The 115,343-nt window shown below is 74.0% G+C and carries 90 protein-coding genes and 1 pseudogene; 68 read left to right on the top strand and 23 right to left on the bottom strand.

Translation table 11 applies throughout. The annotated features are described in order from the left end of the window. The first annotated feature begins 344 nt into the window (after positions 1-344). Together AB0442_RS14085 and AB0442_RS14080 are read left to right on the top strand one after the other, a co-directional pair. The gene (locus tag AB0442_RS14085; protein ID WP_363542351.1) at positions 345-1,142 is read left to right on the top strand and encodes a response regulator transcription factor; all 798 of its coding nucleotides are present in this window, start codon (positions 345-347) and stop codon (positions 1,140-1,142) included. A 7-nt stretch (positions 1,143-1,149) separates the two neighbouring features. After that, positions 1,150-2,580 carry a HAMP domain-containing sensor histidine kinase gene (locus tag AB0442_RS14080; protein ID WP_366162864.1) on the top strand — a complete coding sequence of 477 codons (1,431 nt, stop codon included), beginning with the start codon at positions 1,150-1,152 and terminating at the stop codon, positions 2,578-2,580. Between the two features lie 44 nt (positions 2,581-2,624). Here AB0442_RS14080 and AB0442_RS14075 read toward each other — a convergent pair whose 3' ends face one another. Next, complete coding sequence (locus AB0442_RS14075) at positions 2,625-3,653, bottom strand: TAXI family TRAP transporter solute-binding subunit (protein WP_366162862.1); 1,029 nt, start codon at positions 3,651-3,653, stop codon at positions 2,625-2,627. 72 nt (positions 3,654-3,725) lie between these two features. Here AB0442_RS14075 and miaB point away from each other — a divergent pair, with 72 nt between their 5' ends. Both miaB and AB0442_RS14065 read left to right on the top strand, forming a co-directional pair. Further along, on the top strand, positions 3,726-5,216 hold the full coding sequence (miaB, locus tag AB0442_RS14070) for a tRNA (N6-isopentenyl adenosine(37)-C2)-methylthiotransferase MiaB (RefSeq protein WP_366162886.1): 1,491 nt from the start codon (positions 3,726-3,728) through the stop codon (positions 5,214-5,216). Between the two features lie 152 nt (positions 5,217-5,368). Next, entirely contained in the window at positions 5,369-6,067 is a 699-nt protein-coding gene (locus AB0442_RS14065; protein WP_366162861.1) for a hypothetical protein, read from the top strand. A gap of 45 nt (positions 6,068-6,112) precedes the next feature. Here the strand turns inward: AB0442_RS14065 and AB0442_RS14060 are convergent, their stop codons facing one another. Further along, complete coding sequence (locus AB0442_RS14060; RefSeq protein ID WP_366162860.1) at positions 6,113-6,343, bottom strand: antitoxin; 231 nt, start codon at positions 6,341-6,343, stop codon at positions 6,113-6,115. A gap of 165 nt (positions 6,344-6,508) precedes the next feature. Here AB0442_RS14060 and miaA point away from each other — a divergent pair, with 165 nt between their 5' ends. The 5 genes from miaA (at position 6,509) to hflX (ending at position 13,458) form a co-directional block, all read left to right on the top strand. Then, positions 6,509-7,441, top strand: a complete 933-nt coding sequence (gene miaA, locus AB0442_RS14055; protein WP_366162858.1) for a tRNA (adenosine(37)-N6)-dimethylallyltransferase MiaA — start codon at positions 6,509-6,511, stop codon at positions 7,439-7,441. Between the two features lie 319 nt (positions 7,442-7,760). Then, on the top strand, positions 7,761-8,231 hold the full coding sequence (locus AB0442_RS14050) for a hypothetical protein (RefSeq protein ID WP_363542346.1): 471 nt from the start codon (positions 7,761-7,763) through the stop codon (positions 8,229-8,231). Between the two features lie 17 nt (positions 8,232-8,248). After that, positions 8,249-9,151: a diaminopimelate epimerase gene (dapF, locus tag AB0442_RS14045; RefSeq protein WP_366162856.1), complete on the top strand. Its 903-nt coding sequence runs from the start codon at positions 8,249-8,251 to the stop codon at positions 9,149-9,151. A gap of 321 nt (positions 9,152-9,472) precedes the next feature. Next, positions 9,473-11,863 carry an HD domain-containing protein gene (locus tag AB0442_RS14040; RefSeq protein WP_366162855.1) on the top strand — a complete coding sequence of 797 codons (2,391 nt, stop codon included), beginning with the start codon at positions 9,473-9,475 and terminating at the stop codon, positions 11,861-11,863. A 92-nt stretch (positions 11,864-11,955) separates the two neighbouring features. Then, complete coding sequence (gene hflX, locus AB0442_RS14035; protein WP_366162854.1) at positions 11,956-13,458, top strand: GTPase HflX; 1,503 nt, start codon at positions 11,956-11,958, stop codon at positions 13,456-13,458. A 70-nt stretch (positions 13,459-13,528) separates the two neighbouring features. Here the strand turns inward: hflX and AB0442_RS14030 are convergent, their stop codons facing one another. Both AB0442_RS14030 and AB0442_RS14025 read right to left on the bottom strand, forming a co-directional pair. Next, positions 13,529-14,665, bottom strand: a complete 1,137-nt coding sequence (locus AB0442_RS14030; protein WP_366162852.1) for a hypothetical protein — start codon at positions 14,663-14,665, stop codon at positions 13,529-13,531. Between the two features lie 103 nt (positions 14,666-14,768). After that, complete coding sequence (locus AB0442_RS14025; RefSeq protein WP_366162851.1) at positions 14,769-15,923, bottom strand: hypothetical protein; 1,155 nt, start codon at positions 15,921-15,923, stop codon at positions 14,769-14,771. A 397-nt stretch (positions 15,924-16,320) separates the two neighbouring features. On the opposite strand from AB0442_RS14025, the gene AB0442_RS14020 reads away from it, so the two are divergent. From AB0442_RS14020 to AB0442_RS14010, 3 genes are all read left to right on the top strand, one after another. Next, positions 16,321-18,105, top strand: coding sequence for an IucA/IucC family protein (locus AB0442_RS14020; protein ID WP_366162884.1), 1,785 nt, complete (start codon positions 16,321-16,323; stop codon positions 18,103-18,105). Continuing rightward, positions 18,102-20,039: a GNAT family N-acetyltransferase gene (locus tag AB0442_RS14015; RefSeq protein WP_366162850.1), complete on the top strand. Its 1,938-nt coding sequence runs from the start codon at positions 18,102-18,104 to the stop codon at positions 20,037-20,039. The genes AB0442_RS14020 and AB0442_RS14015 overlap by 4 nt, the downstream gene beginning before the upstream one ends. A gap of 132 nt (positions 20,040-20,171) precedes the next feature. Next, the gene (locus AB0442_RS14010; protein WP_366162848.1) at positions 20,172-22,256 is read left to right on the top strand and encodes an ATP-dependent DNA helicase; all 2,085 of its coding nucleotides are present in this window, start codon (positions 20,172-20,174) and stop codon (positions 22,254-22,256) included. A 110-nt stretch (positions 22,257-22,366) separates the two neighbouring features. Here the strand turns inward: AB0442_RS14010 and lexA are convergent, their stop codons facing one another. Continuing rightward, positions 22,367-23,191: a transcriptional repressor LexA gene (gene lexA, locus AB0442_RS14005; protein ID WP_344623225.1), complete on the bottom strand. Its 825-nt coding sequence runs from the start codon at positions 23,189-23,191 to the stop codon at positions 22,367-22,369. Between the two features lie 394 nt (positions 23,192-23,585). Here lexA and nrdR point away from each other — a divergent pair, with 394 nt between their 5' ends. The 4 genes from nrdR (at position 23,586) to AB0442_RS13985 (ending at position 28,878) form a co-directional block, all read left to right on the top strand. Then, positions 23,586-24,086, top strand: a complete 501-nt coding sequence (gene nrdR / locus AB0442_RS14000) for a transcriptional regulator NrdR (protein WP_363542337.1) — start codon at positions 23,586-23,588, stop codon at positions 24,084-24,086. A 194-nt stretch (positions 24,087-24,280) separates the two neighbouring features. Further along, positions 24,281-27,160 (top strand): vitamin B12-dependent ribonucleotide reductase, encoded by a 2,880-nt coding sequence (locus tag AB0442_RS13995; RefSeq protein WP_366162846.1) that lies wholly within the window; start codon positions 24,281-24,283, stop codon positions 27,158-27,160. 168 nt (positions 27,161-27,328) lie between these two features. Beyond that, a complete protein-coding gene (locus AB0442_RS13990) occupies positions 27,329-28,267 on the top strand; it encodes a sigma-70 family RNA polymerase sigma factor (RefSeq protein ID WP_366162844.1) in 939 nt (312 codons plus the stop codon). A gap of 56 nt (positions 28,268-28,323) precedes the next feature. After that, entirely contained in the window at positions 28,324-28,878 is a 555-nt protein-coding gene (locus AB0442_RS13985) for a dihydrofolate reductase family protein (RefSeq protein WP_366162842.1), read from the top strand. Positions 28,879-28,953: 75 nt separating this feature from the next. Here the strand turns inward: AB0442_RS13985 and AB0442_RS13980 are convergent, their stop codons facing one another. Both AB0442_RS13980 and AB0442_RS13975 read right to left on the bottom strand, forming a co-directional pair. Further along, positions 28,954-29,784 (bottom strand): hypothetical protein, encoded by an 831-nt coding sequence (locus tag AB0442_RS13980; protein ID WP_366162840.1) that lies wholly within the window; start codon positions 29,782-29,784, stop codon positions 28,954-28,956. Positions 29,785-29,885: 101 nt separating this feature from the next. Beyond that, entirely contained in the window at positions 29,886-31,364 is a 1,479-nt protein-coding gene (locus AB0442_RS13975) for a hypothetical protein (RefSeq protein ID WP_366162838.1), read from the bottom strand. A 142-nt stretch (positions 31,365-31,506) separates the two neighbouring features. On the opposite strand from AB0442_RS13975, the gene AB0442_RS13970 reads away from it, so the two are divergent. The 14 genes from AB0442_RS13970 (at position 31,507) to AB0442_RS13905 (ending at position 48,015) form a co-directional block, all read left to right on the top strand. After that, complete coding sequence (locus AB0442_RS13970) at positions 31,507-31,833, top strand: hypothetical protein (protein ID WP_366162837.1); 327 nt, start codon at positions 31,507-31,509, stop codon at positions 31,831-31,833. An 80-nt stretch (positions 31,834-31,913) separates the two neighbouring features. Beyond that, positions 31,914-32,147 (top strand): helix-turn-helix transcriptional regulator, encoded by a 234-nt coding sequence (locus AB0442_RS13965; RefSeq protein WP_095872902.1) that lies wholly within the window; start codon positions 31,914-31,916, stop codon positions 32,145-32,147. A gap of 2 nt (positions 32,148-32,149) precedes the next feature. Next, positions 32,150-32,686 carry a Clp protease N-terminal domain-containing protein gene (locus tag AB0442_RS13960; RefSeq protein WP_366162835.1) on the top strand — a complete coding sequence of 179 codons (537 nt, stop codon included), beginning with the start codon at positions 32,150-32,152 and terminating at the stop codon, positions 32,684-32,686. A 321-nt stretch (positions 32,687-33,007) separates the two neighbouring features. Further along, positions 33,008-34,741, top strand: a complete 1,734-nt coding sequence (locus AB0442_RS13955; RefSeq protein WP_366162834.1) for an ATP-binding protein — start codon at positions 33,008-33,010, stop codon at positions 34,739-34,741. Beyond that, complete coding sequence (locus tag AB0442_RS13950; RefSeq protein ID WP_363542328.1) at positions 34,738-35,151, top strand: roadblock/LC7 domain-containing protein; 414 nt, start codon at positions 34,738-34,740, stop codon at positions 35,149-35,151. The genes AB0442_RS13955 and AB0442_RS13950 overlap by 4 nt, the downstream gene beginning before the upstream one ends. Next, positions 35,148-35,510, top strand: a complete 363-nt coding sequence (locus AB0442_RS13945) for a DUF742 domain-containing protein (RefSeq protein ID WP_363542327.1) — start codon at positions 35,148-35,150, stop codon at positions 35,508-35,510. Before AB0442_RS13950 ends, AB0442_RS13945 begins: the two co-directional genes overlap by 4 nt. Continuing rightward, a complete protein-coding gene (locus AB0442_RS13940; RefSeq protein WP_366162831.1) occupies positions 35,491-36,117 on the top strand; it encodes an ATP/GTP-binding protein in 627 nt (208 codons plus the stop codon). The genes AB0442_RS13945 and AB0442_RS13940 overlap by 20 nt, the downstream gene beginning before the upstream one ends. After that, the gene (locus tag AB0442_RS13935) at positions 36,114-37,361 is read left to right on the top strand and encodes a cytochrome P450 (protein WP_344623238.1); all 1,248 of its coding nucleotides are present in this window, start codon (positions 36,114-36,116) and stop codon (positions 37,359-37,361) included. Before AB0442_RS13940 ends, AB0442_RS13935 begins: the two co-directional genes overlap by 4 nt. 127 nt (positions 37,362-37,488) lie before the next feature. After that, entirely contained in the window at positions 37,489-38,670 is a 1,182-nt protein-coding gene (locus AB0442_RS13930) for a cytochrome P450 (RefSeq protein WP_366162882.1), read from the top strand. 268 nt (positions 38,671-38,938) lie between these two features. Then, positions 38,939-40,300, top strand: coding sequence for an ABC transporter substrate-binding protein (locus AB0442_RS13925; RefSeq protein WP_366162829.1), 1,362 nt, complete (start codon positions 38,939-38,941; stop codon positions 40,298-40,300). A gap of 76 nt (positions 40,301-40,376) precedes the next feature. Continuing rightward, positions 40,377-41,387 carry a sugar ABC transporter permease gene (locus tag AB0442_RS13920; protein ID WP_366162827.1) on the top strand — a complete coding sequence of 337 codons (1,011 nt, stop codon included), beginning with the start codon at positions 40,377-40,379 and terminating at the stop codon, positions 41,385-41,387. Further along, positions 41,384-42,340, top strand: coding sequence for a carbohydrate ABC transporter permease (locus tag AB0442_RS13915; protein WP_366162825.1), 957 nt, complete (start codon positions 41,384-41,386; stop codon positions 42,338-42,340). The genes AB0442_RS13920 and AB0442_RS13915 overlap by 4 nt, the downstream gene beginning before the upstream one ends. A 190-nt stretch (positions 42,341-42,530) precedes the next feature. Beyond that, a complete protein-coding gene (locus AB0442_RS13910) occupies positions 42,531-45,641 on the top strand; it encodes an Ig-like domain-containing protein (protein WP_366162823.1) in 3,111 nt (1,036 codons plus the stop codon). Positions 45,642-46,479: 838 nt separating this feature from the next. Next, entirely contained in the window at positions 46,480-48,015 is a 1,536-nt protein-coding gene (locus AB0442_RS13905; RefSeq protein WP_366162822.1) for a DUF4173 domain-containing protein, read from the top strand. A 154-nt stretch (positions 48,016-48,169) separates the two neighbouring features. Here the strand turns inward: AB0442_RS13905 and AB0442_RS13900 are convergent, their stop codons facing one another. Then, the gene (locus tag AB0442_RS13900; protein WP_366162880.1) at positions 48,170-49,618 is read right to left on the bottom strand and encodes an MFS transporter; all 1,449 of its coding nucleotides are present in this window, start codon (positions 49,616-49,618) and stop codon (positions 48,170-48,172) included. Positions 49,619-49,905: 287 nt separating this feature from the next. On the opposite strand from AB0442_RS13900, the gene AB0442_RS13895 reads away from it, so the two are divergent. The 3 genes from AB0442_RS13895 to AB0442_RS13885 all read left to right on the top strand — a co-directional run bounded on the left by AB0442_RS13895 (position 49,906) and on the right by AB0442_RS13885 (position 52,537). Next, positions 49,906-50,697: a TetR/AcrR family transcriptional regulator gene (locus tag AB0442_RS13895; protein ID WP_366162820.1), complete on the top strand. Its 792-nt coding sequence runs from the start codon at positions 49,906-49,908 to the stop codon at positions 50,695-50,697. 404 nt (positions 50,698-51,101) lie between these two features. After that, positions 51,102-51,785 (top strand): ribonuclease HII, encoded by a 684-nt coding sequence (locus AB0442_RS13890; protein ID WP_344623245.1) that lies wholly within the window; start codon positions 51,102-51,104, stop codon positions 51,783-51,785. 413 nt (positions 51,786-52,198) lie between these two features. Beyond that, positions 52,199-52,537, top strand: a complete 339-nt coding sequence (locus AB0442_RS13885) for a hypothetical protein (protein WP_344623246.1) — start codon at positions 52,199-52,201, stop codon at positions 52,535-52,537. 159 nt (positions 52,538-52,696) lie between these two features. On the opposite strand, the gene AB0442_RS13880 is transcribed toward AB0442_RS13885, so the two are convergent. Together AB0442_RS13880 and AB0442_RS13875 are read right to left on the bottom strand one after the other, a co-directional pair. Further along, the gene (locus AB0442_RS13880) at positions 52,697-53,335 is read right to left on the bottom strand and encodes a hypothetical protein (RefSeq protein WP_366162818.1); all 639 of its coding nucleotides are present in this window, start codon (positions 53,333-53,335) and stop codon (positions 52,697-52,699) included. Between the two features lie 301 nt (positions 53,336-53,636). Next, the gene (locus AB0442_RS13875; RefSeq protein WP_366162817.1) at positions 53,637-55,958 is read right to left on the bottom strand and encodes a DEAD/DEAH box helicase; all 2,322 of its coding nucleotides are present in this window, start codon (positions 55,956-55,958) and stop codon (positions 53,637-53,639) included. A gap of 226 nt (positions 55,959-56,184) precedes the next feature. On the opposite strand from AB0442_RS13875, the gene AB0442_RS13870 reads away from it, so the two are divergent. Further along, positions 56,185-57,918, top strand: coding sequence for a DUF4192 family protein (locus AB0442_RS13870; protein ID WP_366162815.1), 1,734 nt, complete (start codon positions 56,185-56,187; stop codon positions 57,916-57,918). A 34-nt stretch (positions 57,919-57,952) separates the two neighbouring features. Here AB0442_RS13870 and AB0442_RS13865 read toward each other — a convergent pair whose 3' ends face one another. After that, positions 57,953-59,266, bottom strand: coding sequence for an alpha/beta fold hydrolase (locus tag AB0442_RS13865; protein WP_366162813.1), 1,314 nt, complete (start codon positions 59,264-59,266; stop codon positions 57,953-57,955). Positions 59,267-60,281: 1,015 nt separating this feature from the next. Between AB0442_RS13865 and AB0442_RS13860 the strand changes: the two genes are divergently transcribed. The 7 genes from AB0442_RS13860 (at position 60,282) to AB0442_RS13830 (ending at position 70,623) form a co-directional block, all read left to right on the top strand. Then, on the top strand, positions 60,282-62,435 hold the full coding sequence (locus AB0442_RS13860) for a glycogen debranching N-terminal domain-containing protein (protein WP_366162811.1): 2,154 nt from the start codon (positions 60,282-60,284) through the stop codon (positions 62,433-62,435). Positions 62,436-62,722: 287 nt separating this feature from the next. Then, complete coding sequence (locus AB0442_RS13855) at positions 62,723-63,463, top strand: NUDIX domain-containing protein (RefSeq protein WP_366162810.1); 741 nt, start codon at positions 62,723-62,725, stop codon at positions 63,461-63,463. Between the two features lie 249 nt (positions 63,464-63,712). Beyond that, positions 63,713-65,245, top strand: coding sequence for an ATP-binding cassette domain-containing protein (locus AB0442_RS13850; RefSeq protein WP_366162809.1), 1,533 nt, complete (start codon positions 63,713-63,715; stop codon positions 65,243-65,245). Continuing rightward, the gene (locus AB0442_RS13845; RefSeq protein WP_366162807.1) at positions 65,242-66,231 is read left to right on the top strand and encodes a hypothetical protein; all 990 of its coding nucleotides are present in this window, start codon (positions 65,242-65,244) and stop codon (positions 66,229-66,231) included. Before AB0442_RS13850 ends, AB0442_RS13845 begins: the two co-directional genes overlap by 4 nt. 204 nt (positions 66,232-66,435) lie before the next feature. Next, the gene (locus tag AB0442_RS13840) at positions 66,436-67,308 is read left to right on the top strand and encodes a FadR/GntR family transcriptional regulator (protein WP_366162805.1); all 873 of its coding nucleotides are present in this window, start codon (positions 66,436-66,438) and stop codon (positions 67,306-67,308) included. Positions 67,309-67,819: 511 nt separating this feature from the next. After that, on the top strand, positions 67,820-69,454 hold the full coding sequence (locus AB0442_RS13835; protein ID WP_366162804.1) for an RNA polymerase sigma factor: 1,635 nt from the start codon (positions 67,820-67,822) through the stop codon (positions 69,452-69,454). Positions 69,455-69,708: 254 nt separating this feature from the next. Further along, positions 69,709-70,623 carry a serine protease gene (locus AB0442_RS13830; RefSeq protein WP_366162802.1) on the top strand — a complete coding sequence of 305 codons (915 nt, stop codon included), beginning with the start codon at positions 69,709-69,711 and terminating at the stop codon, positions 70,621-70,623. 214 nt (positions 70,624-70,837) lie between these two features. Here the strand turns inward: AB0442_RS13830 and AB0442_RS13825 are convergent, their stop codons facing one another. Further along, positions 70,838-71,068 carry a hypothetical protein gene (locus AB0442_RS13825; RefSeq protein WP_363542307.1) on the bottom strand — a complete coding sequence of 77 codons (231 nt, stop codon included), beginning with the start codon at positions 71,066-71,068 and terminating at the stop codon, positions 70,838-70,840. A gap of 494 nt (positions 71,069-71,562) precedes the next feature. On the opposite strand from AB0442_RS13825, the gene AB0442_RS13820 reads away from it, so the two are divergent. The 6 genes from AB0442_RS13820 to AB0442_RS13795 all read left to right on the top strand — a co-directional run bounded on the left by AB0442_RS13820 (position 71,563) and on the right by AB0442_RS13795 (position 78,495). Then, entirely contained in the window at positions 71,563-73,671 is a 2,109-nt protein-coding gene (locus AB0442_RS13820) for a DNA topoisomerase IV subunit B (RefSeq protein ID WP_366162800.1), read from the top strand. A gap of 174 nt (positions 73,672-73,845) precedes the next feature. Then, on the top strand, positions 73,846-74,331 hold the full coding sequence (locus tag AB0442_RS13815) for a DUF1453 domain-containing protein (protein WP_366162799.1): 486 nt from the start codon (positions 73,846-73,848) through the stop codon (positions 74,329-74,331). Positions 74,332-74,351: 20 nt separating this feature from the next. Continuing rightward, positions 74,352-75,512 (top strand): histidine kinase, encoded by a 1,161-nt coding sequence (locus AB0442_RS13810; RefSeq protein WP_366162798.1) that lies wholly within the window; start codon positions 74,352-74,354, stop codon positions 75,510-75,512. Continuing rightward, positions 75,509-76,237: a response regulator transcription factor gene (locus AB0442_RS13805; RefSeq protein ID WP_366162796.1), complete on the top strand. Its 729-nt coding sequence runs from the start codon at positions 75,509-75,511 to the stop codon at positions 76,235-76,237. Before AB0442_RS13810 ends, AB0442_RS13805 begins: the two co-directional genes overlap by 4 nt. Before the next feature lie 156 nt (positions 76,238-76,393). Continuing rightward, positions 76,394-76,864 (top strand): DUF485 domain-containing protein, encoded by a 471-nt coding sequence (locus tag AB0442_RS13800; protein ID WP_366162794.1) that lies wholly within the window; start codon positions 76,394-76,396, stop codon positions 76,862-76,864. After that, the gene (locus AB0442_RS13795) at positions 76,861-78,495 is read left to right on the top strand and encodes a cation acetate symporter (RefSeq protein WP_366162792.1); all 1,635 of its coding nucleotides are present in this window, start codon (positions 76,861-76,863) and stop codon (positions 78,493-78,495) included. The genes AB0442_RS13800 and AB0442_RS13795 overlap by 4 nt, the downstream gene beginning before the upstream one ends. Positions 78,496-78,545: 50 nt before the next feature. Here AB0442_RS13795 and AB0442_RS13790 read toward each other — a convergent pair whose 3' ends face one another. The 3 genes from AB0442_RS13790 to AB0442_RS13780 all read right to left on the bottom strand — a co-directional run bounded on the left by AB0442_RS13790 (position 78,546) and on the right by AB0442_RS13780 (position 81,413). Beyond that, a complete protein-coding gene (locus AB0442_RS13790) occupies positions 78,546-78,935 on the bottom strand; it encodes a hypothetical protein (protein ID WP_366162791.1) in 390 nt (129 codons plus the stop codon). Positions 78,936-79,143: 208 nt separating this feature from the next. After that, complete coding sequence (locus tag AB0442_RS13785) at positions 79,144-79,830, bottom strand: response regulator (protein WP_366162789.1); 687 nt, start codon at positions 79,828-79,830, stop codon at positions 79,144-79,146. After that, positions 79,827-81,413, bottom strand: a complete 1,587-nt coding sequence (locus AB0442_RS13780) for a sensor histidine kinase (protein WP_366162788.1) — start codon at positions 81,411-81,413, stop codon at positions 79,827-79,829. Before AB0442_RS13780 ends, AB0442_RS13785 begins: the two co-directional genes overlap by 4 nt. A gap of 236 nt (positions 81,414-81,649) precedes the next feature. Here AB0442_RS13780 and AB0442_RS13775 point away from each other — a divergent pair, with 236 nt between their 5' ends. From AB0442_RS13775 to AB0442_RS13765, 3 genes are all read left to right on the top strand, one after another. After that, positions 81,650-82,474, top strand: a complete 825-nt coding sequence (locus AB0442_RS13775) for an ABC transporter ATP-binding protein (protein ID WP_263103386.1) — start codon at positions 81,650-81,652, stop codon at positions 82,472-82,474. Then, entirely contained in the window at positions 82,464-83,333 is an 870-nt protein-coding gene (locus AB0442_RS13770) for an ABC transporter permease (protein ID WP_366162786.1), read from the top strand. Before AB0442_RS13775 ends, AB0442_RS13770 begins: the two co-directional genes overlap by 11 nt. Before the next feature lie 91 nt (positions 83,334-83,424). Next, the gene (locus AB0442_RS13765; protein WP_366162784.1) at positions 83,425-84,480 is read left to right on the top strand and encodes an ABC transporter substrate-binding protein; all 1,056 of its coding nucleotides are present in this window, start codon (positions 83,425-83,427) and stop codon (positions 84,478-84,480) included. A gap of 58 nt (positions 84,481-84,538) precedes the next feature. Here AB0442_RS13765 and AB0442_RS13760 read toward each other — a convergent pair whose 3' ends face one another. Both AB0442_RS13760 and AB0442_RS13755 read right to left on the bottom strand, forming a co-directional pair. After that, positions 84,539-85,438, bottom strand: a complete 900-nt coding sequence (locus tag AB0442_RS13760; protein WP_366162783.1) for a sucrase ferredoxin — start codon at positions 85,436-85,438, stop codon at positions 84,539-84,541. A 141-nt stretch (positions 85,439-85,579) separates the two neighbouring features. Beyond that, the gene (locus AB0442_RS13755) at positions 85,580-88,030 is read right to left on the bottom strand and encodes a DNA topoisomerase IV subunit A (RefSeq protein WP_366162781.1); all 2,451 of its coding nucleotides are present in this window, start codon (positions 88,028-88,030) and stop codon (positions 85,580-85,582) included. Between the two features lie 323 nt (positions 88,031-88,353). Here AB0442_RS13755 and AB0442_RS13750 point away from each other — a divergent pair, with 323 nt between their 5' ends. From AB0442_RS13750 to AB0442_RS13735, 4 genes are all read left to right on the top strand, one after another. Next, positions 88,354-89,691: a pitrilysin family protein gene (locus tag AB0442_RS13750; protein ID WP_363542292.1), complete on the top strand. Its 1,338-nt coding sequence runs from the start codon at positions 88,354-88,356 to the stop codon at positions 89,689-89,691. After that, complete coding sequence (locus AB0442_RS13745; protein ID WP_366162779.1) at positions 89,688-91,067, top strand: pitrilysin family protein; 1,380 nt, start codon at positions 89,688-89,690, stop codon at positions 91,065-91,067. Before AB0442_RS13750 ends, AB0442_RS13745 begins: the two co-directional genes overlap by 4 nt. Positions 91,068-91,370: 303 nt before the next feature. Continuing rightward, positions 91,371-92,564, top strand: a complete 1,194-nt coding sequence (locus AB0442_RS13740; RefSeq protein WP_366162777.1) for an RtcB family protein — start codon at positions 91,371-91,373, stop codon at positions 92,562-92,564. A gap of 198 nt (positions 92,565-92,762) precedes the next feature. Further along, positions 92,763-93,674, top strand: coding sequence for a glutaminase (locus tag AB0442_RS13735; RefSeq protein WP_366162775.1), 912 nt, complete (start codon positions 92,763-92,765; stop codon positions 93,672-93,674). Between the two features lie 70 nt (positions 93,675-93,744). On the opposite strand, the gene AB0442_RS13730 is transcribed toward AB0442_RS13735, so the two are convergent. Next, complete coding sequence (locus AB0442_RS13730) at positions 93,745-94,023, bottom strand: HPr family phosphocarrier protein (protein WP_366162774.1); 279 nt, start codon at positions 94,021-94,023, stop codon at positions 93,745-93,747. A 291-nt stretch (positions 94,024-94,314) separates the two neighbouring features. Here AB0442_RS13730 and AB0442_RS13725 point away from each other — a divergent pair, with 291 nt between their 5' ends. The 5 genes from AB0442_RS13725 to AB0442_RS13705 all read left to right on the top strand — a co-directional run bounded on the left by AB0442_RS13725 (position 94,315) and on the right by AB0442_RS13705 (position 100,499). Next, positions 94,315-97,020: a GNAT family N-acetyltransferase gene (locus AB0442_RS13725; protein WP_366162878.1), complete on the top strand. Its 2,706-nt coding sequence runs from the start codon at positions 94,315-94,317 to the stop codon at positions 97,018-97,020. A 124-nt stretch (positions 97,021-97,144) separates the two neighbouring features. Next, entirely contained in the window at positions 97,145-97,735 is a 591-nt protein-coding gene (locus AB0442_RS13720) for a DUF5998 family protein (RefSeq protein ID WP_366162772.1), read from the top strand. Positions 97,736-97,749: 14 nt separating this feature from the next. Further along, a complete protein-coding gene (locus tag AB0442_RS13715) occupies positions 97,750-98,907 on the top strand; it encodes a nucleotide pyrophosphatase/phosphodiesterase family protein (protein WP_366162770.1) in 1,158 nt (385 codons plus the stop codon). Positions 98,908-98,955: 48 nt separating this feature from the next. Beyond that, positions 98,956-99,603 (top strand): thymidine kinase, encoded by a 648-nt coding sequence (locus tag AB0442_RS13710; RefSeq protein ID WP_030277373.1) that lies wholly within the window; start codon positions 98,956-98,958, stop codon positions 99,601-99,603. A gap of 41 nt (positions 99,604-99,644) precedes the next feature. Further along, on the top strand, positions 99,645-100,499 hold the full coding sequence (locus AB0442_RS13705) for a sulfurtransferase (RefSeq protein WP_359981713.1): 855 nt from the start codon (positions 99,645-99,647) through the stop codon (positions 100,497-100,499). Between the two features lie 324 nt (positions 100,500-100,823). Here the strand turns inward: AB0442_RS13705 and sepH are convergent, their stop codons facing one another. From sepH to AB0442_RS13690, 3 genes are all read right to left on the bottom strand, one after another. Continuing rightward, positions 100,824-101,897: a septation protein SepH gene (gene sepH / locus AB0442_RS13700; RefSeq protein WP_344623281.1), complete on the bottom strand. Its 1,074-nt coding sequence runs from the start codon at positions 101,895-101,897 to the stop codon at positions 100,824-100,826. A gap of 449 nt (positions 101,898-102,346) precedes the next feature. Further along, on the bottom strand, positions 102,347-103,663 hold the full coding sequence (locus tag AB0442_RS13695) for a D-arabinono-1,4-lactone oxidase (RefSeq protein WP_363542284.1): 1,317 nt from the start codon (positions 103,661-103,663) through the stop codon (positions 102,347-102,349). 99 nt (positions 103,664-103,762) lie between these two features. Beyond that, entirely contained in the window at positions 103,763-105,010 is a 1,248-nt protein-coding gene (locus tag AB0442_RS13690) for an MFS transporter (RefSeq protein WP_366162767.1), read from the bottom strand. A 138-nt stretch (positions 105,011-105,148) separates the two neighbouring features. Here AB0442_RS13690 and AB0442_RS13685 point away from each other — a divergent pair, with 138 nt between their 5' ends. Together AB0442_RS13685 and AB0442_RS13680 are read left to right on the top strand one after the other, a co-directional pair. Then, positions 105,149-106,285 (top strand): ferrochelatase, encoded by a 1,137-nt coding sequence (locus tag AB0442_RS13685; protein ID WP_366162765.1) that lies wholly within the window; start codon positions 105,149-105,151, stop codon positions 106,283-106,285. Positions 106,286-106,314: 29 nt separating this feature from the next. Beyond that, positions 106,315-107,142: an inositol monophosphatase family protein gene (locus tag AB0442_RS13680; protein WP_366162763.1), complete on the top strand. Its 828-nt coding sequence runs from the start codon at positions 106,315-106,317 to the stop codon at positions 107,140-107,142. A 247-nt stretch (positions 107,143-107,389) separates the two neighbouring features. On the opposite strand, the gene AB0442_RS13675 is transcribed toward AB0442_RS13680, so the two are convergent. Next, a complete protein-coding gene (locus AB0442_RS13675; protein WP_263103369.1) occupies positions 107,390-107,575 on the bottom strand; it encodes a hypothetical protein in 186 nt (61 codons plus the stop codon). Positions 107,576-108,109: 534 nt separating this feature from the next. On the opposite strand from AB0442_RS13675, the gene AB0442_RS13670 reads away from it, so the two are divergent. The 4 genes from AB0442_RS13670 (at position 108,110) to AB0442_RS13655 (ending at position 112,358) form a co-directional block, all read left to right on the top strand. Beyond that, positions 108,110-108,763 (top strand): response regulator transcription factor, encoded by a 654-nt coding sequence (locus AB0442_RS13670; protein ID WP_030277361.1) that lies wholly within the window; start codon positions 108,110-108,112, stop codon positions 108,761-108,763. A gap of 103 nt (positions 108,764-108,866) precedes the next feature. After that, positions 108,867-110,180, top strand: coding sequence for a HAMP domain-containing sensor histidine kinase (locus AB0442_RS13665; protein WP_366162761.1), 1,314 nt, complete (start codon positions 108,867-108,869; stop codon positions 110,178-110,180). Between the two features lie 408 nt (positions 110,181-110,588). Beyond that, a complete protein-coding gene (locus AB0442_RS13660) occupies positions 110,589-111,575 on the top strand; it encodes an acyl-ACP desaturase (RefSeq protein ID WP_366162760.1) in 987 nt (328 codons plus the stop codon). Positions 111,576-112,058: 483 nt separating this feature from the next. Beyond that, positions 112,059-112,358: a DUF4193 domain-containing protein gene (locus AB0442_RS13655; protein ID WP_030277357.1), complete on the top strand. Its 300-nt coding sequence runs from the start codon at positions 112,059-112,061 to the stop codon at positions 112,356-112,358. Positions 112,359-112,594: 236 nt separating this feature from the next. Here AB0442_RS13655 and AB0442_RS13650 read toward each other — a convergent pair whose 3' ends face one another. Then, positions 112,595-113,044: a DUF3093 domain-containing protein gene (locus AB0442_RS13650; protein WP_363550408.1), complete on the bottom strand. Its 450-nt coding sequence runs from the start codon at positions 113,042-113,044 to the stop codon at positions 112,595-112,597. Between the two features lie 180 nt (positions 113,045-113,224). Here AB0442_RS13650 and AB0442_RS13645 point away from each other — a divergent pair, with 180 nt between their 5' ends. The 3 genes and pseudogenes from AB0442_RS13645 to AB0442_RS13635 all read left to right on the top strand — a co-directional run bounded on the left by AB0442_RS13645 (position 113,225) and on the right by AB0442_RS13635 (position 115,100). Then, positions 113,225-113,767: a PaaI family thioesterase gene (locus AB0442_RS13645; RefSeq protein ID WP_363550414.1), complete on the top strand. Its 543-nt coding sequence runs from the start codon at positions 113,225-113,227 to the stop codon at positions 113,765-113,767. Then, positions 113,764-114,309, top strand: a pseudogene (dut, locus tag AB0442_RS13640) (dUTP diphosphatase). The gene AB0442_RS13645 and the pseudogene dut overlap by 4 nt, the downstream one beginning before the upstream one ends. A 2-nt stretch (positions 114,310-114,311) precedes the next feature. After that, on the top strand, positions 114,312-115,100 hold the full coding sequence (locus AB0442_RS13635) for a DUF3710 domain-containing protein (protein ID WP_344628401.1): 789 nt from the start codon (positions 114,312-114,314) through the stop codon (positions 115,098-115,100). Positions 115,101-115,343 lie beyond the last annotated feature (243 nt).

Raw genomic sequence — 115,343 nt, 5'->3', positions numbered from 1 at the left:
CCGACCATAGGAGGCCCGACGATGCCATGTCAGTCGATCTGAGCGGAACTTGAGGATCACGATCAGGCCACGCACGGCCGCCGGGGAGTCACCCTGCGCATCGGGACGGGTCCGGACGGCTCCGGGTATCGGCTCGGTAACGGCCCGCGGCCGCGGCCCCCGGCGACCGGCCGTGTGCGGTGCGATGGGCCGGGGCGGCGCGTCCGCCCCGCAGACGCCGGTGTCGCCGCCCCCGGGGCGGACGGCACAATACTCCGAACCGCGTGGCCGTACCGGTCGGGCCGTCCGCCCGGCACACTGGCCGGACAGGCCACCGCGGCAACGGGAGAAATGGGAGGTACCGGATGCGACTGCTGCTCGTCGAGGACGACGACCGGGTCGCCGCCGCGCTCACCGCTGTCCTGGGCCGGCACGGCTTCCAGGTCAAGCACGCGCGCAGCGGGCACGAGGCGCTGGACGCGCTCGTGCCCGACGGCAACGATCCGTTCCGGGTGGTGCTGCTCGACCTCGGGCTGCCGGACCGGGACGGCTTCGAGGTGTGCAGCCGGATCAGGGCCGGCAGCGGCGTCCCGGTGATCATGGTGACCGCCCGGGCCGACATCCGCTCCCGGATCCACGGCCTCAACCTCGGCGCCGACGACTACATCACCAAGCCCTACGACATGGGCGAACTGCTCGCCCGGATCCACGCCGTCTCCCGCCGCGGCCTGCCCGCCGCCCCGGCCGGCCCGGCCGAGCAGGCCGGCGGACCGCTCGCCTCCCGCGGCATCGTGATCGACCGCGAGCGCCGCCGGGTCAGCGTGCAGGGCCGCGACGTGCCGCTCACCCGCAAGGAGTTCGACCTGCTGGCGCTGCTCGCGCAGAGCCCCGGCGTGGTCTACCGCCGCGAGCAGATCTTCAGCGAGGTCTGGCGCAGCGGCTGGGAGGGCAACGGCCGCACCCTGGAGGTGCACATCGGCTCGCTGCGCACCAAGCTCGGCCTGCCCGGCCTCGTCGAGGCCGTCCGCGGCGTCGGCTACCGGCTGATCGCCGAGCAGCCCGCGGACGACGCCGACCGGGCCGCACCGGCCGGGGCCCCGGGCACCGCCGACACGGGCACCACCGGCACGGACACCGCCGGCACCGGCACCGCGGAGCGCTGAGCCCGACGTGCAGAACCGCCTGCTCGGCATCCTGCTCTCCCTGATGGCCTGCGTGCTGGCGGCCCTCGGGCTGCCGCTGGCCGCCGCCGTCGCCGCGGCCGAGCAGAGCCGGGTGGTGGTCGACCGGATCGACGACGCCGCCCGCTTCGCCCAGGACCTGCCGACCCAGGGCCGGGCGGGCTCCGACACCGCCGTCAAGGGCGGCACCGAGCCCGACGCCGGGGACACCACACGGCTGCGCATGCTCGCCCTGGAGGCCTCCCGCTACCACGACCTGTACGGCACCCGGGTCGGCATCTTCCAGCGGGACGGCAGCTCCGTCGCCGTCGCCCCGGTCGGCTGGACGGTGCCCGAGGAGGGTCCCGGCGCGCAGGCCTTCCAGGAGGCGCTGGACGGGCGGCGCAGCCACAACCCGCCGCAGGTCTGGCCGTGGACCCCGGACCGCACCATCACCGTCGCCCTGCCGGTGGTCCGCGACGGGGACGTGGTCGCCGTGGTGATCACCGAGTCGCCGACCGGCCCGATGCGTGCCCGGGTGCTGCACAGCTGGCTGTGGATCGGCGCCGGCGAGGCGCTCGCCATGATCGTCGCCGTGCTGCTCGCCCTCCGGCTGACCGGCTGGGTGCTGCGGCCCGTCCGCACCCTCGACCGGGCCACCCACGACATCGCCACCGGCCGGCTCAACGCACGGGTCGCCGCCAGCGGCGGCCCGCCGGAGCTGCGCCGCCTCGCCCGCTCCTTCAACGACATGGCCGACCACGTGGTGCTCGCCATCGACCAGCAGCGGGCCTTCGTCGCCGACGCCTCGCACCAGCTGCGCAACCCGCTGGCGGCCCTGCTGCTGCGGGTGGAGCTGCTCGGCCTGGAGCTGCCCGAGCGGCACCAGGGGGAGGTCGGCGCCGTCCGCGAGGAGGGCATCCGGTTGGCCCGGGTGCTGGACGACCTGCTGGGCCTGGCCACCGCCGAGCACGCCCGGCCCGAGCCCGAGCCGGTGGACCTCACCGCGCTGGTCCTCGCCCGGGTCGACGCCTGGCGCCCGGTCGCCGACCAGCGCGGCATCGACCTGGCCTGGGACGGCCCCCCGGTCGCGTACGGGCTGGCCGACCCGATCGGTTTCGGCAGCGCGCTGGACGCGGTGCTGGACAACGCCCTGAAGTTCACCCCCTCGGGGCGCCGGGTGGCCGTCGACACGGTGCTGCGCAAGCGCGAGGTCAGCGTGGCGGTGACCGACTCCGGCCCCGGGCTCACCGAGGAGGAGCTCGGCCGGATCGGCGACCGCTTCTGGCGCAGCCCCCGCCACCAGAACGTGGACGGCTCCGGGCTGGGCCTGTCCATCGCCCGCACCCTGCTGCTCGCGGGCGGCGGCTCGCTGGACTTCGCCCCGGCCGAGCCCGGCGGGCTGACCGTGGTGCTGTCGGTGCCGCGCCGCCGCGACTGAGGCCCCGGGCCCGGCGGCGGCCGGGCCCGGGGTCCTGCGGTCCCTCAGGGCTTGATCGAGGTGTAGTACCGCCGGGCGCCCTCGTGCAGGGGCAGCGGGTCGGTGTAGACGGCGGTGCGCAGGTCCACCAGCTGCGCGGCGTGCACCTGGGAGCCGATGGTGTCCCGGCTGTCGATCACCGCCCGGGTCACCCCCTGCACCAGGTCCGGGTCCACGTCGTCGCGGGTGACCAGCAGGTTCGGCACCGCGACCGTCGGCACGGCGGTGCCGGCCGGCTCGGCCTTCGGGTAGGCGTCCTTGGGGATGGTCGCGGCCCGGTACGCGTCGGTGCCGCCGCCGCCCTCCTGCTGGTGCAGCGCCTCGGCGAGGTCGGCCAGCGGCACGATCCGGATCCGGTAGCGCTCCGACAGGTCGGTGAGCGCGGTGGTCGGCAGGCCGCCGGACCAGAAGAACGCGTCGATCCGGCCGTCCCGCAGCTGGTCCGCCGCGTCGCCGACGCCCAGCAGCGCCGGCCGGACGTCCTTGTCGATGTCCAGGCCGGCCGCGGCCAGCAGCTTGCGGGTGACGAGGTTCACGCCGGACTTCTCCTGGCCCACCCCGACCCGCAGCCCCCGCAGGTCGGCCGTCCGCCGCACCTTGGAGTCGGCGGGCACCACCAGCTGCAGGTAGTCGTCGTAGAGCCGGGCGATCGCCCGCAGGTGCCACTTGGACGGGCTGTTGAAGCCCGCCACCGCGTCCGCCGTCGAGATCGCGAAGTCGTCCCGGCCCGCGGCCACCCGCTCCAGGTTGTCCACCGACCCCTGGGAGTTGTCCAGGCGCATCCGCACCCCGGGCATCGCCGTGGAGACGTAGCCCTGCAGCAGCTGCCCGTAGCGGTCGTACACGCCGCGCTGCACGCCGGTCGAGAAGCCGATCTCGCCCTTCGGGTAGCCGGGCGAGGCGTTGGAGGACAGCCACCACCCGGTGAGGGCGCCCGCCACCAGCAGCAGCACCAGGCCGATCGGCACCGGCCGGCGGCGGGCGGTGCGGCGCACGGCGGCACCGAACCGGGCGGGTATCGAGGACTGGGCCATGCAGGGATACTGCCAGGCCGGACGGTCCGGCGGGAGGGCCGTCCCACTGCCCGTACCCTTGCAGGCGTGGGTATGGAGGAGAGCTTGCGAACTTACAAGGTCGTCACGTACGGCTGCCAGATGAACGTCCACGACTCCGAGCGGCTGTCCGGCCTGCTGGAGGAGGCGGGCTACGCGAAGGCCGCCCAGGACGCCGATCCGGACCTGGTGGTCTTCAACACCTGCGCGGTCCGCGAGAACGCCGACAACAAGCTGTACGGCAACCTGGGCCGGCTGGCCCCCGTCAAGCAGCAGCACGAGGGCATGCAGATCGCCGTCGGCGGCTGCCTCGCCCAGAAGGACCGCGACACCATCGTCCGCAGGGCGCCCTGGGTCGACGTCGTCTTCGGCACCCACAACATCGGCCACCTCCCCGCCCTGCTGGAGCGGGCCCGGGTCGAGGAGCGGGCGCAGGTCGAGATCCTCGAGTCGCTGGAGACCTTCCCCTCCACCCTGCCGACCCGCCGCGAGTCCGCCTACGCGGCCTGGGTCGCCATCTCGGTCGGCTGCAACAACACCTGCACCTTCTGCATCGTCCCGGCGCTGCGCGGCAAGGAGGAGGACCGCCGGCCCGGCGACATCCTCGCCGAGGTCGAGGCGCTGGTCGCCGAGGGCGTCGTCGAGGTCACCCTGCTCGGCCAGAACGTCAACTCCTACGGCTCCGACCTGGGCGACCGCGAGGCCTTCTCCAAGCTGCTGCGCGCCTGCGGCGACATCGAGGGCCTGGAGCGGGTCCGCTTCACCTCGCCGCACCCGCGCGACTTCACCGACGACGTGATCGCCGCCATGGCCCAGACGCCGAACGTGATGCACCAGCTGCACATGCCGCTGCAGTCCGGCTCGGACACCGTGCTCAAGGCGATGCGGCGCTCCTACCGGCAGGCGCGCTACCTGGAGATCATCCGCAAGGTCCGCGAGGCCATGCCGGACGCGGCGATCTCCACCGACATCATCGTCGGCTTCCCCGGCGAGACCGACGAGGACTTCGAGCAGACCCTGCACGTCGTCCGCGAGGCCCGCTTCACCAACGCCTTCACCTTCCAGTACTCCAAGCGGCCCGGTACCCCGGCCGCCGAGATGGACGGCCAGATCCCGAAGGCGGTCGTCCAGGAGCGCTACGACCGCCTGATCGCCCTCCAGGAGGAGATCTCCTGGGAGGAGAACAAGAAGCAGGTCGGCCGCCGGCTGGAGATCCTCGTCGCCGAGGGCGAGGGCAAGAAGGACGACCGGACGGACCGGCTCTCCGGCCGCGCCCCCGACAACCGGCTGGTGCACTTCACCCGGCCCGCGGAGGGCGTCCGGCCCGGCGACGTGGTGACCGTCGAGATCACCTACGCCGCCCCGCACCACCTCCTCGCGGAGGGCGCCCCGATCGGCGTCCGGCGCACCCGGGCCGGCGACGCCTGGGAGAAGCGGCAGGCCGCCCCGGCCGCCAAGCCGGCCGGCGTGATGCTCGGCCTCCCGACGATCGGCGCCCCGGTGCCGGCCGCGGCCCCGGCGGGGCCGGGGTGCGGCTGCGACTGACGTTCCCGTCGGGACCCGCGTGCGGCGGAAGGCACGGTCCGTGCCTTCCGCCGCGCGAGGTTCCCCCCCGCCCTTCGGCCGGGAGGTGCCCGCATCCCCCCTCGGGTTCGCCGCGGGTCTCCGGCGGGCCCGTGCCGACTAGAGTGATCGGCATGCTGGTTGCCGCCGCCGTGTGCCCCTGTCCGCCGTTGATCGTCCCGGAGGTGGCGGCCGGTGCCGCGCCCGAGCTCGACGGGCTGCGGGCCGCCTGCGCGGAGGCCGTGGGGGAGCTGCTCGACTCCGGGGCCGAGCTGATCGTCCTGGTCGGGACGGGCCCGAAGGCGCAGGTCTGGACGGAGGGCGGGGCCGGGTCGTTCCGCCGCTACGGGGTGGACCTCGCGGTGCGGCTGCCCGCCGCCGGCGTGTCCGGCCCCGAGCTCGCGCCCTCGCTGACCGTCGGCGCCTGGCTGCTCGCCGAGGCCGGCGCCGCGCTGCCCGCGCACGCCTGCGCCGTCCGCCCCGACACCGCCCCGGACCGCCTGGCCGGCCTCGGCAAGGGCCTGGCCGACCTCGCGGACCGGGTCGGCCTGCTGGTGCTGGGCGGCGGCAGCGCCTGCCGCTCGGTGAAGGCCCCGGGCTACTGGGACGAACGCTCCGAGGCCTACGACGCGGCGGCCGCCGCCGCGCTGGCCGCGGCCGACACCGCCGCGCTGGCCGCCCTCGACCCGCAGCTCTCGGCCGAGCTGCAGGCCGACGGGCGGGCACCCTGGCAGGTGCTGGCCGGCGCCGCGGAGGGCGCGGGCCTGGGCGGCCGGCTGCTCCACGACGAGGCCCCGTACGGCGTGGGCTACCTCGTGGCCTCCTGGCGCTGAGCCCCGGCCCCGGCCGCGCGGGTTCCGCCCGGCGGGGCGCCGCGGTCAGGGGGTCTTGCCCGCGTCCGGCTTGGTCGCGAAGTCGTTGACCATGTGCTTCGCCTTGGCCGTGCCGTGTTCGATCTTCTCGTGGTACTTGTGCTTGGTCGCCTTGTCGACCGCCTGGCCGGTCTTGTCGACGACGTCGTCGATCTTCTCCTCGTGCCGGCCGGTGAGTTCGCTCGCCTTGACCTTGAGCTCGTCGGCCTTGACCTTGAGGCTGTCCTTCAGTCCCATGGCTGGTCTCCTCGTCCGGTGGGGGAGGGCCGGACCCGGCGGGCCGGCGTCCCATTTCCTCCAACGCTCGGATGTGCCCGGTTGTTCTCCCCGGCAAACCGGGTGTAATCGGACAAAACGATACGGGGGTGCGAACTCCGCCGCAGGGTTTGGGAGACTGGGCGGGTGAGCAGCTCCAGCCCCGTCCCCTCCCGCGTCGTCTCCGTCGTCGGCGCCACCGCAGCCGGCAAGTCGGACCTCGCCGTGGCGATCGCCACGGCCCTCGGCGGCGAGGTGGTCAACACCGACTCGATGCAGCTCTACCGGGGCATGGACATCGGCACCGCCAAGCTCACCGAGGAGGAGCGCGGCGGCGTCCCGCACCACCTGCTGGACATCTGGGACGTCACCGAGGCGGCCAGCGTCGCCGAGTACCAGCGCCTCGCCCGCGCCGAGATCGACCGGCTGCTCGCGGCCGGCCGCACCCCCGTCCTCGTCGGCGGCTCCGGCCTGTACGTGCGGGCGGCCGTGGACGAGATGGAGTTCCCCGGCACCGATCCGTCCGTACGCGCCCGACTGGAGGCCGAGCTGGCCGAAAACGGCCCCGGGGTGCTGCACCGCCGACTCGCCGCGCTGGACCCGGCGGCCGCCGAGGCGATCCTGACCGGCAACGGCCGACGGATCGTCCGGGCGCTGGAGGTCATCGAGATCACCGGACGGCCGTTCACCGCCAACCTGCCCGGCCACACCGCCGTCTACGACACCGTGCAGATCGGCGTCCGGGTACCCCGGCCCGAGCTGGACGAGCGGATCGAGCTGCGGGTCGACCGCATGTGGCAGGCCGGACTCCTCGACGAGGTGCGGGAGTTGGAGAAGGCCGGACTGCGCGAGGGACGGACGGCCTCCCGGGCGCTGGGCTACCAGCAGGTGCTGGCCTTCTTCGCCGGCGAGTGCACCGAGGACGAGGCCCGCGCCGAGACCGTCCGCGCCACCCGGCGGTTCGCCCGCCGCCAGGAGTCCTGGTTCCGCCGCGACGACCGCATCCACTGGCTGGACCGCCCGGCCGGCGCCGACCCCGTCGAGCTGCTGGCGCGCTCGCTGGAGCTGATCGGCGCCTGACCCGCGGCCCGTCCGTGGCCCGCCCGGGGGAGTACCCTCCGGGAGTGCCCCCCGAGGACGCCCGGCGCGGCCCCGGAGGCCGCGGGGGCGCTTTCCGGCCATGTCGTTCGTGCAGCTGCGCACGCAACGGCAGGTGCACGACGAACCGGCGGTTACAGCCGGATCACGTCATGGCCACGGATCACCCGGAGACCCGGTACGACGCCCTGTCGGCAACCTTGGACATGCCATCATCGTCAGTACCGGGGGTCGGTCTGCGCGGGCCGGCTCCTCCGTTCACGAGTCCGTGAACTCGTGTCGATCCGTCAGGGGAGGCCGCGTGTCGACGGGTACCGGCCCCGAAACCGAGGAGCTCAGGCAGGGCACCGAGCAGGTGCTGCCCGAGCTCGTGGTCCCCACGTCCTACGCGATCGCACTGCCCGCCATCGAGGACCTCGCCGCCCCCGGCGTCGTGCACGAGCGGGAGATCCGGCCGCGCCGCCGACTGCGCTGGTGGCAACTGCTGCCGATCGTGCTGATGGCCACCTTCGGCTCCCTGATGTTCGCCTTCCCGCTGGCCTTCTCCGGCGACGCCGCCTCCTCGATGATCGGCATGCTCGGCCTGCTGCTCACCGCGGCCTCCGGCGGCTGGGGCGCGATGGCCGCCCGGCGGGCCGGCTACAAGTGGCCGGGCCTGCCCCGGCGCGGCAGCGGCACCCGTGCGAGCTGGCGGGCGATCATGGCCTACACCCTGATCGCGGGCGCGGCCGTGGCGCTGGCCCTCTGGCGGGTCGTCCACCTGCGCGGCTGATCAGTACCATCGGCCCTGTGAGCGCACCCACCGGAACCGGCCTCCCCTTCCTCAAGGGCCACGGCACCCAGAACGACTTCGTGATCGTCCCCGACCCGGACGGCCGCCTCGACCTCGGCCCCGCCGCGGTCGCCCGGCTGTGCGACCGCCGCGCGGGCATCGGCGGCGACGGTCTGCTGCGGGTGGTGCGCTCCGCCGCCGACCCGGCCGCCGCCCACCTGGCCGGCGAGGCCGAGTGGTTCATGGACTACCGCAACTCCGACGGCTCGATCGCCGAGATGTGCGGCAACGGCGTGCGGGTCTTCGCCCACTACCTGGTGCAGGCGGGCCTGGCGGAGCCCGGCGCGCTCGCGGTCGCCACCCGGGCCGGCGTCCGGCGGGTCCGGGTCGCCGCGGCCGCCGCCGACGGCACGCCCGGCGAGGTCACCGTCGACATGGGCCGCGCGCGGCTCCCCGGCCCGGACGGCATCGAGGTCGCGGTGGACGACAGGGTCTGGCCCGCCCGCAACGTCAACATGGGCAACCCGCACGCGGTCGCCTTCGTCGACAGCCTGGACGACGCCGGGCACCTGTACACCGCGCCGCGCACCGCCCCCGAGGGGGTCTACCCGGACGGCGTGAACGTGGAGTTCGTGGTCGACCGGGGCCCGCGGCACGTGGCGATGCGGGTGCACGAGCGCGGCTCCGGCGAGACCCGCTCCTGCGGCACCGGCGCCTGCGCGGTGGCCGTCGCCGCCGCGCGCCGCGACGGGATCGATCCGGCCGTCACCGGCGAGGCCGTCAGCTACACCGTGGACCTGCCCGGCGGCCGGCTGGTGATCGAGGAGTTCCCGGACGGCCGGGTGGAGATGACCGGCCCCGCCGAGATCGTCGCCTCCGGCACCCTGGACCCGGCCTGGCTGGCCGGCCTGCCGGCCTGATCCGCGGCCCCGGCCCGGGGTCCACCAGCTCCTCCCGCCACCCACCCGCCCTTCTTCCGCCCTCCCCGCCCGACGGCCCGTCGGCTCCACACCGGCGGGCCGCCGGCGGGCGTCCGCGGGGCCGTCCGCATGCGGAGGTGTCCGGCGGTCCGTCAGCTCCGGCCGGAGCGCGGTGTTTTCCCGTTCCGGTCGTGGGCGAATCCGCCCGATCGGGTGATCCTGGTCACGGACCGGGAGCATTGCGTCGCGGATCGTGCTGTCCTCGGTAGCATGGACCACCGGGTCGGGAGCCCGCTCCGGTGATCGCTGCCGGAGGTGCGGATGGCCATCGAAGCAGGACCGATCGAGACCGCTCAGCCCGGCGCCGCGTCCAGGCGCCCGCTCGGCCGGCTGAGCCGCAGCGCGCTGACCCGGGCGGGCCGCGCCGCCCTGCTGGCCACCGGCCGCGCCCCCGTTCCGGACGCCATCGAGCCGATCGTGCAGGCGCACCGCCGCCACCATCCGCAGGCCGACCTCGCCCTGCTCGCACGGGCCTACCGGCTCGCCGAGGAGGGCCACCGCGGCCAGACCCGCAAGAGCGGCGAGCCGTACATCACCCACCCGCTCGCCGTCACCATGATCCTCGCCCAACTCGGCGCCGAGACCACCACGTTGGTCGCCTCGCTGCTGCACGACACGGTCGAGGACACCGAGGTGACGCTCGATCAGGTGGCCGCCGACTTCGGGCCCGAGGTGGCCTACCTGGTCGACGGCGTCACCAAGTTGGAGAAGGTGGACTTCGGCGCCGCCGCCGAGGCGGAGACCTTCCGCAAGATGCTCGTCGCCACCGGCGACGACGTCCGGGTGATGGTCATCAAGCTCGCCGACCGACTGCACAACATGCGCACCATCCGGCACATGAAGCCCGCCAGCCGGGTACGGATCGCCAAGGTCACCCGGGACGTCCTCATCCCGCTCGCCGAGCGCCTCGGCATCCAGGTGCTCAAGACCGAGCTGGAGGACATCGTCTTCGCCACCCTCCACCCGGAGGAGTACGCCCGGACGCGCGCCGTGGTCGCCGCGCACGAGGCCCGGCCGGACGAACTGCTGCAGCCCTTCGCCGGGACGCTCGCCCGCCAGCTCGCCGAGGCCGGGGTGCCCGCCGAGGTCACCGTCCGCCCCCGGCACTGCGTGTCGGTGCACCGGGTGATGCTCAAGCGGGCGGCCGCGGCCGGCCCGGACGGCCGGCCGCAGGCCCTGCAGCCGGCGGACTTCGGACGGCTGCTGGTCGTCGTCGAGGAGAACGCGGACTGCTACGCCGTCCTCGGCGAGCTCCACACCTGCTGGACACCGCTGCCCGGTGAGTTCAAGGACTTCGTGGCGGCCCCCAAGTTCAACCTCTACCAGTCGCTGCACACCGCGGTGCAGCTGCCCGGTGGCGAGGTGGCCGAGGTGCTGGTCCGCACCCGGCAGATGCACCGGGTGGCCGAGTTCGGCGTGGTCGCGCTCGGCGACCCGCACCAGCCAGCCGACCGGACGGCCGCCGCGGCGCCGGCCGCGACGGGCACCCCGGCCGGGTCCGGCGCCCCGGCCGGCGGCGACGAACTCGACCGCACCGACCCCGCGAGACCCGGCTGGCTCAGCCGGCTGCTCGCCTGGCAGCAGGAGACGCCGGATCCGGACGCCTTCTGGACGACGCTGCGGGACACCCTCGCCGACGACGGCGAGATCACCGTCGTCACCGAGGAGGGCGACACCCTCCACCTGCCGGTCGGCGCCAGCTGCGTGGACGCCGCCTACCTGCTCGGCGAGGAGACCGGCCACCGATGTATCGGCGCCCGGGTCAACGGCCGGCTCGCCACCCTCTCCACCGTGCTGCGCGACGGCGACATGGTGGCCGTGCTGACCGCCCCGACCGGCGAACCGCCGGGCCCCTCCGCCGACTGGCTGGAGCACGTCCGCACCCCCGCCGCCCGCCTCGCCGTCGAACGCTGGCTGGCCGGTCGCCCGGCCGCCGCGCCGGAGGTGGAGACCGGCCCCGCCGACGGCAGACCGGTGCCCCAACCACTGCCGCACCCCCCGGCGGGCGCCCGCGGCCGCGCCCCGGTCGCCGTGGCCGGCCGTCCCGACACACCCGTCCGACTCGCCCGCTGCTGCACCCCCGTACCCCCGGACGCGGTCACCGGCTACCCGATCCGCGGCGGCGCCGTCGCCGTCCACCGCACCGGCTGCCCGGTCGGCGAGCGGATGCGCGAGGACGGCCGCGGTCCGCTCCGGCTGACCTGGGTCCCCGGCGCCGCACCGCCGAACGGCTACCGGGTCGCCCTGCAGGCCGAGGCGCTGAACCGCCCGCGGCTGCTGGCCGACCTCACCGCCGCCATCTCCGGCGAGGGCGTCGGCATCTTCTCCGCCGACGTCGAGGCCCCCCGCGACCTGCGGGTCCGGCACAGCTACACGATCGAACTGCCCGGCGCCGAGACGCTGCCCGCGGTGATGCGCGCGATGCTGCGCGTCCCCGGCGTGTACGACGTCTACCGGGCCGGCGCGCCCCGCGAGGACGTCGCCGCCGGCCCCGCCGCCGACCCGCCGGACGGTGCCGCCGAGGTGGCCGCGGGGCGAAATGGGGGTGACCCGGCGGACGGCGCCGTGCGACCATCGTGGGGAATGCACGGCCGGTCCGCGGCGTTCTCCGGAGGCAGTAGCTCCGGTGCCGCCGGCGGTCCGCAGGGGTAGCTCGTCCCGCCCGACGGTAGAAGGGGCGGCAGCCGGGCAGACTCCTCGACGCAGTCCGTCTGCGCCGGCCTCCCGACACCGCAAAGGATGAGATGACCTCCACGTTCGACAGCCGCACCCAGACGCGCGAGTCCGCCCGCCGGCTCGCCGACATCAGGGCCGGTGCCCTGATGGACGAGGACCTCGCGGCGATCGACGAGGACCTCGACCACTACGACGGGGAACAGTACGACCGCTCCGAGCGCGCGGCCCTGCGCCGCGTGGCCGGCCTGTCGACCGAGCTCCAGGACGTCACCGAAGTCGAGTACCGCCAGCTCCGCCTGGAGCGCGTGGTGCTCGTCGGCGTGTGGACGGACGGCACGGTCGAAGAGGCCGAGAACTCGCTGGCCGAGCTGGCCGCGCTCGCCGAGACGGCCGGTTCCGAGGTGCTGGACGGTGTGATCCAGCGCCGTGACAAGCCCGACGCGGCCACCTACATCGGCTCCGGCAAGGCGCAGGAGCTGCGCGACATCGTCGCCTCCACCGGCGCCGACACCGTCGTCTGCGACGGTGAGCTCACCCCCGGCCAGCTGATCCACCTCGAGGACGTCGTCAAGGTGAAGGTCGTCGACCGGACGGCCCTGATCCTCGACATCTTCGCCCAGCACGCCAAGTCCCGCGAGGGCAAGGCCCAGGTCTCCCTGGCGCAGATGCAGTACATGCTGCCGCGCCTGCGCGGCTGGGGTCAGTCGCTCTCCCGGCAGATGGGTGGCGGTGGCTCCGGCTCCTCGGGCGGCGGCATGGCCACCCGTGGTCCCGGTGAGACCAAGATCGAGACCGACCGGCGCCGGATCCGCGAGAAGATGGCGAAGCTCCGCAAGGAGATCGCCGACATGAAGAAGGGCCGCGACACCAAGCGCCAGGAGCGCAAGCGCCACCAGGTGCCGTCCGTGGCCATCGCCGGCTACACCAACGCCGGCAAGTCCTCCCTGCTCAACCGGCTGACCGGGGCCGGCGTCCTGGTGGAGAACGCCCTGTTCGCCACCCTGGACCCGACCGTCCGGCGCGCCCAGACCCCGAGCGGCCGGCTGTACACGCTCGCCGACACCGTCGGCTTCGTCCGCCACCTGCCGCACCACCTGGTCGAGGCGTTCCGTTCCACCATGGAGGAGGTCGCCGACGCCGACCTCATCCTGCACGTGGTCGACGGCTCGCACCCCGAGCCGGAGACCCAGCTCGCCGCCGTCCGCGAGGTGATCGTCTCGGTCGAGGCACAGGACGTGCCCGAGATCGTGGTGATCAACAAGGCCGACGCCGCCGACCCGGCGGTGCTGCAGCGCCTGCTGCGCCGCGAGCCGCACGCCATCGTGGTGTCGGCCCGCAGCGGCCAGGGCATCGACGAGCTGCTGCAGCTCATCGACGACGAGCTGCCCCGCCCGGCCGTCGAGGTGCAGGTGCTGGTCCCGTACACCCGCGGCGACCTGGTCTCCCGGGTGCACGCGGAGGGCGAGCTGATCTCCACCGAGCACACCGGCGACGGCACCCTGCTGCACGCCAAGGTGGCGGCCGTGCTGGCCGCCGAGCTGGAGCGCTTCGCCGTGGTGGCCCAGGCCTGACGACGGCGCACCACGAACGGCGCGGGCCCCGCACCCCACCGAGGGGTGCGGGGCCCGCGCCGTTCCCAGGTCACCGCTTCAGGGTGCTCATGTAGTCGAACATCGCCTTCGCCTGTGCGCCGAGCGCCGGGCCGGCCATCCAGGCCGCCGGACGCGGGCCGATCGAGTTGTTGCTGATCAGCGACGGCTTGCCGTTGCGCAGCACGAACCAGCCGCCGCCGCTGGAACCCCCCGTCATGGTGCAGCCGATCACGTACATCGTCGGCCGCTCGGCGTCGAAGGAGAGCCGAGCCGGCTTCACCCGCGAGTCGCAGAACTCCAGCTCCCGGCCGTCGAAGGGCGCCCCCTGCGGGTAGCCGTACGCGGAGACCCCGGCGATCTGGGCGCGCGGCGCGTCGAACCACACCGGCACCGAGCTGCCGACCGCCTCCTCCAGCGAACGGCCGTCGGAGGAGTCCTCGTTGTGCACCCGGAGGATGCCGAAGTCGTACTGGCTGGCGGGGCCGCCGCGCTCGCCGCCCTCCTCCGCCCACTGCGGGGAGACCACCGCGTAGTCGGCCGTCCAGGCACCGTACGGCGCGACCTGCTCGAAGGTCGCCTCGCGGCCCTTCGACGCGGCGCCGGAGCGGTTGTACGAGGGCACGAACGCCATCTTCTTGAACCAGGTGCCGCCCTTGCCCTCGTGCAGGCAGTGCGCGGCCGTCCACACCAGGTTGGACTTGCCGGGGTGCGCCGGGTCGCTGATCACCGTGCCGGAGCAGACCGCGCTGGTCTGCGCGTCCACCTGCATGAAGATCTTGCCCAGCACCGCGGAGGCGGGGGAGTACGGGTGCGGCTGCGCCTTGGCGGGGATCTTCGCCGGCGGCTGCGGGTCGTTCTCCGGAGCGGTCTTCTCGGACTGCAGGGCGGCGTCCTGCGTCTCCATGCCCTGCGCCTTGTCCATCCGGGCCCGGTCCCAGAAGCCCTTGAGCTTCTCCGCGGTGAAGCCGTGCGCACCGGCCCACTTCGCCCAGTCGTCCGTGGTCCAGTTCTTCAGGTTCTTCAGCGCCTCGGTCAGGTCGAGACCGGGCTTGGCGGCGCCCGAGGCCGAGGCCGGCGCGGCCGCGTCGGCGCCGCCGCCGGCCTCCGGGTCGCAGGCGGTCGCGGTGAGGGTGAGCACGGCGGCCGCCGCGGCGGCGGCTGCGGTCCTGCGGAAGGTGGAAGGCATGTCTGTCCCCGTCTGCTGTGTCGATGTTCCGTCGGTCGGCAGCACCGGGGGAGTGCCCCGGGGCCGCCGGCCGCGTCGGTGCGTGTCTGCCGGTCGGGCGGGTCTACTTCTGGGAGATCCAGGCCAGTGCCTGCTGGGCGACCTTCTCCAGGTAGGGGCCGCTCAGGGTGGTGTGGGCGCCGGTGCCGATCGAGGTGTTGCTGACCAGGGCGGTCCGGCCGTCCGGCATCGGGGCGAACCAGCCGCCGCCGCTGGCACCGGCGGTCATGGTGCAGCCGATGGTGAGCATCGCCGGGCGGGCCGCGTCGAAGGACAGCCGGGCGGGCCGGCCGCCGTCGCACCGGTCCAGCTCCTGGCCGTTGAACGGCTTGACCGCCGGATAGCCCCAGGCGGAGATCCGCAGCTGCTCGCGCGGTGCGTCGAACCACACCGGCACGGCGGTGCCGATCGCCTCCTCCAGCGACTTCGAGGGGTCCTGCGGGTCGTGCACCCGCAGCACCGCGAAGTCGTACTGGTTGGCGGCGTCCCCGCTGTGCCCGCCCTCGGCCGGCCACAGCGGCGAGGTCACCACCTTGTCGGCCCACCACTGGCCGAGCGGCGCCACCTCGGCGAGCGGAGCCCTGCGGCCGCCGCTCGCCGCGCCCGAACTGTTGTAGGCCGGCACGAAGATGATGTTCTTGAACCAGTCGCCGTCCTTGCCCTGGTGGACGCAGTGCGCGGCCGTCCAGACCAGGTTGGACTTCCCCGGGTGCGACGGATCGGCGACCACCGTCGCCGAGCACTGGCCGATGCCGCCGCCCGGCGCGTTGCTGAACACCTTCCCGGAGGCCGGGTATCGGGTGTACGGGCGCTCCACCGGGACGGCCGGGACCGGTGTCGGATCGGGCTCGGCGCTCCCGTCCCCGGGCGGCGGCGCGGTGGGCGGCACCGTGGGCGGTGCCGGCTGCTGCGGGGCGGCGGCGTCCATCCGGTCCGGATTCCACAGGTCCCGCACCACCGGGTTGCGGAAGACGTGCGCGGACGCCCACCTGTCCCAGTCCGCGTACGTCCAGTGGCGCAGCTCGTCCCAGCTCCGCGGCAGCCCGGCCAGCAGCCCCGAGGGCAGGTCGGTCGGCAGCTTCAGCCGGCCCGCCCGTGCCGATGCGGCGCTGCCCGACGGCTCCGGCGTGCCCCCGCCCTCCGGAGTGCAGGCCGCGACGGTGAGCAGCAGTGCCGCGGCGAGTGCCGCGAGCGGCCCCGCCCGTCCGATGTGTGCCATGGCTACGTCCCCCCTGACGTCGCTGCGGCCGAATCGCCGCCGGTGAAGTCTGCCATCACCGGCACGGCCGACGTCGCTGGGGTGCACGCCGGTTGACAAGAGGTCACCGAACCGTGACCCGGACGCACCGTCAGCACACACCACCCCCACGGGTGAGCAAACGGCTCCGTTTCACCACAACGAGTGAGGAGCTTTTGTGGTCGGGTGCCCCAGGAAGGTAACCCTTACCTGTCGCCTTCCGGGTGCCGTCCCCCGCCGCACCCGTTCGACCCCGCGCCGGCCGACGGCGCGCACCCAAGGAGCAGCCTTGAGCACCGCCCTCACCGGAGCCCCGACCCCCGCCGCACCGCCCGGACCAGCTGCCCCCCGAGCGCGCCGCACCCCGGACGACGACCCCCTGCACGATCCCCTTCCCGGCGCCCTTCCCGACCCGCCGGACCACCCCGGGACGGACGACCCGCTGCTCCACCCCGACCCCGCCACCGCCGCAGAACACGCCACCACCGAAGCCGTCCTGCGCTGCTGGGCCCGCGAGACCGGCACCCGGCCCGACGCCGCCGGACGCCTCAACGCCCCCGTCCTCGGCGGCGCCGCCCGGCTCAGCGCCCCCGTCCGCTACTGGTCGCCGTGCGGCCGCCACCGCTTCGGCCCCGCCACCGTCGGCACCGGGCCCGGCGGCCCCGCCGCACCCGTCGACGCCGTCACCGCCACCGCCCTGCTCGCCCGCACCGCCGACGGCGACGGCCGGCACACCGACCCCGGCCGGATCGCCGACCTCGCCGCCCGGGTCGCCGACTCCGTCGCCCGCACCACCGAGATCCTCGCCCACCGCCGCACCGCCGCCGACCCCGCCGGCCACACCCCCTTCCTCCGCTCCGAACAGGCCCTGCTGCTCGGCCACCCCCTGCACCCCACCCCCAAGAGCCGCGACGGCCTCGGCCCCGCCGAGAGCCGCGCCTACTCGCCCGAACTCCACGGCTCCTTCCGCCTCCACTGGTACGCCGTCGACCGCACCCTGCTCGCCGCCGACTCCGCCACCGCGGAGAGCGCCGACCGGATCACCGAACGGCTCCTCGCCGCCCCCCGCCTCCTGCCGCCCGGCACCGCCGCCCTGCCGCTCCACCCCTGGCAGGCCCGCGAACTCGCGCTGCGCCCCGCCGTCGCCGCCCTGCTCGACCAGGGCCTGCTGCACGACCTGGGCCCGCACGGCGACCCCTGGCACCCCACCTCCTCCGTCCGCACCGTCACCCGCCCCGGCACCCCCTGGATGCTCAAGCTCTCGCTCGGCCTGCGGATCACCAACTCCCGCCGCGAGAACCTCCGCAAGGAACTCCACCGCGGCACGGAGGTCCACCGCCTGCTCGAAGCCGGCCTCGCCGCCGAGTGGCGGGCCGCCCACCCCGGCTTCGACATCGTCCGCGACCCCGCCTGGATCGGCGTCGACCACCCCGGTCTGACCGACCCCGACGGGCTGTCCACCGTGCTGCGCCACCAGCCGTTCGGCCCCGCCGACCGCGTCCACTGCCTCGCCGGCCTGCTCGCCGAGCACCCCGCCGGGCAGCGGCTCGACTCGCACCTCGGCCGCCTCCTCGCGGCCCTCGCCGACCGCACCGGCCGCCGCCCGGGCACCGTCGCCGCCGAATGGTTCCTGCGCTACCTCGACGCCGTCGTCCTGCCCGTCCTCTGGCTCGACGGCACCGCCGGCATCGCCCTGGAGGCGCACCAGCAGAACAGCCTCGTCCTGCTCGACCGAGACGGCTGGCCCGTCGGCGGCCGCTACCGCGACAACCAGGGCTACTACTACCGCGACTCCGCTGCCGAACGGCTCACCGCCCGGCTGCCCGGCCTCGGCAGCGCCAGCGACACCTTCGTCCCCGACCGGGTCGCCGACGAGCGCTTCGCCTACTACCTCGGCATCAACCACGTCCTCGGCCTGATCGGCGCCCTCGGCGCCCAGCGGCTCGCCGACGAGGAGGTGCTGCTCGCCGCCCTGCGCCGCTTCCTCGCCGGCCCGCGCGCCGCCGCCACCGGCTCGGGCCTGCCCGCCCACCTGCTCACCGCCGCCGCCCTGCGCTGCAAGGCCAACCTGCTCACCCGGCTGCACGGCCTCGACGAACTCGTCGGCCCGGTCGAGACGCAGTCCGTCTACGTCGACATCCCCAACCCGGTGGCCGCCGCATGACCCCGGCCACCGCCCCGGCCCCGGCGGCTCCGGCACCGGGGGAGCGCCCGGCCCCGCCGGACGGCGTCGCCGACCACGGCCCGATCGCCACCCCCGCCGGCGAGTTCCGGCTCCGCCCCGTCCGGCTGCCCGACGACCTCCCGCTGATCGCCGGCTGGATGAACGACCCCGCCGTCGACACCTGGTGGCAGCTCGCCGGGCCGCCCGACCGCACCGAGCGGCACCTGCGCGCCCAACTCGACGGCGACGGCCGCAGCCTGCCCTGCCTCGGCCTGCTCGACGGCACCCCGATGAGCTACTGGGAGATCTACCGGGCCGACCTCGACCCGATCGCCGCCCACTACCCGGCGCGCCCCCACGACACCGGCATCCACCTGCTGCTCGGCCCGCCCGCGGCCCGCGGCCGCGGCCTCGGCGCCGTCCTGCTCGCCGCCCTCGCCGACCACGTCCTCGCCCGCCGCCCCGACTGCCACCGGGTGCTCGCCGAACCCGACCTCCGCAACACCGCCTGCCGCCGCTCCCTCGAACGGGCCGGCTTCCGGCAGGCCGGCGAACTCGAACTCCCCGACAAGCGCGCCGCACTGATGGTCCGTTCCCGGCCCGGTCCCCGCCCGCTCCCCGCCCCCCGCGACGGCGGCGAACCGTACGACCTGCTCGGCGTCGGCATCGGCCCCTTCAACCTCTCCCTCGCCGCCCTCGCCCACGGCGCCGCCGACGCCGTCTCCGCGCTCTTCTGCGAGGCCGAGCCCGAGTACCGCTGGCACCCCGGAATGCTCGTCGAGGGCGCCCGGATGCAGGTGCCCTTCCTCGCCGACCTGGTCTCCCTGGTCGACCCCACCAGTCCCTGGAGCTTCCTCAACTACCTGCGGCACCAGGAACGCCTCTACCCCTTCTACTTCGCCGAGCGCTTCCAGCTCTCCCGCCGCGAGTACGCCCACTACTGCCGCTGGGTCGCCCACCGGCTGCCCAACTGCCGCTTCGGCGCCCCCGTCACCGCCCTGCGCTGGGACACCGCCGAGCGGCTGTTCCGCGCCGAGGCCGGCGGCGAGGAGATCCGCGCCCGCAACGTCGTCCTCGGCGTCGGCACCCGCCCGCACCGGCCGGCCGCCTTCGCCGACCTCGCCGGCCACCCCCGGGTCTGGCACTCCGCCGACTACCTGCAACGCCGTGACAGCCTCGACGGCGCCCGCGACATCACCGTCCTCGGCTCCGGCCAGTCCGGCGCCGAGGTCTTCCTCGACCTGCTGCGCCGCCGCGCCGACGACGGCACCCGGCTGCGCTGGCTGAGCCGCACCCGCGCCCTCGCCCCCATGGAGTACTCCAAGCTCGGCCTGGAGCACTTCACCCCCGACTACACCCGCTACTTCCACAGCCTCCCGCGCGAGGTCCGCGACGACCTGGTGCCCGCCCAGTGGCAGCTCCACAAGGCCGCCAGCGCCGAGACCCTCGCCGAGATCCACGACCTGCTGTACGAGCGCTCCGTCGGCCGCCCGCCCGGCGGCGACCCGGTCGAGATCGTCCCGGGCACCGCCGTCACCGCCGCCCGCAGCGGGCCCTGCGGCGGCCTCGAACTCCACTGCCGGCACACCGACTCCGGCGCCGACCACGTCCTGCGCACCGACGCCGTGGTGCTCGCCACCGGCTACCGCGCCACCCGCCCCGAGGCCCTCGACCCGATCGCCGCCCTCATCGACTGGGACGAGCGGGGCCGCTACCGCGTCGACCTGGACCACCGCGTCGCCACCCGGCCCGAACTCACCGGCGGCCTCTACGTGCAGAACGCCGAGCTGCACACCCACGGCGTGGGCACCCCCGACCTGGGCCTCGGCGCCCACCGCGCCGCCGTCATCCTCAACGCCGTCGCCGGCAAGGAGCTCCACCCGCTGCCCGCCCGCACCGCCTGGACCAGCTTCGCCCCGCCGGGCGGCGCCTGAGCACCCCAGCCGACCCGCCGGGGCGGCCCGCCGGGCCGGGGCGCACGGGGCGCCCGGCCCGGCGGGCGGGCCGACCCCGCCCGCCTCGGCGCGCACCGATTGTCGGCGGCGCGCAATAAGGTGGGCGGCGTCATGACGAACGACTCCGCACCCCTGCCCCTGCCGGGCGACGACACGCCGGCCCCCGTACCGCGCTCCCGCATCCCCGAGCTGCTGCACGCCGCGGTCACCGCGGTCGGCGGCGTCGAGCGCCCCGGCCAGGTCAGGATGGCCGAGGCCGTCGCGGACGCGGTCGACGAGGGCGAACACCTCCTCGTCCAGGCCGGCACCGGCACCGGAAAGTCCCTCGCCTACCTGGTGCCCGCCCTCGCCCACGGCGACCGCGTCGTGGTCGCCACCGCCACCCTCGCCCTGCAGCGCCAGCTCGTCGAACGCGACCTGCCGCGGACGGTCGACGCCCTGCACCCCGTGCTGCGCCGCCGCCCGCTCTTCGCGATGCTCAAGGGCCGCTCCAACTACCTGTGCCTGCACCGGGTGCACGAGGGCACCCCGGCGGACGAGGGCGAGGGCCTGTTCGACGCCGCCGAGGTGCTCGGCGGCCCGAGCAGCAAGCTCGGCCAGGACGTCGTGCGGCTGCGCGACTGGGCGGACGAGACGGAGACCGGAGACCGGGACGACCTCTCGCCGGGCGTCTCCGACAAGGCCTGGGCCCAGCTCTCCGTCAGCTCCTCCGAGTGCCTCGGCGCCTCCAGGTGCCCCTACGGCCAGGAGTGCTTCGCCGAGGCCGCGCGCGAGCGGGCCAAGGTGGCGGACGTCGTCGTCACCAACCACGCGATGCTGGCGATCGACGCCATCGAGGGTGCCCCGGTGCTGCCCGAGCACGGGCTGCTGATCATCGACGAGGCGCACGAGCTGGTGAACCGGGTGACCGGTGCCGCCACCGCCGAGCTCACCGTGCACGCGGTGAACCGGGCCGTCCGGCGGGCCGCCAAGCTCGCCAACGAGAAGGCGGTGGACGCCCTCCAGGCCGCCGCCGAGAACTACCACGGGCTGATGGAGACCGCGCAGCCCGGCCGGGTCGAGGAGCTGCCCGAGTACCTCGCCTACGCCGTCACCGCGATCCGGGACGCCGCCCGCCAGGTCATCACCTCGCTCGGCGAGACGCGGGACCGCTCGCTCTCCGACGAGGACGCGGTGCGCAAGCAGGCCATGGCCTCCGCCGAGTCGCTGCACGAGACGACCGACCGGCTGCTCCAGGACTCCGCCTACGACGTGGTGTGGATCGAGCGCAGCGACCGCTTCGGGGCCGGCACGGCCTCGCTGCGGGTCGCCCCGCTCTCCGTCTCCGGCCTGCTCCGGGAGAACCTCTACCGGGACCGCTCGGTGGTGCTCACCTCGGCGACCCTCAAGCTGGGCGGCGACTTCAACGGCGTCGCCGCCTCGGTCGGCCTGCCGGTGGAGGGGCGGCTGCCCGACGAGCGGACGCCGGACGAGCCGGAGCCCGACGGCGGCGAGGACGCCCCGCCGTCCTGGCGCGGCCTCGACGTCGGCTCGCCGTTCACCTACCCCAAGCAGGGCATCCTCTACGTCGCCAAGCACCTGCCGCCGCCCGGCCGCGAGCCGGACCGGCCGGCGATGCTGGACGAACTCGCCGAGCTGATCGGCGCGGCCGGCGGGCGGACGCTCGGCCTGTTCTCCTCGATGCGGGCCGCCCAGGCCGCGGCCGAGGCGCTGCGCGAGCGGCTGGACAACCGCATCCTGCTGCAGGGCGAGGAGACGCTCGGCGAGCTGATCAAGGCGTTCGCCTCGGACGCCGAGTCCTGCCTGTTCGGCACCCTGTCGCTCTGGCAGGGCGTGGACGTGCCCGGTTCGGCCTGCCAGCTGGTCGTCATGGACCGCATCCCCTTCCCGCGGCCGGACGACCCGCTGATGAGCGCCCGGCAGAAGGCGGTCGAGGAGGCCGGCGGGAACGGCTTCATGGCGGTCGCGGCGACCCATGCGGCGCTGCTGATGGCGCAGGGTGCGGGTCGGCTGGTCCGTGCGGCGGACGACCGGGGTGTGGTGGCGGTGCTCGACCCGCGCCTGGCCACCGCCCGGTACGGCGGCTTCTTCCGCTCGTCGATGCCGGACTTCTGGTACACCAACGACCGCAACCAGGTCCGCCGCTCGCTGGCGGCGATCGACGCCTCGGCCCCGCCGGTGAAGCCGGTGAAGTAGGAGCCCGGCGGCGACGGCCCGCGAGGGTGCCGGACGGACAGAAGGGGGCGCGGGGAGCCGCGCGGGCCGTGAGCCCCGCGCAGTTCTCCGCGCCCCCGTGCGTCTGCCCGTCAGAGGCGCCGCAGCACGGCGACGACCTTGCCGAGGATGGTCGCGTTGTCGCCCGGGATCGGGTCGTACGCGGGGTTGTGCGGCATCAGCCAGATCTTGCCGTCCTCGCGCTTGAGGCGCTTGACGGTGGCCTCGCCGTCGATCATGGCGGCGACGATGTCGCCGTTCTCGGCGACCGGCTGCCGGCGGACGGTGACCCAGTCGCCGTCGCAGATGGCCGCCTCGATCATCGAGTCGCCGCGGACGGTGAGCGCGAAGAGCTCGCCCTCGCCGACCAGCTGACGCGGCAGCGGGAAGACGTCCTCGACCGTCTGCTCGGCGAGGATCGGGCCGCCGGCGGCGATCCGGCCGACCAGCGGCACGTAGGAGGTCGAGGGGCGGCCGGCCGTCTCGGCGGTGTTCGGGCGGGCGACCTCGACGCCGCGGACCTCGTAGGCGCGCGGGCGGTGCGGGTCGCGGCGGAGGAAGCCCTTGCGCTCCAGGGCCATCAGCTGGTGGGCGACGGAGGAGGTGGAGGAGAGGCCGACGGCCTGGCCGATCTCGCGCATGGACGGCGGGTAGCCCCGGCGCTGGACGGAGTCCCGGATGACCTCGATGACCCGGCGCTGGCGCTCCGTCAGGCCGGCCTCGTCGGTGCGGATCCCGGGCGGGCGGCCGGGCAGGGAGCGGGTGGGGGCGGGCGCGCCGAGCACGGTGTCCTGCACGGCGGCGTGCTCGATCGGCTGGCTACGGCTCATGCTGTGGTCCACGCCTTGCTGGTCCGTGGTGCGCGCGGAGCGCTCCTGCACCGGGATGGAGTTGCTCTTGAGTTCTACGGTGTTCATCGCGGCCCCTCATTGGACAGGCGTTTCTCCCTTGCCCTGCTCAACTGGTGCCCCTATCGAAAGGTTGCGCCAAACACACGTTCGAGTGAATTATTTAGCAGTCCGCTGACGCGATCAAGGCTTTGGGTGTACATCGATTAAATGTTCGACTCCGGCAGTCTATTTCACCGGCCCCGGAGATTTCGACCCGGTCCGCGGAACGCGCCGCTCGAACGGCGGCGCAGGCACTGCGGACGAACCGGATCCGTTCGGCGTGGCGTGACCCCCGAGCGCTAGATCTTGTGCCAGTCTCACCGGTCGGGCCCACAGGTTGTGGTCGAGCTTGCTGTGGACCCCCGCTCATCGCGTAGAGTGGCCCGGTCCGCTGTCATGCCCTTCGGGAGGGAGTCCTCAGGTGCACTGCCCCTTCTGCCGGCATCCTGACAGCCGGGTCGTGGACAGCCGGGCCAGCGACGACGGCAGTTCCATCCGCCGCCGCCGCCAGTGCCCCGACTGCGGCCGCCGTTTCACCACGGTGGAGACCGCGACCCTGATGGTGATCAAGCGCAGCGGCGTCACCGAGCCCTTCTCCCGCGAGAAGGTGATCTCCGGCGTCCGCAAGGCCTGCCAGGGCCGGCCGGTCAGCGAGGACGCGCTCGCCCAGCTGGGCCAGCGGGTCGAGGAGTGCGTGCGCGCCTCCGGCAGTGCCGAGCTGTCCACCCATGACGTCGGTCTGGCCATACTGGGCCCGCTCAAGGAGCTCGACGTCGTCGCGTACCTGAGGTTCGCGTCGGTCTACCGGGCCTTCGACGGCCTGGAGGACTTCGAGGCCGCCATCGCGGAGCTCCGCGCCGAGCGGCCCTTCGTCCCGGAGGACGGCGCCGCGCTGTCCTCCCACGCCGCCGCCGCGCCCTAGGGCCGCGGCAGGCCACCGCTCCGACCGTCCGCGGTCGGCGCATGCCCGCTCGACGGGTGCAGAACACAACACAACGTGCGAAAGCGGTCGGCGTTCCGTGCTGCCCGCACACCAGGAGAAGCGAACCACCGGATGTCCCGCAAGCCGGAAGCATCGGGGCGTCCAGGGCGTTTGCCCAGGAGGAGGAAGAAGAAGTGACTGACACGACGAGCGGTTCCGCACGCGGGTCGAAGTCCGGCAAGGCGACCAAGGCGGCCGGCAAGGCTCCCGAGGGCGGCCTGCGGATCGGGCGCATCTACACCACTCCTGGCGTCCACCCCTACGACGAGGTGACCTGGGAGCGCCGCGACGTCGTCATGACCAACTGGCGTGACGGCTCGATCAACTTCGAGCAGCGCGGCGTCGAGTTCCCCGACTTCTGGTCGGTCAACGCGGTCAACATCGTGACCTCGAAGTACTTCCGCGGCGCCGTCGGCACCCCGCAGCGCGAGTGGAGCCTCAAGCAGATCATCGACCGCGTGGTGCTCACCTACCGCGCCGCCGGCGAGAAGCACGGCTACTTCGCCACCCCGGACGACGCCGAGACCTTCGAGCACGAGCTGACCCACGCCCTCCTCCACCAGGTGTTCAGCTTCAACTCGCCGGTCTGGTTCAACGTCGGCACCAAGCAGCCCCAGCAGGTCTCCGCCTGCTTCATCCTGGCCGTCGACGACTCCATGGAGTCGATCCTCGACTGGTACAAGGAAGAGGGCATGATCTTCAAGGGCGGCTCCGGCGCCGGCCTCAACCTCTCCCGCATCCGTTCCTCCAAGGAACTCCTCTCCTCCGGCGGCAACGCCTCCGGCCCGGTCTCCTTCATGCGCGGCGCCGACGCCTCCGCCGGCACCATCAAGTCGGGCGGCGCCACCCGCCGCGCCGCGAAGATGGTCGTCCTGGACGTCGACCACCCGGACGTCGAGGCCTTCATCGAGACCAAGGTGAAGGAGGAGGAGAAGATCCGCGCCCTGCGCGACGCCGGGTTCGACATGGACCTGGGCGGCGACGACATCACCTCCGTCCAGTACCAGAACGCCAACAACTCCGTCCGCGTCTCCGACGAGTTCATGACCGCGGTCGAGAACGGCACCACCTTCGGCCTGCGCGCCCGGATGACCGGCGAGGTCATCGAGACCGTCGACGCCAAGAAGCTGTTCCGCAAGATGGCCGAGGCCGCCTGGGCCTGCGCCGACCCGGGCATCCAGTACGACTCGACCATCAACCACTGGCACACCTGCCCGGAGTCCGGCCGCATCAACGCGTCCAACCCCTGCTCCGAGTACATGCACCTGGACAACTCCAGCTGCAACCTCGCCTCGCTCAACCTGATGAAGTTCCTCCGCGACGACGACTCGTTCGACGCCGGGACCTTCGCCAAGGTCGTCGAGCTGGTCATCACAGCGATGGACATCTCCATCTGCTTCGCGGACTTCCCGACCGAGAAGATCGGCGAGACCACCCGCGCCTTCCGCCAGCTCGGCATCGGCTACGCCAACCTCGGCGCCCTGCTGATGGCCACCGGCCACGCGTACGACTCCGAGGGCGGCCGCGCCCTGGCCGGTGCCATCACCTCGCTGATGACCGGCACCGCCTACCGGCGCGGCGCCGAACTCGCCGGCGTGGTCGGCCCGTACGAGGGCTACGCCCGCAACGCCGCCGCTCACCGCCGGGTCATGCAGCAGCACGCGGACGCCAACGCCGCCGCCGTCGCGGTCGACGACCTGGACGCCCCGGTGTGGGCCGCCGCCACCGAGACCTGGGGCGACGTCGTCCGCCTCGGTGCGGCCAACGGCTTCCGCAACGCGCAGGCCTCCGTGCTCGCCCCGACCGGCACCATCGGCCTGATGATGGACTGCGACACCACCGGCGTCGAGCCGGACCTCGCGCTGGTCAAGTTCAAGAAGCTCGTCGGCGGCGGCTCGATGCAGATCGTCAACGGCACCGTGCCGCGCGCCCTGAAGCGCCTCGGATACCAGGACGAACAGGTCGAGGCGGTCGTCGCCCACATCGCCGAGCACGGCAACGTGATCGACGCCCCCGGCCTGAAGACCGCCCACTACGAGGTCTTCGACTGCGCGATGGGCGAGCGGTCCATCTCGCCGATGGGCCACGTCCGGATGATGTCGGCGATCCAGCCGTGGATCTCCGGCGCCATCTCCAAGACGGTCAACATGCCCGAGAACGCCTCGGTCGAGGACGTCGAGGAGATCTACTTCCAGGCGTGGAAGCTCGGTGTGAAGGCGCTCGCCATCTACCGCGACAACTGCAAGGTCGGCCAGCCGCTCTCGGCCAAGACCAAGACCCCGGCCGTCGAGGCGAAGGCCGCCGAGGCGCCCGCCGCGGTCGAGAAGGTCGTCGAGTACCGCCCCGTCCGCAAGCGCCTGCCGAAGGGCCGCCCGGGCATCACCACCTCTTTCACGGTCGGCGGTGCCGAGGGCTACATGACGGCCAACTCCTACCCGGACGACGGCCTGGGCGAGGTCTTCCTGAAGATGTCCAAGCAGGGTTCGACCCTCGCGGGCATGATGGACGCCTTCTCCATCGCCGTCTCGGTCGGCCTGCAGTACGGCGTGCCGCTGGAGACCTACGTCTCGAAGTTCACCAACATGCGCTTCGAGCCGGCCGGTCTGACGGACGACCCGGACGTGCGGATGGCGCAGTCGATCGTCGACTACATCTTCCGCCGCCTGGCGCTGGACTTCCTGCCGTTCGAGACCCGCTCCGCGCTCGGCATCCACTCCGTCGAGGAGCGCACCCGCCACCTGGAGACCGGCTCCTACGAGCCCGTCGAGGAGGAGGTGGACGTCGAGGGCCTCGCCCAGTCCGCGCCGCTCGCCGCCCCCAGGGCTGCCGAGCAGCCCGCCCCGGCGAAGCCGCAGGCCGCCCCGGTCCAGGCCCACAACTCCACCGAACTGGTGGAGATCCAGCTGGGCCTGAACGCCGACGCGCCGCTCTGCTTCTCCTGCGGCACCAAGATGCGCCGCGCCGGCAGCTGCTACCTCTGCGAGGGCTGCGGCTCCACCAGCGGCTGCAGCTGACGGCGGGCGCAAGCGCCGCCGACGCGCCGGTGAGCACCTGCCGCTGAGCGTGCCGGGCCGCACGTGAGAGAGGGTGTCGACCACCGGTCGGCACCCTCTCCGCCGTTCCCCCGCGTGGCGCCCGTCCGCGTCGGCCCCGGCGGGGAGGGCGTGCGGCATGATGGGCGGATGGAACTCGAGCCGTACCGGCGTGAGTTGGTGGCCTACTGCTACCGGATGTCGGGCTCGTTCCACGAGGCCGAGGACCTGGTGCAGGAGACCCTGCTGCGGGCCTGGAAGGCCCGGGACCGCTACGACCCGGCGCGGGCCTCGGTGCGGACCTGGCTGTACCGGATCGCCACCAACGTGTGCCTGACGGCGCTGGAGGGGCGCGGGCGGCGGCCGCTGCCGTCCGGGCTCGGGGTGCCGAGCGACGATCCCGGGGCGCCGCTCGTGCCGGCGCCGGACGTCCCCTGGCTGGAGCCCTTCCCCGACGCTCGGTTCGACGCCGAGGCGCGGGCCGACCTGCGGCTCGCGTGGGTGGCCGCCGTGCAGCACCTGCCCGCCCGCCAGCGTGCGGTGCTCGTCCTGCGCGAGGTGCTGGCGTTCTCCGCCGCCGAGGTCGCCGAGCAGTTGGGGACCACGGTCGCCGCGGTGAACAGCGCGCTGCAGCGGGCCCGCGCGGCCGTGGCCGGGGTGGGCGACGCCGGCGAGGTCCGGGAACCGGACGATCCCGAGGTGCGGGCGGTGGTCCGGCGCTACGTGCGGGCGTTCGAGGCGGCCGACGTCGCGGCGCTGGTGCGGCTGCTGGCCGAGGACGCTGTCCTGGAGATGCCGCCCGTGCCGCTCTGGTACCGGGGCAGCCGGGACTACGGCCTGTTCCTGGAACGCGTCTTCCGGATGCGCGGCACCGGCTGGGGCATGCGGCGGCTCACCGCCAACGGGCAGCCCGCGCTGGCCGCCTATGCGCCGGATCCCGGTGGCGGACTCCTTCTGCACACGGTGCAGGTCCTCACCGTCGTCGGCGGCCGGGTCGCGCACAACGCGGTGTTCGCGGATCCGCGCGTCCTCGAAGTGTTCGACCTGCCGCGACGGATTTCCGCCGAGGAGTTCCGGCGGCGGCGATGAGTCCGGGCGGTGCGGCCGGTACGTACCGGTGAACACCGCACCGAAGGGAATCCGCCGTGAGCGTCGTCGTCATCGAATTCATCACCCTGGACGGGGTCGTGTCCGACCCGGACGGGTCCGGGGGAACGCCGCTGGGCGGCTGGGCCTTCCGGTTCGGCCGGGAGGCCGTCGCCGGGGACAAGTTCCGGCTCGGCAGCACGCTGGACGAGGGGGTCATGCTGTTCGGGCGGGAGACCTGGCAGCTGTTCTCGCGGCTGTGGCCGGGCCGCGACGACCCGTTCGCCGTCCGGCTGAACGCCGTGCCGAAGCTCGTCGCGTCCCGCACCCTCACCGACACCTCGGCCTGGGCCAACTCCCGCCTGCTGGAGGGGGACCTGGTCGACGCCGTCAAGCGCGAGCAGCGCGATGTGATCGTCACCGGCAGCCTGAGCGTCGTGCACCGGCTGATGGCCGAGGACCTGGTCGACGAGTACCGGCTGCTGACCTTCCCCACCGTCCTCGGCACCGGCCGCCGCCTGTTCCCGGCCGAGGGCCCGCACGCCGACCTGGAGTGCCGGTCCGTCCGGCGGATCGGCGCCGCCGTGCTGAGCACGTACCGCAGGGCCGGCTGATCCCTGCCGCCGGGGCCGGCCGTCCGCGGTGCCGCGAGTCCGGGGTGCCGCGGGTCCGGGGTGGCACCCGGGCGGTCAGGCCGCCGGGGGGAGGTGCCGTGCGGCCGCCAGGGCGGCCACCGTGCGGAGCTTCGCGAAGTAGGCGCGGCAGTACGCCTCGTCGATCAGCGGGACCACCCGGTCGAGCTCGGTGATGTACCGCCAGAGCGCGGCGGTCCGGTCGGCGTCGAGTCCGCCGTCCAGCTCGCGCCGGACGAGTCCGGCGACGTCGGCGTCCAGGAGGATCAGTTCGACGCCCGCGATGTCCACGCCGCGGAAGCTGTCGGGGTAGGGCGCGCGCCGGTGCTCCTCCCACAGCAGGGCGAGCCGGTCGGCGGACCCGGCAGCGCCGGTGTCCGGGGCCGCGGCCCCGGCCGTGGGCGGCGGTCCGAGGAGCATGGCGACGGTGTCGAAGACGGCCCGCAGCAGTTCGACGGCCCCGGCCGGGTGGACGGCGGCGCTGGTCGCGGCGCCCCGCGCGAGCCGGTCGCGCAGCAGCAGGGCCCGGTCGAGCACGGCGGCGCGGTCGGTCGTGACGAGCCCCGCGCGGACGGCCCGGTCGAGCAGTTCGCGCAGCGGCCGCTCGGTGGCCAGGCGGTCGACGAGGACGTGCTCCAGGGCGAGGAGGGAGTGCGTGACGGCGGCGGTGGCGAACTCGTACCGGTGGTAGGAGTGCCGGACGAGTTCGCGGACGGTCTCCAGCGTGCTCATCACGTCCATGGACGCCCGGTCGGGCGGCACCAGCCCGGCGATCAGGTCCTGCATGGCTGCGAAGTCGGGGACGAGGCCGCGGGCGCGCGGGTCGGGGGCGGGCCGGGCGAGCGGGCGGGGCGCCGACGGATGGGGCGCCGACGGGTGGGAGTCCACCCGCGCAGTCTGGTCGGCCGACGGGCCGCGGTGCCAACGGATTTGCACCGCAGGGCCGGACCTCTTCTCGGTCGAGGTCCGGCCCTGCGGCTTGCCGCGGGTCAGTGGGTGGTGCTCAGGGAGGGCAGGGGCCACTCGCGGTGGAAGGCGGGCAGGGGGAGGTCGGCCTTGAGGAGCGGGGTGCCGAGGATCTTGATCTGGGCGTAGAGCCTGCCGTTGATGTCGAGGCCGGCGGTGTTGGTCCAACTGCCTTCGACGTGCGGGGGCTTGCCCGTGGTGTCGAGGGTCACGGAGCCGGCGACCCGGGTGTGGAGGTAGGGCTCGACGGACGCGGCGACGCCGACGGTGTCGTAGAGGCCGACGGAGGCCTCGGCGGTGAGGCCGGTGCGCAGGGTCGCGTCGCCGCTGAGCTTGGCGCGGACGGGGCCGACGGTGGTGGTGCCGGGGTCGGCGGTGGTGGTCCAGCCCTTGCCCTTGGCGTAGTCGGCGTGGACGGACCAGGCGCCGTCGAGGTCCTGTTCGGCCTCGACGGTGAGCTTCCCGTCGGCGCCGACGGTGAGGTAGCAGGTGAGGTCGAGGTTGACCACCACGGGGAAGCCGGCGACGGTCAGCACGGGGCTGGCGCTGAGCTTGGCGAGCGGGACGCGCAGCGGGTTGGGGCTGGCGGCGAGGGTGGCGCCGACCTTCCAGTCGGCGTGGGCGCCGAGGCCGAAGCCGACGCGGGCCTTCTCGATGCCGCCCTTGAGGATGCCGCGGCCGTCGTAGGAGAAGTCGACGGAGGGGGAGAGGCGGATGCCGGCGGCGAGGTCGGCCTTGGCCCCGCCGGGGAGCGGGACGCTGGTGCCGGCGTCGAGGGAGAGCTGGGCCGAGGCGGAGCCGTTGCCGCCGCCGGGGCGGGTGGTGAAGCCGACCTTGAGGTCCTTGACCAGCGGCTGGACGCGGATGCCGTGGACGTCGATCGCCTGGTGCTGCTCGGTGGCGGTGGCGCCGAGCAGTTCGGCGACCTCGGCGGGGCGGGTGGTGACCTCGACCTCGTCGTCGGCGGTCTTCTGCACGCCGGTGACGGCGACCAGGGCGCCGCGCGGTGCGGCGGGGGTGGGCGGGCTGGCGATCAGCTGGCCGGTGCGGACGGTGTCCGGTGCGGCGGACGCGGACGCGGACGCGGAGGCGGTGGCGTCCGGGTCGTGGGGGGCGCCGGTGGTGCGGGAGGGGGCGGGGGTCTTCCCGGTGCTGCCCGTACTGCCGGTGCTGCCGGGGTTCTTGGCGTGCCCGGGGTTACCGGTGCGCAGGGTGGCGCGGCCGCTCGCCGGGTCGTAGGCGACGAGGGAGACCGTCCGACCGGTGCCGGCGGCCGGTTTGCCGGCGGTCGCCGGGGCGGCGACGGCGGCGGTCGGGGCCGCTGCGGCACGGGTGTCGGTGCTGCTCGGGGCGGTCACGGCCGGCGCCGCCGGGGCGGTCTCCGTGGTGAGGGCCGCGGCGGCGAGGGCCGGTTCGGCGGCGGGTGCCGAGGCGGCGCAGCCGGTGGCGGTGAGCAGCAGGCCGGTGGCCAGTGCGGGGAGCGCGCGGGAGCGTATGGACATGCAGAGGGTTCGCCTTCGAGGTGGTGAGGGCAGGGTGAGGCCGGACGGGGGTGGCCGACCGACGCATTCCTTGGCATGTTACTGACGAGTCATCGGTTGGACGAAAGTGACGCAGGCTCAACTTTCTGGAGGTGGATGCCGGATGAGTTTCGGATGGCATGCCCGGCGGGTGGCGGATTCGAGGTTGCCGCTCCGGGTGAGGGTGGCGGCGCTGCGGTCGTGCGTGCAGCTGTACCGGCCGCTGGGATTCCACGGGACGCTGGACCGGCTGGCGTGGCTGGCCGGGCCGTTCCAGCGGGACGAGGAGGCGCTGTTGCGGGCGCTGGCGGTGCTGGAGGAGGACCGCGGCCGCTGGCTGGCCGAGCTGGACGCGTACGCGCGCTCGCGCCGGACGGGCAAGCGCTGCGGACGCCGGATGCCGAGGGAGGGGGAGCGGAACCCGAACGACCGGGCGTACTGGTCCGTGTGAGGCGTCGCCGTCGGTGCGGCCGCCCGAGGTCTTTGTCAACCTGGGTTGACACCGGGCGCCTGTCAACCTAAGTTGACAGCATGAGCGAGACGAGACAGCTCGCCGCGGACGCGAGCAGCCGCGACCCCGCGATCGGCCTGCGGGCCGTCCGGGCGCTGCGGGACCTGGCCGACCGGCTGGAGGACCTCCAGGTCGGCAACGCGCGCGAGCAGGGTTGGTCCTGGCAGGAGATCGCTGCCTGCCTCGGGGTCAGCCGGCAGGCGGTGCACAAGAAGTACGCCAAGCGGATCTTCGGTACGAGAGGGGAGGGCTGACCGTGTTCGAGCGGTTCACGGACGGCGCGCGCCGCGTCGTCATGCAGGCCCAGGTGGAGGCGCGCGAGCTCGGCCACGAGAAGGTCGGCACCGAGCACCTGCTGCTCGGCATCGTGCACGACCCGGCCGACCCGGTGGCCGCGCTGCTGGCCGCCGACGGCCTCGACCACGAGGCCGCGCGGGCCGAGGTCGTCCGGCTGTCCGGCGGCCACGTCGACGGCCGGGCGCTGGCCGCGATCGGCGTCGACCTCGACGCCGTCCGGGCGGCCGTGGAGTCCGCCTTCGGCGAGGGCGCCCTGGAGCGCCGGCCTGCCGAGGGCCGCCGGGCCGGCAAGCACAGCCGGCTCACCCCGCGTGCCCGCAAGACCCTGGAGCTCTCGCTGCGCGAGACCCTCCGCCTCAAGCAGAAGGAGATCGCCACCGGCCACATCCTGCTCGGCCTGATCCGCGAGGGCCAGGGCCTGGGTGCGGCGGTGCTCTCCGGCCGCGGAGTGGACTTCGCCAAGCTGCGCCGGGACGTGGAGGCGGTCCTCGGCTGACCAGGCGCCGACCCGGCGCCCACCCCGGGCGCGCCCCCGGCGGGCCGTTCCCACGTCGCGGAACGGCCCGCCGGACGTCTTCCGGAGCCCGTCGGCCGCACGGTTACCGGGTGGTACGGGCGCGGAGCGTCATCCTGTGCGACTGTGTGTCAACTCGGCCATTGAGTCGAAAACCTGAATGGATATGATCGGGCGACCGCGTGTACCGATCAAATGAGCGGAACGCGCTCGGTCGTACGCTGCCCCGGCCCGCCCGGTATGCCCGCGGCCGGCCCCGCGGTCACCCTGCTCCGCCGCCGACGCCGCACGAGGATCAGACAGATGAGAGCTCGCACGCGCCCCGCCGGGGCGGCGTACCAGGGATCCGACGGCGCTCTCGCGGTCCGCGCCGGGGCCGGGATGGTCCTCGGTGCCGCGGCCGCCGCCGCGGCCGTCGCCCTCACCCCGTCCGTCCACCGCGCCGCCGTCGCGGGCGTCGCCGCCGTCGCCGCCCTGCTCTGGTGCGGCCTCGTCGGCTGGACGGCCAAGCTCGGCCTCCGCGCCCGCGCCGCCGAGCACGAACTCGCCGCCGCCCGGCGCGAACTCGCCGAGACCGGCGCCGCCGCCGGCGCGCTGCACACCGACCTCACCGCCGCCCACACCGCGGCCGGCGCCCTGCGCGCCGCCCTCGCCAACGCCCAGGCCGAGACCGCGGAGATCCGCACCGACCTGGAGCAGGCCCGCGCCGACCGGCAGGCGGCGCGCGCCGAACTCACCGCCCTGCACGAGGCGCACAGCGCCGCCGTCCGGGAACGCACCGAACTGGCCGCCCTGCGCGACCAGGTGCTGCCCCGGGTGGTCGAGAGGCTGCGCGCCGGCGCCTCGGTCGACACCGCCCTCGCCGGCCACGACCTGCCCGTCCACCACGCCCTGCTGCGCACCGTCGCCGAGGCCGTCGGCCGCGGCGAGCGCCAGCGCGCCGCCGCCCTCGCCGTCTGCGCCACCGCCGCCGGCCGCGTCCAGGCGCTGGCCACGAGCATGCACGCGGAACTGCGCGACATGCAGCACCGGCACGGCGAGGACGTCCTCGGCGACCTGCTCGTCCTCGACCACTCCACCGCCCAGGTCGGGCGGATGGCCGACTCCATCGCGGTGCTCACCGGCGCCCGCTCCGGCCGCCGCTGGACGAAGCCGATCGGCGTCGAGTCGATCCTGCGCGGCGCCCTCGGCCGGATCGGCGCCTACCAGCGCGTCCGGCTGCACAACGCCTCCACCGCCGCCGTCGCCGGGTTCGCCGCCGAGGGCGTGATGCACGTCCTCGCCGAACTCCTCGACAACGCCGCCAACTTCTCCGCCCCGCCGGCCGAGGTGCACGTCTACGTCGAGGAGGCGCACTCCGGCCTCGTCATCACCGTCGAGGACGGCGGCCTCGGCCTCAGCGACAGCTGGCTGCGCCGCGCCGAACAGGCCGTCTCCGCCCAGCCGCTGGACCTCAGCGCGCTCTCCGCCGGCACCCGGCTCGGCCTCGCCGTGGTGGGCTCGCTGGCCCGCAAGCACGGCCTGTCGATCTCCTTCCGGCCGTCCGCCCGCGGCGGCACCGGCGTCGTGGTGCTGATCCCCGAACAGCTGATCAGCCACCCCGCGCCCGCCCTCGCCCGGGCCCTGGAGGCCGAGCGCCGCGCCGCGGCCGCCGCACCGGCCCCGGCCGCACCCGTCCCCGCCGTACCGCGCCCGGCCCGAGCCGTCCTGGAGCCCGCCCGCCCGGCCGCCCCCGCCGGCCCGGACACCACCGGCGTCACCGAGGACACCGTCACCACCGGGCGCACCGACGGCCCGCACACCACCGACGACGACGCCGGCAACGGGGCCGGCACCGACACCCCGCCCGCCGCCCGGGCCCTGCCGCAGCGCCGCCGCGGCCAGACCCTGGCAGCGGCCGCGCCGGCGGCCCCGGCCGCTCCGGCGCCGCGGACCGAGCGCTCCGCCGCCCTCTCCGCGGCCCGCTTCGGCGCGTTCCGCAAGGCCCTGCAAGGGGCCGAGTCCCCCGACGCCCACTCGAAGGACGATGCCCGATGAGCAGCAGCACCGACCGCGACCTCGACTGGCTGCTGGAGAACCTGCTGACGGCCACCCCCGGTGCCCGGCACGCCCTGGTGCTCTCCGCCGACGGCCTCAAGCTCTGCCACACCGCCGGCCTCGGCACCGACCAGGCCGACCAGCTCGCCGCGATCGCCTCCGGCATGCAGAGCCTCGCCCACGGCGCCTCCATCGAGTTCGGGAACGCGGCCGGTGGCGTCCGCCAGTCGATGACCGAGTTCCACGGCGGCATCCTGTGCATCGTCGCCGCCGGCGAGGGGGCCCACCTCGCGGTCGTCACCGACGACGACGCCGACGTCGGCGTCGTCGGGCACAACATGCACGGGCTGATCGAGCAGATCGGGGTGTTCCTGAGCGCCCCGCCGCGCGAGATCGAGGCCGGGGTGTGACGCGGCCGCTCGCCGGCCGGGACGAGGACCCGGACCGGCTCTACACGGTGACCCGCGGCCGCAGCCGGCCGCCCGAGCACGCCTTCGACCTGGTCACCCTGATCGTCACCGAGCAGGAGCCGGTGCCCGGCATGCAGTCCGAGCACGCCCGCATCCTCGCCCTGTGCGCCACCCCGACGGCCGTGGTCGAGCTCGCCGCCGAACTCGCCCTGCCGGTCAGCGTGGTGAAGATCCTGCTGGGCGACCTGCTGGAGGCCGGCCGGATTACCGCCCGCCACCCCAGGTTCGCCCCGTCCAAGGCACGCCTGCCCGACCTCGACACGCTGAAGCAGGTACTGCATGGTCTCCAACAGCTCTGACACCCTCGCCGCGGCCGGCCGGTCCCCGCTCAGCAGCACCGCCGCGAACGGGCTGAAGATCGTCGTGGTGGGCGGCTTCGGCGTCGGCAAGACCACCCTGGTCGGCTCGGTGAGCGAGATCCGCCCGCTCAACACGGAGGAGACGATGACCCGCGCCGGCGAGGGCGTGGACGACCTCACCGGGGTGCAGGGCAAGCGGTCGACCACCGTCGCCTTCGACTTCGGCCGGATCACCCTCGGCGCCGAGAACGTGCTCTACCTCTTCGGCGCCCCCGGCCAGGAACGCTTCTGGTTCCTCTGGGACCGGCTGTTCAGCGGCGCCCTCGGCGCCGTGGTGCTGGTCGACACCCGCCGCCTCGAGGAGTCCTGGTACGCCATCGACCGCCTCGAACACCACGGCACGCCCTTCGTGGTCGTCCGCAACAACTTCGGGCCGCCCGAGCACACCCTCGCCGAGGTCAGGGCCGCCCTCGACCTCGCCGACCACGTCCCGCTGGTGGAGTGCGACGCACGGGACCGCGAGTCGAGCAAGCAGGTGCTGATCGAACTCGTCCGCCACCTGCACCGCATGGCCGAGGCCGAGGCCTCCGGAGAGGACACGCCGTGACCGAGCCCGTCACCACCCCGCCGCCCGGCTGCCCGGCCCACGCCGACGCCGCCCCGCTGTACGGGCCCCGCTTCCAGACCGACCCCGGCGCGCTCTACCAGGAGCTGCGCGACCGCCACGGCCCGGTCGCACCCGTCGAACTCGCCGGCGGCGTCCCCGCCTGGCTGGTCATCGGCTACCGCGAACTCCAGCTGGTCACCGGCCAGCCCAAGGTCTTCGGCCGGGACTCCACCCGCTGGAACCAGTGGCCGGACATCCCCGAGGACTGGCCGCTCAAGCCGATGATGGCGCCCGTCCCCTCGATCCTCTACGCCGAGGGGGCCGAGCACCAGCGCCGCTCCTCCGCCGTCACCGACGCCCTCGCCGCCGTCGACCCGTACGAACTGCGCATCCACGCCGAGGAGATCGCCGACCGGCTGATCGACGGCTTCGCCGGCCGCGGCGAGGCCGATCTGGTCGCCGACTACGCCCACCGGATGCCGCTGCTGGTGCTCTGCCGGCTGTTCGGCCTCGACGAGGACGAGGCCCCCGTCCTGATCCGCGGACTGCTCGCGATGCTCGACGGCGGCGCCGACGCCCAGGAGGGCGCCCAGCAGCTGCTCGCCGTCATGCTCGGACTCGTCCACCGGCGCCGCGAGATCCCCGCCTCCGACGTCACCTCGCGGCTGCTCGCCCACGAGGCCGGGCTCAACGACGAAGAGGTCATGCGGGACCTGCGGGTGCTGCTGATCGCCGGTCACCAGCCGCTCGCCTACTGGATCTCCAACGCGCTGCGGCTGATGCTCACCGACGAGCGCTTCGCCGCCTCCCTCTCCGGCGGCCGCCGCTCGATCGGCCAGGCGCTCGGCGAGGCCCTCTGGGAGGACACCCCCACCCAGATCTTCGCCGGCCGCTGGGCGACCCGCGACGTCCACCTCGGCGGCCAGCGGATCGCCAAGGGCGACATGGTGCTGCTCGGCTTCGCCGGCGCCAACGCCGATCCGACGGTCCGCCAGGACTCCGGCCGCCCCGCCGAGGGCAACCGCGCCTACCTGAGCTTCTCCGCCGGCGACCACGGCTGCCCCTACCCGGCCCGCGAGGCCGCCGAGGTGATCGCCAACACCGCGATCGAGGTGCTGCTCGACCGGCTGCCGGACCTGCGCCTCGCGGTGTCCGAGAGCGCCCTGGTGTGGCGCCCCTCGGCCTGGGTGCGCGGACTGATGGCGCTGCCGGTGGCCTTCACACCCGGCTACGTGGCGGAGTGACGAGACCCGAGGAGGGGCAGGGATGACCGAACTGACCGCAGGGGCCGCAGTGACGGCGGCGGAGCCGGCGACCGGAGCGGACGGGACGACCGCAGCGGCCGCGCCGACCGCCGACGCGCCGTTCGTGATGGACCCGCTGGCCCGTGACAACGCCGCCGAGGGCGCACTGCTGCGCGCCGCAGGCCCGGTGGTCCCGGTCGAGCTGATGGGCGTCCGCGGATGGGCGGTCACCCGGCACGCCGAGGCCCGCAGACTGCTCACCGACGCCCGGCTGGTCAAGGACGCGACACACTGGGCGGCGTACCGCAAGGGCGAGGTGCCGAAGACCTGGCCGCTGATCGGCCTGGCCGTGCCCGGCCCGTCGATGGTCACCACCGACGGCGCCGCGCACCGCCGGCTGCGGGCGATCGTGGCCCAGGCCTTCACCCCCCGCCGCGTCGAACTCATGAAGCCCCGCATCGAGGAGATCACCGCCGAGCTGCTCGACCGGCTCGCCGCGGCCGGGCCGGTGGTCGACCTGAAGACGGTCTTCGCCTTCCCGCTGCCGATGTCGGTGATCGGCTGGCTGCTCGGCGTGCCCGAGCACGACCACGCCTACATCCGCGAGCTGTACGAGCGGTTCTTCTCCAGCACCACCGCCCCGGCCGACGTGCCGGCCACCATCGCCGCACTGAACGCCTTCGTCGCGGACCTGGTGGCGCTGCGCCGCGCCGAGCCCGGGGAGGACCTGATCAGTGCTCTGCTGACGGCCGACGTCGAGGGCGGACCGCTGACCGACGCCGAGGCCTCGGCGACCCTGCGCGTGATCATCGCGGCAGGCCACGAGACCACCGTCAACCTGATCACCAACGCGGTCCGCGCCCTGCTCACCCATCCGGACCAGCTCGCGCTCGCCCGTTCGGGCGAGGTCGGCTGGCCGGCGGTGGTCGAGGAGTCGCTCCGCTGGACCCCTCCGACCAGCAACTTCCTGTTCCGCTTCGCCACCGCCGACATCGAGGCCGGCGGCACGGTGATCCCCGCCGGGGACGCCGTTCTGATCTCCTACAACGCCATCGGCCGCGACCCCGTGCAGCACGGCGTCACCGCGGAGGTCTTCGACATCACCCGTGACGCCGGGCGGCACCTCTCGTTCGGCCACGGGCCGCACGTCTGCCCGGGCTCGCCGCTGGCCCGGCTGGAGGCGGCGGTGGCGCTGCCCGCCCTCTTCGAACGCTTCCCCGGCCTCGCCCTCGCGGTGCCCGAGGAGGAGCTGCGGCCGAACCCCACCATGGTGGTCAACAGCCTGCGCGAGCTGCCCGTCCGGCTCTGATAGGGGCCCCGGAACGGTGCTGGAGGGCCGGTGCGGAACCGGCCCTCCAGCACGGCCCGATCACGACCGGGACACCGGCCGATGAAGGTCGAACGCGCACCTTGGCGTGGGGTAACCGGTGAGTTAACGTCTTCAAGCCAGCGATACTGCTGGGTACAGCTCGATCAACCGGTACAGCGCAGACTTGTAGTCCCACGCCGGCATCTCGGGGTGCCCTGGCCAGGAGGAGCGCATTGTCCACCACCACGATCGCCTGTGAGGCCCGCCGATGACCACACTCCTGCGGCGGCGTCTGCTCGCCGTTCCCGCCGTGTTCGCCCTGGCCCTCGCCGCGGCGTGCTCGAACAGTTCCTCGAAGGACGGCGGCGGCACGTCGGCGGCACCCACGCTCACCGGTGACTGTGCCAAGTACCAGGCCTACGCGGGCCACTCCGGCACCAAGGTGACGATGTTCGCCTCGATCCTCAGCCCGGAGTCGGACTCGCTGGAGAAGTCCTGGGCGGAGTTCAGTTCTTGTACGGGCATCAAGATCTCCTACGAGGGCTCCAACGACTTCGAGTCGCAGCTGCCGGTGCGCGTGAGCGGCGGAAACGCCCCGGACTTCGCGATCATCCCGCAGCCCGGCCTGCTCGCGCAGATGGTCAAGACCGGAAAGGTCGTGAAGCCGCCGGCGCAGACCGTCGCCAACGAGGACAAGTGGAGCCCGGTCTGGAAGACCTACGGCTCCGTCAACGGCACCTTCTACGCGGCGCCGATGAGCGCCAACATGAAGTCGCTGGTCTGGTACTCGCCGAAGGCCTTCAAGCAGGCCGGCTACGAGGTCCCGAAGACCTGGGCCGACCTCATGGGCCTCAGCAACAGGATCGCCACCTCGGGCGGCGCCAAGCCGTGGTGCGGCGGCATCGCCTCCGGCACCGCGACCGGCTGGCCGGCCACCGACTGGGTCGAGGAGGCCGTCCTCGGCAGCTACGGCGGCGACGTCTACGACCAGTGGGTCAGCCACAAGATCAAGTTCAGTGACGAGAAGATCACCGGCGCCATGAAGACGGTGGCCGACTGGATGCAGAACCCGGCCTGGGTCAACGCCGGCATCGGCGACGTGAAGTCGATCGCCACGACCACGTTCCAGGACGCGGGCGCGCCGATCCTCTCCAACAAGTGCTACATGCTGCAGCAGGCGTCGTTCTACCGGGCGCAGTGGCCCAAGGGCACCAACATCGGCCCGGACGGCGACATCTTCGCCTTCCACCTGCCGGCCGTGAACCCGGCGGTCAGCAGCCCGGTCGAGGGCGGCGGCGAGTTCCTGGCCGCGTTCTCCAGCCGGCCCGAGGTGCAGGCGGTGCAGAACTACCTGTCGACCAGCGACTGGGCGAGCAGCCGGGTCAAGGTCGCCTCCGGCTGGGTCTCCGCCAACCAGGGCGTGGACAAGAGCCTCTACACCGACCCGATCGACAAGCTCTCCGCCGAGGCGCTCACCGACCCGGCCGCCACGTTCCGCTTCGACGCCTCCGACCTGATGCCGGCGGCCATCGGCTCCGGCCAGATGTGGAAGTCGTTCACGGCGTGGTTCGCCGAGGGGCAGTCCATCCAGAAGGTGGCGGCCGACATCGACGCGGCCTGGCCGCAGTAACGCCGGCCGCCTCCGGGCAGCGCGGGTCCCACCCGCCCGCGCTGCCCCTCCCCATGTCCGAGGAAGGACCCTCCGCATGCCCACGGCCACCGCCGTGCACCTCGCCGACTCGGCGTGGACGGATGCGACGATCAAGTTCACCAACACCGTCGGAGCCGTCGCCGGCTTCCTCGGCGTGCTGCTGCTGATCTTCTTCGCGGCAGGCCGGGCGACCGGGCGGTTCTCCCGCCCGCTGGCCGTCCTGGTGATGGTCGGACCGGCGATCCTGCTGCTGCTGGTCGGCCTGGTGATCCCGCTGGTCCGCACCGTCTACCTGAGCTTCTACAACGACGACTCCACCACGGCGGTCGGCGGCAGCAACTACGGCTGGGCGCTCACCACCGAGTCCATCCACCAGGTGCTGTGGAACACCCTGCAGTGGCTGGTCGTCGCCCCGCTGGTGGCGACCGGCACCGGCCTGGTGCTGGCCCTGCTGGTGGACCGGCTGCGCGGGCAGGCGGTCTACAAGTCGCTGCTGTTCATGCCGATGGCGATCTCCCTGGTCGGCGCGTCGATCATCTGGAAGTTCGTCTACGAGGACCGCGACCCCTCCCAGCCGCAGATCGGCCTGCTCAGCCAGCTCGCGATCAGCCTCGGCTGGGACGACCCGCCGAACTGGATCCTCTCCCACCCGCTGAACAACTACCTGCTGATGATCGTCATGATCTGGGTGCAGACCGGCTTCGCGATGGTGGTGCTCTCCGCGGCGATCAAGGCCATCCCGGACGAGATCACCGAGGCCGCCCGCCTCGACGGCGCCCGCGGCTTCCAGCTCTTCCGGCACGTCACGGTGCCGATGATCCGCACCACGCTGATCGTCGTGCTGACCACCGTCATGATCACCACGCTGAAGGCCTTCGACATCGTCCGCACCATGACGGGCGGCAACTTCGGCACCCAGGTGCTCGCCAACGAGATGTACTCGCAGTCCTTCGTGCAGTTCAACGTCGGCCGCGGCAGTGCGCTCGCCGTGATCCTCTTCCTGGCCGTGATCCCGCTGGTGGCCTACAACATCGTCCAGCTGCGCAAGGAGCGTGAGCACCGATGAGCGAGCAGCTCGCCCTGGCCCCGCAGCCGGGGGCGGAGGACCGCGTGCCCCCGGTGAAGGCCGTCCGGCGGGTGTTCAGCAGCCCGCTGGCCTCGCTGCTCATGGTCGTGGTCACCGTGCTCTGGACGATCCCCACGATCGGCCTGCTGGTCACCTCGCTCCGCCCCGAGGAGGACGTCTCCGACAGCGGCTGGTGGACGGTCTTCGGCGACCCGAACCTCACCCTGGAGAACTACCACACGGTGCTCTTCGAGGGCGGGTTCGGCGTCAGCGGCGGCCTGATGCCGTACATGGTCAACTCGCTGGCGATCAGCATCCCGGCGACGGTCTTCCCGCTGGTGCTGGCCGCGATGGCGGCGTACGGGCTGGCCTGGGTGAAGTTCCGGGGCAGCGACGTGGTCTTCTTCGCGATCTTCGCGCTGCAGGTGGTGCCGCTGCAGATGGCGCTCATCCCGCTGCTCCAGCTGTTCTCCGGCGGCGCGCACATCGGCTCGGTCACGGTGATCCCGGCCTTCGACCTCAGCGGCACCTACGCCCCGGTCTGGCTGGCGCACACCATGTTCGCGATGCCGTTGGCGATCTTCCTGCTGCACAACTTCATCGCCCAGCTGCCGCGCGACCTGATGGAGGCGGCGGTGGTCGACGGGGCCACCCACTTCAAGATCTTCCGGTCGATCGTGCTGCCGCTGTGCGCGCCGGCGCTGGCCTCCTTCGCGATCTTCCAGTTCCTCTGGGTCTGGAACGACCTGCTGGTGGCGCTCACCTTCGCCGGCGGCACCCCCGAGGTCGCCCCGATGACCGTCCGGCTGGCCCAGCTGAGCGGCTCCTTCGGCGGCCGCTGGGAACTGCTCACGGCCGGCGCCTTCCTGTCGCTGATCATCCCGCTGATCGTCTTCTTCGCGCTGCAGCGGTACTTCGTCCGCGGCCTGCTGGCGGGCTCGGTCAAGGGCTGAGCCGGCCCCGCGCTCCCGCTCCGGCGACGCCCCCGTGCCCCGTGCCCGGGGGCGTCGCGCGTCCGGCTCCTGACGGCCCGTGACATGGAACGGGAATGCGGGGATTTCGAGGACGCGCCACCCGCACAGCCGGTACACCGGTAGCGGCGATTCCGCCGCCGATCCGGTTGTCCGACAAGTGGGGGATGGCGTGAGGTTCAGAAGACGTCTGGCGTGCCTGGTGGCCGCCGTGCTGGCAGGAGCCGTCCTGGCCGCCGCACCGGCCGGGGCGGCGGGCACCGCGACCCTCGGCAACACCGCGGTCGGTTCGGCCACCGACTCGGGCGACTCCAACTACATGAACACCTCGCGCTTCGTCACCGGGTCCAACGGAGGTGCGCTGAACAGCATCAGCGTGCACGTCGGGGCGGTCGGCGCCGCGCCGAACAACCAGTACCAGGTCGCGGTCTACGCCGACGCGGCGGGCAAGCCGGGCGCCCTGGTCGCCTCCAGCGCCTCCGGCACGCTCACCGCCAACGCCTGGAACACCCTGCCGCTGACCGGCACCCTCGCCTCCAACACCGCCTACTGGCTGGCCTACAACAGCAACGGGTCGAGCGCCGCCGTCAACAACCTGCACTACAGCAGCGGCGGGACGAGCGGCTACTCCACCGGCGGCGCCCCGTTCGGCACCTGGCCGACCGCCTTCGGCGCGAGCAGCACCATGAGCGCCACCTTCTCGATCTACGCCACGTACACCCCCGACGGCGGCGGCACCATCCCGCCCGGCAGCGGACCGGGCGCCGAGGGCCCGATCCTGCTGGTCGGCAACGCGGCCAACCCGTACACCGCCTACTACACCGAGATCCTCAAGGCCGAGGGCCTCAACTACTACAAGCAGACCGACCTGTCGGCGGTCACCGCGGCGACGCTCGCGAACTACGACGTGGTGCTGCTCGGCGAGAGCGCGCTCACCCCCGCCCAGGTCTCCATGTTCACCACCTGGACCAACGGCGGCGGACGGCTCGTCGCGATGCGTCCCGACAAGCAGCTCGCCGGCCTGCTCGGCCTCACCGTCACCACCGGCACCCTCGCCGACGCCTACCTGAAGATCGACACCTCGGCCGCCCCCGGCGCCGGCCTCACCGCCGACACCATGGGCTTCCACGGCACCGCCGACCGGTGGACGCTGAACGGCGCCACCGCCGTCGCCACCCTCTACGACGACGCGACCACGGCGAGCGGCAACCCCGCCGTCACCCTGCGCACCGCCGGCAGCGGCCGGGCCGCCGCCTTCACCTTCGACCTCGCCAAGTCCGTGGTGCAGACCCGCCAGGGCAACATCGCCTGGGCCGGCCAGCAGCGCGACTCCACCGACGGCTACGAAGCCGGCGAGATGTTCTTCGGCACCAACGGCCAGCCGAACTGGAACGACCTCGGCAAGGCGCTGATCCCGATCGCCGACGAGCAGCAGCGGCTGCTCACCAACCTGATCACCCTGATGGACTCGGCGAAGAAGCCGCTGCCGCGGTTCTGGTACTTCCCGCGGGACGTCAAGGCGGTCGTCGTGATGAGCGGCGACGACCACGGCATCGGCGGCACCGTCGGCCGCTGGGACAGCTACACCTCCCAGTCCCCGGCCGGCTGCTCGGTCGCCGACTGGGAGTGCGTGCGCGGCTCGTCGTACATCTACACCAACGACCCGATGACGCCCGCCCAGGCGCAGTCCTACACCGACGAGGGCTTCGAGGTCGGCGTGCACGTCACCACCAACTGCAAGCCCTGGGGCACCACGGCCAACCTGCAGCAGCTCTACAGCGACCAGTTGGGCGCCTGGAAGGCCAAGTACGGCTCGCTGCCGAACCCGTCGAGCAGCCGCACGCACTGCGTGGAGTGGGACGACTGGGCCACCCAGGCCAAGACCAAGCTGGCCAACGGCATCCGGCTCGACATGGATTACTACTACTACCCGTCCGCCTTCGTGCAGGACCGGCCCGGCTACTTCAACGGCACCGGCATGATCATGAAGTTCGCCGACACCGACGGCAGCGTCATCGACGAGTACCAGGCCACCACCCAGCTCACCGACGAGTCCGGCCAGTCCTACCCGTCCACCGTCACCACCCTGCTCGACGGCGCGTACGGCGCCAAGGGCTACTACGCGGCGATCGGCGCCAACATCCACACCGACTTCGCGGCCTCCAGCGCCTCGGACGCGGTGATCGCGGCGGCCAAGGCCCGCGGCGTGCCGGTGGTCTCCGGCCGGCAGATGCTGACCTGGCTGGACGGCCGCAACGGCTCCGCCTTCTCCAAGCTCGCCTGGAGCGGCAACGCGCTGACCTTCGACATCACCGGCGGCGCCCGCGGCCTGCGCGCCATGGTGCCGGTGAACTCCGCCTCCGGCACCCTCACCGGGATCTCCAGGCAGGGCCAGGCCGTGCCCTACCGGATCGAGACGATCAAGGGAACGGCGTACGCCTTCTTCGACGGAGCGGTCGGCTCCTACACCGCGACCTACGGGCAGGACACCACCGCGCCCACCGTCACCGGCACCGCGCCCGCCAACGGCGCCACCGGGGTGGCGGCCGGCACCGCGGTGAAGTTCTCCTTCAGCGAGCCGCTCGACCCGGCGACGGTCACCGGCTCGGCGCTCACCCTGAGGACCACCACCGGCGGCACCCCGGTCACCGGCACCGTCACCTACGACGCGGCCACCAGCACCGCCGCCTTCACCCCGGGTGCGGACCTGGCGCTGACGACCGGTTACACCGCCACCGTGCAGGGCGTGAAGGACCTGGCGGGCAACACCCTCGCCGGGCCGGTGACCACCGCCTTCACCACCGCCGGGCTGCCGCCCAAGACCATCGGGTCCAGCACGGTCGGCACGCTGGTCGACGACACCGACTCCAACCACCTCAACGGTTCCAAGGTGACCACCGGTCCGACGGCCGTCGCCCTCACCTCGCTCAGCGTGCACGTCGGCGGGGTCGGCGCGGCGCCCAACAACCAGTACCAGCTGGCCGTCTACACCGACAACGCCGGCACGCCCGGCACCCTCGTGGTCTCCACCGCCCCCGGCACCCTGACGCCCAACGCCTGGAACTCGCTGCCGGTGACCACCACCCTCGCGCCCAACACCAGCTACTGGTTCGTCTACAACAGCAACGGGACGGGCTCGACGGTGAACAACATGCACTACTCGACCGGCGCGGCCGGCTCCGGGGCCTACAGCAACACGGTGGTGCCCTTCGGCACGTGGCCCACCGCCTTCGGAACCGCCGTCAAGGACAGCCTCGTCTACTCGCTGTACGGCGCGTACTGACGATCCGTCCGATCCGTCCGATCCGTCCGGTCCGTCTGATCCGTCCGGGCCGGCAGCTCCGGCTGCAGGTCGGACCGCGGGCCGGACCGCCCGCCCGCTGCGGGGCGCTTGTGTCACAACTCTGCGACACAAGCGCCCCGCAGTACTTTTGAACCTGTTCAGAACTGTCCTCCGCGCCCTAGAGTCGCGGTCACCCGCCGCGGGGCCGCACGTCGGCCGCCGCGTGTCCCGTGACGCTTGAGGGGGACTCATGTCGACACCGTCAGACAGCACACCGCCGCTCACACCTGCCACTCCGTCCGGGTCTTCCGAGCCGTCCGGGCCCGCCGAGGCGTCCGGGTCTCCCGAGGCGTCCGCGTCTCGCGAGTCGTCCGGGCCGTCCAAGGCTTCCTCGGGTGCGGTTGCACCTGGTGACGCTGCGTCCGGTGCCGCTGGGGCGGCCGCAGCCGTTCCCGGTGCCGGAGTGCCGGGAGCGCGGACGGAGCCCGACAGCGGGCGCGTCGGTCCGGTCGCGGACGGGACGACCGGGGGGACCGGTGCGAGCGGCCCGGGCGGGACGGGCGGTGCGGACGGGGGAGTGGAAGCCGGCCGTGTCGCCGCCGGGTTCCGCAAGGGGGCCGCGGAACCCGGTCAGGCCCCGGCCGCCGCTTCGGCGCCTCGCCCGGCGTCTCGTCCGGTGCCGGATCCCGGTGGCGGTGGGACGGCCGCCGGCACGGGGAGCGGGCCGCGGCCGGGTGCGGGACCGGGAGCAGGCCCTGGCGTGCGCCCCGGTGCGGGCCCCGGTGCCGGACCCGGTGCAGGTCCCGCGTACGGCGTTCGTCCGGGGACCGGCCCCGGCGTGTGGCTGCCGCCCGCCCCGCCGCCGGACCCGCTGTGGATCACCGCGACCGCGCCGACCCGACCCGCCCTGCCGGGGTTCGGGGTACTGGGGGCCGGCCTCGCCTCCGGTCTGCTCGCCGCGGTCCTGCTGACCGACGGCCTCGGCGTCAACGTGCTGCTCTGGGCGCTGGTCGGTGCGGTCGCCGCAGGACTCGCCGCCTCGGCCGCCGGCCGCAAGGTCCGGCCGTGGACGGTGGTGTGGACGGTCACCGCCCTGGTGCTGCTGCTCGTCCCGGCCCTGGTGGAGGCCTCCTGGCCGGTCGTCCTGGCACTGCTGGCCGCCGCGGGCGCCGGATCGCTCGCCCTGCACGGCGGCAAGCGCTGGCCCGGCGTGCTGCTGGGCGCGTTCGGCATGTGGCCGCACCTGATTCCGGGCCTCGCCTGGAGTCTGCTCTCGCTGCGCAACCGCCAGTACCCGGCCCGCGCCCGGGTGGTGGCCGTGGTCAAGGCGGCGGCCGTCTCACTGGCGCTGCTGGTGGTCTTCGGCGCACTGTTCGCCAGCGCCGACGCCGCGGTCGCCGAACTCCTCGGCGACCTCGTGCCGAGCGTCGACACCGAGAACCTGCCGATGCAGGTCCTGCTGTTCGTGGTCGGTCTGCTGGTCGCCCTGGCGGCCGCGCACACGGCGGCCGGACCGCGCCGCTTCGACCGCTTCCCGGTGAAGCCGGGCCGCGAGCGCGGCCGGCTGGAGTGGGCGGTGCCGCTGGTGGCCCTCAACCTGCTCTTCGGCGTCTTCGTCGCCGTCCAGGCCGTGGTGTTCGTCGGCGGCTACGAGTCGGTGATGAGCAAGCCCGGGATGATCCCGGCCGAGTACGCCCGGCAGGGCTTCTGGCAGCTGCTGATCGTCACCCTGCTGGTGCTGGTCCTGCTGGCTCTGGCGGGCCGCTGGGCACCGCGCTCCACCCCGCGGGACCGGGTGATGGCCAAGACGCTGCTCGCGCTGCTCTGCGGCCAGACGCTGGTCGTGGTCGCCTCGGCGCTGTACCGGATGCAGCGGTACGTGGACAACTTCGGCCTGACCCGGCTGCGGATCTCGGTGGCCACGGTCGAGATCTGGCTGGGCGTGGTGCTGTTGCTGGTGCTCGTCGGCGGGATCCTCGCCTCCGCCAAGTGGCTGCCGCGGGCGGTCGTGCTGAGCGCCGCCACCGCCACCGCGGTTTTCGGCCTGATCAGCCCGGACGCGATGATCGCCGAGCAGAACGTCCACCGGTTCGAGCAGACCGGCCGGATCGACGTCGGCTACCTCCGCGACCTCTCCGCGGACGCCGTGCCCGCCCTGGACCGGCTCCCGGAGGACCAGCGCACCTGCGCCCTCCAGAAGATCGCGAGGGACCTCGACGACGACCGACTGCCCTGGTACGCCACCAGCCTGGCCGAGGCCAGGGCCCGTGAGATCCTGAAGGACCGTTCGGTGCCGCTCACCGGACGCGACGCCTGCGGCCGGGTCGGTGTCCGCCTGGGCGACCCGTACTACGGCGGCGACTACGACTACTGACACCCACTGATCTCTGCCTGACACCTGCTGACGCCTGCTCATGCGTGCCGGTGCCGCCCGTGCCCGGGGCCGGTCCGGCTCAGGTGGCCGCGGTCGAGTCGTGAGGACCGGTGTGTGGTGGCGGGCCTGCCGGGGCCCGCCACCACGCGGTGCGTCAGAGAGCCACGCCGGCCGCCCCCTCCGACGGCAGGTCGCTCGCCTTCGCCTTCACCACGAACAGCGCCACCAGCAGGGCGACCGCGGCCAGCGAGGCGCCCACGATGAACGCCTGGCCGATGCCGTGCGCCAGCGTCTCGCTGTACGCGGCACTGCCCACGGGGAACTCGTGCGCCTTCTGGAAGTGCTGCGCCTGCTCGGGAGTGGCGGACCGTAGGAAGCCCGGCACCAGCTCGGTGGCCTTGGACTTGGCCGCGTGGCTGAACACGGTGGTGAGGATCGACAGGCCGAGGGCGCCGCCGATCTGCTGCACCGAGTTGAGCAGGCCGGAGGCCGCCCCGGTCTCGTTGTTCGGCACGCCGGACACCGCGATCAGCATCACCGGGACGAAGATCAGGCCCATGCCGAAGCCGAAGATCACCGTGGGGCCGAGGATCCCGTCCACGTAGCCGCTGTCCGCCTTGAGCTGGGTCAGCCAGCTCAGGCCGACCGTGACCAGGGCGGCGCCGCCGGCCATGAACACCTTCGGGCCGAGCTTCGCCTGGAGCGCCGAGGCGATCTGCGCCGCCACGATGATCGCGGCACTGATCGGCAGGAAGGCCACACCCGCCTTGAGCGGGCTGTAGTGGATGACCGTCTGCACGAAGATCGTGATGTAGAAGAAGATGCCGAACATCGCCGCGGCGAGGCAGAGCATCATGATCAGGCCGCCGGTGCGGTTGCGGTCCTGGAACAGGTGCAGCGGGGTGATCGGCTGCGCCGTCCGCCGCTCGATGACGACGAACGCGACCACCAGGACCACGCCCGCGACGAACGAGGCCAGCGTCAGGGCGTCGCTCCAGCCGTCCGAAGCGGCGCGGATGAAGCCGTAGACCAGGGCCACCAGGCCGAGGGTCGAGGTGAGCGCGCCGGGCAGGTCGAAGCGGCCCTCCGTCCGCTCCGACTCGTTGATGAACCGCGGCGCGGCGAGCGCGATCAGCGCGGCGATCGGCACGTTCACGAAGAACACCCAGCGCCAGTCGAGGTACTCGGTGAGCAGACCGCCGGCCAGCAGGCCGATCGCGGCACCGGAGCCGGCGACCGCGGAGAAGACGCCGAAGGCGCGGTTGCGTTCGGGGCCCTCCTCGAAGTTGCTGGCGATCAGGGCGAACGCGGTCGGTGAGCAGACGGCGCCGCCGAGGCCCTGCAGGGCGCGCGCGGCGAGCAGCATGGTCGAGTCCTGCGCGAAGCCGCCGAGCAGCGAGGCGAAGCCGAAGAGCAGGGTGCCGACGATGAACACCCGCCGCCGGCCGAGGATGTCGCCGAGGCGGCCGCCGAGCAGGAGCAGGCCGCCGAAGGTGAGGGTGTAGGCGTTGATCACCCAGGAGAGGGTGGTGTCGGAGAAGCCGAGGTCGTTCTTGATGTGCGGCAGCGCGATGTTCACGATCGTCGCGTCCAGCACGACCATGAGCTGGGTCGCGGCGATGACGGTGAGGGTGATGCCCTTGCGCTGGGTGCGTCCCGCCTTCGGTGGTGCGGGTGTGCCGACCGTGTCGGAGATTGCCACTGATTGCCCCCTGTTGGTCCTGCACCGTGGGGTGGTGCCGGAGAATGCGCCCGTGACGTGCGCGGTTGTGCGACTGCGCACGGCCGGTGGCGGTGCGCGGACACTGTGAAGGAACGGATCCGTTCACTATCATGTGGACGATATCCGGAAAGAGATTGTGAACGCAAGCGTTCTCTAGGGTGGTGACGATGGATCAGTTGGTGCGGCGTCAGGCGTCGGTCGGGTCGTCGGGTGCGGTGGCGGCCAGATGTGCGCCGTCCGCCCCCGCCGGCGTGACGCGGGCCGTACCACTGCAGGCCGGCGCCGAGGCGTCGGCCGGGCCGGCGGGCGCGGTGCCGCCCGTCGAGCCGGGGGTGCCGGGCGTCGATACCGCGGTGCCGTCCGTCGAGCCGGCGGCGCCTGCCGCGGCCCGGCGACGGGGGCGCGCCCTGGAGGCCGCGATCTTCGAGGCGACCCTCGAACTCCTGGTCTCCGGCGGCTTCGCCCGGTTGACCATGGAGGGCGTCGCCGGGGCGGCGCAGACCGGCAAGGCCGCGCTGTACCGCCGCTGGGCGTCGAAGGCGGATCTGGTCGTGCACGCCCTGGGGGCCACTCTGCCACCCCCCGTGGACATCCCCGACCTCGGGTCGGTCCGCGCCGAGTTGATGCAGCTCATGGCGGGCTTCGGCGCGATCATGTGCTCGCCGGCCGGCACCGCCATCCGCGTGCTGATGGCCGAGCTCGACCACGAACAGGCCGTCGCCTTCAAGGACTTCCTCGACGGCCGGGTGATGCGGCCGGCCAACGCGGCGATGCTCGCCATCCTCGGCCGCGGCGAGCGGCGCGGCGACGTCCGGCCCGGCGCGGCCACGCCGATCGTCGCCGACGTCGCCCCGGCGATGCTGCTCTACCGGGCCAAGGTCTGCGAGGGCGTGGTCGACGAGGCCTTCTGCACCGAACTGGTGGACCAGGTGCTCATGCCCCTGGTGAGCGCCTACTAGGGCGCGGCTCCAAGGGCGCTCGGGCGGTCACTCCAGGGGCGCGCGGGGAACTGCGCCGTCCGGATGCGGCCCACCGGTCGGACCGGGGGGTGATCCGGATCCGCCGGGACCACCGCTCCCGGACCGCGCAGTTCTCCTCCGGCCTCCATGCCGGGAGGTGCCTCCACGCGTCCCCGTCGGGCACCCGGATGGCCGGGCGCCTTCGAGGGCCGGCCCTGGGGCGGACCGGGCCGCGGGCGGGTCGTCGCCGGGTCGTCGCCGGGTCGGCCGGTCCGCGTGGCCCGGTCGGTCGCGGGTCGTTCGGGGTCGGCGAGTCGTTCGGGTCGGGGCGGGTGCCGGCCGTCCGGGGTGGTCCCGACGGGGACGTAGGCTGGTGCTGCCGGAGCGACACGAATGGACCAGCCATGCCCTACGACCCCCCGACCCACTCGGTCGAGCGCTCGCTGCGCCGGGCCGGAGCCGCCGTGGTCGCGGGGCTCGACGAGGTCGGACGCGGCGCCTGGGCCGGCCCGGTCACCGTCGGCGCCGCCGTCACCGGACTGCGCCGCCCGCCGGAGGGCCTCACCGACTCCAAGCTCCTCACCGTGAAGCGCCGCGAGGCGCTCGCCCCGGTGCTCGCCGACTGGGTCACCGCGTACGCCCTCGGCCACGCCTCCCCGCAGGAGTGCGACGAACTCGGCATGACCGCGGCGCTGCGGCTGGCCGCCGAACGCGCCCTGGCGGCGCTCCCGGTCCGGCCGGACGCCGTGATCCTCGACGGCAAGCACGACTACCTCGGCGGCCCGTGGCGGGTCCGCACGGTGATCAAGGGCGACCAGTCCTGCGTCTGCGTCTCCGCGGCCTCCGTCCTGGCCAAGGTCCGCCGGGACGGGATGATGGCGGAGCTCGCCGCGGACCACCCCGCCTACGGCTTCGAGGACAACGCCGGGTACCCCTCGCCGGTGCACCGCGCCGCCCTGGAGGAATTCGGTCCGACCTCGGAACACCGCCTGTCCTGGGCCTATCTCGACGGGCTCCCGCAGTGGCGCCACCTCAAGCGCGGCCGGATCGCAGAGCCCGCGGACGAGCAGTTGTCGCTCGGCTTCTGACGTTCCGTCGAGCCCCGGGGCGGCCCTCCGCGAGCCCCGCCGGGTGCCCAACAGGTGGGGCGCCCGTGCGCATCCGACCGGCGTTTGATAGATATCCGGGTATGCCTGTCTTCCCCGAGGAGCCGGAGATTCACGAGAGTATCCCGGGCCCCGGCGTTCCCTTCCCCCACAAGTCGGACGCATCCAGCCCCCGTACGCCTTCCGTCGACCCTGCTGCGTCCGGCGTCGTGCCGGGCCAGCGGCCCGCGCCGCCCCGCCCGGCGCCGCCCCGTCCCGCTCCGCCGAGAGCTGCGGGCGCCACTCCGGGCCCGCGCCCCGGGCCGAAGCCCGGTCCGGGCCCCCACCCCTCGTCCCCGGCCGTCCGGCTGGTCCCCGCCGATCCGCAGGAGGCGCTGGAGCGCGCCGACGAGACGGTGGACCAGCTGCTCGAGTCCGGCCGCCTCCCCGGCGACGTCCTCGTGCTCACGGTCGGCGAACCGCACCCGTGGCAGCAGCACGAGCTGTCCTTCGGTGAGGAGCGCTACTGGGCACAGCTCGCCGAGGCCGGTGACGTGTTCTACGCCGACGCCGCCACGACCCGGCCGCTGCGCCGCGACGTGGTGGTCCTGGTGGTCAACGGCTCCGGGGTCAACCGCATCGCGGGTGCCGCGGTGCGTGCCGCGGAGCGCGCGGGCTCGCTGCTGGTGATCTGCGGCGGCACGGACGCCGTCGCGTCGCTCTTCCCGGGGGCGGACCGGCCCGTGCCGGCCTGAGCCCGCTCGTCCGGGCGCGCGCCGGCCGGGCCGGGCGTTCCGGCCCGGTGACCGGTGTCGACCGGTGCTGTGGGTTCGCCCGTGGCGGTGCCCGGAGGGTCCGGCACCGTCCGTCGTCGCGGTGCCGCCCGCCTCATCGGCGGGCGGCCGCGCGAACGGTCAGTGCGAGGCCGCGGGGCGCAACGCGTCCAGCGCCGTCACCGCTGCGACATGGGGGTTCCGCGCGGTCCGCCGGACCGGCTCCCGCGCGTGGCGCGGCGGCAGCTCGGTGACGGTGTGCAACGGCCCGTCGGACCACGACCCGGAGTGCGGGTTGCGGCCGCGCCGCCCGTCGCCGATCACGTGCCAGCCAGCGGGTGTCAGCGCGATGTAGGAGCCGCAGCGCAGCCCGTGCAGCGCGGCGGCGTCCTGGAGTGCCCACATCCACGCGCCGTCCTGGGCCGTCCACTCGGGCGAGCCCTCGCGGCAGCGCAGCAGCACGGCAGTGCGGACGGGAGCGGCGAGCCGGAGGTCGTGCGGGACGACCTGCCGGAGGTTGGCCAGGATCGCGTTGCGGTGCTGCCACCCGTCGGTGAGGTGCTGGCGGGTGCTGAAGGAGGCCGAGGCGATCAGCTGGTGCCTGACGTCCAGCACGGCGACGACCGTGGTGCCCGGTTGCGGCAGGTGCCGCTGGTGCAGCTCACGGACGAAGTCGCGCGGGGCGCGCAGCAACGGCACGTCGGCCTCGGACCAGGCCTTCGGGTCGATGCTCCGTCTGGCGGTGGAAGGGTCCTGACCGTGGTCTCTGCGGTTGATCACGATCCTCCTTCCGGCCCGCTGGCACGGCGGTGACGTGGGTACGCCGAATACCGGGTCTTCCGACCAGGTGTGGGGTACGGCTCAATTCTCCCGTCAGATCGGTCGAAGCGGCAATGATGAAATGCCGAGCGCCGCCCGAAATTCAGTGTTCTGTCGGATATATTCCGTCACGGTCATGCGTCCATTCGCCTGACGGCCGTCCGACGGGCGGACGACGGGTGGTCGAAGTCCGGTTTGCCCCGAGGTGTCCTTCCGGTGAACGGGGTGACCTCCGCGCACGCGATCCGGTTCTCCCCGGGGCTCAGGCCTGGAGGGCCAGGACCAAGGGGAGGACCCCCGTCGCCCCGGCGCGACGGAGCAGCCGGGCGGCCACGGTCACCGTCCAGCCCGAGTCCACCAGGTCGTCGACCAGCAGCACCGGACCGCCCGCCGCGGCGAGCGTCGCCCCCAGCTCCTCCGGGACGACCAGCGTCCCCGCCAGCGAGTGCAGCCGCTGTGCGCTGTTGCTCCGCGGGCCGTGCGGCGGCCGGCCGGCCGCGTACTCGATCCGGCCGAGCAACGGTAGGCGGCCGACCGCCGCGATCCGTGCCCCGAGGCTCTCCACCAGCTGGGGCCGAGTCGCCGAGGCCATGGTGACCACGCCGACCGGTCGGGCGAGGCGGGTGCCGTCCGGGCCCTCCGGTCCGGCCCAGCCGCCGGGACCGCGCGCCCAGTCGGCCAGGACGCTCACCAGGGCGTCGACCACCTCGGCCGGGACGGGGCCGTCCGGCGTCGACTCGGCGAGCAGCGTGCGCAGCCGGGTGCCCCAGCCGATGTCGGACAGCCGGCCGAGCGCCCGGCCGGTCTCCGCCTGCTCCCCGGCGGGGATGCGGCCCTTGAGCGGCACACCGAGCGCGTCCATCCCGGTCGGCCACAGCCGGCGCGGCTCGAACTCCGCACCGGGCCGGCCGAGTGCCGCCCGGGCCGCGGCGAGCGCCTCCGCCGACACCCCGGGGCCGTGCGCCGGGCCCGCGCAGTTGTCGCAGCGCCCGCAGGGCGCGGCCTCCGGGTCGTCGAGCTGCCTGCGCAGGAACTCCATGCGGCAGCCGGCCGACGCCGCGTACTCGCGCATCGCCTGCTGCTCGGCCTCCCGCGCGGCCGCCACCTTGGCGTAGCGCGGCGCGTCGTACGCCCAGGAGCGGCCGGTGGACTCCCAGCCGCCGCGGACCTTGCGGACCGCGCCGTCGACGTCGAGCACCTTGAGCATGGTCTCCAGCCGGTTCCGCCGAAGGTCCACCCGGGCCTCCAAAGCGCCGGTGGACAGCGGGCGGCCCGCCTCGGCGAGCGCGTCGATCGTCCGCCGGACCTGCTCCTCCGGGGGGAAGCCCAGGGAGGCGAAGTAGCGCCAGATCGCCTCGTCCTCCCGGCCCGGCAGCAGCAGCACCTCGGCCCGGTCGACACCGCGGCCGGCGCGTCCGACCTGCTGGTAGTAGGCGATCGGCGAACCCGGCGAGCCGAGGTGGACCACGAAGCCCAGGTCGGGCTTGTCGAAGCCCATGCCCAGGGCCGAGGTCGCGACCAGCGCCTTGACCCGGTTGGCCAGCAGGTCCGCCTCCGCGCTGCGGCGCTCGGCGTCCTCCGTCCGGCCGGAGTAGGAGGCCACCGGGTACCCGCGGGAGCGCAGGAAGGCGGTCACCTCGTCCGCCGCCGCCACGGTGAGGGTGTAGACGATGCCGGAGCCGGGCAGCTCGGCCAGGTGGTCGGCCAGCCAGGCCAGGCGGTGCGCCGGGTCGGGCAGCGCGAGGACCCCGAGGCTGAGGCTCTCCCGGTCCAGCGGACCGCGGAGCACCAGCGCCGTACGGTCGGCCGGCGGCCCGCCCGAGCCGTCGGGTGCCCCCGTGCCGAGCTGGTCGGCCACGTCGGCGGTGACCCGCGCGTTGGCCGTCGCCGTGGTGGCGAGGACCGGAACGCCGGGGGCGAGGTCGGCCAGCATGGTGCGCAGCCGCCGGTAGTCCGGCCGGAAGTCGTGGCCCCAGTCGGAGATGCAGTGCGCCTCGTCGACCACGAGCAGGCCGGTGGAGGCGGCGAGCTTGGGGAGGACCTGGTCGCGGAAGTCCGGGTTGTTCAGCCGCTCCGGGCTGACCAGCAGGATGTCCACCGCCCCGGCGGCCACCTCGGCCTGGATCTCGTCCCACTCCTGCGGGTTGGCGGAGTTGATCGTCCGGGCGTGGATGCCGGCCCGGGAGGCCGAGTCCACCTGGTTGCGCATGAGGGCCAGCAGCGGCGAGACGATCACCGTGGGGCCGGCGCCGGCGGAGCGGAGCAGCGCGGTGGCGATGAAGTACACGGCCGACTTGCCCCAGCCGGTGCGCTGCACCACCAGCGCCCGGCGGTGGTCCACGACCAGGGCCTCGATGGCCCGCCACTGGTCCTCCCGGAGGACCGCGGACGGCCCGGCCAGCTCGCGCAGCACGGCCTCGGCGCGCTCGCGGACGGCAGCACGGTCCTGCCCGGCGGGATCGGCCGGACCGGTCGCGTGCCCGTCACCGGGGGCGTGCCCGGCCGCCGACCGGCTGCCGGTGCGGTCCGGTGCGGCCGGTGCGTCCACGGACTCGGATTCGGGGCGGGTGCTGCGCTCGTCCATGGCCCATGCATACCGCGTGCGACCGACAATGGGCCAATGCGGCGCCCGGCCTGTGGATGACCTGTCATCAGATCGGTTGACGGAAAAGGCCGGTACGGTCCGGGCGGCGGAATTCCCGCGGAATGACCGGCCCGGAAGGCGTGCGGAACAACCGCGGAACAATCCGCAATCCGGAGTTATCCACAGGCTGAACACGCGGCCCGGAAAAAGCCGCATGCTTCGGGCCATGAACCACGACGAACACCGCACCCCGCCCGCCGCCCCCGCCCAGGGGCTGCCCGCCACCCTGCTGCCCACGCCGATGCGCGGCCCGGCCGACATGGCCGAGATGCTGCCCTACCTGCTCGGCTTCTTCCCCGACGACAGCATCGTCGCCGTCGGCCTGCAGGGCCCCTCGCTCCACCAGGGCGCCGTGGTCCGGGTGGACCTCCCGGACGCGCCCGAGCAGTGGGCGTCGGTGGCCCGCGACACCGCCGCGCTGCTGCTGGACCTCTCCGAGAAGCGCGACCGCCGCCCCGACCAGGTGCTGCTCTACCTCGTCCGGGATCCCGCCGACCCGGCGTCCGCGCAGAGCGGCGCACCGCCCGGTGACGGGCCGCGGTCGGCCGAGGCGCTGCGTCCTCTCGCGGACGGCCTGGCCGGTGCCTTCCGGGCGGCCGGGGTCGCCGTGAAGGAGTCCCTGTTCGTCTCCGGCGGCCGCTGGTGGTCGTTCCTGTGCACCCGCACCGGGTGCTGCGACCCGGCCGGCACACCGATCCGACCCTCCCACCGGCCCAGCCCCGTCGCGGCCGCCGCGGCCTTCGCCGGCCTGGCCCCGCGCGGCAGCCGGCGGGCGATGGTCGCCGGCCTGGCGCCCGTCGGGCCGCCGCTCGCGGACGTCCAGCGGCAGGAGATCGAGCGGGCCGGCCCCGGCTTCCTCCAGGAGCTCGCCGCCGGGCGGACGTCCACGGTCGACCGGACGGGAAAGATGATCACCGAGGTGATGGCCGAGTTCCGGGCCGGCGCGCGGGAGATCGACGCCGAGCGCACCGCCCGCCTGCTGCTCGGTCTGCAGGACAAGCTCGGCCGGGACCGCGGCGCCGAGTTCGCCGAGTCGGACGAGCTGGCCGTCGCCCAGCGCCTGTGGCGGTTCCTCGTCCAGCGCTGCGTCAGCCCGTTCGAGCACCTCGCGGCGCCGCCGCTCACCCTGCTCGCCTGGACGGCCTGGATCGCCGGCGACACCGCCACTGCCCGGATCATGCTCTCCCGGGCGTTGGAGGTGGATCCGCGCTACACCCTCGCCCTGCTGCTGTACGAGTCGATCAACGGCGGCCTGGCGCCGGAGCGGCTCCTGGCGAGCGTCCGGGAGCAGCGCGCCAACCGCACGGCCCAGGAAGCCCATGGAGCCCGGGAAGCCCGGGCGGCCCGGGGAGCTCCTGCGGTCCGTCCCGCGACCGAACCGGCGGATGCCGGATCCGACGCGTCCCCGGCCGGCGCCCAACGCCCGGCCGTGCCCGGGCCGGCCCCGGCCCACCGGTCGGCACCGGGCGCAGCGGCCACCGCATCCGCCCGACCGGGGGCTTCCGGGGAGCACCGATCGTCGGACCACGGCGGCCCGGGCGCGGACACCGCACCCACCGGGGCGGTCGGCGACAGCGGTTCGGAGCCCGCGGCGCCGCCCGCCGAGGGATCCACGCCCGCCGAGGGATCCACGCCCGCACCCGGCCCCACGCTCGCACCCGGCCCCACGCCCGCAGCCGGCCGCACCAACGCGCGGGACCGCCGACCGTCCGGACACGGCAGCGACGCCGCCCCCCGCCCCGCGGCGGGCAGGCCGCCCGGCAGCTCGCCGCACACCCCGTGCCGCACCCCGCTGCACCGACCCGTCGGGCCGGCCGGGGGCAGGCCGCGGCCGACGGCCCCGCAGGGGCACGAGCGCCCGACCGGTCAGTGGCCCGCCCGACGGCCGGGCGGCGGCTGAGATGCACCGCCGACCCGGCGCCCGGGCCCTGCTGCTACGCCTCTCCGCGCGCCATCCGCACCAGGCGGTCGAGCACCACCCGGCCGCTCACCCGCAGGGCGTCGTGCTCCCACTCGTTGGTCAGCCAGAAGCGCAGGTTGCCCACCGCCCGTGCGGTCTCCAGCGAATCCGCGGTGTCGACGTACATGTCGTCGAAGTACACGGCCGCGTACACCGGCACCGTGTTGGCGGCGAGCCGCTCGGTGGAGTACAGGTCGGGCCAGTCGCGGCGCTCCGCGAGCACCTGGGCCGTCTCGCGCAGCGGCTGCAGCGCCGGGTCGGTCTCGAACATCCAGGGGTAGATCATCTCGCCGGTGAACAGCACCGGTGCGTCGCTGCCGAGGGCGGCGTCGGCGTCGAAGGCGGGGAACTCCTTGCGGACGCGCTCGGCCGCCCACCCGGTGCCCGCCGGGTCCACCGAGCGCTGGCCGTAGATCGACTCGTGCAGCACGGCGTACAGCGGGTTCTGCGCGAACGAGAGCTGCGCCTGCACCCCGGTGAGGAAGGTGTCGGACAGTTCCGGCCCGTCCACGCCCTCCACCCAGGCCTCCTCCAGCAGGTAGTGCAGCGCGCCCGAGCCCGACCCGGCGCCGAGCATCAGGCCCAGCGCCTGGAAGGCCGGGACGGTCAGCAGCCCGCCGTCCGGCAGCCGGGCCGGCTGCTGCGCGAGGTGGGCCGCGATCCTGCGGACGGCCGCCACGTCCTGCGGGTAGCGGGTGTAGTGCGCCGCGTTCTTGGCCGCCACCCGCGGGTACGCCGCGCGGTAGACGTCGTCCGCCGAGGACCGCAGGCCGGCCAGGCCGCCCGTGACGAAAGCCTCGCGCAGGCCCTCCGGCGCCAGCGACAGGTAGGTCAGGGCGCAGAAGCCGCCGAAGCTCTGGCCGAGGAGGCTCCACCTGCCCTCCTCACCCAGCAGGAGGCGGCGGATCAGCTCGGCGTCCCGGACGATCGAGTCGGCGCGGAAGCGGGCGAGGTAGTCGGCCTGCTCGGCCGGGCCGCCGCGGCGGGCGAGGGTCTGCCGGTTGGCCGGGGTGGACCGGCCGGTGCCGCGCTGGTCGAGGAGCAGCACCCGGTAGTCGTCGAGGGCGCGGTTCAGCCAGTCGTCGCGTCCCAGCGGCCGCCCGGCCTTCCCGCCCGGCCCGCCCTGCAGGTAGAGCAGCCAGGGCAGGTCGTCGTTCTCCCGCCCGGACGCCACGACCTCCCGGGCGTACACCTCGATCCGCTCGCCCTCCGGCCGTTCGTGGTCGAGCGGCACCCGGAAGACATGGTCCGTGGTGACGATTCCGGGCAGTCGGCCGACGGTGGACATGCAGCTCCTCGGTACGTGCTGGTCGCAGTCGCGATGCGACGCGCGTCAACCATGTTCCGGGTACGGGCGCCGCCGAACCGCACCGTATCCTGGCGACGGACGGGAGCCGACGGGGGAGGGCCATCGAGGTGGCCGCGCCGCAGTCGGCGGTCGGGCCGGGCAGCGTCGAGGGGGGCGACGCGGTGGGCCGGGCGGTCGCACCTCGCCTGCGCGCCATCGCCGCCGCGCCGGTCGGCGTGACCTGTGGCACGTGCAGGACGTTCATCATCGGGGCGCGCGGGCTGCATCGTCCGCCCGCAGGCCCTGCACCGAGTCGAAGCGCACCGCACCACCGGTGCGCGCGGACCTCAGGGCGTCCGTCCGGGCGGAGCACCGGCCGGACGCGGCCGCGCCGGAGTCGGTGCGGCTCAGGCCCGCTCCCGCCCCGCCGATCGACCTGCCGCGCACCGGCAGAGCAGCAGCACAGACCGCGAACGAACACGCTCGCGGTCGACCGGCCCAGCAACAGCCGGCCGACCGAGGGGAGGAGAGCCCGGTGACCGTTTCCAGGCCACCACAGCCGGCAGCACCGCCGCCGGCCACCGAGCCGAACCCGGCGCCGGGTGCGCCCTTGGCGCCCTCCTCGGTGTCGAGCGCCCCGTCGGCGCCGCCTCTTCCCCCCGCACCGACCGCACCGCCCACTGGGGGCGTGGCACCCGGTCGGCCGGTCGGTCCGGCCGCACCGCCAGTGACCGCCGCGCCCCCCGTACCGCAGGGTGCCCCCGTGCCTCCCGCTCCTGCGGCGCCGCCTGTACCTGCGGCTCTCGCTGCCCCGCCCACCCCAACGGCACCGTTCGGGCACGCCGCCGCACCGGTCGCCCCGGGGCGACCCCCCGGCCGGCCGCCGACGAGCCCGCCCCTCGGCCCCCCGTCCCCCCGGACGCCGCCCTACGGAGTCCCTCTCCCCCCGACCTCGCAGACCCCGCCGCACGGCGTCCCGACCCCGCCCTACGCAGCCGGGACCCCGCCGTACGGCGTGCCACTGCCGCCCCCGGGCGCGCCGACCGGCACTGCTCTCGGCCAGCCGAGACCGCCGGCGCCGCCCCGTACCCAGGCGGCCGCCGCCCACGACCTGCTGATCTGTGCGGCCGCCCCCGCCCTGGCCGCGTCCGGGGCCGACGGCCAGCTCCGCGGCCAGGGACTCCAGGGCTTCTACCGGTCCGGTGTCCGCACCCTGGCCCGGATGGAGCTGCGCCTCGGCGGCATCGAACCGATGCCGCTGCAGGGCGCGCTCACCTCCGCCGCCGAGGCCCGCTTCGTCGGCAGCGTCCGCATCCCCGGCGACCCCGATCCGGACCCGGCGCTCACTGTCGAACGGCTGCGCCACGCCGACGGGACGGAGACGGTCACCGTCCGCAACGCCGGAGGCCGGCCCGCCCGCCTCCCGCTGGAGATCACCTTCGGCACCGACCTCGGCCTGCTCGGCGACATCGCGGCCGGCCAGCGCAGCGCCGACCTGCCGAGCCAGGTCCAGTCGGCCGGTCTGCGCTGGGCGGGGCACGGCCGCAGCGCGTCCGTCTCGGCGCGCCCCACCCCGCACGCCGTCCTGGCCGGCGCGGGCGTACTCCGCTGGGACCTGGAGGTGCAGCCCGGCGCCCGCTGGTCGGTCGACCTGCAGGCCGAGCTGGAGAGCGTCCCGCCCGGCGGACGCCCGCCCACCGGACGCGGCCAAGGCGTCCCGCTGCCCTGGTCCGAGCCCGAGGTGCGGTGCGACGACGCCCGGGTGCAGCGCCTGGTCCCCGCCTCGCTCGACGCGCTGGCCGCCCTCCTGCTCGCCGACGCCGACCGCCCGACCGACCTCTACGCAGCCTCCGGCGCGCCCTGGCGGTTCGGTCTGACCGCCGCCGACGCCCTGTGGGCCGCGCGCTGGACGCTGCCCTTCGGCACCCGGCTGGCAGCGGGGACCCTGCGGGCGCTGGCGCGCCGTCAGCACGCGGGCCGCCACGGCGGACCCGGCACCGCAACGCCGTCCGGAGCCCCGGGCGGGGCGGTGGCCGGGGCTGGGGCCGGCGCTGCTGCTGCGGGACCGGGGGAAGGGCTGATCCCCGGCCCGATGCGGCACGGCGGTCCGGAGCTCCCGCCGACCTGCACCGCCACCGAGGCCACCCTGCTGTTCGTCACCGTGCTGGCCGAGGCGTGGCGTTGGGGCCTGCCGCGGCACGAGGTGATAGAGCTGCTGCCGGCGATGGAGCGGGCCCTGGCGTCGCTCCGCGCCTCCGTCGCCGAGGGGCCGGACGGGCCTGAGGGCTTCGTCGTCGACCTCAGCCGTGCCCCGGAGGAGCGGTCGAGCCGCACCGCGGTGGCCCGGTGCGAGGTGCAGGCGCAGGCGTACCGCGCCGCCCTGCACGGCGCCGAGCTGCTCGCGGCCTTCGCCCGGCCCGGTGCGGCCGAGTGGCTGAGCTGGGCCGCGGCCCTCCGGGAGCGCTTCCGGGAGCGGTTCTGGATCGACGACCTGGCGGGTGGCCGTCCCGCGGCGGCGCTGCTCGGCGGCGGGCGGACGGTCCCCGCGGTCGCCTCCTCCTTCGTCCACCTGCTCGACGTGGGCCTCTCCCGCGAGGGCGATCTGCACGAGGGCCTGCTCGACCGGGAGCAGACGAGGCTCCTCGCCCAGCGCCTCGCCGCCCCGGAGCTGGACTGCGGCTGGGGGCTGCGGACCCTCAGCGCCAAGTCGCCGAGGTTCAACCCGCTCGGCCACCGCAGTGGTGCCGTCCGGGTGCACGAGACGGTGCTCGCGGTGGCGGGCCTCGCCGACGCGGGGTTCGAACGCGAGGCGGGCCAGCTGCTGGAGGGCCTGTTGGGTGCGGCCGAGCACTTCGACGGACGACTGCCGGAGATGTACGCCGGGGAACAGCGGGTGACGGGGTGTCCGCCGGTGCCCCACCCGGCGGCCTGCCGGCCGGCTGCGCTGTCCGCGGCGGCAGGCGTCCACCTCGTCCTGTCGATGGCCGGCATCCGGCCGGACGTCCCCGGTGGGCGGGTGGTGGTCCGCCCGGCCTCCAGCACACCGCTCGGCGAACTGCAGCTCACCGGCCTGCGGGTGGCGGGCGAGCCGTTCTCCGCCCGGGTCAGCCGGATCGGCGTGGCCGTCGTCGAGGAGGCCTCGCCCCAACTCCAGCTCGGCGCGGGCTGAGCCGGGTCGGTCCGGCTCGGCCCCGGCCGCCGCACCGCGCCGTGCCGGACGGCAACACCGCACCACGCCGCCGCACCGGGCGCACGGCACCGCCCCGCCGCCCGGCGCGGTGGTGCCGTGGCGTCGTGGAGCCACGGATCTGCGCGGCCGGCGCGCCCGGTGCGGTGTGCGCGGCACCGCCGACGCGGCGTGGCCGGCCGCCGTGCCCGGCCGATTCCGTACCGGAGTTGCGGGGCCCTCACCGGTGCTCTGTGTTTATCGTCAGAGAGACGACTATCATCATCGCCATGTCGCGCTATGACCCGTCGGCCTTCCCCCCGTTCGCCGTCACCGTCGACCTGGTGGTACTGACGGTCCGGGACCACGAACTGTGCGCGCTGCTGGTCAGACGGGGCGAGCCGCCGTTCCAGGGGTACTGGGCACTGCCCGGTGGCTTCGTCCGCCCGGACGAGGGCCTCGCCGAGGCGGCCTCCCGCGAACTCGCGGAGGAGACCGGCCTGCGCGCTTCCGCACCCGGCCAGTCCGCGGCCGGAGTGCACCTGGAGCAGCTCGCCACCTACGGTCACCCCCAGCGCGACCCGCGGATGCGCGTGGTCAGCGTCGCCCACCTGGTGCTCGCGCCGGACCTGCCCACCCCCCGCCCCGGCGGCGACGCCAGCAGCGCCCGCTGGGCCCCCGTCCACGAACTGCTCAACGACGGCCCTGCGGACGGGGTCCCACTGGCCTTCGACCACGGTCAGATCCTCGGGGCCGGCGTCGAACGCGCCCGCTCGAAGATCGAGTACTCCTCGCTGGCCACCGCCTTCTGCCCCCCGGAGTTCACGGTGGGGGAGCTGCGCCGTGTCTACGAGGCCGTCTGGGGCGTGGTGCTCGACCCGCGGAACTTCCACCGCAAGGTCACCGGAACTCCCGGCTTCCTGCTGCCGTCCGGCGGTACGACGACCCGGCAGGGCGGCCGTCCCGCGCAGCTGTTCACGGCGGGCGGGGCCACCGTCCTCAACCCGCCGATGCTCCGCCCCGAGGCCTGACCGCCGCTCCCGAGCAGGGCCGGAGACCCGCTCGGGAGCACGTCGCCCGAGCGGTCCGACCGCACTGACGATCGGTCAGAACGCCGGTTACGTCACCTGATCGAGTGAGCTCGGCGGCCACGCTCTCCGTCGGCATGCGCAATGCCCGGAATCCTCCCCGCCGGGGCCTAGGGTGCTGGCGCGGGCAGCGGAGCGCCGCGCCCCCGGGGCCGGCGCACCCGGTCGGCCGAGGCACGGGAGCAGGCAGCGATGATCCAGATCACCGGACTGACCAAGGTCCATCGGCGGGGCGCCCCGCCTGCGCTGCTCGACCTGACCTTCGACACCCGTCCCGGCACGGTCACCGCCCTGCTCGGCGACGAGGGCGCGGGCAAGACCACCGCGATCCGGCTCATGGTGGAGCTCGAACGCGGCCGCGGCGCAGCCCTGTTCGACGGCCGCACCTACCGCCGGCTGCGTCGCCCCGAGACCCGGGTCGGCCTGGTGCCGGACGCCGGGCCGTCCTGTCCCGGGCACCCCGGCCGGAAGGCTGCGGACCATCTGCGGATGCTCGCCGCCGCGATCGGCGTGCCCGCACGCCGTGCCGACGACCTGTTGGAACAGGCGAGGCTCGCGGGCGTGGCCTCCCACCGGCTGCGGTCCTTCTCACCGGGCATGAACCGTCGGCTCGCCCTGGCAACCGCCCTGCTCGGCGACCCGCAGGCCCTGCTGCTGGACGACCCGACCGCCGGACTCCCGCCGCGCAGCACCGAATGGCTGCACGCCTTCCTGAGGTCCTTCGCCGCGGCGGGTGGCACGGTGCTGCTGACCACCCGCTCCCCGCAGGAGGCCGGCGCGGTGTCCGACCGGGTGATCACCCTGGTCCGGGGGCGTCAGGTGGCGGACCAGAGTGCCTCGGAGTTCCGGGGCACCCGGCTCTGCCCGGAGGTGGTGGTGCGGGGGCCGCAGACGGCCCGGTTCGCCGACCTGCTGCTCGCCCGGGGCGCACGCGTCCGGCCCGACGGCAGGTCGGGCATCGCGGTCGGCGGTCTGGCCCGCACCGAGATCGGCGAACTCGCGCACCGCCACGGCATCCTGCTCCACGAGCTCGCCGACCGCGCGATCGGCCGCCCGCCGCCCCACCCCGTGCTGCCCTCCGGATCCGGCCGATCCGGCGAGGTCGTCCGACTGCACCGCACCGAGCCCGTGCCGTCCTCGCCGATCTCATCCCCCTCGCCCCCGTCACAGCCCTCACCCCTCTCGCAGTCCTCGCCGTCACCGGCCCCGCAGGACGACAACGGCGCCGCCAGGCACCGCCCCGGAGCGCTGCCGACCGTCGGTGCGCCCACCACCGGACCCCGTCCGAGGCCCGTGCCCGCGCCGGCCGGGTCCGCGACGCCCCCGTCCGCGCTCTCGTCCACCCCGCCGTTCCCCCGCTCGGGCCGACCGCCGGCACCGACCGCAGCACCTGCACCTGCACCTGCACCTGCACCTGCAGCACCTGCACCTGCACCTGCAGCACCTGCACCTGCACCTGCAGCACCTGCACCTGCACCTGCAGCACCTGCACCTGCACCTGCAGCACTCGCATGTGCGGCACCCGCCCCTGCAGCCGCACCTGCCGCCGAGGACCCGCCGACCCGTCCCCTGCCGCCCGTCCGGCCGGGACCGGGACTCCCCGCCGCGACCAGCCCCACAACACGCACGGCCCCCGCAGTCCCCACAGCTCACCCGCACCCGGCCCCGGACGAGTCCGCCCGTCCGGTGTCCGACGGAGACCACCACCGGAGTGAGGCCCCGTGAGCGCGCTGCCGTTCCACGTCCTGCCGTTCCACGCCCTGTCGTACGAGGTCAGGCGGCTGCGCGGACTGCGCTCGACCTGGCTGATCGCGGCCGCCGTGCTGGCCGTGGGCGCGGCGGTGGCCGCCGTGGCGGCCCGGCAGCAGGCTCCTGGCCCGCTGCCGGCGGCGGCCGGGCTGCAGGCGGTCGCCGCCGTCGTCCCGCTGGTGCCGCTGCCGGTCGCCGCTCTGGGCGTCTGCCTGCTCGGCGCGCTCTCCTACGCCCACGAGGTCGGACACCCGGGCCTGCCGGCCTCCCGGGTCGCACTGTCGCGCCGCTTGGCGCTGATCCTCGCCAAGCTGACGGCGATCGGCGGGGCCGGGCTCCTGCTCACCGCCGTCACCGTCCTGGTGAACACCGCGGTGCTGTGGCTCGCCCTGCCCGCCGGCGTGGACGCCGGCGCACTCCTCCCGGGTGCGACCCCTGCTCCGGCCGCACACCAGGAGAGCGTCGTCGCCCCGGCGTGGGCGGCTTCCCCTGCGTGGGGGACCGCCCGGGGCTGGGAGACCGCACTGGCGGCGGTCGGCCGGCCGTTCGGGGTGTTCGCCGCGGTGGTGGTGCTGGCGGGGTGGGCCGGCCTGGTCGCGACCTCCCTGGTGCGGCAGGCCGCCGCGGGGTTGGTGCTGGTGGCAGCGGTCGCCGTACCGGGGGAGCTGTTCGCCGGCCTGCTGCTGCGCCGGTCCGGGGGCGGGGCGGACGGACTCGGCGGGCCGGCCGTCGTCCAAGGGCCGCAGATCCTTCCCGACCTGCGGCTGCTTCGACCCCTGCCGACGCTGAAGACCCTGCTGCCGTTGCACGACGGGCTGGAGAGGTTGCACGTCCGCGACGGCCGCGCGGTGGCCGAGGTCTTGCACCTGCCGCTCCCGTTGCTGCTCGCGCTGCTGCTGGTGCCGCCCGCCCTGGGGCTGGCGGCGGCGGTCGCGCTCCAGCTCCGGCGCCGCGAGCTGTGAGAACGGGCGCCGTGAGCCGCGGGAAGGGGCTCGGGGACGGCCGCCCGTCCGCCGCCGGGCCATGACCGGAACCGGCGTCCGAGCGATCGAAAGAGGACGGTCTGCCTGATAAGAAGTCAATGATCCAGCCGCAGACGATCACCCTTTCGTGTGCTTTTCACGAGAATCCTCAAGCCGGGTGGGGCGATCGCCGACAAAGGACGTGTGAGTACCCTTGCGCACCCCGCCATGACCACCGCCCGTCCGGCCGACAGCATCGCCGCCGCCGAGATCGACCGCTTCCCCTACGCCGAACGGCCCGTCCCGCCCGCACCCCGCTGGGAGGGCGCCGAGTCCGAGCTCGGCCGGGTCGGCCGCAAGACCACCAGCAGCCGCGGCCGCGGCCTGCACGGCCAGCTGGTCCAGCAGCTCGGCCAGATGATCGTCTCCGGCGACCTCGGCGCCGACCGCCCCCTCGTCCCGGAGGAGATCGGCCAGCGGTTCGAGGTCTCGCGCACCGTCGTCCGCGAATCGCTGCGCGTGCTGGAGGCCAAGGGCCTGGTCAGCGCCCGGCCGAACGTCGGCACCCGGGTCCGCCCGGTCGCCGACTGGAACCTCCTCGACCCGGACATCATCGAGTGGCGCGCCTTCGGCCCGCAGCGCGACGAGCAGCGCCGCGAGCTGTTCGAGCTGCGCTGGGCGATCGAGCCGCTGGCCGCCCGCCTCGCCGCCGGCCACGGCCGGGAGGACGTCCAGCACCGGCTGGTCGAGCTGACCGAGATCATGGCCCACGCCGCCACCCAGGGCGACGGCGTCGGCTACGGCCGGGCCGACGCCGAGCTCCACAACCTGGTGCTGCAGATGGCCGGGAACCGCATGCTGGAGCACCTCTCCGGCATCGTCTCCTGCGCCCTGCAGGTGTCGGGCGGCCCCGGCTCCACCTGCGAGCGTCCCTCGGACACCGCGATCAGCCTGCACGTCCGCCTGGTCGACGCCCTCGGCACGGGCGACGGCACCGCCGCGGAGACGGCCGTCCGGGCGCTGCTCACCGTCCATCCCGACATCGAGCACGCCGTCCCGGCCCCGCGCGAGCACTGAGCGGAGCGTCCGGACCAGGATTCGAGGCCGCACCCCGCGCCACCCGAGGCCCGCACGGCCGCACCGACCCGCACCACCCGGTGCCCGCACGGCCGCACCGAGCCGCACTGAGCCGCACCGCCCCGCAGCACCGGTGCCGCACGGCCCTTCCGCCGCCCGAGCCCCGTCCCCCGGGGCGGCCGGAGGGCCGTGTCGCCCGGTGTCGAGGCCGTTCCGCCCGAGGCCGCGGGGGGTCCACGGCGGTTCCGCCGGTGGTGTGACCCGCGCCACGAACGGGATGCGTAACACTTGAGGGGTGGCAGCGATGTGTACGGAGCGGAAGCAGCTCCGGAATACCACCACCATGTCAGAATGCTGTGTTGGTCTGCGGCGCTGCTGCCGTCCTGCAAACCCAGTCCTCGTCCTCAAGTCCGAGCCGGTCGGAGTCGACCCCGCACGTGATCGTGCGTGATCGTCCCCCGTCCTCTCGTACGGTCGGGTACGGGTTCGAGTCCACTCATCGTCCGAGAGGTTGTTCGTGTCGGCCAGCACATCCCGTTCGCTCCCCCCCGAGATCGCCGAGTCCGCAGCACTGCTCGCGCTCATCGAGCGGGGCAAGGCCCAGGGGCAGATCGCCGGTGACGACGTGCGTCAGGCGTTCGAGGCGGACCAGATCCCGGTCACCAAGTGGAAGAACGTCATGCGCAGCCTCAACCAGGTGCTGATTGAGGAAGGAGTGGACCTCATGGTCAGTGCGGCCGAACCGGCCGGCTCCAAGCGCAAGAGCGTCGCGGCCAAGAGCACCACCAAGCGCACCGCGACCAAGACGGTCACCACTCGGACCCCGGCCGCCCCGGCCAAGCCGCCGGTGCGCATCGCACCGGCCGCCACGCCGGCCGTCCCCGTGGCCGCCCCGGCCGTGGTGGCCGCGGTCGCCGCGGAGACCACGGTGATCGGGTCCGGTTCCGTCGAGGCCGTCGAGGCGAAGACCGCCGCGAAGAAGGCCGCCGCCCCGGCGAAGAAGGCCGCGGCCAAGAAGACCGCCGCGCCCGCCAAGAAGACCGCCGCCAAGAAGACCACCGCCTCCAAGACCGGCAAGGCCGGCGAGGAGGAGGCCCTGGGCGAGGAGGAGCTGCTCGAAGAGGTGGCGCTCCCCGGCGACAAGGCCGAGGGCGAGCCCGAGGAGGAGTCGGAGGGCTTCGTCCTCTCCGACGACGACGAGGACGACGCGCCGGCCCAGCAGGTCGCCGTCGCCGGTGCCACCGCCGACCCGGTCAAGGACTACCTCAAGCAGATCGGCAAGGTCCCGCTGCTCAACGCCGAGCAGGAGGTCGAGCTCGCCAAGCGGATCGAGGCCGGCCTGTTCGCCGAGGACAAGCTGAGCCAGGCCGACAAGCTCGCTCCGAAGCTCAAGCGCGAGCTGGAGATCATCGCCGAGGACGGCCGCCGGGCCAAGAACCACCTGCTGGAGGCCAACCTCCGCCTGGTGGTCTCGCTGGCCAAGCGCTACACCGGCCGCGGCATGCTCTTCCTGGACCTCATCCAGGAGGGCAACCTCGGTCTGATCCGTGCGGTCGAGAAGTTCGACTACACCAAGGGCTACAAGTTCTCGACCTACGCCACGTGGTGGATCCGCCAGGCGATCACCCGCGCCATGGCCGACCAGGCCCGCACCATCCGCATCCCGGTGCACATGGTCGAGGTCATCAACAAGCTGGCCCGCGTCCAGCGCCAGATGCTCCAGGACCTGGGCCGCGAGCCCACCCCGGAGGAGCTGGCCAAGGAACTCGACATGACCCCCGAGAAGGTCATCGAGGTCCAGAAGTACGGCCGCGAGCCGATCTCGCTGCACACCCCGCTCGGCGAGGACGGCGACAGCGAGTTCGGTGACCTGATCGAGGACTCCGAGGCGGTCGTCCCGGCCGACGCGGTCTCCTTCACCCTGCTCCAGGAGCAGCTGCACTCCGTGCTCGACACCCTGTCCGAGCGTGAGGCCGGCGTCGTCTCGATGCGTTTCGGCCTGACGGACGGTCAGCCGAAGACGCTGGACGAGATCGGCAAGGTCTACGGCGTCACCCGTGAGCGCATCCGCCAGATCGAGTCGAAGACCATGTCGAAGCTGCGGCACCCGTCGCGTTCGCAGGTCCTGCGCGACTACCTGGACTGATCCCCGGGGCCACGGCGGCCCGGCGACGAGACAGGTCCGAAGGGCCCGGAGCACCACGCTCCGGGCCCTTCGGCACGCCCGGGCCCGCTCTCCGTACGCCCGGGGAGCCGAACCGCCCGGGCGGGGGAGCCGTGCCGACGGCAGCACCGCCGGTGTCCCTCGTACGGGTGGCCGCACGCAAGGTGACGCCACGTTGGGTAACGGCTCGACTACGCTGTGCCGGTTGTCCGTCGTCGAGCCAGCTTGGAGATCCGGTGCCCTCCCTGGACGTCCCCGCCATCCGGCCCCGCCCCCTTGACCTCCGCAGCGACCCCGGACGGACGGCCGCGGCCCGTGCCGGCCGCCGCCGCACCCGCCGGGCGGTGGCGGCGGCGCTGCTGGCCACGCTCCCCGCCTCGTTGGCGGTGCTCGGCGCGGCCGGCCCCGCCGCGGCGCAGCGCCGGATCGTCGGCGGTACGGCCTCCTCCACCTCCGACCACCCGTGGATGGTCGCCGTCGCCAGCCGCCAGCAGTTCGGCAGCAGCCGCTCCGGGCAGTTCTGCGGCGGCGTGCTGGTCTCGGCCACCAAGGTGGTCACCGCCGCGCACTGCTTCTACGACGAGCGGACGGGCCACCGTGCGGACCGGCCGGGGCTGCAGGCCGTGATCGGCCGTGACGACCTGCGCGACCGGGACGGCCGGGAGGTCACCGTGCGCAACGTGTGGATCGACCCCGGGTACGACTTCACCCGCAACCTGCGGGACGTGGCGGTGCTCACCCTGGCCGAGCCGCAGGCCGGCCGGCCGGTGATCGGCATGGTGGCCCAGGGCGAGACCGAGCCGTACGCCGCCGGCACCGAGGCGCGGGTCTACGGTTGGGGCGACACCCGCGGGAACGGCAGCTACTCGCCGACACTGCGGTCGGTCGAGGTGCCGGTGGTCTCCGACGAGGTGTGTTCGCGCGCCTACCCCGCGGATGGGGACAGTCCCTACGACGCGCGGGTCATGGTGTGCGCCGGTGCCGAGCAGGGCGGGCGGGACGCGTGCCAGGGCGACAGCGGCGGACCGCTGGTGGTGGCCGGGCGGCTGGTCGGGCTGGTGTCCTGGGGGACGGGCTGCGCGGAGGCGGCGCACCCGGGGGTCTACACCCGGCTCGCCGCGGTGGCGGACGATGTGCGCTCCGCACTCTGACGGTCACCGTCCGACGCGGTGTCAGTCCGCCTGCGGCCGGTGGCAGTCCGTGCGCGGGCGGTTCCGCTGCGTGGGCACGCCCTCACGGAACGCGACGCAGGGTGTGCGCGCAGGCGCGCACGAGGGTGTGCAAAAGGGCCGGGCGGCAGGCCTTTCGACCTGTCGCCCGGCCCCGTGCCCCGGGTGGACCCGGCTCGCCGATGGAGCGCTGCGGTCAGCGCTCGTCGTCGGAGGCCGTCGAGGGCGTCGTGCCCAGACGACCCGTCTCGTCCTGTATCTCCACAGAGATCTTCTTGAGCTCGGGCTCGAACTTCCGGCCGTGGTGGGCGCAGAAGAGCAGTTCTCCGCCGCTTGCGAGGACAACGCGCAGGTAGGCCTGGGCGCCGCAACGGTCGCAGCGGTCAGCCGCGGTGAGCGGGCTCGCAGGGGTCAGAACAGTAGTCACGTCGCCTCTTCTCTAGCTCGACGAGCTGTCGTACCAGGGTCAACATCCAACCAGGTCGATTTCGTTCCCGCTCGTGGCTTTTCTTCTCTGAGGATTCTGCTTGTTGATGAGGACGTGCCCCGGGGCCCGGCGGTTCATGCGTGCCGATTCCCGTGGCGGCCACCCCTCCTCGAACGCCCGATCGAGGCGATGTCCGAGGTCCGCGTAGCATAATCCTCTGCTGGGTTGGAGCATAAGCCCCGTCCCGAGCACCGGTAGCCTGCATCGCAGCAGCTCCGCCGCCTGTGCCCGGTGCCACGGTCCGCCAGGAACCGTGGTGGCAGGAGGAGATGGCGTCCCGGGGCGTCGGTGCCCGGCCAAGGTCGTGTTCGCGCAGCGCGTACAGGCTGCGACGGGCGCCACACCCCGCCGTCTCGCCCTGTGAGAGCGGGTCGGGGGCAAGGGGGCGCCCGCGCAGACGAGTCAGAGAACTTCATTGAGGAGTGCAACGCCGCATGAGTGCCGAATCAGTGCCGTCCGCCCTGCTGGCCAAAGACGACGGTTCCAACTACACCGCTCGGCACCTGCTCGTCCTCGAGGGCCTGGAGGCCGTCCGCAAGCGGCCGGGCATGTACATCGGGTCCACCGACAGCCGCGGTCTGATGCACTGCCTGTGGGAGATCATCGACAACTCGGTCGACGAGGCCCTCGGCGGCTTCTGCGACCGGATCGAGGTGCTGCTGCACGAGGACGGTTCGGTCGAGGTGCGCGACAACGGCCGCGGCATCCCGGTCGACGTCGAGCCGAAGACCGGCCTGTCCGGCGTCGAGGTCGTCATGACGAAGCTGCACGCCGGCGGCAAGTTCGGCGGCGGTTCCTACGCGGCCTCCGGCGGTCTGCACGGCGTCGGTGCCTCGGTCGTCAACGCGCTCTCCGCCCGCCTGGACGTGGAGGTCGACCGCAGCGGCCACACCCACGCGATCAGCTTCCGCCGCGGCACCCCCGGCCACTTCACCGAGCTCTCCCCGGACGCCCCCTTCGAGGCGGCCGGCGGCCTCACCAAGAAGGGGAGGGCCCCGCGCGGCCGCACCGGCACCCGGATCCGCTACTGGGCCGACCGGCAGATCTTCCTCAAGGACGCCCGGCTCTCCCTGGAGAGCCTGCACGCCCGCGCCCGGCAGACGGCCTTCCTCGTCCCCGGCCTGACGATCGTCGTGCGTGACGAACGGCTTACGGAGAGCGAGGCCGTCGACGAGACGACCTTCCGCTTCGACGGCGGCATCGCCGAGTTCTGCGAGTTCCTCGCCCCCGACAAGCCGATCTGCGACGTGCTGCGGCTGCACGGCGAGGGCAACTTCAAGGAGACCGTGCCCGTCCTGGACGAGCTCGGCCACATGACCCCGACCGAGGTCACCCGCCACCTCGGCGTGGACATCGCGCTGCGCTGGGGCGCCGGCTACGACAGCACGATGCGCTCCTTCGTCAACATCATCGCCACCCCCAAGGGCGGCACCCACGTCACCGGCTTCGAGCGCTCCCTCGCCAAGACCGTCAACGAGGTGCTGCGCAGCGCCAAGCTGCTGCGCGTCGCCGAGGACGACATCTCCAAGGACGACGCCCTGGAGGGCCTCACCGCGGTGGTCACCGTCCGGCTCGCCGAGCCGCAGTTCGAGGGCCAGACCAAGGAGGTGCTCGGCACCTCGGCGGCCAACCGGATCGTCGCCGCCGTGGTCGCCAAGGAGCTGAAGGCCTTCCTCACCTCCGCCAAGAAGGACGAGAAGCTCCAGGCCCGGGCCGTCCTGGAGAAGGTCGTCGCGGCCGCCCGCACCCGGGTCGCCGCCCGGCAGCACAAGGAGGCGCAGCGCCGGAAGACGGCGCTGGAGACCTCCTCGCTGCCGGCGAAGCTCGCCGACTGCCGCAGCGACGACGTGGACCGCAGCGAGCTGTTCATCGTCGAGGGCGACTCGGCGCTCGGCACCGCCAAGCTGGCGCGCAACTCCGAGTTCCAGGCGCTGCTGCCGATCCGCGGCAAGATCCTGAACGTGCAGAAGGCCTCGGTGGCCGACATGCTCAAGAACGCCGAGTGCGCCTCGATCATCCAGGTCATAGGAGCGGGCTCCGGCCGGACCTTCGACATCGACCAGGCCCGCTACGGCCGGGTCATCTTCATGGCCGACGCCGACGTCGACGGCTCGCACATCCGCTGCCTGCTGCTGACGCTCTTCCAGCGGTACATGCGGCCGATGGTCGAGCAGGGCCGGGTGTTCGCCGCGGTGCCGCCGCTGCACCGGATCGAGCTCACCAACCCCAAGCGCGGCCAGGGCAAGTACCACTACACCTACTCGGACGCCGAACTGCGCCGCACCCTGCTGGAGTTCCAGTCCAAGGGGCTGCGCTGGAAGGACCCGGTGCAGCGGTACAAGGGCCTCGGCGAGATGGACGCGGACCAGCTGGCGGAGACCACCATGGACCCGCGCCACCGCATCCTGCGCCGGATCAACCTCGGCGACCTGGAGGCGGCGGAGAAGACCTTCGACCTGCTGATGGGCAACGACGTGGCCCCTCGCAAGGAGTTCATCGTGGACTCCGCGGCGACCCTGGACCGCTCGCGCATCGACGCCTGAGCCGCCACCGGCCCGGACCCGGGTCCGCGCCCCGTCGTGCCGGGGGTTCTCCACCTGCGGGTGGAGAACCCCCGGCACGACGTCCTCGCGGATCTCGTCCCGCGCTCCGAGGTGCGCGGGACGCCCGGTCCGTAGCGTCGGAGAGGTCAGCCGACCTCTCACCGGGAGCCCGTCATGTCGTCCCTCGCCGCCCTCGCCAACGTGCTGGTCGCCCTCGCGGTGGTCGCCCTGGTGGTCACCCGCCAGATGAAGGCGCGCCTGATCGAGACCGGGGGCCGCTTCTGGCCGGTGCCGCTGGTGCTGGCCGTGGTCGCGCTGCGCGACCCGGCGCTGATCGACCGCGACCACCGCGTGGCGGCGGTGGCCGTGCTGGCCGGTTCGCTGCTGACGGTGCTCGCCATGGGGTGCGTCTGGGGGTGGACGGTGCGGCTGTGGCAGGAGGCCGACGGCACGGTCTGGGCGAAGGGCACCCGCGCCACGGTGGCCGCCTGGGTGGGCATGATCGTGCTGAGGATCGGCTGGTACGCCCTCGGCGGCGCACTGCACGTGCACCAGAGCACCGCCGTGCTGCTGCTGTCGCTGGGAGTGCTGCTGCTGGTCCGCGGGGCGGTGCTGAAGCTGCGGGTGGCGCAGACCTTCGACCGGCCCGCCGTCCTCTGACCGTGCGTGAGGAGCCTTGGGTGACCCTGGAGTTCTGGACCGGCTGGCCCGCCGGCAGCGCGTCCCACCGGGAGCCGGCCACCCGGCCCCGGCAGGTGATCACCGCCGGCGGCCGGCTGGTCCTGCTGACCGTGGTGGTGTGGGGCACCTTCTCCACCGGCCGGTTCACCGGTTGGGCGGCCGTCGTCGCGGGCGGCTGGATGGCCGAGTCGGCCGCGTTGCTGGTCGGCTTCCACCTCACCTCCCGGGCCCGCCGGCTGTGGTCCGCGCTGGCCTGCGCGGCGGGCCTGCTGGCGATCGCCGCACTGGCGAAGGACGGCGGCGCGGACACCCTGGCCGGGATCCTCTGGGGCGGCCTCGCCGTCCTCGCGCTGGTCCGCCTGCCGCTGGCCGCCGGTGCGGCGGTCACCGGCGCGGCCCTCGTCTCGTACGCGCTGATGAGCGGAGAGGCGCTGGTCGCGGGTCTGACCACGGCCGGCGGGCTCGGCCTGCTCGGCTACCTGCTGCGGCTGGACGCGGAGGCGCGCGGCACCCAGCGGCGGCTGCTCGAACAGGAGCGGGCGGCCCGCGCGGCCGAGGCGGAGAGCGCCGCGCTCGCCGAGCGGGCCCGGATCGCCCGGGAGATCCACGACGTGCTGGCGCACAGCCTCTCCGCGCAGCTCGTCCACCTGGAGGCGGCCCGGTTGATGCTGGACCGCGGTGCGGAGCGCGAGCAGGTCCGCGAGCGGGTGGTGGCGGCCCGCCGGATGGCACAGGAGGGGCTGGCGGAGACCCGGCAGGCGCTGTCCGCACTGCGCGGCGAACTCACCCCGGTCGGCGACTTCCTGGTCGAGCTGACGGACCGTGAGCGGGCCGCGCTGGCGATCGGGGGCCCGCCGCGGCCGCTGCCCGCCGAGGCCGGCCTGGCGGTGCGCCGGGTGGCGCAGGAGGCGGTCACCAACGCCCGCAAGCACGCGCCGGGCAGCCGGGTCGCGGTGCGGCTCGCCTACCTGCCGGACGCCGTCGAGCTGGAGGTGCGCAACTCCCGCCCGGCGCGCGGCGGCACCCCGCAGGGGCTGGCCGACAGCGGTTCCGGGTACGGTCTGCTGGGGATGCGGGAGCGCGCCGAACTGCTCGGCGGTGAGCTGTCCGCAGGTCCCGAGGACGGAGGTTGGCGGGTGCTGCTGAGGGTGCCGGCGTGAGCGCGGGGCCGGTCACCAGGGTGGTCGTCGCGGACGACCAGACCGTGGTGCGCGAGGGCATCGTGATGCTGTTGGGCCTGCTGCCGGGGATCGAGGTGGTCGGTGCGGCCGCGGACGGCGAGGAGGTGGTGCGCCTGGTCGCCGAACTCGCGCCGGACGTGGTGCTGATGGACCTTCGGATGCCGCGCTGCGACGGCGTCGAGGCGACCCGGCGGATCCGGGCCGGGCACCCCGGCACGGAGGTGGTGGTGCTCACCACGTACGCCGACGACGACTCGCTCTTCCCGGCGCTGCGGGCCGGCGCCCGCGGCTACCTGACGAAGGACGCCGGGGCCGAGGAGATCGCCCGGGCGATCGCGGACGTCCGCTCCGGTGCGGCCGGGCTGTCGCCGCAGGTGCAGCGGCGGCTGCTGGAGAGCCTGTCGGGGCAGCCCCGCGACCCGCGGCCCCCGGAGCCGCAGCAGCTCCCGCAACCGCAGCGGCCGTCGGCGCCGCAGCGGCCGTCGGTGCTGCCCGCGCTGCCGGACGGCCTCACCGCGCGGGAGGCCGAGGTACTGGCGCTGATCGCGGAGGGGCTCTCCAACGCGGAGATCGCGGCCGAGCTGTTCGTCAGCCCGTCCACGGTGAAGACGCACATCAACAACCTCTTCGCGAAGACCGCGGTGCGGGACCGCGCGCAGGCCGTGGCGTACGCCTATCGGCATGGAATTTCCCGGAGTTCGTGAGGGCGGACCCCGCTCATCAGTTTGGGTGAACGTTCCTGCGTCGATTGGCGCAGCGGCGGACGGCGGTCCCATTCTGGTCGGGTCAGCGGCCGGAGGCTTCCGTTCCGGCGCCGTGCCGGACGCCGCGCGCGCGTGCGTCCCCGTCCAGGAGCGTTCGTGGCGCAGCAGCAGAGCTTCGACTGGTGGGCCGACCGGCTGCCGGGCCGGCCCGCCGCCCGGCGGGCCGTGGTCCCGACGCAGGCCGTCCCGCCCGCACCCGCCGCGGGCACCCGTGAGGCGTCCGCCACCGCGGCCCCCGCCCCGGGTGCGGCGGACGCCGCCGAGGTGTACCGGGCGGTCCAGTCCAGCGAGGCCTTCGCCCGGATCCGCCGCGACCACCGGGGCTTCGTCCTCCCGGCGACGGTGCTGTTCCTCGGCTGGTACCTGCTCTACCTGGTCGCCCAGGCCGCCGCACCGGAGGTGATGCGCCGTCAGCTGGCCGGTCCGCTGAACGTCGCCTGGGTGCTCGCCCTCGGCCAGTTCGCCTCGACCTTCCTGCTCACCTGGCGGTACGCCCGTAACGCCCGGACCAAGCGCGACCGGGCCGCCCTGGAGCTGCGCTGGGACACCCAGGACCGGCTCCGGTGAGCGCCCGTACCGTCCTCGCCGCGGGCGCCTGGTCGCCCGGCCGCCACGGGCTGGCCGTCGCACTGTTCGCCGTCGTCGTCCTGGTCACCCTGGGCATCACGCTGTGGGCGGGCCGCCGCGGCCGGGCCGCCGAGGACTTCTACGCCGGCGGCCGCGGCTTCAGTCCGCTGCAGAACGGCCTCGCCCTCTCCGGCGACTACCTGTCCGCCGCCTCCTTCCTCGGCGTCACCGGGCTGATCGCGCTGTACGGCTACGACGGCGTGCTGTACAGCATCGGCTTCCTGGTGGCCTGGCTGCTGGTGCTGATGCTGGTGGCCGAACTCGTCCGCAACGCCGGGCGCTACACGCTGGCCGACGTGCTGGCGGTGCGGATGCGCGCCCGACCCGTCCGGGCCGCCGCGGGCACCGCCGGGCTGGTGGTCTCGCTGCTGTACCTGGTGGCGCAGATGGTCGGCGCGGGCAGCCTGGTGGCGTTGCTGCTCGGCACCGGCGACGGCCCGGCGAAGGCCTGGACGATCGTCGGCGTCGGCGCCCTGATGATCGTCTACGTGACGATCGGCGGGATGCGGGCGACGACCTGGATCCAGATCGTCAAGGCGGTGCTGCTGGTCGCGGGTTCGGTGCTGCTGACCGTCCTGGTGCTGGTCCGCTTCCACGGCGACGTCGCCGAGCTGATGCGGACGGCGGCCGACCGCAGCGGCGCGGGCGGCGCCTACCTGGAGCCCGGCCTGCGTTACGGGGCGAGCCTCACCAGTCGGCTCGACTTCGTCAGCCTGGGCCTCGCCCTGGTGCTCGGCACCGCGGGGCTGCCGCACATCGTCTGCCGGTTCTACACCGTGCCGACGGCGCGGGCCGCCCGGCGCTCCACGATCTGGGCGATCGGCCTGGTCGGCGCCTTCTACCTGATGGCGGTGGTGCTCGGCCTCGGCGCGGCCGCCCTGGTCGGCTCCGCGGAGGTGCGGCGCGCCAACCCGGCGGGGAACACGGCCGTGCCGCTGCTCGCGGCGGAGCTCGGCGGCGGTACCGGCAGCACCCGCGGGGTGCTGCTGTTCGCGCTGATCTCGGCCATCGCGTTCGCCACCATCCTCGCCGTGGTCGCCGGGCTCACCCTGGCCTCGTCGGCGGCCTTCGCGCACGACCTGTACGCCGGGGCGTGGCGGCGCGGCGACGGTCCGCAGGTGACGGAGCGCCAGGAGGTGCTGGCGGCCCGGCTGTCCGCGGTGGCGATCGGCGCGCTGGCGATCGTGCTGAGCCTGTTCGCGCAGCGGCTGAACGTCGCCTTCCTGGTGGGCCTGGCCTTCGCCGTGGCCGCCTCCGCCAACCTGCCGACCCTGCTGTACAGCCTGTTCTGGCGGCGTTTCACCACCCGCGGTGCGGTCTGGGCGGTGTACGGCGGGCTGGTGCCGGCGGTGCTGCTGGTGGTGTTCTCGCCGGTGGTGTCCGGCACGCCCGCGTCCGTCCTGCCGGGCGTGGACTTCCACTTCTTCCCGTTGGAGAACCCGGGCCTGGTGTCGATCCCGCTGGGTTTCCTGGCGGGCTGGATCGGCACGGTGACCGACCGCGAGCCGGCCGACCCGGACCGCTTCGCCGAGATGGAGGTCCGCTCGCTCACCGGCGCCGGGGCGGTCTAGAGCTCCCCCACGGATGCTCCAGGCCTGCCCGCGGCGCCGGTGGCGGTGCGTCAGAGCGTGCAGTTGGTGCTGTGCAGCTCGGGCGCGTCGGCGGGGCCTCCGGTGGCACAGACGATGGTGCGGTAGTCGGTGCGGACGGCCGGGGTGGTCAGCGAGAGCGTCCTGGTGCTGGCGACCAGCGTGGAGCTGGCCACCGTCTCCCAGGGGCGGCCCCAGGCGCGCTGGATCCGCACCTCGACGCGGAGCAGCGTGGGCCGGGTATGGTCCGCGGTGTCGAGGCGGGCCGCGCCCACCACGCCCTCGGTGCTCGGCTGCTGCCAGACGCACGGCCGGGTGATCGACGCGGGGCACGCGGGCTGGGGCGCAGCAGCCGCGGTTCCCGAGGCCAGGGTGCTGATCGTTGCCACAGCAGTGGCCAGACCTGCGATACGTGAAATCATGGCACTGTTCTCCTTTGAATCAGAGCCTTGTCGGGGTTCCTGTGGCGACTATGTCATGTCCGTGACAGAATCGCCACCGTGAGTGCCCGACAAATGACCGAACGTCAGGCGGCTGCCCTGCCAACGGCGTGGGAAACCGCGTACGCCTCGGCCGGCCGGCCCCGGGACAGACCACGAGCGGCGCGGCCGCGCCCCGCCGCCCCTCGCCCTACCGCCCGGCGGCGAGCCCGTACTGGTGCTCCGGCCGGCCCGTGTCGCCGTACCGCAGGCTCAACCGCAGCCGCCCGTCCCGGGCCAGCTGCTTCAGGTACCGCTGCGCCGTCGACCGGGACAGGCCGGTGGCGTCCGCGACCTCCTGGGCGGACAGCGGCTGCCCGGCTCCGCGCAGCGCCCCGAGCACCAGATCGGTGGTCGGGGCGGAGTGGCCCTTCGGCAGCGCGGCCGGCGCGGCGGCGCTCCGCAGGGCCGCGAACATCCTGTCGACCTCGTCCTGGCCGGCCTCCCGGGTGGCCGCGCCGGCCAGGGCGTGGCGCAGCTCGGCGTACCCGGTGAGCTTCTCCCGCAGTCCGGCGAAGGTGAACGGCTTCACCAGGTACTGCAGGGCGCCGTGCTGCATCGCGGCGTGCACGGTGGTCACGTCCCGGGCGGCGGTCACCATCATCACGTCGCAGCCGATGCCGCCCTCGCGCAGCCGCCGCACCAGGGCGAGACCGGTCTCGTCCGGCAGGTGGTGGTCGAGCAGCACCAGGTCGACGGGGGAGCGCTCCAGGCTGGCGAGGGCCTCGGCCGCGCTGTGCGCCCGCCCGGTGACCCGGAAGCCGGGCACCTTGGCGACGTACGCCGCGTGCACCTCGGCGACCCGGAAGTCGTCGTCCACCACCAGTACGTCGATCATGCCGTCTCCACCGGGTGCAGGGCCTCGGGCAGTTCCACCGTGAACCGGGCGCCGCCGCGCGGCCCGGTGCCGACCGCCAGCCGGCCGCCGGACCGCTCCACCACCCGGCCCACCAGCGCCAGGCCCAGGCCGCGCGGCCGGTGCGCCGGGGCGTCCTTGCTCGTCCAGCCCTCCTCGAGGACGAGCGTGCGCAGCTCCTCGGGCACGCCGGGGCCGCTGTCCGCGACCTCGACGAGCAGGGTCGCGCCGACCGGCCGCAGCCGCACGTCCACCGCGCCGGGGCCGGCGCCGACCGCGTCCAGGGCGTTGTCGACCAGGTTGCCGACCACCGTCACCAGCGCCCGCGCGTCGACGGCGGCGTCCGGCAGGTGGCTGTCCGCGGTGACGGCGAGCTCCACGCCCCGTTCGGCGGCGACCGCCGCCTTGCCCGCCAGCAGCGCGCCGACGTGCGGGTCCTGCACCTGCTCGGAGATCCGTGCGGTCAGCGCGGAGTGCGACCCGGACTGCTCGGAGATGAACGCCGCGGCCTGCTCGTGCCGGCCGAGCTCCAGCAGGCCGAGCAGGGTGTGCATCCGGTTGGCGTGCTCGTGGTCCTGAGCCCGCAGCGCCTCGGTGAGGCTCCGCGTGTTGTCCAGCTCGCGCACCAGCGATTCGAGTTCGGTGCGGTCGCGGAGCGTGGTGACGGCGCCGCCGTCGGCGGTGGTCATCCGGTTCACCACCAGCACCCGGTCGTCGCGCACCGCGGGCAGGTCGGTGCCGGTGATCCGCCCGGTCAGCACGTCCGCGAGCCGCCCCGGTGGCAGCAGCGCGTCCACCGTCCGCCCGGCGCAGTCCTCCGGCAGCGCCAGCAGCCGCAGCGCCTCGTCGTTGGCCAGCCGGATCCGGCCCGCCCCGTCGAGGGCCACCATGCCCTCGCGGATGCCGTGCAGCATCGCCTCCCGCTCGACGAGCAGCGCGGCGATGTCGGCGACCGCGATGTTGTGGGTGCGGCGCTTGAGCCGGCGGGCGAGCAGCAGCGTCGCGGCCAGGCCGGCGGCCAGGCCGGCGCCTGCGCACAGCAGGATGCCGTGCGTCATCGACAGCAGCCGGCGGCGGATCGAGCCGTCGCTGATCCCGACCGAGACCTCGCCGACGATCCTCCCGTCCGTGAGTCGCAGCGGTACCTTGCCGCGGGCGGTGCGGCCGAGCGTGCCGTCCTGGATCGCGGTGACCGACTCGCCGCGCAGCGCCGGCTGGGGGTCGGTGGACACCCGCAGTCCGATCCGCGACGGGTCGGTGTGGGACAGCCGGATGCCGTCGGTGTCGGTGATCACCACGAAGCTCGCGCCGGTGGCCAGCCGGATCTGCTCGGCGCCCTGCTGGGCGGTCCGCGAGTCCCGGGCGGCGGCCGCCCGGGCGAGCGCGTCGTCGGCGGCGGTGGCCTGCGCGATCGACAGGGCCCGCTGCATCGCGTCCCGGTCGAGCTCCCGGCTGACCGGCGCGAGGAACAGTCCCGCCGTCACCGCGGTGACACCGACCGTGACCACGGTCTGGCTGAGCAGGAGCTGCGCGAAGACCCGGCGTGGCCAGTGCGGACGCCTCACGGCGGACTCCTTCCGTGCTCGGCGGGGCGGGGTGGACGGTCACCCTACGTTTCGTCCGTGTTTCGTGCCAGCCCCGCCCAGCCGTTGTAGCGGAAGCAAAAGGAGCAGAACAGCCCTCAACGCGGGAAAGCCGCGTTACGCCCGCAAGCCTCCCGCCGCGGCCGGTGCCGCTCGTAGCGTCCCGGAGCACAGCACCGAGCCGGCGACGACGCCGGCCGAGGAGGTAGGTGGTTCACGTGAGCCCGCACAAGGCCGGCGCCGTCCCGGCGATCGAGTTGACCGGGGCGACCAAACGCTTCCGGACGCCGTCCGGCACCCTGCACACCGCCGTCCGGGACCTCGACCTCACCGTCGCCCCCGGCGAGTTCGTCGCCGTCGTCGGCCCCACCGGCTGCGGCAAGTCGACCACCCTGACCCTGGTCAGCGGCCTGGAGGAGCCCACCGAGGGCGAGGTGAAGGTCTACGGCGAGCACGTCGACGGGATCAACCCGAACGTCGGCTTCGTCTTCCAGCAGGACGCCGTCTTCCCGTGGCGGACGGTGCTCTCCAACGTCACCGCCGGCCCCCGGTTCCGCGGTGTCGGTGCCGACGAGGCCCGCGAGAAGGCCCGCGACTGGCTCGCCCGGGTCGGCCTCGCCGCCTTCGAGGACCGCTACCCGCACCAGCTGTCCGGCGGCATGCGCAAGCGCGTCGCGCTGGCCCAGACCTTCGTCAACGACCCGAAGATCCTGCTCATGGACGAGCCGTTCTCCGCGCTCGACGTGCAGACCCGGGCCCTGATGTCCGACCAGCTGCTGGAGCTGTGGGCGGGCACCGGCTCCTCGGTCGTCTTCGTCACCCACGACCTCGACGAGGCGATCGCCCTCGCCGACCGGGTCGTCGTGATGACCGCGGGACCGGCCACCGTCAAGGAGGTCTTCACCGTCGACCTGCCGAGGCCGCGCACCGTCGAGGCCGTCCGCCTGGAGCCCCGCTTCGTCGAGCTGTACCGCGAGATCTGGGCCTCCCTCGGCGAGGAAGTCCGCATCACCCGTGAGAGAGGAGCGGGTCGTGCCGCTTGAGACCGCCCCCGCCGCCGCACCCGCGGCCGCCCCCGCCGCCACCCGCAGCCAGGTCCGCGAACGGGCCGCCCGCAACCGCCGCAACGGCGTGTACGCCGCCCGGGCCGGTGTGCTCGTCGCCTTCCTCGGCCTGTGGGAGGTCTGCGCCCGCACCGGTGCGATCGACCCGTTCAACTTCTCCCAGCCGTCGAAGATCTGGGCGCAGATCTGGCAGTGGATCACCCACGGCACCGCCCAGGGCTCGCTCGGCGAGCAGATCGGCTACACGCTGTACGAGGCGCTCAGCGGCTGGGTGATCGGTGTCGTCACCGGCGTCCTGCTGGGCATCGCGCTCGGCCGGATCCGCTTCCTCGCCGACGTGTTCGGGCCCTACATCAAGGTCCTCAACGCGATCCCGCGGATCGTCCTCGCGCCGATCTTCCTGATCTGGTTCGGCCTCGGCCCGGCGTCCAAGGTCGCCTCCGCCGTCGTCCTGGTGTTCTTCCCGGTGTTCTTCAACGCCTTCCAGGGCGCCCGCGAGGTCGACCGCAACCTGGTCGCCAACGCCCGCATCCTCGGCGCCGACAACCGCAAGGTCACCCTGCAGGTCGTCATCCCCGCCGCCACCACCTGGATCTTCACCAGCCTGCACGTCAGCTTCGGCTTCGCCCTGATCGGCGCGATCGTCGGCGAGTACATCGGCGCCACCAAGGGCCTCGGCCTGATGGTCGCCGCCGCCCAGGGCACCTTCAACGCGGCCGGCGTCTACGCCGCGATGACCATCCTCGCCGTGGTCGCCCTGTTCACCGAGGGCCTGCTCACCTTCGCCGAGAAGCGGCTCTTCCGCTGGAAGCCCGCCGACTCCGGCGACGGCCGCTGAGCCGCGGCCCCACCCCGCAGTTCCCGCAGCACGCCCCGCAGTAGCTCCCCCGCAGAAGACTCCCCCCGCGCACCCAGGAAGGCCCCCACCCATGCGCAGAACCGCCGCCGCCCTCGCCGCCGCCCTCCTCCTGCCGCTGGCCGCCTGCGCCAACGACGCCGCCTCCACCTCGCACAACGGCGCCGCCCCGGCCGGCCCCACCGTCGAGGGCCCCAAGGTCAAGATCATGGTCGGTGGCCTCGACAAGGTCATCTACATGCCCGCCATGCTCACCCAGCGGCTCGGCTACTTCGCCGAGGCCGGCGTCAACGTCGAGCTGATGAGCGAGCCCGCCGGCGTCAACGCCACCACCGCCCTCCTCGCCGGTGACGTCCAGGGCGCCGTCGGCTTCTACGACCACACCATCGACCTGCAGGCCAAGGGCAAGAGCGTCGAGTCCGTCGTCCAGTTCTCGCAGGCCCCCGGCGAGGTCGAGGTCGTCTCCGCCAAGCAGGCCGACGCCATCAAGAGCGGCGCCGACTTCAAGGGCCGCAAGCTCGGCGTCACCAGCATCGGCTCCTCCACCGACTTCCTCACCAAGTACCTCGCCGTCAAGAACGGCATCGACACCAGCCAGTTCAGCCCGATCGCCGTCGGCGCCGGCCAGACCTTCATCGCCGCGATGCAGCAGGGCTCCATCGACGCCGGCATGACCACCGACCCGACCGTCGCCAACATCGTCTCCAAGAACATCGGCACGGTGCTGTACGACATGCGCACCCCCGAGGGCTCCAAGGCCGCCCTCGGCGGCCTCTACCCCTCGTCCTCGCTGTACATGAACACCGCCTGGGTGAACGGCAACAAGGACACCGTGCAGAAGCTCGCCAACGCCTTCGTCAAGACCCTCAAGTGGATGAACACCCACACCCCCGAGGAGATCGCCGCGAAGATGCCCGCCGACTACGCACAGGGCGGCGCCGAGCAGTACGCGGCCGCCATCAAGGCCACCCTGCCGATGTTCACCACCGACGGCGTCATGCCCGCCGACGGCCCGAAGACCGTCCTCGCCGTCCTCGGCGCCTTCCACCCCGACGTCAAGGGCAAGGAGGCGGGCATCGACCTCGCCAAGACCTACACCACCGAGTTCGTCAACAAGGCCACCGGCTGACCCGGCCCCGCGACCTGTGACGGCCCCCCCGCCCTCCCGGACAGCGGGCGAGGGGCCGTCACAGCCGTTCCACCGGCCCCGCGACCATCCGCGACGGCAGCCCCGCCGCCTTCCCGCAGCTCTCCGGACGCGGCGGCTCCGACACCCCCGCCGTCACCGGCACCCGCCAGCCGCGGCCGTCCACGTGCCGCACCTCCACCGACCAGCCGCCGACCACCGCCGCCTGGCGCACCGTCAGCGCCTCCGCCGCCGTCTCACCCACCGCGAGGCGCACCGCATGCTCCGCCGCCTGACCCGGGCGGTCCCAGCACGACCGGCCCCGCGAGAACTCCGGCACCGTGTGCCCCGCCGCCGTCGACGCCAGCACCTCCTTCGCCGCCGCCCCCGACAGCCGCCCGTACGCGTACCCGAACGGCAGCACCAGCATCGTCGGCGAGAACCGGTGACCGCCCAGGTGCGTCACCTCCCACACCTCGCCCAGGCCCGACGCCGCCAGCTCCGCCGCCAACGGACGCCCCAGCAGCGCACAGCACCGGTCCCGGCGGCCGTTCGTGCAGACCAGCGCGAGGGGACCGCCGTCGTGCTCCACCCCCAGACCGCCGTGCACCCCCGCACCCAGCGCCGCGAAGTCCAGGCCCAGCAGCTCCGCCGGATCCGCCACCGACCAGCGCCGCACCCACGACCGGCCCGGCACCGTGTGCGCCACGACCACCCGGTGCCGGTCCCGGAGCCGGGCGTCCGCATGACGGCCGGGAGAACGAACCAGCGCCACCCGCACCCCCGAACCCGCCGCGGCCGCCTCCAGCGCCGCCCCCACCGCGGTCTCCAGATGGCTCTCCACCAGCGCCTTCGCCCCCCACGGCCCGGCCTGCTCCAACAGCAGCCAGGTCGAGGCCGTCGCCGCGGTCGCGGCCAACGGCTCGGACAGTTCCAGCGACAACGTCGCACAGGTGCTCACCCAGGCAAGCCTACCCTCGCCACCCCCGGCAGCCCCGGCGTCGAAGCACCGCCCCGGGCACCCCGCCGACCGCACCGACCCCCGCCGCAACGCCGACGGGGGCGCCGCCGAAGCAGCGCCCCCGCCCACGCGGAACCGGCCCTACAGCCGGCTGCCGACCGCCGCGACCTGCGCGGACACCGGCGAACCCGAACCGTCCCGGCGCGGATCCCGCTCCGGCAGCACCACCGGCGAACCGTTCGCCGCAGCCGCCAACGCCGGCACCGCACCCGCCCACGCGAACGCCAACACGTCCTCACCCCGCAGGAACCGCTGGCAACGGACACCGCCCGTCGCCCGGCCCTTGCGCGGATACACCTCGAACGGCGTCACCTTCCACGTCGTGTGCTCACCGCCCGACAGCGTCCCCGACGCCGCCGCCACCGACAGCACCACCGCGTCCGCACCCGGATCCACCGCCGTGAACGACAGCACCCGGGCCCCCTCCGACAGCTTGATGCCCGCCATGCCGCCGGCCGGACGACCCTGCGGCCGCACCTGACCCGCCGGGTACCGCAGCAACTGCGCGTCCGAGGCGATGAAGACCAGGTCCTCCTCGCCCGTCGCCAGCTCCACCGCACCGACGACCTCGTCACCCTCCTTGAGGGCGATCACCTCGAACTCGTCCTTGTTCGACGGCCACTCCGGCACCACCCGCTTCACCACGCCCTGCACCGTGCCCAGCGCCAGACCAGGCGAGGACTCGTCCAGGGTCGTCAGCGCCAGCGCCCGCTCCCCGGCCTCCAGCCGCAGGAACTCCGACACCGCCGCACCACCGGCCAGCGACGCCGCAGCCCCCGGCGGCAACTGCGGCAGGTCGATCACCGGCAGCCGCAGCACCCGGCCCGCCGTGGTCACCACACCCACGTCCGCCCGCGCCGTCGCAGCCACCGCCGACACGACCACGTCGTGCTTCGCCCGCTGCTCCGACACCTCCACCGACTCGCCGTCCGCCGTCCGCGCCAGCAGACCCGTCGACGACAGCATCACCCGGCACGGATCGTCCGCCACCTCCAGCGGCACCGACAGCGCCGCACTCGGCACCGCCCCCGCCTCCAGCAGCACCGTCCGGCGCGGCGAACCGAACTGCTTCGCCACCGCACCCAGCTCCGACGACACCACGCTGCGCAGCCGCGCGTCCGACTCCAGGATCTCCGTCAGCTCCGCGATCTCCGCCGTCAGCTTCCGCTGCTCGTCCTCCAGCTCCACCCGGTCGAAGCGGGTCAGCCGCCGCAGCGGAGTGTCCAGGATGTACGCCGTCTGCACCTCCGACAGCGAGAAGCGCTCGACCAGCCGCTCCTTCGCCTGCGCCGCGTTGTCGCTCGACCGGATCAGCGCGATCACCTCGTCGATGTCGACCAGCGCCACCAGCAGGCCCTCGACCAGGTGCAGCCGCTCCTGGCGCTTGCGCCGCCGGAAGTCACTGCGTCGCCGGACCACCTCGAAGCGGTGGTCGACGTAGACCTCCAGCAGCTCCTTCAGACCCAGCGTCAGAGGCTGCCCGTCCACCAGCGCCACGTTGTTGATGCCGAAGGTCTCCTCCATCGGCGTCAACTTGAACAGCTGCTCCAGCAGCGCCTCCGGCACGAAGCCGTTCTTCACCTCGATCACCAGGCGCAGACCGTTCTCGCGGTCCGTCAGGTCCTTGACGTCCGCGATGCCCTGCAGCTTCTTCGCGTTGACCAGGTCCTTGATCTTCGCGATCACCTTCTCCGGCCCGACGCTGTACGGCAGCTCGGTGACCACGATCCCCTTGCGGCGCGCCGTCACGCTCTCGATCGACGTCGTCGCCCGGATCTTGAACGTCCCCCGGCCGTTCGCGTACGCGTCCCGGATCCCCGACAGACCCACGATCCGGCCGCCCGTCGGCAGGTCCGGACCCGGCACGAACCGCATCAGCGTGTCCAGGTCCGCGTTCGGGTGCTTGATCAGGTGCCGGGCCGCCGCCACCACCTCGGCCAGGTTGTGCGGCGGCATGTTCGTCGCCATGCCCACCGCGATGCCCGAAGCGCCGTTCACCAGCAGGTTCGGGAACGCCGACGGCAGGACCTGCGGCTCCTGCTCACTGCCGTCGTAGTTCGGACCGAAGTCGACCGTCTCCTCGTGGATCGACTCCACCATCGACATCGACGCCGCCGTCAGCCGCGACTCCGTGTACCGCATCGCCGCCGGCGGGTCGTCGTTGCCCAGCGAACCGAAGTTCCCGTGCCCGTCGATCAACGGCAGCCGCATCGAGAACGGCTGCGCCATCCGCACCACCGAGTCGTAGATCGACGCATCGCCGTGCGGATGCAGCCGACCCATCACCTCGCCCACCAGGCGCGCGCACTTCACGTGCCCGCGCTCCGGCCGCAGACCCATCTCGTTCGCCTGGTACAGGATCCGCCGGTGCACCGGCTTCAGACCGTCCCGCGCGTCGGGCAGCGCCCGCGAGTAGATCACCGAATACGCGTACTCCAGGAACGAGCCCTGCATCTCGTCCACCACGTCGACATCGAGAATCCGCTCCTCGAAGTCACCGGGCGGCGGGGTGGGCGAACTGCGGCGGGCCATCGCGGCGGGGCTCCTTGCGTGTCGGGCTTGCGTCTGTCGAACGGCGGCCGTCCACCGGCCGCCGCGTCGAACCCTACGGGGGCACGGCGCCCCCCATTGTGGACCCTCCCACCCACAGCCACGCCCACCCCCGCCGACCCGGGCCCCGCAGCGCCCGCCCCCGCACCCGGGCCGCCCACCGGCGCGACCGCCCCCCGCCGCGTCCGCCCCTGGCGAACGCCGCCCCTGCGCGGACACATCCCGGGCCCCCGCGCGTTGCACCACAATGGGGACACGCACACAGCCCCCGACCTGCACAACCACCAGGGAAGGACCCACAGCGCATGGCCCAGCCGGCCCCCGCCTCCCACCGAGGCCTCGCCATCACCGAACACCGCCTGGCCAACGGCCTGCGCGTGGTGCTCTCCGAGGACCACCTCACCCCGGTCACCGCCGTCTGCCTCTGGTACGACGTCGGCTCCCGCCACGAGGTCAAGGGCCGCACCGGCCTCGCCCACCTCTTCGAACACCTGATGTTCCAGGGCAGCCGCAACGTCTCCAACAACGGCCACTTCGAACTGGTCCAGGGCGCCGGCGGCTCCCTCAACGGCACCACCAGCTTCGAACGCACCAACTACTTCGAGACCATGCCCGCCCACCAGCTCGAACTCGCCCTCTGGCTCGAGGCCGACCGGATGGGCTCCCTGCTCGACGCCCTCGACGACACCTCCATGGAGAACCAGCGCGACGTCGTCAAGAACGAACGCCGCCAGCGCTACGACAACGTCCCCTACGGCACCGCCTTCGAGAAGCTCACCGCCCTCAGCTTCCCCGACGGCCACCCCTACCACCACACCCCCATCGGCTCCATGGCCGACCTCGACGCCGCCACCCTCGAGGACGCCCGCGCCTTCTTCCGCACCTACTACGCCCCCAACAACGCCGTCCTCTCCATCGTCGGCGACCTCGACCCCGAGCAGACCGTCGCCTGGGTCGAGAAGTACTTCGGCAGCATCCCCGCCCACGACGGCAAGCAGCCCCCGCGCGACGGCACCCTCCCCGACACCATCGGCCGCGAACTGCGCGAACTCGTCGAGGAGGACGTCCCCAGCCGCGCCCTCATGGCCGCCTACCGCCTCCCCCACGACGGCACCCGCGAGGCCGACGCCGCCGACCTCGCCCTCACCATCCTCGGCTCCGGCGAATCCAGCCGCCTCTACAACCGGCTCGTCCGCCGCGACCGCACCGCCGTCACCGCCGGCTTCGGCCTGCTGCGCCTCGCCGGCGCCCCCAGCCTCGGCTGGCTCGACGTCAAGACCAGCGGCGACGCCACCCTCGACGCCGTCGGCACCGCCGTCGACGAGGAACTCGCCCGCTTCGCCGCCGAGGGCCCCACCCCCGAGGAACTCGAGCGCGCCCAGGCCCAGATCGAACGCGAATGGCTCGACCGGCTCACCACCGTCGCCGGCCGCGCCGACGAACTCTGCCGCTACGCCGTCCTCTTCGGCGACCCCAAGCTCCTCAACGAGGCCCTCCCCAAGGTCCTCGACATCACCGCCGAAGAAGTCCGCGCCGTCGCCGCCGCCCGCCTCCACCCCGAGAACCGGGCCGTCCTCGCCTACGAGCCCACCACCACCGGCCCCGACGCCGACGACACCACCGAGCAGGAGACGGCCGCGTGACCAGCCAGATGACCTTCCACCCGCAGCCCACCGCCGGCACCCCCAGCCCCTGGGCCTTCCCGGCACCCCAGCGGCTCACCCTCGGCAACGGCATCACCGTCCTGCACTGCCACCGCCCCGGCCAGCAGCTCGTCGCCGTCGACCTCGTCGTCGACGCCCCCCTCGCCGCCGAACCCACCGGCCTCGACGGCGTCGCCAACATCCTCGCGCGGGCCCTCAACGAGGGCACCGAGCACCACACCGCCGAGGAGTTCGCCGCCGAACTCGAGCGCGCCGGCGCCACCCTCGACGCCCACGCCGACCACCCCGCGATCCGCGTCAGCCTCGAAGTCCCCGCCTCCCGCCTGGAGCGCGGCCTCACCCTCCTCGCCGACGCCCTGCGCGCGCCCGCCCTCCCCGAGGACGAGATCGAACGACTCGTCGCCAACCGGCTCGACGAGATCACCCACGAACTCGCCAACCCCGCCCGGCGCGCCGCCAAGGCCCTCTACGCCGCCCTCTTCGACGCCACCGACCGGCTCTCCCGCCCCCGCAGCGGCACCGCCGACACCGTGCGCACCATCGACCGCGCCGCCGTCCACGCCTTCTACCGGGCCCACGTCCGCCCCGGCACCACCACCGCCGTCGTCGTCGGCGACCTCACGGGAACGGACCTCCCCGCCCTCCTCGACAGCACCCTCGGCACCTGGACGGCCGACCCCGCCGAGCCCTCCGTCCACGCCCCGGTCACCGCCGACGACAAGGGCCGCGTGATCATCGTCGACCGGCCCGGCTCCGTCCAGACCCAGCTCCTCATCGGCCGCATCGGCCCCGACCGCCACGACCCCACCTGGGCCGCCCAGATCCTCGGCACCTACTGCCTCGGCGGCACCCTCACCTCCCGCCTCGACCGCGTCCTGCGCGAGGAGAAGGGCTACACCTACGGCGTCCGCGCCTTCGCCCAGCCGCTGCGCTCCGCCGCCGACGGCTCCGGCCGCGCGCTGCTCGCCATCAGCGGATCCGTCGACACCGCGTCCACCGCGCCGGCCCTCGCCGACACCTGGACGATCCTGCGCACCCTCGCCGCCGAGGGCCTCACCGACGCCGAGCGCGACGAGGCCGTGCAGTTCCTCGTCGGCGTCGCCCCGCTGAAGTACGAGACGGCCGGCTCGGTCGCCGGCACCCTCGCCGACCAGGTCGAGCAGTACCTGCCCGACGACTACCAGGCCGAGGTCTACCGGCAGCTCGCCGAGCTCGGCACCGAGGCCGCCACCGAGGCCGTCGTCGCCGCCTTCCCGCCGGACCGCCTGGTCACCGTGCTGGTCGGCGACGCCTCCGTCATCGGCGACGCCGTCCGCGACCTCGGCATCGGCGAGGTCACCGTCGTCGCCAACTGACGTGCGGCACCCCGGGCCCGGCGGAGCGTCAGCTCCGCCGGGCCCGCGCGTTTATTGCATTGCACCGGGGCCCGGCCGCGTGGGTAGATGGTCCCCGCAGCCGCACCCCGCGGCCGCAGCACACAGCGCGAGAGGAGGCGGTCACCATGCGGGTCGAGCGCGACTACCGATGCTCCCCACGACCGTCCTCCCGGCGCACCGCCGCCTGAGCGCGGCCCCACAGCCTTCCCCGAGCCGCACCGGGACTCATCGCGCGGCACCCCCCTACGCTGGAAACAAGCGACCTGTGGAGGTCGAATCACCATGTCGTACACCGAGGTACCCGGCATCCGCGTGCCCATCCGGATGTGGACCGACCCGGCCACCGTCGAGGGCCAGGCGATGCAGCAGCTGCGCAACATCAGCTCGCTCCCGTGGCTGCACGGCCTCGCCGTGATGCCCGACGTGCACCTGGGCAAGGGCGCGACGGTCGGCTCCGTGATCGCCATGAAGGGCGCCGTCTGCCCGGCCGCGGTCGGCGTCGACATCGGCTGCGGAATGACCGCCGTCAAGACCTCGCTCACCGCGAAGGACCTGCCGGACGACCTGTCCCGGCTCCGTTCCAAGATCGAGCAGGCGATCCCGGTCGGCCGCGGCCTGCACACCGACCCGGTCGACCCGGGCAAGCTGCACGACCTCGCCGCCGGCGGCTGGGACCGCTTCTGGGACGGCTTCGACGGCATCGCCCCGGAGGTCCGCTGGAAGCGCGAGCGGGCGGCCCAGCAGATGGGTTCGCTCGGGTCGGGGAATCATTTCGTGGAAGTGTGCGTCGACATGTCCGGTTCGGTGTGGCTGATGCTGCACTCCGGCTCGCGCAACATCGGCAAGGAGCTCGCCGAGCACCACATGGGCGTCGCCCGGTCGCTGCCGCACAACCAGGGCCTGGTCGACCGCGACCTCGCGGTGTTCATCGCGGACACCCCGCAGATGAACGCCTACCGCCAGGACCTGTTCTGGGCGCAGGACTACGCCAAGCGCAACCGTGCGGTGATGATGGCGCTCTTCCAGGACGTCGTCCGGCGGGAGTTCCCGAAGGCGAAGGTGGCCTTCGACCGGATGATCAGCTGCCACCACAACTACGTGGCGGAGGAGCGGTACGACGGCGTCGACCTGCTGGTCACCCGCAAGGGTGCGATCCGGGCCGGCTCCGGCGACTACGGGATCATCCCGGGTTCGATGGGCACCGGTTCGTACATCGTCCGCGGTCTCGGCAACGACGCCGCGTTCAACTCGGCCTCGCACGGCGCCGGCCGCAAGATGAGCCGCACCGCGGCCAAGAAGCGGTTCACCACGCGCGACCTGGTCGAGCAGACCAAGGGCGTGGAGTGCCGCAAGGACGCGGGCGTCGTCGACGAGATCCCGGGCGCGTACAAGTCCATCGAGAAGGTGATGGACCAGCAGCGCGACCTGGTCGAGGTGGTCGCCCACCTCAAGCAGGTCGTCTGCGTGAAGGGTTGAGCCCGGGCCGGGGTGCGCGGGAGGCGCACCCCGGCCTTTCGGGGTCGGATCCGGTGATGGCGCCGGCCTGCGCCGGGTGGTCCCGGCAGTGGGTCGGTTCGCCGGCGGATCATCCGAGGGTGTGGTGGTCCTCAAGTCGAAACGTCGGATTGTGGACCCCGGCGGGGTGGTGCGGGCGGCCGGGGACACAATGGCCGCGTGGACTACCAGGGACTTCTGCGGGAATCGATGGAGACCGCGCTCGCGGCGCCGGCGCGCGGGCGGCCGGCGGACTACATCCCGGCGCTGGCGAAGGCCGATCCGGAGGCCTTCGGGATGGCGATCGCGACGGTGGACGGCGGCGTGTTCGGGGCGGGCTCCTGGGAGGAGCCGTTCTCGATCCAGTCGGTGTCCAAGCTGTTCACGCTGGCGCTGGCCCTCGCGGAGGGCGGCGACGGGCTGTGGCGCGGGGTGGGCCGGGAGCCGTCCGGGAACCCGTTCAACTCCCTGGTGCAGCTGGAGACCGAGCAGGGGATCCCGCGCAATCCGTTCATCAACGCGGGCGCCCTGGTGGTGACGGACCGTCTGCTGGAGCTGACGGGCGACGCGGTGGGGACGGTCCGCGAGTTCCTCCGGCGGGAGTCGGGGAACGACGCGGTGGCCACGGACGACACGGTGGCGGCCTCGGAGGCGCGGCACGGCCACCGCAACGCGGCGATGGCGCACTTCATGGCGAGCTACGGCAACCTGCGCAACCCGGTGGACAGCGTGCTGGCGCACTACTACGCGCACTGCGCGATCACGGCGAGCTGCCGGGACCTGGCGCTGGCGGGGCTGTTCCTGGCGCGGCACGGGGTGCGGGGGGACGGTTCGCGGCTGCTGACCCGCAGCGAGGCGAAGCGGATCAACGCGGTGATGCTGACCTGCGGGACGTACGACGCGGCGGGGGAGTTCGCCTACCGGGTGGGGCTGCCGGGCAAGAGCGGTGTCGGCGGGGGCGTGCTGGCGGTGCTGCCGGGCCGGGGCGCGGTGTGCGCGTGGAGCCCGGGCCTGGACGCGGCGGGGAACTCGGTGCTTGGGGTGGCGGCGCTGGACGCGCTGACCACGGCGACCGGCTGGTCGGTCTTCTGACGGCACCCGGCAGGGCGAAGGGGTGCACCCGGAGGGACCGCCGTGGTGCACCCCTTCCGCGTAGCCGCGGTCAGGCCGCGGGGAGCTCGTCGAGGCCCTCCTGGACGAGCTTGGCGAGGCGGTCGAGGGCCTGGTCGGCGCCGTCGGCCTCGGAGGCCAGGACGACGGTGTCGCCGCCGGCGGCACCGAGGGCGAGCAGGCCGAGCATGGAGCCGGCGTTCACGGGGCTGCCGCCGTCCTTGGCGATGGTGACGGGCACGCCCGTGGAGGTGACGGCGCGGACGAAGATGGAGGCGGGACGGGCGTGGAGGCCTTCGGCCCAACCGACGGTGACGCGGCGCTCTGCCATGGGACGTGCCTTTCGGTGGTGCTGGGTGGAGCCAGTTGTCTAGACCAGTGTCGCACGTCCGTCGCACGTCCGGAACGGTGCGGCACCCCTCGTTCCCACCTTGGCCCCGCCGGTCCGGCACCGCCGGGCGGCTCGCCGCGGCCCCCGCCGGATAACCTGGCGGTTGTGGACGACTCCGGGACTTCACCGCGCACCGAACCGGCCACCGGGCCGGGCACCGAACCGGCGACCGGGCCGGGCACCGAACCGGCCGACGAGACCGGCTACCCCCAGCACTGGGAGGCCGACGTCCTGCTGCGCGACGGCGGCGCGGCCCGGATCCGGCCGATCACCCCGACCGACGCCGAGCGCCTGGTCGAGTTCTACGAGCAGGTCTCCGAGCAGTCGAAGTACTTCCGCTTCTTCGCCCCGTACCCGCGGCTGTCCGACAAGGACGTGCGGCGCTTCACCCACCACGACTACGTGAACCGGGTGGGCCTGGCGGCGGTGGTGCGGGACCGGTTCATCGCCACCGTCCGCTACGACCGGATCGACGAGGACGGCCGCCCCTCCACCACCGGCACCGACGCCGAGGTGGCCTTCCTGGTGCAGGACGCCCACCAGGGCCGCGGCGTCGCCTCGGCGCTGCTGGAGCACATCGCGGCGGTCGCCCAGGAGCGCGGCATCCGCCGGTTCACCGCGGAGGTGCTGCCGGAGAACCGCAAGATGGTGAAGGTCTTCACCGACGCCGGCTACACCCAGCACCGCAGCTTCGCCGACGGCGTGGTGCACCTGGAGTTCGACCTGGAGCCGACGGCGGCCTCGCTGGCGGTGATGCGCGGCCGCGAGCACCGGGCCGAGGCCCGGTCGGTCCAGCGGCTGCTGACGCCGCGGTCGGTGGCGGTGGTCGGGGTGTCGCGCAATCCGCAGTCGGTGGGGCGCGGCCTGCTGCGCAGCCTGGCCGGGTTCCGCGGCGAGCTGTACGCGGTGAACCGGAGCGCGCCGGACGGGACGGTGCTGGACGGGGTGCCGGTGCACCGGTCGCTGCTGGAGATCCCGGGGCCGGTGGACCTGGCGCTGGTGGCGGTGCCGGAGGCGGCCGTCCCGGCGGTGGTGGCGGACTGCGGCGCGCACGGGGTGCAGGGCCTGGTGGTGGTGACGGCCGGGTACGCGGAGACCGGTCCGGAGGGGCGGGACCGGCAGCGGGCGCTGGTGCGGCAGGCGCGGGCGGCGGGGATGCGGGTGGTGGGCCCGAACGCCTTCGGGCTGGTGTCGACGGATCCGGAGCGGCCGCTGAACGCGTCGCTGGCGCCGGTGCTGCCGGCCCGCGGCCCGTTCGGGGTGTTCTGCCAGTCGGGGGCGATCGGGGTGGCGCTGCTGGAGGCGGCGCACCGGCGGGGCCTCGGGGTGTCGTCGTTCGCCTCGGTGGGGAACCGGGCGGACGTGTCGGGCAACGACATGCTGCAGTTCTGGGAGGAGGACGCCGCCACCGAGGTGGTGCTGATGTACATGGAGTCGTTCGGCAATCCGCGGAAGTTCACGCGGATCGCCCGGCGGCTGGCCGCGTCGAAGCCGGTGGTGGTGGTCAAGGGGGCGCGGCACACCGGGAGCCTGCCGCCGGGGCACGCGGTGCAGCCGGCGTCGAGCCGGCTGCGGGACGCGACGGTGGACGCGCTGTTCCGGCAGGCCGGGGTGGTGCGGGTGGAGACGATCACCGACCTGTTCGACACGGGCGAGCTGCTGGCGGGCCAGCCGCTGCCGGCGGGCGACCGGGTGGCGGTGGTGGGGAACTCGGACTCGCTGGGGCTGCTGACGTACGACGCGTGCCTGGGCAGCGGGCTGCGGCCGCGGTCGCCGGTGGACCTGACGACGGCGGCGACGGGGGAGAACTTCCGGATCGCGCTGGGGACGGCGCTGGGCGACCCGGCGGTGGACGCGGTGATCGCGGTGGCGATCCCGCCGATCGGGGTGCACGGCGGCGGGGCGCCGGAGCCGGACGACGAGCCGGAGGTCGCGGCGGCGCTGCTGGACGCGGGGGAGCGGGCCCGGGAGCTGGGCAAGCCGCTGCTGCTGACGCACCTGGCGCTGGGGGGTCTGGCGGAGCGGCTGCGGGCGGGCCGGATCCCGTCGTTCCCGGCGCCGGAGCGGGCGGTGCACGCCCTGGCGAACGCGGTGCACTACGCCGAGTGGCGCCGGCGCAGCGCGGAGGCGGAGCGGACGGCGCGGATCCCCGAGCTGGAGGGGATCGACGAGGTGCGGGCGCGGGCGCTGGTGGAGGGGGCGCTGGGCACGCGGCTGGCGGTGGCGGCGCGGACGCAGCCGGGCGGGGCCCGGTTCACGCTGCCGGAGGCGGACGCGGAGGCGCTGCTGGGCTGCTACGGGATCGCGGTGCGGCCGGTGCTGCCGGCGCCGGACGAGGAGTCGGCGGTGCGGGCGGCGCGGCGGCTGGGCTATCCGGTGGCGTTGAAGGCGACGGCGGACCACCTGCGGCACCGGCCGGACCTGGGGAGCGTGCGGCTGGACCTGGACGGCGAGGAGGGGCTGCGGCGGGCGCACCGGGAGCTGGACGCGTTGCTGGGCGGGGCGGCGCAGGCGCGGCTGGTGGTGCAGCAGCTGGCGCCGCGCGGGGTGGACACGGTGATCGGGGCGGCGGTGGATCCGGCGGTGGGCGCGATCCTGAGCTTCGGTCTGGCGGGGGCGCCGGCGGAGTTGCTGGGTGATCTGGCGCACCGCCTGGTGCCGGCGACGGACCGGGACGTGGCGGCGCTGATCCGGGAGGTGCGGGCGGCTCCGCTGCTGTTCGGCTGGCGGGGCGCGGATCCGGTGGACACCGGGGCGCTGGAGGAGTTGCTGCTGCGGGTGTCGCGGCTGGTGGACGACCTGCCGGAGGTGGCGTCGGTGGACCTGGAGCCGGTGGTGGTGGCGCCGCAGGGGCTGGCGGTGCTGGGGGCGGTGGTGCGGATCGCGCCGCTGCCGGTGCGGACGGATCTGGGTCCGCGGGCGATGAGCAGCCTGTAACCTTGCTTGGCTGCGCCGCTCGGCGGCGCTGACCAGCCCCCCGCAGGGCGGACCCGGCAAGGCGGGTCCGGAAGCTCGGCGCAGTGCCGCCCGCTTCGTCGGCGGGACATGCCAGGATGGAGACATGGCCAAGACCGGTACCACCACCACGCAGGACCTGCGGTCGGCGATCGAGCGCAGCGGCTACTACCCGGCCCTGGTGTCCGAGGCCGTGGAGTCCGCGGTGGGCCCCGAGCCGATCAGCTCCTACCTGGTGCACCAGGAGACGACGTTCGACGCGAACGAGGTCCGCCGGCACGTGACGGTGCTGGTGCTGACCCCGTCGCGCTTCGTGGTGAGCCACACGGACGAGCAGAACGGCGACGCGGCGACCCCCGTGCCGTACGCGACGACGTCGACCGAGAGCGTCCGGTTGGACCGGATCAATTCGGTGGTGGTGAGCCGCATGGTGGCGAACCCGGAGACGTACACGCCGGGGACGCTGCCGCGCGAGGTGGTGCTCACGATCGGCTGGGGTGCGGTGCAGCGCCTGGACCTGGAGCCGGCGGGTTGTTCGGACCCGAATTGCGACGCGGACCACGGGTACACGGGGTCGGCGACGGCGGACGACCTGTCGCTGCGGGTGTCGGAGGCGGGTGACGGTCCGGAGACGGTGTCGCAGGCGCTGGTGTTCGCGCGGGCGCTGTCCGAGGCGACAACCGCCGACCGGGTCTGAGGCCGCCGTCACGCATGCTCGGTTACGACGCCTTCGAGATCCTCGATCCTTCGGACGCCCCGGCTCCGGCGTACGGCTGCGGTTCGCTGGCGGACCTGCTGCCGGCGGTGGCGGCCGGCCTCGGCGTGCCCGGCTTCGAGAGCGGGCTGCTGCTGGAGCCGGCGGACCGGGTCTGCGTGTTCCTGGTGGACGGCATGGGCTGGGAGCTCGTCCGCCGGCATCCGGAGTACGCGCCGTTCCTGACGTCGCTGTCGGCCGGGGCGAGTCCGATCACGTCGGGGTTCCCGTCGACGACGGCGACCTCGCTGGCCTCGGTGGGGACGGGGCTGACGCCCGGGGTGCACGGCCTGGCCGGGTACACGGTGCGGGTTCCGGGCCGGAACGAGCTGATGAACCAGTTGCGCTGGGTGCCGCCGGTGCCGCCGCGGGAGTGGCAGCCGCACCCGACGGTGTTCGAGCGGGTGTCGCGGGCGGGCGTGGCGACGGCGCAGGTGTCCTCGCCGTTGTTCTCGCAGACGCCGTTGACGCAGGTCGCGCTCTCGGGCGGGACGTTCCTGGGCCGGACGACCGGTGAGGAGCGGATGGACGAGGCGGCGCGCTGGCTGGCGGGGAACGACCGGGCGCTGGTCTACACGTACGTGAGCGAGCTGGACGGGGCGGGCCACCGGTTCGGGGTGGACTCGGACGAGTGGCGGATGACGCTGAACACGGTGGACCGGCTGGTGAAGCGGCTGGCGGAGCAGTTGCCGCCGCGGTCGGCGCTGTACGTGACGGCGGACCACGGCATGATCGACGTCGCGCCGGAGGACCGGGTCGACTTCGACGAGGACTGGGAGCTGTCGGCGGGCGTGGCGCTGCTGGGCGGCGAGGGCCGGGCACGGCACGTGTACGCGGTGCCGGGTGCGGCGGCGGACGTCCACGCGGTCTGGAGCGAGGTGCTGGGCGACCGGATGTGGGTGGCCACCCGGGAGCAGGCGGTCGCGGCCGGCTGGTTCGGTCCCGTGGTGGACGAGCGGGTGCTGCCGCGGATCGGCGACGTGGTGGCGGCGGCGCGGGACGACATCGCGGTGGTCGCCTCGCGGAACGAGCCGGGGGAGTCCTCGATGGTCGGCCTGCACGGGTCGATGACCGCGGTGGAGCAGCTGGTGCCGCTGCTCGACGTCCGTACCTGATGCTGTCCGCACCGCCCGTCCCACGATCGAAAGGCCCTCGTCCCACCCATGGCTGAACTGGTGTTCTTCTCGGGCACGATGGACTGCGGCAAGTCGACGCTGGCGCTGCAGATGGACCACAACCACGCGGCGCGCGGCCGCCAGGGCATCATCTTCACCCGGCACGACCGGGCGGGCGCGGCGACGATCTCCAGCCGGCTGGGGCTGCGCGCGGACGCGGTGGAGGTCGCCGACGACTTCGACTTCCAGGCACACGTGGTGCACCTGCTGTCGGCGGGCGGCAAGGCGGACTACCTGATCTGCGACGAGGCGCAGTTCTTCTCGGCGGAGCAGATCGACCAGTTGGCCCGGGTGGTCGACGAACTCGGCATTGACGTCTACACGTTCGGCATCACGACGGACTTCCGGACGAAGCTGTTCCCGGGGTCGCAGCGGCTGATCGAGCTGGCGGACCGGGTCGAGGTGCTGCAGGTGGAGGCGCTCTGCTGGTGCGGGGCGCGGGCGACGCACAACGCGCGGACGGTCGGCGGGGTGATGGTCGTCGAGGGTGCGCAGGTGGTGGTCGGCGACGTGGCGGTCTCGGAGGACCAGATCGGCTACGAGGTGCTCTGCCGGCGTCACCACCGGCGGCGGTTGACGGCGGCGACCGCCCGGGCGTCGGTGCTCTCCCCCGACGTGCTGCCGTTCGAGGGCTGACGGTCCGTCGGCGACGGCCCGGTCTTGCCACAATGGCGGACATGACTTCCTCGGGTGTTTCCCCGCTGATCTCCGTCGACGAGCTGGCCGCCGCCCTGGCGGGGCCGACGCCGCCCGTCCTGCTCGACGTCCGCTGGCAGTTGGGCGGCCCGCCCGGCGCGGGCGAGTACGCGGCCGGGCACCTGCCCGGTGCGCACTACCTGGACCTGGACACCGAGCTGGCCGCCCCGCCCGGCCCGGCCGGCCGGCATCCGCTGCCCGACCCGGCGGTGCTGGGCGCGGCGCTGCGCCGGGCCGGGGTGTCGGCGGGCCGGCCGGTGGTGGTGTACGACGCGGGCCCGGCGATGTCGGCGGCGCGGGCGTGGTGGCTGCTGCGCTGGGCGGGGCACGACGGGGTGCGGGTGCTGGACGGCGGTCTGGCGGCGTGGCGGGCGGCGGGGCGGCCCGAGTCGGTGGAGCGACCGGCCGACGGGGCGGGGGACTTCGTGCCGGTGCCCGGGTCGCTGCCGACGGTGGACGCGGACGGCGCGGCGGAGCTGGCGCGCAAGGGCGTGCTGCTGGACGCCCGGGCGGGGGAGCGGTACCGCGGCGAGGTGGAGCCGATCGACCCGCGGGCGGGCCACGTCCCGGGCGCGGTGTCGGCGCCGACGGCGGAGAACGTGGCGGCGGACGGCACCTTCCGTCCCCGGGCGGAGCTGGCGGCGCGGTTCGCCGCGCTCGGTGCGGACGGCTCGGTGCCGCTCGGCGTGTACTGCGGCTCGGGGGTGACGGCGGCGCACGAGCTGCTGGCGCTGGAGAGCGCGGGGATCACCGGCGCGGTGCTCTACCCGGGCTCGTGGAGCGAGTGGTCCGGCGACCCGGCCCGCCCGGCGGCCACCGGCGACCTCCCGGGCTAGGGCTTGTTTGACGATTCCCGCCGCGCGCGCGACGCCGGATCTCCCCCAGCCTTCGGCCGGGAGGTGCCCCCACGACCGGACGCACCGCCGCATCGCCCGAGTACGTCCGGTACGAGGCCGATACGGCGGCACGCCCGGTCGGGCGCCCGACGCCGCGCGCCGATGCGACGCGAATCGTCAGACAGGCCCTAGGCGCCGTCTCCCGAGGGCGCAGTCCGGGAGCGGTGCTCCTGACGGATGCGGCTCACCCCTGAAGACGTGCACCGGGACAGCAGCAGGGGCGGCCTCCCCCACGGGAAGCCGCCCCTGTGTGTGCGTGTCCGGTCACTCCTGCTTCTTGCGTCGGCTGCCGAAGACGATCTCGTCCCAGCTGGGCACGGTGGCGCGGCGGCCGGGGCGGACGCCGTCGGCCTCGGCCTGCCGGTCGGTGGTGCCGACCAGCCGCTCGCGGTGCGGGGCGACCGCCCGCGGCATGAGGATGTCGGCGTAGGCCGACCCGGCGCCGACGCTGGCCGCGGGGGCGGCCGGCTCCTCGGCCTCCTCCGGCTCCTCGGCGGCGATCACCGGCTCCGGCGCGGGGCCGATCGCGAGGTCGCCGCGGTAGGCGGGCACCACGTCGAGCAGGCTGGTCAGCGAGTCGCGGTTCTCCGCGGACGCCTCCCTGGCCTCGCGGACCTCCCGGCCGGACATGATCCGGTCGGCGGAGGGCCGTTCGATCATCGCGCGGGCCGGCCGCTCCTGGGGGAGCCGGGCGATCCGCGGGATGAACGGGAAGACCGAGTCCTCGTCGCGGTCGACGTTCTCGCCGATCAGGGCGCGGGCCTCGTCGTCGTTCGGCTGGACGAGGCGGCGCGGCGGGTCGTACGTCCAGCTGGCGCGGCGGTGCTCGCCGTCCGCGCGGTAGCTGAGGATGACCTCCCAGGTGCCGTCGTCGCGGCGCCAGGAGTCCCACCGCTCGGTGTCCTTCTCGGCGGCGCGCAGGGTCAGCCGCTCGGCCACGGCCTCGCCGAGCTGCGGGCCGGTGGACTCGCCGTGCCGGCGGATCGCGGTCTTGCGGGCGCGTTCGGCCATGAAGGCGCGCTCGGCCAGCACCGGGCCCTCGAAGCGGCGGACCCGTTCGACGGAGATCCCCGCCGCCTGTGCGACCTCCTCCGCGGAGGCACCGGCTCGTATCCGCGCCTGGATGTCACGGGGCCGCAGGTGGCTCTCGACCTCGATCTCGATCTGGCCGAGGCGCGGCCGGTCGCCGCGGACGGCGGCGCGCAGCCGCTCGTCGATGGGGAGGGTGTACTCCGTGCTGTCGGCAGCCTTGAGCACCAGCCGTGTGCCGTCATTGCTGACGGCCACGACGCGCAGTTCGGGCACGGTTACCTCCCGGGTGGTGCCTGCCGACGTCACCTGCGTCGCTGCTCCCGTACTGAGTGTGGCCTGCCCGCCTGCGACTGGCCACAACCTTGCAGAGTTACCCGGCGTGTCGGGCTTACGCCCGGGCACGCCGCTGTGGCACGGTTGCCTGTTCGCCACGTCGCCGGTCGACGTCGCGCCCGGGCCCCTAGGCCGCTGTCAGACGGGCAGTCAACAGGAACGCCGAAGGCTCAGGCCCAACGAACAGTACTCCATTCGTGGCACCCAGCGGTGCGGCTCGCCGCTCAAGTCTCCCCCGATTCACCGGAATCTCAAGAGCGGCCACACCGTTGAGCGCTTCGCGATCGCCGAACGGTGATCATCTTCACATATATCGACCGGGCTGAAGCAGAATTTCGCCCGTTGTGTCCCGTGCCGTGCAGGATCGACAGAATTGTTCGAGTCTCCGGCGCGTGAGCGAGGAAACTGCTGCCGATCCTCCGTCAGTCCCCGAGCACCCGGCGGAGGTAGTCGTTGGCGAACACCCGGCCCGGGTCGACCTTGTCCCGCAGCGCCGTGAAGTCGCCGAAGTGCGGGTACGCACCGGCCAGGTACTCGGCGTCGCGGGTGTGCAGCTTGCCCCAGTGCGGGCGTCCCTGGTGCGCCGTCATGAGCCGCTCCACCTCGGTGAAGTAGCCGCTGTCGGCGGTGCCCCGGTACAGGTGGACGGCGACGTACACGCTGTCGCGGCCGCTGGCGGTGGACAGCCACAGGTCGTCCGCGGGCGCCACCCGGACCTCCACCGGGAAGCTGATCCGCCAGTCGGAGCGTTCCACCAGCGCCTTCAGCTCGCGCAGCACGGTGGTCGCGGCCTCCCGCGGCACCGCGTACTCCATCTCGACGAAGCGGACCTTCCGCGGACTGGTGAACACCTTGTACGCGGTGTCGGTGTAGGTGCGCTCGGACCAGGCCCGGCCGGCGACCTGGGCGATGGTCGGGATCGCGGCGGGGAAGCGGCGGCCGACGCGGCAGACGCCCTCCCACACGGTGTTGGACAGGAAGTCGTCGTCCAGCCAGGCCCGGAATCCCGGCAGCGGCGCCGCCGGGCCCGGGCTGCGGTTGTTCCGCTTGGTGGTGCACAGATCGGTGTGCGGGAACCAGTAGAACTCGAAGTGCTCGTTGACCGAGGCCAGGTCGTCGAAGCCGGCGAGCACCTCGTCGAAGCGCATCGGCTTCTCGTGCGCGGTCAGCAGGAAGGCCGGCTCCACGGCGAAGGTCAGTGCGCTGACCACGCCGAGCGCGCCGAGGCCGAGCCGGGCCCCCTGGAAGAGCTCGGGGTCCTCGGTCGGGGAGCAGGTGCGGATGCTGCCGTCGGCGAGGACGATCTCCACCGCGCGGATCTGGGCGGCGAGCGAGCCGGAGTCCCGGCCGGTGCCGTGGGTGCCCGTGCTGGTGGCGCCGGCGACGGTCTGCACCTCGATGTCGCCCATGTTGGTCAGCGACAGCCCGGCCGCGGCGAGCAGCCGGTTGAGCCGGGAGAGCGGCAGTCCGGACTCGACGGTGACCGTGCCGGCCTCGCGGTCCAGCGAGCGGACGGCGGTCAGGGCGTCCGGGCGCACCAGCACGGCGTCGCCGGCCGAGGCGATCGCGGTGAAGGAGTGGCCGGAGCCGACCGCCTTGACCCGCTGCCCCTGCTCGGCGGCCCGTCGCACCGTCTCGGCGATCTCCTCGGCGGAGCCGGGAGCGACCGCCCGGGCGGGCCGGGCGGTCTGGTTGCCGGCCCAGTTGCTCCAGGTGCCGGTGGTGGTGCCGTGGGGCATGCCGAGTGCCTCCTGCTCACGAACTACCAGTGGGTAGGGTGAGCGTAGTCACTCGGATGCCCCCGGTCCATGCCCCGAAGGGCCCCGTCCGGGCGCTGCTCACCGAGCCGCGGGGGTGCCCACCGGCTCGGGCTCGGGGGCGGCCAGCCCGCCGCGCAGCCGCGGCAGTCCGGCCAGGGCGGCGACCGCGGCGAGCAGGGCGGCCCCGAGGGGCACCCAGTAGGCGGTGGCGGCGCCGGCGGCGTCCACCACCCAGCCCGCCGCCGAGGAACCGAGCGCGACGCCGATCGCGAGGCCGGTGGTCGTCCAGGTCATCCCCTCGGTGAGCTTCGAGGCCGGGACGAGCCGCTCGACCAGCGCCATCGCGGTGATCATCGTCGGGGAGATCGACAGGCCGGCGACGAACAGCGCCGCCCCGATGCCGACCAGGCCGGCCGTGCCGTGCAGCAGGGAGGCGGCCAGCACCAGCGGCAGCATGCCGACCGCCATCGCGCCGACCCCGCCGAGGAACCGGCCGGCCAGCGACCCGCGCGGCCGGAACGCGCCGAACACCACTCCGGCCAGGCAGGAGCCCAGCGCGTACACGGCGAGCACCAGGCTGGAGGCCGCGGTGTGGCCCTGCTCCTTGGCGAAGGCGACGGTGACCACCTCGACCGCGCCGAAGATCGCGCCGGTGGCGACGAAGGTCAGCACCAGCACCTGCAGCCCGGCGGAACGGATCGCCGACCCGCCGTGGTGGTGCGCGGCCGGATGGACGGGCGGCTCGGTGGAGCGCTGCGCGCAGAACCACACCACGCCGACCAGCAGGAAGACGGCGGCCAGCGCGACGCCTGCCTCCGGGAAGAGCGAGGTGGCGAGCCCGATGGAGAGGATCGGCCCGACGATGAAGCAGACCTCGTCCATCACCGCCTCGAAGGAGTACGCGGTGTGCAGCCGGTCCGGCCGGTCGCTGTACAGGTGCGCCCAGCGGGCGCGGACCATCGACCCGGTGCTCGGCATGACGCCCATGCCGGCGGCGAAGAGGAAGAGCGTCCAGTCGGGGGCGCCGAGCCGGGCGCAGGCCAGCAGGCCCGCCGCGGAGGCCACGGCCGCGGAGGTGGCCGGCAGCGCGACCCGCCGCTGCCCGTGCCGGTCGACCAGGCGGGACACCTGCGGGCCGAGCACCGCCGCGGCCGCCGCGAGGACGGCGGAGACCGCGCCGGCGATCCCGAACGAGCCGCGGAGCTGGGCGAGCATCGTGACGATGCCGATGCCGGTCATGGAGATCGGCAGCCGCGACACGAAGCCGCTGGAGGAGAAGGCCAGACTGCCGGGGGCGGCGAAGATCTGGCGGTAGCTGGACAGCACTGGTGCTCCGCAGGAGTGGGTAAGGAACGTCGTTCGTATGGACAGCTTACGAACAGCCTGCCGCCCCCCGCGAAGACATTTCCGGCGGACGGGTGGCCCGTCAGCGGCCGGACCCCGCCGGGTGGCAGGATCGGAGCCATGTCCGACTCGCGCACCGCCACCGACCACGCCCCCTACGACGCGCTCCTGCTGCTCTCCTTCGGCGGTCCGGAGGGACCGGAGGACGTCGTGCCGTTCCTGGAGAACGTGACCCGCGGCCGGGGCATCCCCAAGGAGCGCCTCGCCGAGGTCGGCAAGCACTACTTCCTGTTCGGCGGGGTCAGCCCGATCAACGAGCAGAACCGCGAGCTGCTGGCCGCGCTGCGCAAGGACTTCGCCGACCACGGCCTCGACCTGCCGGTCTACTGGGGCAACCGGAACTGGGCGCCGTACCTGGCCGACACCCTGAAGGAGATCGCCGCCGACGGCCACCGCCGGGTGCTCACCCTCGCCACCAGCGCCTACGCCGGCTACTCCGGCTGCCGCCAGTACCGCGAGAACCTCGCCGACGCCCTCGCCGGGCTCGCCCGCGACGGCCTGCCCGCACTGCGCGTCGACAAGCTCCGGCACTTCTACAACCACCCCGGCTTCGTCGGCCCGATGATCGACGCGACCCTCGCCGCCCTCGGCGACCTGCCCGAGGAGGTCCGCGCCGGGGCGCACCTCGTCTTCACCACGCACTCGATCCCGAACGCGGCGGCCGACAGCTCCGGCGCCCCCGACGACCCGGCCCGCGGCACCCCCGGCGGCGCCTACGTCGCCCAGCACCTCGACGTCGCCCGGCTGGTCGCCGAGGCCGTCGCCGCGGCCACCGGCGCCGCCGACCGCCCCTGGGAGCTCGTCTACCAGAGCCGCAGCGGCGCCCCGCACGTCCCGTGGCTGGAGCCGGACGTCTGCGACCGGCTGGAGGAGCTCCACGCCGCCGGCGCGCCCGCCGCCGTGATGGTGCCGATCGGCTTCGTCTCCGACCACATGGAGGTCAAGTACGACCTCGACACCGAGGCCGCCGCGAAGGCCGCCGAACTCGGCCTGCCGGTCGCCCGGGCGGCCACCGTCGGCGCCGACCCGAGGTTCGCCGCCGCGGTGCGCGAACTCGTCCTGGAGCGCGCCGCCGCCGAACGCGGTGCCGCGGTCGACCGCCGCGCCCTCGGCACCCTCGGTCCCAGCCACGACGTCTGCGCCGCGGCCTGCTGCCCCAACCCGCGCGCCCCGCGGCCCGCGGCCGCCGAACAGTGACCCGCACCCCGTACCCGGGAGGACCCCGCGTGACCGGCACCGCGCCCACCGACCCGCAGGCCGCCGCGCTGACGGCCGAACTGCTCGCCGTCGCCGAGGAGGCCGCCCGCGCGGCGGCCGAGCTGCTGCACCGCGGCCGCCCGGCCGACCTCGGCGTGGCCGCCACCAAGAGCAGCCCCGTCGACGTGGTCACCGAGATGGACCTCGCCTCCGAGAAGCTCGTCCAGGAGCTGATCGCCGCCCGCCGCCCCGAGGACGGCTACCTCGGCGAGGAGGGCACCGACCGGCCCGGCCGCAGCGGCGTCCGCTGGGTCGTCGACCCGCTCGACGGCACCGTCAACTACCTGTACGGGCTCCCCTCCTGGGGCGTCAGCGTGGCCGCCGAACTGGACGGCGAGGCGATCGTCGGGGTCGTCGCCGTGCCCGCCCGCGGCGAACTCTTCCGGGCCGTCCGCGGCGGCGGCGCCGACCTCGACGGCCGCCCCCTCGCGGTGCGCCCGGCCCCGCCCTGGGGGCAGGTGCTGGTCGCCACCGGCTTCAACTACGTGCAGGCCGAGCGCGCCCACCAGGCCGAAGTGCTGCTCGCCCTGATGCCCGAGGTCCGCGACATCCGCCGGGCCGGCGCCGCCGCCGTCGACCTGTGCGACCTCGCCGCCGGCCGGGTCGACGCGTTCTACGAGCGCGGCCTCAAGCCCTGGGACATGGCGGCCGGCCTGCTGATCGCCCGCGAGGCGGGCGCGCTCGCCGGCGGCCGTCCCGGCCGGCCCGCCGGCGGCGACCTCGCGGTGGCCGCCGCCCCCGGCGTCTTCGAACCGCTCCAGGCCCGCCTGGACGCCCTCGGCGCCTGGCACGGCTGACCCCGGGCCCCGGACACGGCAAAGGCCCTGGACACGGCAAAGGGCCCGCCACCACCCCGCGAGGGGCGGTGGCGGGCCCTCGCGGCCGTCGGACGGAGCCGTGCGGCCGGGTGCGCCCGGGCAGTGAATGGGCCCTGGCACGCGGGAGGTGCCAGGGCTCGCTGATTCGAACTGCGATGTGGTGCTGCTGTGGTTCGGTCCTGCGGGGCCCCGCGGGGGCGGGGCGGGTGTCGGTCCTGCGGCCGGGTCAGGCAGCCGACCGGTGCATCTCGTGCACCGGGTCGACGCCGTGCTCGGCAGCCAGCCGGCGCAGGTCCTCCAGCTCGGACTGCTCGACCTCGGCCAGGAACTCGTCCCCGGACTCGAGAGCGCGGTGGAGGTCCTGCTCGGCGTTCTGTATGCGCTGCAGGATTCCGGCGGTGAAGGCGTCCATACGGCCCCCTTGCTGTGTCGGACGGGCACGGGTCCGCGTGCTCCCCGGTCGGTGGACGTGCCACGGGACGCCGCACGATCCGGACGTTGCCGGCCCCGGTGGGCGCGGAGACGGCTCGTCGGCCGCTCCCGATGACGTGACCCCCGATCCGGTGCGGATGAGCACGCGGCGGGTGGGTGCGATCCGCGCACGGCGCGATCGCGTGTGAGCTTGTCCTCCCCAACCGCGGGCCGGGGAAACCTCCCCGCCGCCGGAAAGTTGCCCGTGTCACAGTCCAACCGGAGGGAACGCTTTCGCTCCGCTCCGGCACCCGGCCCCCACCCCGGGGTGTCCTCGCAGGTCAACCTACCGGAAGCGGCCCGCCGCGGCCGGGAACGGCTCGGAATCGGCCGCTTACAGCTGCTTTACCCGCGGACCAGGCAGGATGGAGGCACCGTCGGGGCCGTGCCGTAGGGCGCGGCTCCGTGCCCGGCGCACCACGGCCCGCACGGGCGGACAGCACGGCGGGGCCGATCGGATGAAGGGACAACCACCGTGCGGGTACTCGTCGTCGAGGACGAGCAACTGCTCGCCGAGGCCGTGGCCACCGGGCTGCGCCGCGAGGCCATGGCCGTCGACGTCGTCTACGACGGGGAGGCGGCCCTGCAGCGGATCGCCGTAAACGACTACGACGTGGTCGTCCTCGACCGCGACCTCCCGCTCGTCCACGGCGACGACGTGTGCCGCCGGGTCGTCGAGCAGGGCCTCGCCACCCGCGTCATCATGCTCACCGCCTCCGGCGACATCAGCGACCGCGTCGAGGGCCTGGAGATCGGCGCCGACGACTACCTCCCCAAGCCGTTCGCCTTCAGCGAACTCGTCGCCCGGGTACGGGCGCTGGGCCGCCGCGCCACCGTCCCGCTGCCGCCGGTCCTGGAGCGCGCCGGCATCAGCCTCGACCCCGGCCGCCGCGAAGTGCTCCGCGACGGCAAGCCCGTCCAGCTCGCCCCCAAGGAGTTCGCCGTCCTGGAGGTGCTGATGCGCGCCGGCGGCGCCGTCGTCTCCGCCGAACAGCTCCTGGAGAAGGCCTGGGACGAGCACACCGACCCGTTCACCAACGTCGTCCGCGTCACCGTGATGACCCTGCGCCGCAAGCTCGGCGACCCGGCCGTGATCGTCACCGTGCCCGGCTCCGGCTACCGCATCTGACCCGGCACCGGCGGGCCGGCCGCACCGGCCCGCCCGCGCCCCCCGCCCCGCCGGCACCGCCGGCGCGGCACCCGCCCCACCGCAGCACCCGAGAGGACAGGCCATGACCACCCCGCCCCCCGCCGGCGGGGCCCCCGGCGCGCCCGCCGGCGGCCCGGGCCCGGTCCAGCAGCACCCGGCCCGCACCCCGATCGGCGCGGCCGCCGCCGAGCGGCCCGCCACGCAGTACCACCCCGGCGACGGACTGTTCGCCTGGCTGTCGCTGCGCCCCACCGTGCGGATCAGGCTCACCCTGCTCTACGGCGGGATGTTCCTGATGGCCGGCGTCGTCCTGCTGCTGCTCATGTACTACTTCGTCCGCGAGGCCATGCAGAGCGCCACCCTGCCCACCCTGCGGCTGGGCCCCGGCGTCTCGCTCACCACCCCCGACGGCGAGGTCATCAACAGCCAGGCGGAGCTGACCCGCTGGCTCAACCACTACCAGGACATCGAGGCCGAGCGGTCGCTCAACACCCTGCTGCGCAAGGCCCTCACCGCCCTGATCTGCCTCGCCGTGATCGCCTTCGCGGCCGGCTACGCGATGGCCGGCCGGGTGCTGCGCCCGCTCGGCCGGATCACCCGAACCGCCCGCGAGGTCGCCGGCTCCGACCTGCACCGCCGCATCCAGCTCGACGGGCCCGACGACGAGCTGAAGGAGCTCGCCGACACCTTCGACGACATGCTCGACCGGCTCGACCGCTCCTTCGACTCGCAGCGCCGCTTCGTCGCCAACGCCTCGCACGAGTTGCGCACCCCGCTGGCGATCAACCGGACGCTGCTGGAGGTCCAGCTCGCCGACCCGCAGGCCTCGCCCGAGGTGCAGCAGCTCGGCAAGACCCTGCTCGCCACCAACGAGCGCAGCGAGCAGCTCGTCGAGGGCCTGCTGCTGCTCGCCCGCAGCGACAACGAGATCACCGACCGGCGCCCGGTCGAGCTCTCCGAGGTCGCCCTGCGGGCCCTGGAGCAGCTGAGGCCCGAGGCGGCGACCCGCGAGGTCGAGCTCCGCTCCGAGCTCCACCCGGTGACGGTCTCCGGCAACGGCGTGCTGCTGGAGCGGATCGCGCTCAACCTGCTGCAGAACGCGGTGCGCTACAACACCCCGGACGGCTGGGTGGAGATGTCCAGCGCCCCCGCCCCGGGCGGCGTCGGCGAGCTGGTCGTCTCCAACACCGGCCCGGTGGTGCCCGGCTACGAGATGGAGCACATCTTCGAGCCGTTCCGCCGGGTCAAGGGCGCCGACCGGACCCGCAGCGACAAGGGCGTGGGCCTCGGCCTGTCCATCGTCCGCTCGGTCGTCCGCGCGCACGGCGGCACCATCGAGGCCACGCCGCGCCCCGGCGGCGGCCTGACGATCCGGGTGCGCATCCCCGGGCCCTGACGCACACCCGGCCCGCCGAGTCCGCCCAGGGCCCCGCCAGGCCCCTTCCCGACCCCTTCCGCCGCCGTCCCGGACCCCTCCGGGGCGGCGGCGGCCGCCGCCCCGCCGACGCCGCCGCACCCGGCCGCGCCGCTCCGTGCGCGACCGATCACCGACCGCCCTCCGCCGCCCCCGCCGGCCGTGTCAAGACGGCATAAGCGCTGGCAGGGGGCGGCTTGTCTTTTCCCGCCGAAACAACTTACGGTGTCGTAACCTACGCAGCCGTAAGTGGGCCGACCCGGACGGCCGCCGCGTCCGCCTCCGCGCTCGTGCCGCCCGCCCCCGTCCCCCGTTCCGTCACCGTCCGCGCAGCCGCCGTCGGCCCCATCCCGCCCGACGCGCCGGACGCCGCACACAGGAGCACCAGCCGTGACCATCGCACCCGTCCAGCGCACCGCACCGCCCGCGTCGACCGCCTGGACCGACGCCAAGCTGATCCTGGCCCTCGAAGAGGTCGTCGAGGGCGAGCTGAACCGGCACCTCAAGGTCGCCAAGGAGTGGATGCCCCACGAGTACGTGCCGTGGAGCCAGGGGCGGGACTTCGACGGCGTGCTCGGCGGGGAGGCGTGGGCGCCCGAGCAGTCCAAGGTGACCCCGCTGGCGCGGATCTCGCTGGTGGTCAACCTGCTCACCGAGGACAACCTCCCGAGCTACCACCACGAGATCGCGACCATGTTCGGCCGCGAGGGCGCCTGGGGCACCTGGGTGCACCGCTGGACGGCCGAGGAGGGCCGGCACGGCATAGCCATCCGCGACTACCTGCTGGCCACCCGCGCCGTGGACCCGGTCGAGCTGGAGCGGGCCCGTATGGCGCACATGTCGGAGGGCTTCGAGTCCGACAACTCGCACAGCATGCTGCACTCGGTGGCCTACGTGGCCTTCCAGGAGCTCGCGACCCGCATCGCGCACCGCAACACCGGCCACCACTCCGGCGACCCGCTGTGCGACCAGCTGCTGGCGAAGATCGCCAACGACGAGAACCTGCACATGGTCTTCTACCGGAACCTGCTGAAGGCGGCCCTGGAGATCGCCCCGGACGAGGCGATGAACGCCATCACCGAGGTCGTCACCAACTTCCGGATGCCCGGCCACGGCATGCCCGGCTTCGAGCGCTCCGCCGCCCAGATCGCCATCGGCGGCGTCTACAACCTGCGCATCCACCACGACGACGTGCTGCAGCCCGTGCTGCGCCACCTGAAGGTCCTGGAGACCACCGGGCTCGGCGGCTCCGGCCAGCAGGCCCAGGAGCAGCTCGGCGCCTTCCTGGACGGCCTGGACGCCCAGGCCACCAAGTTCGACGAGCGCCAGGCCGCGCTGCTCGCCCGCCGGGCCGCCGCGGCCGCCGCGAAGGCCTGATCCGGCCGTTTCCGCGAGGGCGTCCGCGGGGCCGTCCGGCCGCACCGGGAATGTCCGGGATCCTCCGGAAAGGTGTGAGATGTGACCAAGTTCACATCGGGCCATTCGACGCATCCCCGCGGCGCCGCACGGCGCTCGACCCCCGGTCGGGCGCCGTGGCGCTGGGTGACCGGCCGGAGAGGTCCCGAAAATGTCGATCTGTCACCAAATATGCCGTGGCCAGGGTCAATTGGTGAAGGAACGGCAGGGGCGCCGCTACCCAAGGTAGTCGTCCGGGCCCCGTCCCGGCCCGACCGGGCCGACCACCCGCGGCGGTGTTCGAACCCCGTTCGGTCACCCCAACGGGTCCGAAACCGGGTGTCGATTGAGTAACGGGGCTTGAAGTAAGGCAAAATCTCCGCCTCGGGTCGGGCACAAGACCGGCCCCCCATGCGTTACGTGCGCTGGAGATACCGCACACACCCAAAGGGGGAGAGCGAAAACATGGCTACGGACTACGACACCCCACGCAAGACCGATGACGACCTCAACGAGGACAGCATCGAGGAACTGAAGGCGCGGCGGAACGAGAAGACGACCGGTTCGGTCGACATCGACGAGTTCGACGCGGCGGAGGGTCTGGAGCTCCCCGGCGCCGACCTCTCGAACGAGGAGCTGTCGGTCCGGGTGCTGCCGCGCCAGGCCGACGAGTTCACCTGCATGAGCTGCTTCCTGGTGCACCACCGCAGCCAGCTCTACAGCGAGAAGAACGGTCAGCCGATCTGCCGGGACTGCGGCGCCTGAGCACGGTGCGGAATGGCCCGGGCCCGACGCCTCACCGTCGGCCCGGAAGGCCACCCCGCCGGCCCTGGGCAGCAAGGCCGGAGGCAGCAGACGCGGGCCCCGTACGGGGGCCGCACCCGCAGGCCGGGCGCCTGCGACCACAGGAGCAATGGGACGGTCCGCCACCCGCGGAGCCGTCCCTCCTCCGTTTCCGGGCCCGTCCGCGGCACGTCCGCCGGGCCCGGCGCCCCCGCGGCTCAGCGCTGGGCGGCCCGGCGGGCACCCTGCAGCGCGTCGGCCAGCTTCTGCGGCGAGCGGGTGGACAGGTACAGGTACGGCGTCGGGTCGGACGGGTCGGTGACCTCCACCCGCAGCGCCGTCGGCACGTAGCTGCGCAGCAGCATGAAGGCCCGCGGGTCCGCCTTCACACCGCGCCAGGCGACCGCCTCCGCCGGGTTGAGCACCTCGGCGGTGCCGAGCGCGTCCACCGGGATCCGGGCCTGCCCGGCCACCAGCGAGCCCTGGACCACCCGGATCCGGGCCGAGCCGTAGGAGCTGAGCGCGGCCGCGGCGGCGGCGATGCCGACCACCAGGCCGATCAGGGCGCCGAGGCCGCTGAAGCGCAGCAGGACCAGGCCGAGGGACAGGCCCGTCACGAGCGGGAGCAGCCACCAGGACCGCGGGACGGTGAGGCGTTCGTCGTACATGCCCCCTATTGTGGGCGCCCGCACGGCCGCTCCCGCCCACGCCCCTCCCGCCGTTTGCTACTGGCGGGTAGCATCGCGGGCGTGACCGGTTCCACCGCCCCCGCCGCCGCGCCGCAGGGCGCCCCCGCGCCGCCGCCCCGCCCCGCCGCCCCGACGCCGACCACGCCGCCCGCCGACGCCGTGCTGCCGCCCCGTGCGCCCGGCGCGCCGGCCCCCGGCACGCCGATCGGGCCCCACTACGACCTCTGCTTCGGCTGCGGCCCGCAGCGCCCCGACGGGCTGCAGCTGACCGCGGTGGCCGGGGAGGGCCTCACCGTCGACGCGAGGTTCACCGTCCGCGCGGTGCACCAGGGCGGCCCCGGCCTCGCCCACGGCGGTCTGCTCACCACCGCGATGGACGAGACGCTCGGCACCCTCAACTGGCTGCTGCACGCCCCCGCCGTGACCGGCCGGCTGGAGACCGACTTCGTCCGTCCGGTGCCGGTCGACAGCGAGCTGCACATCCACGCCTGGGTGACGGGCGTGCACGGCCGCAAGGTCTACAGCGCGGCCGAGGGCCGCATCGGCGGCCCCGACGGACCGGTGGCCATCCGGGCGCAGGCGCTCTTCATCCAGGTGAAGCTGGAACACTTCACCACGCACGGTCGTCCCGAGGACATCAAGAAGGCCTTGGACGACCCGGACCTGTTCAAGCGCGCCAGAGCCTTCGAGGTGAACCCGTGACCAGCACCGCCCGTCCGCCGGTGGACGTCCTGATCAGGCGGATCGACGCCGATCTCCCGATGCCCGGCTACGAGCACCCCGGCGACGCCGGAGCCGACCTGCGCACCACCGTCGACGCCGAACTCGCCCCCGGCGAGCGGGTCGTCCTCCCCACCGGCGTCGCCATTGCGCTGCCGGACGGTTACGCGGCGTTCGTGCACCCGCGTTCGGGCCTCGCAGCTCGTTGCGGAGTTGCCCTTGTGAACGCCCCGGGGACGGTCGATGCCGGGTACCGTGGTGAGATCAAGGTGATCGTCGTCAACCTGGACCCGCGCGAGGCCGTCAGCTTCCGTCGAGGGGACCGCATCGCCCAGCTGGTCATCCAGCAGGTGGAGAGGGCGCGTTTCCACGAGGTGGCCGAGCTGCCAGGGTCGGCGCGAGCCGAAGGCGGGTTCGGGTCGACCGGCGGCCACGCCGCGGTCTAGCATGCCCGCGGTCTCGCAGTAGCCGAGCAGGTATTCGCTTCGGTCTTGGATTCGGTCTTGGACCGGGAAGGACAGTGACCGTGTTCCGTCGTCGCCACAAGAGCGAGGACGCTGTCGAGCAGCTCGCCGAGGACGCCACCAGCGCCGACGAGACGGCCGATGACGTCGAAGGTTCCGCCGAGAGCGAGAACGACACCGAGCTGGACCCGGCCGACCGGGTCGGTCTGCCGCCGGCCCCGCGCCCGGACGGGCCGTGGGACATCTCCGAGCTCGAGCAGCCCGAGGAGGGGCGAGTGGACCTCGGGGGTCTGCTGGTCCCCGGGGTCGAGGGCATGGAGCTGCGCGTCGAGGTCGCCGGTGACGCGATCGTCGCCGCGACCCTCGTCCTCGGCAACAGTGCGATCCAGCTGCAGGCCTTCGCGGCCCCCAAGTCGGAGGGCATCTGGGGCGAGGTCCGCGAGGAGATCGCCAACGGCATCACCCAGCAGGGCGGCCTGATCGAGGAGGAGGAGGGCACGCTCGGCTGGCACCTGCGCGCCCAGGTCCCCGTCCAGCTGCCCGACGGCACCCACGGCGCCCAGCTGGTGCGGTTCGTCGGTTGCGACGGTCCGCGCTGGTTCCTGCGCGGCGTGATCTCCGGCCAGGCCGCCGTCCAGCCCGAGATGGCCGGCATCCTGGAAGAGGTCTTCCGCCAGACCGTCGTGGTCCGGGGCGAGGCGCCGATGGCGCCGCGCGACCCGATCGTGCTGAAGCTCCCCGAGGACGCGCAGATGGTCGCCGACGGCGCCCCCACCGAGGGCGGCGAACAGCGCTACAGCGCCTCGCTGGACCCGTTCGCACGCGGCCCGGAGATCACCGAGGTCCGCTGAGCCGAGCACCTCGCCTCCGCCCGGTCGGACACCGGGTGGAGGCGATTTGCTTGTGGGGCCCCGAGCCCCGTACAGTTCCGGAGTCGCGCCGAGAGGGGCGACAAAAAGCGAGTCGAAGGAAACGCCCGGTGAAACGGGCCGGAAATCCTCTGATAAGCTGGAAACACGGAAGAGCGAAACGCCCGGAGGGTCCGCTGGAAGGCGGTCCGAAGGAAGTGTCCGTTCCTTGAGAACTCAACAGCG

The sequence above is a fragment of the Kitasatospora sp. NPDC085895 genome (assembly GCF_040702125.1).
GTDB classification, from domain to species: Bacteria; Actinomycetota; Actinomycetes; order Streptomycetales; family Streptomycetaceae; genus Kitasatospora; species Kitasatospora arboriphila.
The sequence above is the reverse complement of the archived record's forward strand: the minus strand, read 5'-3'. Positions and strand labels throughout refer to the sequence as shown.

What these genes read in the sequence shown, in the direction of transcription:
- AB0442_RS14085 (WP_363542351.1), top strand. Translation starts at nt 345, where the DNA reads ATGCGACTGCTGCTCGTCGAGGACGACGACCGGGTCGCCGCCGCGCTC.
- AB0442_RS14075 (WP_366162862.1), bottom strand. Translation starts at nt 3,653, where the DNA reads ATGGCCCAGTCCTCGATACCCGCCCGGTTCGGTGCCGCCGTGCGCCGC.
- miaB (WP_366162886.1), top strand. Translation starts at nt 3,726, where the DNA reads ATGGAGGAGAGCTTGCGAACTTACAAGGTCGTCACGTACGGCTGCCAG.
- AB0442_RS14065 (WP_366162861.1), top strand. Translation starts at nt 5,369, where the DNA reads ATGCTGGTTGCCGCCGCCGTGTGCCCCTGTCCGCCGTTGATCGTCCCG.
- AB0442_RS14060 (WP_366162860.1), bottom strand. Translation starts at nt 6,343, where the DNA reads ATGGGACTGAAGGACAGCCTCAAGGTCAAGGCCGACGAGCTCAAGGTC.
- AB0442_RS14040 (WP_366162855.1), top strand. Translation starts at nt 9,473, where the DNA reads ATGGCCATCGAAGCAGGACCGATCGAGACCGCTCAGCCCGGCGCCGCG.
- hflX (WP_366162854.1), top strand. Translation starts at nt 11,956, where the DNA reads ATGACCTCCACGTTCGACAGCCGCACCCAGACGCGCGAGTCCGCCCGC.
- AB0442_RS14030 (WP_366162852.1), bottom strand. Translation starts at nt 14,665, where the DNA reads ATGCCTTCCACCTTCCGCAGGACCGCAGCCGCCGCCGCGGCGGCCGCC.
- AB0442_RS14025 (WP_366162851.1), bottom strand. Translation starts at nt 15,923, where the DNA reads ATGGCACACATCGGACGGGCGGGGCCGCTCGCGGCACTCGCCGCGGCA.
- AB0442_RS14015 (WP_366162850.1), top strand. Translation starts at nt 18,102, where the DNA reads ATGACCCCGGCCACCGCCCCGGCCCCGGCGGCTCCGGCACCGGGGGAG.
- AB0442_RS14010 (WP_366162848.1), top strand. Translation starts at nt 20,172, where the DNA reads ATGACGAACGACTCCGCACCCCTGCCCCTGCCGGGCGACGACACGCCG.
- lexA (WP_344623225.1), bottom strand. Translation starts at nt 23,191, where the DNA reads ATGAACACCGTAGAACTCAAGAGCAACTCCATCCCGGTGCAGGAGCGC.
- AB0442_RS13990 (WP_366162844.1), top strand. Translation starts at nt 27,329, where the DNA reads ATGGAACTCGAGCCGTACCGGCGTGAGTTGGTGGCCTACTGCTACCGG.
- AB0442_RS13975 (WP_366162838.1), bottom strand. Translation starts at nt 31,364, where the DNA reads ATGTCCATACGCTCCCGCGCGCTCCCCGCACTGGCCACCGGCCTGCTG.
- AB0442_RS13970 (WP_366162837.1), top strand. Translation starts at nt 31,507, where the DNA reads ATGAGTTTCGGATGGCATGCCCGGCGGGTGGCGGATTCGAGGTTGCCG.
- AB0442_RS13965 (WP_095872902.1), top strand. Translation starts at nt 31,914, where the DNA reads ATGAGCGAGACGAGACAGCTCGCCGCGGACGCGAGCAGCCGCGACCCC.
- AB0442_RS13955 (WP_366162834.1), top strand. Translation starts at nt 33,008, where the DNA reads ATGAGAGCTCGCACGCGCCCCGCCGGGGCGGCGTACCAGGGATCCGAC.
- AB0442_RS13950 (WP_363542328.1), top strand. Translation starts at nt 34,738, where the DNA reads ATGAGCAGCAGCACCGACCGCGACCTCGACTGGCTGCTGGAGAACCTG.
- AB0442_RS13940 (WP_366162831.1), top strand. Translation starts at nt 35,491, where the DNA reads ATGGTCTCCAACAGCTCTGACACCCTCGCCGCGGCCGGCCGGTCCCCG.
- AB0442_RS13930 (WP_366162882.1), top strand. Translation starts at nt 37,489, where the DNA reads ATGGACCCGCTGGCCCGTGACAACGCCGCCGAGGGCGCACTGCTGCGC.
- AB0442_RS13925 (WP_366162829.1), top strand. Translation starts at nt 38,939, where the DNA reads ATGACCACACTCCTGCGGCGGCGTCTGCTCGCCGTTCCCGCCGTGTTC.
- AB0442_RS13920 (WP_366162827.1), top strand. Translation starts at nt 40,377, where the DNA reads ATGCCCACGGCCACCGCCGTGCACCTCGCCGACTCGGCGTGGACGGAT.
- AB0442_RS13915 (WP_366162825.1), top strand. Translation starts at nt 41,384, where the DNA reads ATGAGCGAGCAGCTCGCCCTGGCCCCGCAGCCGGGGGCGGAGGACCGC.
- AB0442_RS13900 (WP_366162880.1), bottom strand. Translation starts at nt 49,618, where the DNA reads ATGGTCGTGCTGGACGCGACGATCGTGAACATCGCGCTGCCGCACATC.
- AB0442_RS13895 (WP_366162820.1), top strand. Translation starts at nt 49,906, where the DNA reads ATGGATCAGTTGGTGCGGCGTCAGGCGTCGGTCGGGTCGTCGGGTGCG.
- AB0442_RS13890 (WP_344623245.1), top strand. Translation starts at nt 51,102, where the DNA reads ATGCCCTACGACCCCCCGACCCACTCGGTCGAGCGCTCGCTGCGCCGG.
- AB0442_RS13875 (WP_366162817.1), bottom strand. Translation starts at nt 55,958, where the DNA reads ATGGACGAGCGCAGCACCCGCCCCGAATCCGAGTCCGTGGACGCACCG.
- AB0442_RS13870 (WP_366162815.1), top strand. Translation starts at nt 56,185, where the DNA reads ATGAACCACGACGAACACCGCACCCCGCCCGCCGCCCCCGCCCAGGGG.
- AB0442_RS13865 (WP_366162813.1), bottom strand. Translation starts at nt 59,266, where the DNA reads ATGTCCACCGTCGGCCGACTGCCCGGAATCGTCACCACGGACCATGTC.
- AB0442_RS13855 (WP_366162810.1), top strand. Translation starts at nt 62,723, where the DNA reads ATGTCGCGCTATGACCCGTCGGCCTTCCCCCCGTTCGCCGTCACCGTC.
- AB0442_RS13850 (WP_366162809.1), top strand. Translation starts at nt 63,713, where the DNA reads ATGATCCAGATCACCGGACTGACCAAGGTCCATCGGCGGGGCGCCCCG.
- AB0442_RS13820 (WP_366162800.1), top strand. Translation starts at nt 71,563, where the DNA reads ATGAGTGCCGAATCAGTGCCGTCCGCCCTGCTGGCCAAAGACGACGGT.
- AB0442_RS13815 (WP_366162799.1), top strand. Translation starts at nt 73,846, where the DNA reads ATGTCGTCCCTCGCCGCCCTCGCCAACGTGCTGGTCGCCCTCGCGGTG.
- AB0442_RS13790 (WP_366162791.1), bottom strand. Translation starts at nt 78,935, where the DNA reads ATGATTTCACGTATCGCAGGTCTGGCCACTGCTGTGGCAACGATCAGC.
- AB0442_RS13785 (WP_366162789.1), bottom strand. Translation starts at nt 79,830, where the DNA reads ATGATCGACGTACTGGTGGTGGACGACGACTTCCGGGTCGCCGAGGTG.
- AB0442_RS13765 (WP_366162784.1), top strand. Translation starts at nt 83,425, where the DNA reads ATGCGCAGAACCGCCGCCGCCCTCGCCGCCGCCCTCCTCCTGCCGCTG.
- AB0442_RS13755 (WP_366162781.1), bottom strand. Translation starts at nt 88,030, where the DNA reads ATGGCCCGCCGCAGTTCGCCCACCCCGCCGCCCGGTGACTTCGAGGAG.
- AB0442_RS13750 (WP_363542292.1), top strand. Translation starts at nt 88,354, where the DNA reads ATGGCCCAGCCGGCCCCCGCCTCCCACCGAGGCCTCGCCATCACCGAA.
- AB0442_RS13740 (WP_366162777.1), top strand. Translation starts at nt 91,371, where the DNA reads ATGTCGTACACCGAGGTACCCGGCATCCGCGTGCCCATCCGGATGTGG.
- AB0442_RS13730 (WP_366162774.1), bottom strand. Translation starts at nt 94,023, where the DNA reads ATGGCAGAGCGCCGCGTCACCGTCGGTTGGGCCGAAGGCCTCCACGCC.
- AB0442_RS13720 (WP_366162772.1), top strand. Translation starts at nt 97,145, where the DNA reads ATGGCCAAGACCGGTACCACCACCACGCAGGACCTGCGGTCGGCGATC.
- AB0442_RS13715 (WP_366162770.1), top strand. Translation starts at nt 97,750, where the DNA reads ATGCTCGGTTACGACGCCTTCGAGATCCTCGATCCTTCGGACGCCCCG.
- AB0442_RS13710 (WP_030277373.1), top strand. Translation starts at nt 98,956, where the DNA reads ATGGCTGAACTGGTGTTCTTCTCGGGCACGATGGACTGCGGCAAGTCG.
- AB0442_RS13705 (WP_359981713.1), top strand. Translation starts at nt 99,645, where the DNA reads ATGACTTCCTCGGGTGTTTCCCCGCTGATCTCCGTCGACGAGCTGGCC.
- AB0442_RS13695 (WP_363542284.1), bottom strand. Translation starts at nt 103,663, where the DNA reads ATGCCCCACGGCACCACCACCGGCACCTGGAGCAACTGGGCCGGCAAC.
- AB0442_RS13685 (WP_366162765.1), top strand. Translation starts at nt 105,149, where the DNA reads ATGTCCGACTCGCGCACCGCCACCGACCACGCCCCCTACGACGCGCTC.
- AB0442_RS13675 (WP_263103369.1), bottom strand. Translation starts at nt 107,575, where the DNA reads ATGGACGCCTTCACCGCCGGAATCCTGCAGCGCATACAGAACGCCGAG.
- AB0442_RS13665 (WP_366162761.1), top strand. Translation starts at nt 108,867, where the DNA reads ATGACCACCCCGCCCCCCGCCGGCGGGGCCCCCGGCGCGCCCGCCGGC.
- AB0442_RS13655 (WP_030277357.1), top strand. Translation starts at nt 112,059, where the DNA reads ATGGCTACGGACTACGACACCCCACGCAAGACCGATGACGACCTCAAC.
- AB0442_RS13650 (WP_363550408.1), bottom strand. Translation starts at nt 113,044, where the DNA reads ATGTACGACGAACGCCTCACCGTCCCGCGGTCCTGGTGGCTGCTCCCG.